The 114,844-nt window shown below is 59.8% G+C and carries 104 protein-coding genes, 1 tRNA gene and 1 pseudogene (1 of these 106 running past the window's edge); 62 read left to right on the plus strand and 44 right to left on the minus strand.

Annotation, left to right across the window (positions count from 1 at the left end; translation table 11 throughout):
- Positions 1–118: 118 nt before the first annotated feature.
- From JQ597_RS05855 to JQ597_RS05905, 11 genes are all read left to right on the plus strand, one after another.
- Complete coding sequence (locus JQ597_RS05855; protein ID WP_212263296.1) at positions 119–499, plus strand: hypothetical protein; 381 nt, start codon at positions 119–121, stop codon at positions 497–499.
- Between the two features lie 286 nt (positions 500–785).
- Positions 786–1,205 carry a ribbon-helix-helix domain-containing protein gene (locus tag JQ597_RS05860; RefSeq protein ID WP_212263507.1) on the plus strand — a complete coding sequence of 140 codons (420 nt, stop codon included), beginning with the start codon at positions 786–788 and terminating at the stop codon, positions 1,203–1,205.
- Positions 1,206–1,210: 5 nt separating this feature from the next.
- Positions 1,211–2,386: an extracellular catalytic domain type 1 short-chain-length polyhydroxyalkanoate depolymerase gene (locus tag JQ597_RS05865; protein WP_212263297.1), complete on the plus strand. Its 1,176-nt coding sequence runs from the start codon at positions 1,211–1,213 to the stop codon at positions 2,384–2,386.
- 677 nt (positions 2,387–3,063) lie between these two features.
- Complete coding sequence (locus JQ597_RS05870; RefSeq protein ID WP_212263298.1) at positions 3,064–4,230, plus strand: branched-chain amino acid ABC transporter substrate-binding protein; 1,167 nt, start codon at positions 3,064–3,066, stop codon at positions 4,228–4,230.
- 83 nt (positions 4,231–4,313) lie between these two features.
- Complete coding sequence (locus JQ597_RS05875) at positions 4,314–5,234, plus strand: branched-chain amino acid ABC transporter permease (RefSeq protein ID WP_212263299.1); 921 nt, start codon at positions 4,314–4,316, stop codon at positions 5,232–5,234.
- A complete protein-coding gene (locus JQ597_RS05880) occupies positions 5,234–6,439 on the plus strand; it encodes a branched-chain amino acid ABC transporter permease (RefSeq protein ID WP_212263300.1) in 1,206 nt (401 codons plus the stop codon). Before JQ597_RS05875 ends, JQ597_RS05880 begins: the two co-directional genes overlap by 1 nt.
- On the plus strand, positions 6,436–7,215 hold the full coding sequence (locus tag JQ597_RS05885) for an ABC transporter ATP-binding protein (RefSeq protein WP_212263301.1): 780 nt from the start codon (positions 6,436–6,438) through the stop codon (positions 7,213–7,215). The genes JQ597_RS05880 and JQ597_RS05885 overlap by 4 nt, the downstream gene beginning before the upstream one ends.
- The gene (locus JQ597_RS05890) at positions 7,212–7,946 is read left to right on the plus strand and encodes an ABC transporter ATP-binding protein (RefSeq protein WP_212263302.1); all 735 of its coding nucleotides are present in this window, start codon (positions 7,212–7,214) and stop codon (positions 7,944–7,946) included. The genes JQ597_RS05885 and JQ597_RS05890 overlap by 4 nt, the downstream gene beginning before the upstream one ends.
- Before the next feature lie 24 nt (positions 7,947–7,970).
- The gene (locus JQ597_RS05895) at positions 7,971–9,020 is read left to right on the plus strand and encodes a phenylacetaldoxime dehydratase family protein (protein WP_212263303.1); all 1,050 of its coding nucleotides are present in this window, start codon (positions 7,971–7,973) and stop codon (positions 9,018–9,020) included.
- Positions 9,021–9,124: 104 nt separating this feature from the next.
- Positions 9,125–10,186: a carbon-nitrogen hydrolase family protein gene (locus JQ597_RS05900; protein WP_212263304.1), complete on the plus strand. Its 1,062-nt coding sequence runs from the start codon at positions 9,125–9,127 to the stop codon at positions 10,184–10,186.
- Positions 10,187–10,427: 241 nt separating this feature from the next.
- A complete protein-coding gene (locus JQ597_RS05905) occupies positions 10,428–11,321 on the plus strand; it encodes a LysR family transcriptional regulator (RefSeq protein WP_212263305.1) in 894 nt (297 codons plus the stop codon).
- Positions 11,322–11,422: 101 nt separating this feature from the next.
- On the opposite strand, the gene rsgA is transcribed toward JQ597_RS05905, so the two are convergent.
- Positions 11,423–12,475, minus strand: a complete 1,053-nt coding sequence (gene rsgA / locus JQ597_RS05910; protein WP_212263306.1) for a ribosome small subunit-dependent GTPase A — start codon at positions 12,473–12,475, stop codon at positions 11,423–11,425.
- Positions 12,476–12,808: 333 nt separating this feature from the next.
- Complete coding sequence (locus JQ597_RS05915) at positions 12,809–13,615, minus strand: hypothetical protein (protein WP_212263307.1); 807 nt, start codon at positions 13,613–13,615, stop codon at positions 12,809–12,811.
- A 505-nt stretch (positions 13,616–14,120) separates the two neighbouring features.
- On the opposite strand from JQ597_RS05915, the gene JQ597_RS05920 reads away from it, so the two are divergent.
- The 6 genes from JQ597_RS05920 (at position 14,121) to JQ597_RS05945 (ending at position 22,663) form a co-directional block, all read left to right on the plus strand.
- Complete coding sequence (locus JQ597_RS05920) at positions 14,121–14,780, plus strand: L,D-transpeptidase (protein WP_212263308.1); 660 nt, start codon at positions 14,121–14,123, stop codon at positions 14,778–14,780.
- A gap of 33 nt (positions 14,781–14,813) precedes the next feature.
- Positions 14,814–16,184: a peptidase M15 gene (locus tag JQ597_RS37525; RefSeq protein WP_249135773.1), complete on the plus strand. Its 1,371-nt coding sequence runs from the start codon at positions 14,814–14,816 to the stop codon at positions 16,182–16,184.
- Between the two features lie 176 nt (positions 16,185–16,360).
- On the plus strand, positions 16,361–17,815 hold the full coding sequence (locus JQ597_RS05930; RefSeq protein WP_283813398.1) for a L,D-transpeptidase family protein: 1,455 nt from the start codon (positions 16,361–16,363) through the stop codon (positions 17,813–17,815).
- A gap of 291 nt (positions 17,816–18,106) precedes the next feature.
- Positions 18,107–19,483: a CaiB/BaiF CoA transferase family protein gene (locus tag JQ597_RS05935; RefSeq protein WP_212263310.1), complete on the plus strand. Its 1,377-nt coding sequence runs from the start codon at positions 18,107–18,109 to the stop codon at positions 19,481–19,483.
- A 329-nt stretch (positions 19,484–19,812) separates the two neighbouring features.
- On the plus strand, positions 19,813–20,982 hold the full coding sequence (locus JQ597_RS05940) for a saccharopine dehydrogenase family protein (protein ID WP_212263311.1): 1,170 nt from the start codon (positions 19,813–19,815) through the stop codon (positions 20,980–20,982).
- A gap of 82 nt (positions 20,983–21,064) precedes the next feature.
- On the plus strand, positions 21,065–22,663 hold the full coding sequence (locus tag JQ597_RS05945; RefSeq protein WP_212263312.1) for an FAD-binding oxidoreductase: 1,599 nt from the start codon (positions 21,065–21,067) through the stop codon (positions 22,661–22,663).
- Positions 22,664–22,867: 204 nt separating this feature from the next.
- Here JQ597_RS05945 and JQ597_RS05950 read toward each other — a convergent pair whose 3' ends face one another.
- Positions 22,868–23,491 carry a tyrosine-type recombinase/integrase gene (locus tag JQ597_RS05950; protein WP_212263313.1) on the minus strand — a complete coding sequence of 208 codons (624 nt, stop codon included), beginning with the start codon at positions 23,489–23,491 and terminating at the stop codon, positions 22,868–22,870.
- A 289-nt stretch (positions 23,492–23,780) separates the two neighbouring features.
- On the opposite strand from JQ597_RS05950, the pseudogene JQ597_RS37530 reads away from it, so the two are divergent.
- From JQ597_RS37530 to JQ597_RS05995, 10 genes and pseudogenes are all read left to right on the plus strand, one after another.
- A pseudogene (locus JQ597_RS37530) lies at positions 23,781–23,885 on the plus strand (SDR family NAD(P)-dependent oxidoreductase); the annotation flags it as partial.
- A 17-nt stretch (positions 23,886–23,902) separates the two neighbouring features.
- Complete coding sequence (locus tag JQ597_RS37535) at positions 23,903–24,106, plus strand: hypothetical protein (protein WP_249135772.1); 204 nt, start codon at positions 23,903–23,905, stop codon at positions 24,104–24,106.
- Positions 24,107–24,319: 213 nt separating this feature from the next.
- Positions 24,320–25,519: an ABC transporter substrate-binding protein gene (locus tag JQ597_RS05960; protein ID WP_212263315.1), complete on the plus strand. Its 1,200-nt coding sequence runs from the start codon at positions 24,320–24,322 to the stop codon at positions 25,517–25,519.
- Positions 25,520–25,673: 154 nt separating this feature from the next.
- Positions 25,674–26,564 (plus strand): branched-chain amino acid ABC transporter permease, encoded by an 891-nt coding sequence (locus JQ597_RS05965; RefSeq protein WP_212263316.1) that lies wholly within the window; start codon positions 25,674–25,676, stop codon positions 26,562–26,564.
- Between the two features lie 9 nt (positions 26,565–26,573).
- Entirely contained in the window at positions 26,574–27,503 is a 930-nt protein-coding gene (locus tag JQ597_RS05970; RefSeq protein WP_212263317.1) for a branched-chain amino acid ABC transporter permease, read from the plus strand.
- Positions 27,478–28,227, plus strand: a complete 750-nt coding sequence (locus JQ597_RS05975; protein WP_212263318.1) for an ABC transporter ATP-binding protein — start codon at positions 27,478–27,480, stop codon at positions 28,225–28,227. Before JQ597_RS05970 ends, JQ597_RS05975 begins: the two co-directional genes overlap by 26 nt.
- Before the next feature lie 8 nt (positions 28,228–28,235).
- Complete coding sequence (locus JQ597_RS05980) at positions 28,236–28,955, plus strand: ABC transporter ATP-binding protein (protein WP_212263508.1); 720 nt, start codon at positions 28,236–28,238, stop codon at positions 28,953–28,955.
- Between the two features lie 16 nt (positions 28,956–28,971).
- Positions 28,972–29,886 (plus strand): branched-chain amino acid ABC transporter permease, encoded by a 915-nt coding sequence (locus JQ597_RS05985; protein ID WP_212263319.1) that lies wholly within the window; start codon positions 28,972–28,974, stop codon positions 29,884–29,886.
- A complete protein-coding gene (locus JQ597_RS05990) occupies positions 29,871–30,812 on the plus strand; it encodes a branched-chain amino acid ABC transporter permease (protein WP_212263320.1) in 942 nt (313 codons plus the stop codon). Before JQ597_RS05985 ends, JQ597_RS05990 begins: the two co-directional genes overlap by 16 nt.
- Entirely contained in the window at positions 30,809–31,195 is a 387-nt protein-coding gene (locus JQ597_RS05995) for a FixH family protein (RefSeq protein ID WP_212263321.1), read from the plus strand. The genes JQ597_RS05990 and JQ597_RS05995 overlap by 4 nt, the downstream gene beginning before the upstream one ends.
- A 309-nt stretch (positions 31,196–31,504) precedes the next feature.
- Here JQ597_RS05995 and JQ597_RS06000 read toward each other — a convergent pair whose 3' ends face one another.
- Positions 31,505–32,209 (minus strand): helix-turn-helix domain-containing protein, encoded by a 705-nt coding sequence (locus JQ597_RS06000; RefSeq protein ID WP_212263322.1) that lies wholly within the window; start codon positions 32,207–32,209, stop codon positions 31,505–31,507.
- Position 32,210: 1 nt separating this feature from the next.
- Positions 32,211–33,398 carry a tyrosine-type recombinase/integrase gene (locus tag JQ597_RS06005; protein ID WP_212263323.1) on the minus strand — a complete coding sequence of 396 codons (1,188 nt, stop codon included), beginning with the start codon at positions 33,396–33,398 and terminating at the stop codon, positions 32,211–32,213.
- A gap of 136 nt (positions 33,399–33,534) precedes the next feature.
- On the opposite strand from JQ597_RS06005, the gene JQ597_RS06010 reads away from it, so the two are divergent.
- From JQ597_RS06010 to JQ597_RS06020, 3 genes are all read left to right on the plus strand, one after another.
- Positions 33,535–33,633, plus strand: a tRNA-Glu gene (locus JQ597_RS06010).
- 100 nt (positions 33,634–33,733) lie between these two features.
- Entirely contained in the window at positions 33,734–35,569 is a 1,836-nt protein-coding gene (locus JQ597_RS06015; RefSeq protein WP_212263324.1) for a site-specific integrase, read from the plus strand.
- A gap of 80 nt (positions 35,570–35,649) precedes the next feature.
- On the plus strand, positions 35,650–37,059 hold the full coding sequence (locus JQ597_RS06020; RefSeq protein ID WP_212263325.1) for a hypothetical protein: 1,410 nt from the start codon (positions 35,650–35,652) through the stop codon (positions 37,057–37,059).
- A gap of 900 nt (positions 37,060–37,959) precedes the next feature.
- Here the strand turns inward: JQ597_RS06020 and JQ597_RS06025 are convergent.
- Positions 37,960–38,673, minus strand: coding sequence for a Crp/Fnr family transcriptional regulator (locus tag JQ597_RS06025; RefSeq protein WP_212263326.1), 714 nt, complete (start codon positions 38,671–38,673; stop codon positions 37,960–37,962).
- A gap of 166 nt (positions 38,674–38,839) precedes the next feature.
- Here JQ597_RS06025 and JQ597_RS06030 point away from each other — a divergent pair, with 166 nt between their 5' ends.
- On the plus strand, positions 38,840–40,525 hold the full coding sequence (locus JQ597_RS06030; RefSeq protein ID WP_212263327.1) for an arylsulfatase: 1,686 nt from the start codon (positions 38,840–38,842) through the stop codon (positions 40,523–40,525).
- A gap of 71 nt (positions 40,526–40,596) precedes the next feature.
- The gene (locus tag JQ597_RS06035; protein WP_502754280.1) at positions 40,597–41,604 is read left to right on the plus strand and encodes a formylglycine-generating enzyme family protein; all 1,008 of its coding nucleotides are present in this window, start codon (positions 40,597–40,599) and stop codon (positions 41,602–41,604) included.
- A 572-nt stretch (positions 41,605–42,176) separates the two neighbouring features.
- On the opposite strand, the gene JQ597_RS06040 is transcribed toward JQ597_RS06035, so the two are convergent.
- Positions 42,177–42,854: a recombinase family protein gene (locus tag JQ597_RS06040; protein WP_212263328.1), complete on the minus strand. Its 678-nt coding sequence runs from the start codon at positions 42,852–42,854 to the stop codon at positions 42,177–42,179.
- 383 nt (positions 42,855–43,237) lie between these two features.
- Here JQ597_RS06040 and JQ597_RS06045 point away from each other — a divergent pair, with 383 nt between their 5' ends.
- Positions 43,238–44,068 carry a site-specific integrase gene (locus tag JQ597_RS06045; RefSeq protein ID WP_212263329.1) on the plus strand — a complete coding sequence of 277 codons (831 nt, stop codon included), beginning with the start codon at positions 43,238–43,240 and terminating at the stop codon, positions 44,066–44,068.
- Here the strand turns inward: JQ597_RS06045 and JQ597_RS06050 are convergent.
- Positions 44,037–44,330 carry a putative quinol monooxygenase gene (locus JQ597_RS06050; protein ID WP_212263330.1) on the minus strand — a complete coding sequence of 98 codons (294 nt, stop codon included), beginning with the start codon at positions 44,328–44,330 and terminating at the stop codon, positions 44,037–44,039. The two genes, JQ597_RS06045 and JQ597_RS06050, sit on opposite strands and share 32 nt — an antisense overlap.
- Before the next feature lie 127 nt (positions 44,331–44,457).
- Positions 44,458–44,877, minus strand: coding sequence for a hypothetical protein (locus JQ597_RS06055; protein WP_212263331.1), 420 nt, complete (start codon positions 44,875–44,877; stop codon positions 44,458–44,460).
- A 702-nt stretch (positions 44,878–45,579) separates the two neighbouring features.
- Here JQ597_RS06055 and JQ597_RS06060 point away from each other — a divergent pair.
- Both JQ597_RS06060 and JQ597_RS06065 read left to right on the plus strand, forming a co-directional pair.
- Entirely contained in the window at positions 45,580–46,482 is a 903-nt protein-coding gene (locus JQ597_RS06060; RefSeq protein ID WP_212263332.1) for a hypothetical protein, read from the plus strand.
- Positions 46,483–46,716: 234 nt separating this feature from the next.
- Entirely contained in the window at positions 46,717–50,205 is a 3,489-nt protein-coding gene (locus JQ597_RS06065; protein ID WP_212263333.1) for an AAA family ATPase, read from the plus strand.
- 463 nt (positions 50,206–50,668) lie between these two features.
- Here the strand turns inward: JQ597_RS06065 and JQ597_RS06070 are convergent, their stop codons facing one another.
- Positions 50,669–51,727: a tyrosine-type recombinase/integrase gene (locus tag JQ597_RS06070; protein ID WP_249147538.1), complete on the minus strand. Its 1,059-nt coding sequence runs from the start codon at positions 51,725–51,727 to the stop codon at positions 50,669–50,671.
- A 364-nt stretch (positions 51,728–52,091) separates the two neighbouring features.
- Entirely contained in the window at positions 52,092–52,751 is a 660-nt protein-coding gene (locus JQ597_RS06075) for a hypothetical protein (RefSeq protein WP_212263334.1), read from the minus strand.
- Positions 52,752–52,922: 171 nt separating this feature from the next.
- On the opposite strand from JQ597_RS06075, the gene JQ597_RS06080 reads away from it, so the two are divergent.
- Entirely contained in the window at positions 52,923–53,387 is a 465-nt protein-coding gene (locus JQ597_RS06080) for a hypothetical protein (protein ID WP_212263335.1), read from the plus strand.
- 332 nt (positions 53,388–53,719) lie between these two features.
- On the opposite strand, the gene rpoH is transcribed toward JQ597_RS06080, so the two are convergent.
- The 5 genes from rpoH to JQ597_RS06105 form a co-directional block, all read right to left on the minus strand.
- Entirely contained in the window at positions 53,720–54,595 is an 876-nt protein-coding gene (gene rpoH / locus JQ597_RS06085) for an RNA polymerase sigma factor RpoH (RefSeq protein ID WP_212263336.1), read from the minus strand.
- Positions 54,596–54,862: 267 nt separating this feature from the next.
- Positions 54,863–55,186 carry a hypothetical protein gene (locus JQ597_RS06090; protein WP_212039334.1) on the minus strand — a complete coding sequence of 108 codons (324 nt, stop codon included), beginning with the start codon at positions 55,184–55,186 and terminating at the stop codon, positions 54,863–54,865.
- 72 nt (positions 55,187–55,258) lie between these two features.
- A complete protein-coding gene (gene hspD / locus JQ597_RS06095; RefSeq protein ID WP_212263337.1) occupies positions 55,259–55,705 on the minus strand; it encodes a small heat shock protein HspD in 447 nt (148 codons plus the stop codon).
- A 185-nt stretch (positions 55,706–55,890) separates the two neighbouring features.
- Complete coding sequence (locus JQ597_RS06100) at positions 55,891–56,202, minus strand: GNAT family N-acetyltransferase (protein ID WP_312012308.1); 312 nt, start codon at positions 56,200–56,202, stop codon at positions 55,891–55,893.
- A 280-nt stretch (positions 56,203–56,482) separates the two neighbouring features.
- A complete protein-coding gene (locus JQ597_RS06105) occupies positions 56,483–57,049 on the minus strand; it encodes a TetR-like C-terminal domain-containing protein (protein ID WP_212263338.1) in 567 nt (188 codons plus the stop codon).
- Between the two features lie 514 nt (positions 57,050–57,563).
- Between JQ597_RS06105 and JQ597_RS06110 the strand changes: the two genes are divergently transcribed.
- Positions 57,564–58,538 carry an AraC-like ligand-binding domain-containing protein gene (locus JQ597_RS06110; RefSeq protein WP_312012306.1) on the plus strand — a complete coding sequence of 325 codons (975 nt, stop codon included), beginning with the start codon at positions 57,564–57,566 and terminating at the stop codon, positions 58,536–58,538.
- 307 nt (positions 58,539–58,845) lie between these two features.
- Positions 58,846–59,556, plus strand: a complete 711-nt coding sequence (locus tag JQ597_RS06115) for a Crp/Fnr family transcriptional regulator (protein ID WP_212263340.1) — start codon at positions 58,846–58,848, stop codon at positions 59,554–59,556.
- Positions 59,557–59,893: 337 nt separating this feature from the next.
- On the opposite strand, the gene JQ597_RS06120 is transcribed toward JQ597_RS06115, so the two are convergent.
- Both JQ597_RS06120 and JQ597_RS06125 read right to left on the minus strand, forming a co-directional pair.
- Positions 59,894–60,112, minus strand: coding sequence for a hypothetical protein (locus JQ597_RS06120; RefSeq protein WP_212039113.1), 219 nt, complete (start codon positions 60,110–60,112; stop codon positions 59,894–59,896).
- A complete protein-coding gene (locus JQ597_RS06125; protein ID WP_212039114.1) occupies positions 60,109–60,279 on the minus strand; it encodes a hypothetical protein in 171 nt (56 codons plus the stop codon). The genes JQ597_RS06120 and JQ597_RS06125 overlap by 4 nt, the downstream gene beginning before the upstream one ends.
- Positions 60,280–60,891: 612 nt before the next feature.
- On the opposite strand from JQ597_RS06125, the gene JQ597_RS06130 reads away from it, so the two are divergent.
- The 4 genes from JQ597_RS06130 to JQ597_RS06145 all read left to right on the plus strand — a co-directional run bounded on the left by JQ597_RS06130 (position 60,892) and on the right by JQ597_RS06145 (position 65,282).
- The gene (locus tag JQ597_RS06130; RefSeq protein ID WP_192739910.1) at positions 60,892–61,044 is read left to right on the plus strand and encodes a hypothetical protein; all 153 of its coding nucleotides are present in this window, start codon (positions 60,892–60,894) and stop codon (positions 61,042–61,044) included.
- 135 nt (positions 61,045–61,179) lie between these two features.
- Positions 61,180–61,413, plus strand: a complete 234-nt coding sequence (locus JQ597_RS06135) for a hypothetical protein (RefSeq protein ID WP_108522855.1) — start codon at positions 61,180–61,182, stop codon at positions 61,411–61,413.
- 1,684 nt (positions 61,414–63,097) lie between these two features.
- Positions 63,098–64,102 carry an ABC transporter substrate-binding protein gene (locus JQ597_RS06140; RefSeq protein WP_212263341.1) on the plus strand — a complete coding sequence of 335 codons (1,005 nt, stop codon included), beginning with the start codon at positions 63,098–63,100 and terminating at the stop codon, positions 64,100–64,102.
- A gap of 163 nt (positions 64,103–64,265) precedes the next feature.
- Positions 64,266–65,282, plus strand: coding sequence for an ABC transporter substrate-binding protein (locus tag JQ597_RS06145; protein ID WP_212263342.1), 1,017 nt, complete (start codon positions 64,266–64,268; stop codon positions 65,280–65,282).
- Positions 65,283–65,578: 296 nt separating this feature from the next.
- Here JQ597_RS06145 and JQ597_RS06150 read toward each other — a convergent pair whose 3' ends face one another.
- Entirely contained in the window at positions 65,579–65,785 is a 207-nt protein-coding gene (locus JQ597_RS06150; protein ID WP_212263343.1) for a hypothetical protein, read from the minus strand.
- A gap of 496 nt (positions 65,786–66,281) precedes the next feature.
- Between JQ597_RS06150 and JQ597_RS06155 the strand changes: the two genes are divergently transcribed.
- Both JQ597_RS06155 and JQ597_RS06160 read left to right on the plus strand, forming a co-directional pair.
- On the plus strand, positions 66,282–66,455 hold the full coding sequence (locus JQ597_RS06155; protein ID WP_212038792.1) for a hypothetical protein: 174 nt from the start codon (positions 66,282–66,284) through the stop codon (positions 66,453–66,455).
- Positions 66,456–66,478: 23 nt separating this feature from the next.
- The gene (locus JQ597_RS06160; protein WP_212263344.1) at positions 66,479–66,715 is read left to right on the plus strand and encodes a DUF6894 family protein; all 237 of its coding nucleotides are present in this window, start codon (positions 66,479–66,481) and stop codon (positions 66,713–66,715) included.
- A 285-nt stretch (positions 66,716–67,000) separates the two neighbouring features.
- On the opposite strand, the gene JQ597_RS06165 is transcribed toward JQ597_RS06160, so the two are convergent.
- From JQ597_RS06165 to JQ597_RS06185, 5 genes are all read right to left on the minus strand, one after another.
- Positions 67,001–67,405 (minus strand): DNA-binding transcriptional response regulator, encoded by a 405-nt coding sequence (locus JQ597_RS06165; RefSeq protein ID WP_349628791.1) that lies wholly within the window; start codon positions 67,403–67,405, stop codon positions 67,001–67,003.
- 592 nt (positions 67,406–67,997) lie between these two features.
- Complete coding sequence (locus JQ597_RS06170) at positions 67,998–68,192, minus strand: hypothetical protein (RefSeq protein WP_212263345.1); 195 nt, start codon at positions 68,190–68,192, stop codon at positions 67,998–68,000.
- Between the two features lie 780 nt (positions 68,193–68,972).
- The gene (locus JQ597_RS06175; protein WP_212038788.1) at positions 68,973–69,233 is read right to left on the minus strand and encodes a hypothetical protein; all 261 of its coding nucleotides are present in this window, start codon (positions 69,231–69,233) and stop codon (positions 68,973–68,975) included.
- Positions 69,230–69,670 (minus strand): hypothetical protein, encoded by a 441-nt coding sequence (locus tag JQ597_RS06180; RefSeq protein ID WP_212263346.1) that lies wholly within the window; start codon positions 69,668–69,670, stop codon positions 69,230–69,232. Before JQ597_RS06180 ends, JQ597_RS06175 begins: the two co-directional genes overlap by 4 nt.
- Before the next feature lie 120 nt (positions 69,671–69,790).
- Positions 69,791–69,955 (minus strand): hypothetical protein, encoded by a 165-nt coding sequence (locus tag JQ597_RS06185; RefSeq protein ID WP_212263347.1) that lies wholly within the window; start codon positions 69,953–69,955, stop codon positions 69,791–69,793.
- A gap of 1,911 nt (positions 69,956–71,866) precedes the next feature.
- Between JQ597_RS06185 and JQ597_RS06190 the strand changes: the two genes are divergently transcribed.
- The gene (locus JQ597_RS06190; protein WP_212263348.1) at positions 71,867–72,562 is read left to right on the plus strand and encodes a DUF4055 domain-containing protein; all 696 of its coding nucleotides are present in this window, start codon (positions 71,867–71,869) and stop codon (positions 72,560–72,562) included.
- Between the two features lie 393 nt (positions 72,563–72,955).
- Here the strand turns inward: JQ597_RS06190 and JQ597_RS06195 are convergent, their stop codons facing one another.
- The 4 genes from JQ597_RS06195 to JQ597_RS06210 form a co-directional block, all read right to left on the minus strand.
- Complete coding sequence (locus JQ597_RS06195; protein ID WP_212263349.1) at positions 72,956–73,171, minus strand: hypothetical protein; 216 nt, start codon at positions 73,169–73,171, stop codon at positions 72,956–72,958.
- 552 nt (positions 73,172–73,723) lie between these two features.
- On the minus strand, positions 73,724–73,942 hold the full coding sequence (locus JQ597_RS06200) for a hypothetical protein (protein ID WP_212263350.1): 219 nt from the start codon (positions 73,940–73,942) through the stop codon (positions 73,724–73,726).
- Positions 73,943–73,963: 21 nt separating this feature from the next.
- Positions 73,964–74,158 (minus strand): hypothetical protein, encoded by a 195-nt coding sequence (locus JQ597_RS06205; RefSeq protein WP_212263351.1) that lies wholly within the window; start codon positions 74,156–74,158, stop codon positions 73,964–73,966.
- A gap of 1,071 nt (positions 74,159–75,229) precedes the next feature.
- On the minus strand, positions 75,230–75,877 hold the full coding sequence (locus tag JQ597_RS06210; RefSeq protein WP_249133663.1) for an ATP-dependent DNA ligase: 648 nt from the start codon (positions 75,875–75,877) through the stop codon (positions 75,230–75,232).
- 955 nt (positions 75,878–76,832) lie between these two features.
- On the opposite strand from JQ597_RS06210, the gene JQ597_RS06215 reads away from it, so the two are divergent.
- Together JQ597_RS06215 and JQ597_RS06220 are read left to right on the plus strand one after the other, a co-directional pair.
- Positions 76,833–77,150, plus strand: coding sequence for a PilZ domain-containing protein (locus JQ597_RS06215; protein WP_212263352.1), 318 nt, complete (start codon positions 76,833–76,835; stop codon positions 77,148–77,150).
- A gap of 255 nt (positions 77,151–77,405) precedes the next feature.
- A complete protein-coding gene (locus JQ597_RS06220; protein ID WP_212263353.1) occupies positions 77,406–77,810 on the plus strand; it encodes a hypothetical protein in 405 nt (134 codons plus the stop codon).
- Positions 77,811–78,121: 311 nt separating this feature from the next.
- On the opposite strand, the gene JQ597_RS38240 is transcribed toward JQ597_RS06220, so the two are convergent.
- The 4 genes from JQ597_RS38240 to JQ597_RS06240 all read right to left on the minus strand — a co-directional run bounded on the left by JQ597_RS38240 (position 78,122) and on the right by JQ597_RS06240 (position 81,547).
- The gene (locus tag JQ597_RS38240) at positions 78,122–78,397 is read right to left on the minus strand and encodes a DUF1127 domain-containing protein (protein ID WP_349628798.1); all 276 of its coding nucleotides are present in this window, start codon (positions 78,395–78,397) and stop codon (positions 78,122–78,124) included.
- A 185-nt stretch (positions 78,398–78,582) separates the two neighbouring features.
- The gene (locus JQ597_RS06230) at positions 78,583–79,479 is read right to left on the minus strand and encodes a YncE family protein (RefSeq protein WP_212263354.1); all 897 of its coding nucleotides are present in this window, start codon (positions 79,477–79,479) and stop codon (positions 78,583–78,585) included.
- Between the two features lie 20 nt (positions 79,480–79,499).
- A complete protein-coding gene (locus JQ597_RS06235) occupies positions 79,500–80,387 on the minus strand; it encodes a DUF1259 domain-containing protein (RefSeq protein ID WP_212263355.1) in 888 nt (295 codons plus the stop codon).
- Positions 80,388–80,788: 401 nt separating this feature from the next.
- Complete coding sequence (locus tag JQ597_RS06240) at positions 80,789–81,547, minus strand: hypothetical protein (RefSeq protein ID WP_249147540.1); 759 nt, start codon at positions 81,545–81,547, stop codon at positions 80,789–80,791.
- A 148-nt stretch (positions 81,548–81,695) separates the two neighbouring features.
- Here JQ597_RS06240 and JQ597_RS06245 point away from each other — a divergent pair, with 148 nt between their 5' ends.
- Positions 81,696–82,199, plus strand: a complete 504-nt coding sequence (locus JQ597_RS06245) for a GlcG/HbpS family heme-binding protein (RefSeq protein ID WP_212263356.1) — start codon at positions 81,696–81,698, stop codon at positions 82,197–82,199.
- 666 nt (positions 82,200–82,865) lie between these two features.
- A complete protein-coding gene (locus tag JQ597_RS06250; RefSeq protein WP_212263357.1) occupies positions 82,866–83,411 on the plus strand; it encodes a fasciclin domain-containing protein in 546 nt (181 codons plus the stop codon).
- A gap of 197 nt (positions 83,412–83,608) precedes the next feature.
- Here JQ597_RS06250 and JQ597_RS06255 read toward each other — a convergent pair whose 3' ends face one another.
- From JQ597_RS06255 to JQ597_RS37550, 4 genes are read right to left on the minus strand one after another with little or no spacing between them, the layout of a single operon-like run.
- The gene (locus JQ597_RS06255) at positions 83,609–84,868 is read right to left on the minus strand and encodes an SAM-dependent methyltransferase (protein ID WP_212263358.1); all 1,260 of its coding nucleotides are present in this window, start codon (positions 84,866–84,868) and stop codon (positions 83,609–83,611) included.
- Positions 84,858–85,658 carry a DUF1365 domain-containing protein gene (locus JQ597_RS06260; protein WP_212263359.1) on the minus strand — a complete coding sequence of 267 codons (801 nt, stop codon included), beginning with the start codon at positions 85,656–85,658 and terminating at the stop codon, positions 84,858–84,860. The genes JQ597_RS06255 and JQ597_RS06260 overlap by 11 nt, the downstream gene beginning before the upstream one ends.
- Positions 85,655–87,007 carry an NAD(P)/FAD-dependent oxidoreductase gene (locus JQ597_RS06265; protein ID WP_312012403.1) on the minus strand — a complete coding sequence of 451 codons (1,353 nt, stop codon included), beginning with the start codon at positions 87,005–87,007 and terminating at the stop codon, positions 85,655–85,657. Before JQ597_RS06265 ends, JQ597_RS06260 begins: the two co-directional genes overlap by 4 nt.
- 23 nt (positions 87,008–87,030) lie before the next feature.
- The gene (locus JQ597_RS37550) at positions 87,031–87,378 is read right to left on the minus strand and encodes a hypothetical protein (RefSeq protein WP_249133857.1); all 348 of its coding nucleotides are present in this window, start codon (positions 87,376–87,378) and stop codon (positions 87,031–87,033) included.
- Between JQ597_RS37550 and JQ597_RS06270 the strand changes: the two genes are divergently transcribed.
- The 3 genes from JQ597_RS06270 to JQ597_RS06280 are packed head-to-tail and all read left to right on the plus strand — an operon-like array spanning position 87,377 to position 89,328.
- On the plus strand, positions 87,377–87,826 hold the full coding sequence (locus tag JQ597_RS06270; RefSeq protein ID WP_249133856.1) for a sigma-70 family RNA polymerase sigma factor: 450 nt from the start codon (positions 87,377–87,379) through the stop codon (positions 87,824–87,826). The genes JQ597_RS37550 and JQ597_RS06270 overlap by 2 nt on opposite strands.
- Positions 87,823–88,476 (plus strand): ChrR family anti-sigma-E factor, encoded by a 654-nt coding sequence (locus JQ597_RS06275; RefSeq protein WP_212263361.1) that lies wholly within the window; start codon positions 87,823–87,825, stop codon positions 88,474–88,476. Before JQ597_RS06270 ends, JQ597_RS06275 begins: the two co-directional genes overlap by 4 nt.
- A gap of 42 nt (positions 88,477–88,518) precedes the next feature.
- The gene (locus tag JQ597_RS06280; protein WP_212263362.1) at positions 88,519–89,328 is read left to right on the plus strand and encodes a DUF1295 domain-containing protein; all 810 of its coding nucleotides are present in this window, start codon (positions 88,519–88,521) and stop codon (positions 89,326–89,328) included.
- 8 nt (positions 89,329–89,336) lie between these two features.
- Here JQ597_RS06280 and JQ597_RS06285 read toward each other — a convergent pair whose 3' ends face one another.
- The gene (locus JQ597_RS06285) at positions 89,337–89,741 is read right to left on the minus strand and encodes a DUF2177 family protein (RefSeq protein WP_212263363.1); all 405 of its coding nucleotides are present in this window, start codon (positions 89,739–89,741) and stop codon (positions 89,337–89,339) included.
- 393 nt (positions 89,742–90,134) lie between these two features.
- Between JQ597_RS06285 and JQ597_RS06290 the strand changes: the two genes are divergently transcribed.
- From JQ597_RS06290 to JQ597_RS06300, 3 genes are all read left to right on the plus strand, one after another.
- The gene (locus JQ597_RS06290) at positions 90,135–90,518 is read left to right on the plus strand and encodes a response regulator (RefSeq protein ID WP_212263364.1); all 384 of its coding nucleotides are present in this window, start codon (positions 90,135–90,137) and stop codon (positions 90,516–90,518) included.
- A 70-nt stretch (positions 90,519–90,588) separates the two neighbouring features.
- Positions 90,589–91,944, plus strand: a complete 1,356-nt coding sequence (locus tag JQ597_RS06295; RefSeq protein WP_249133855.1) for a sensor histidine kinase — start codon at positions 90,589–90,591, stop codon at positions 91,942–91,944.
- 67 nt (positions 91,945–92,011) lie between these two features.
- Positions 92,012–93,145, plus strand: a complete 1,134-nt coding sequence (locus tag JQ597_RS06300; RefSeq protein WP_349628792.1) for a sugar ABC transporter substrate-binding protein — start codon at positions 92,012–92,014, stop codon at positions 93,143–93,145.
- 191 nt (positions 93,146–93,336) lie between these two features.
- Here the strand turns inward: JQ597_RS06300 and JQ597_RS06305 are convergent, their stop codons facing one another.
- From JQ597_RS06305 to JQ597_RS06320, 4 genes are all read right to left on the minus strand, one after another.
- On the minus strand, positions 93,337–94,137 hold the full coding sequence (locus JQ597_RS06305; RefSeq protein WP_212263365.1) for a transporter substrate-binding domain-containing protein: 801 nt from the start codon (positions 94,135–94,137) through the stop codon (positions 93,337–93,339).
- A 405-nt stretch (positions 94,138–94,542) separates the two neighbouring features.
- Complete coding sequence (locus tag JQ597_RS06310; RefSeq protein WP_212263366.1) at positions 94,543–94,797, minus strand: hypothetical protein; 255 nt, start codon at positions 94,795–94,797, stop codon at positions 94,543–94,545.
- 266 nt (positions 94,798–95,063) lie between these two features.
- Positions 95,064–96,518, minus strand: coding sequence for a primase-helicase family protein (locus JQ597_RS06315; RefSeq protein WP_212263367.1), 1,455 nt, complete (start codon positions 96,516–96,518; stop codon positions 95,064–95,066).
- Positions 96,519–96,804: 286 nt separating this feature from the next.
- Entirely contained in the window at positions 96,805–97,431 is a 627-nt protein-coding gene (locus JQ597_RS06320; protein ID WP_212263368.1) for a helix-turn-helix domain-containing protein, read from the minus strand.
- A 236-nt stretch (positions 97,432–97,667) separates the two neighbouring features.
- On the opposite strand from JQ597_RS06320, the gene JQ597_RS06325 reads away from it, so the two are divergent.
- Genes JQ597_RS06325 through JQ597_RS06350 form a run of 6 tightly spaced genes read left to right on the plus strand, consistent with a single transcriptional unit; the run spans position 97,668 to position 105,465 of the window.
- Positions 97,668–99,365 (plus strand): peptide ABC transporter substrate-binding protein, encoded by a 1,698-nt coding sequence (locus tag JQ597_RS06325; protein WP_212263369.1) that lies wholly within the window; start codon positions 97,668–97,670, stop codon positions 99,363–99,365.
- 26 nt (positions 99,366–99,391) lie between these two features.
- Positions 99,392–100,342 (plus strand): ABC transporter permease, encoded by a 951-nt coding sequence (locus JQ597_RS06330; protein ID WP_211998795.1) that lies wholly within the window; start codon positions 99,392–99,394, stop codon positions 100,340–100,342.
- 3 nt (positions 100,343–100,345) lie between these two features.
- Entirely contained in the window at positions 100,346–101,221 is an 876-nt protein-coding gene (locus JQ597_RS06335; protein WP_212263370.1) for an ABC transporter permease, read from the plus strand.
- 43 nt (positions 101,222–101,264) lie between these two features.
- On the plus strand, positions 101,265–102,593 hold the full coding sequence (locus JQ597_RS06340; RefSeq protein ID WP_212263371.1) for an NAD(P)/FAD-dependent oxidoreductase: 1,329 nt from the start codon (positions 101,265–101,267) through the stop codon (positions 102,591–102,593).
- A gap of 23 nt (positions 102,594–102,616) precedes the next feature.
- Positions 102,617–103,543, plus strand: coding sequence for a 2-hydroxyacid dehydrogenase (locus tag JQ597_RS06345; protein ID WP_212263372.1), 927 nt, complete (start codon positions 102,617–102,619; stop codon positions 103,541–103,543).
- Positions 103,544–103,566: 23 nt separating this feature from the next.
- On the plus strand, positions 103,567–105,465 hold the full coding sequence (locus tag JQ597_RS06350) for an ABC transporter ATP-binding protein (RefSeq protein WP_212263373.1): 1,899 nt from the start codon (positions 103,567–103,569) through the stop codon (positions 105,463–105,465).
- 94 nt (positions 105,466–105,559) lie between these two features.
- Here the strand turns inward: JQ597_RS06350 and JQ597_RS06355 are convergent, their stop codons facing one another.
- Both JQ597_RS06355 and JQ597_RS06360 read right to left on the minus strand, forming a co-directional pair.
- On the minus strand, positions 105,560–106,585 hold the full coding sequence (locus JQ597_RS06355) for a hypothetical protein (RefSeq protein ID WP_212263374.1): 1,026 nt from the start codon (positions 106,583–106,585) through the stop codon (positions 105,560–105,562).
- A complete protein-coding gene (locus tag JQ597_RS06360; protein ID WP_212263375.1) occupies positions 106,582–109,443 on the minus strand; it encodes a penicillin-binding protein 1A in 2,862 nt (953 codons plus the stop codon). Before JQ597_RS06360 ends, JQ597_RS06355 begins: the two co-directional genes overlap by 4 nt.
- Before the next feature lie 202 nt (positions 109,444–109,645).
- On the opposite strand from JQ597_RS06360, the gene JQ597_RS06365 reads away from it, so the two are divergent.
- Positions 109,646–110,200 (plus strand): hypothetical protein, encoded by a 555-nt coding sequence (locus tag JQ597_RS06365; protein ID WP_212263376.1) that lies wholly within the window; start codon positions 109,646–109,648, stop codon positions 110,198–110,200.
- A gap of 207 nt (positions 110,201–110,407) precedes the next feature.
- On the opposite strand, the gene JQ597_RS06370 is transcribed toward JQ597_RS06365, so the two are convergent.
- Positions 110,408–114,844 carry the 3' portion of an NAD-glutamate dehydrogenase gene (locus JQ597_RS06370; protein ID WP_212263377.1) on the minus strand. The gene runs 399 nt beyond the window's last position, so the window shows 4,437 of its 4,836 coding nt (coding positions 400–4,836); its start codon lies beyond the right edge, outside the window — the gene reads right to left on this strand; the stop codon is at positions 110,408–110,410.

Here is a 114,844-nt window from a genome sequence, read left to right on the forward strand (position 1 = left end):
TTTGACGCTCACGGGGAAAATCTGAGAAGTCGGGTTGCTTTTTGATCGCACCAGATAGACCGAAATTGATCCTGCCATTAGCTTCACCACTGTTTTCAGTCGCGGTGGCGGGCGTGGCGTGAGTTTTCAGATCACAGTCTTGAAAGTTTTGGCGGGACACCCTGAAGGGCGTGCATCGCTTGCGGACCTCAAGCGCTACGTTGCGGTTCTGACTTGTAGCGGCGCAGATTGGTCTCAAAGGATGAAGCGGCTGGCGGCACGCGCGCCTGAATTGGACATTTTCTCCAGCGGCTACGTGCTGCGAGAGCCCAGCGGGTGGCAGATCACGCAGAAGGGCCGTGAGTTTTTAATCTTGATTGAAGCGCCGTCGGCCGAACCGGCGCTCACGCCGGTCGCTCTTCCCCCGCCGGTCGTTTCCGACCCGACCGACCTTCCGCCTAATGTCGTTCAGATGATGGGTCATAGGGTTCAACGCCGGCGCGGGCTCGCGGCTGCCTGATATTGGGACCAATCAAGTCGTCCCCTCGCACTTGGTCTTTCAAAGCGTGGTCCGTTTAGAAAAGCGGACAACCGCTTATGGCTCGCAAGGCGGACTTCGCCAATCTGCCGATTGAGTGCAGACAGCCGACCTAAGAGCCTCAAATGCGGCCGTCACCGCAATGCACCCAAACCATTCACCTATGGTCGACGGCGACGACGGACGATCATTTAGCCGGCGCGCCCTTGAATACCGCGCCCGGGCCATCCATATACCATCCATGCAGATGGTTTACGGATGGTATAACATGCCCTCTAATGTCAACGAACTTCGACCAAAGGCCGCTGAGACGGAGAAAATCACGGTCAATCTCGGCTATGTCGATCTTGGACATGTGGATTTAATGGTGCAGGAAGGTTTCTATTCGAACCGCACTGATTTTATTCGAACGGCAATCCGCAACCAACTCGAACGCCACGCCGACGTGGTCAAGCAGTCAACGGTCCGCAAAGGGCTGGACTTGGGTTTGAGAAATTATAGCCGAGCGGATCTCGAAGCGGCGCGGCGGGCCGGTGAGATGTTGCACATCAATGTTCTGGGCCTTGCCAGCATAGCCCAAGACGTCACGGCCGATCTCGCCCGCGCCACGATCGGCTCAGTCTCAGTGCTGGGAGCTTTGCACGCCAGTCCGACGGTCAAGGCTGCTCTGGCCGACAGAACGAGGTAAACCCGATGCTGAACCAGGACACCATTCGCGAAGCCACCCGGCTGACGCATGCGGGCCAACTTGCCGAAGCCACCGCGCTCCTTCAGCGCATGCTTCGCGGGGAGCGCGCGCCGGACGTGACACCGCGCACCCCCGGGCGCGCCGCGCTGCCGGGCCGCGAGCCCCTTACCATCGACGTGAAGGCCAATGACGTGGAGGTCGGTAGCGCGCACCGGGCGCCGACACCTCGCAGACTCCAGCCGTTATTCGATCGAACGAAGGATGGTTCTTGGCTCGGAATGCGAGGCGTGAAGCGCACTCCCCCGTCGCCATCGGAAATCGTGCCGGAAGGTAGGAAGTTCACCGAAGCAGCTTACAGCAATCCGGCGGGAAGCCGAGTTTACAAGCTTTTCGTCCCCAGCGGCTACAAGGGCCAGCCGCGTCCCTTGGTCGTAATGCTTCACGGCTGCACCCAGTCGCCGGATGATTTCGCCGCCGGTACGAGAATGAACTTCGTCGCAGAAGAACAAACGTGCTTCGTGGTTTATCCTACCCAGAGCAGCGACGCTAACCAGTCGAAATGCTGGAACTGGTTTCGCACAGCCGACCAGCAACGAGCCGTAGGCGAGCCCTCGCTAATCGCAGGCATCACCCGCCAGGTCATGCGCGATTATTCGATTGATCCAAAACGGGTCTATGTCGCCGGGCTCTCTGCCGGGGCGGCCGCTGCCGCTATCATGGGGGCAACCTACAGTGATCTGTATGCGGCTGTCGGGATCCATTCCGGCCTCGCCTGCGGGGCCGCTACTGACGTGCCTTCCGCATTTGCTGCCATGCGACAAGGCGGCGTGGCGGGTCGCAGGGTCATTTCCGGTAATGGGCCGCCTGTGCCGACAATTATTTTTCACGGTGACCGCGACACCACCGTGCATCCAAACAATGGCGGTCAAGTTCTTGAACAGGCCATCGGTACAACGCGCACGCAAGAAACGGTGCATCGCGGGCAGATACCTGGAGGCCATGAATACACCCGCACGACCCATACCTATGCCGGCGGACACGAAATCCTGGAGCATTGGAATATCCACGGCGGCGCCCACGCTTGGTCGGGCGGTAGCCCTGCGGGCTCCTACACCGATCCGCAGGGACCGGACGCAACGAGGGAAATGTTGCGTTTTTTCCTCGGCCATTCGCTTCCCTAACAACCAGCGGCGGGCGACCTTTCGGCAATTGATATAGAGATGAACTCATGTGACGCATTGAGGCCAGCTCAAGCCGGCGGTCAATCGGTATTGAGTTGACTGAAAAAAATAGGCGGTCCAGAGGACCGCTTCTGGCGCAAAGCGGGCGTTGTCGCCCCATGCTAGATTTGGCGATCTTCGGCTCCCTGGATCTAGCTCAAACTTCCTCATGACGTGAGTTAGGAGGCGGCATGTGCACGATGTGTGCAACCCGGGAGCTCACAATAAATCTAGCCACAAGCAACGTGAGCAGGATTGAAATGAGTTCGGCTTGAAGATTGGCGATGGATCAATCATTTCGAGAGGGTGATGAGATTGGATCGCGCCGTGAAATTGAATTGTAAATACATACTAGATATCAAACCAAGTGGCCGGTTCGAATGCCACTTGCGCGGAGCCTGAGGCACTTAGCGAATCCCCTCGTTGGTATGGCGGTGGGCGAGTTCGGATGCACGGATTTGCCCGGCGACACGGTGCTTTAGCCCAAAGTGACGGCAGCTTGCGGCAGAAAGTGGCAGTGCAGGGCGCAAACTTCATCGGGCTTGCCGCTCGGCGCACGTCGTTCTGCAAAAATGTGCACTGTCCACACCCGAAAGGGCCGCTCTACACTTCTCCCGACACAGAGGAGTGGGGTGGTCATGAATCCAAAATCCAGTTTGTTGCTGTTGCTGAGCGGAACGCTGGCTCTGGCCGCGCCGTTCCCTTCCGCGGTACTTGCCAAGGATACCGTGAAACTCGCATTCATCGGCCCGCTGTCAGGCGGCAATTCCGCGCCGGGCCTCGGCGGCCGCAACTCCGCGCAGCTGGCGGTTCAGCTGCGTAATGCCGATCCGGCGGCGAAATACAGCTATGAACTCGTGACGTTTGACGATGAGTGCAAGCCAAATGTCGGCATTCAGGTCGCAACCAAGGCGGCTTCCGACAACTCCATCATCGCCGGCATTACGCATTACTGCTCCGCCGTCGGCATCGCCACGGTCGACACCTATTCGCGCTTCGGCCTGCCTGTGGTGGTGTGGGGTGCGATCCTGCCCGAGATCACCTACGGCAACGATTACCGCGAAATCCATCGCGTCAACGGCACCATGATCAACGAGGGCAAGCTGGCTGCGGATTTCCTCACCAAGCAGGGTTACAAGAAGTTTGTCGTCGTCCATGACACCACGGATTACGGCAAGGGCCAGAACAAGTATTTCACTGAATATCTCAAGCCGACCGGCGGCGAGATCGTTGCGACATTCCCGGTCAGCCCCGACCAGCAGGACTTCACGGCGGAACTCACCAGGATCAAGGAGCTGAAGCCTGACCTCATTCTGATCGGCGGATTGACGCCGCTCGGCGTCCGCCTGCGCGCGCAGATGGATCGCGTCGGCGTCGCCGCCCAGCTTGCCGGTGTTTCCGGCATCATGACGGCTGGTTTCCTCGAAGGCGCAGGTAGCGCCGGCGAGGGCACGATCTCGTTCCACAACGGCGCGCCGATCAGTAAATATCCGCAAGGCCAGGCCTTTCTCGAGGCCTACGCCAAGGCCGGCTTCCGCGAGGACCCCGACGCCTACGGCCCGTTCGCCTATTCCGCCACCAACCTGGTGATGGATGCGATCGAAAAGACCGGTCCCGATCGCAAGAAGATGAAGGAAGTACTCAACGTCACCAAGGGTTACAAGGCACTGGTCGGCGAGATCAACTTCGACGATCACCGCCAGAACATCGTCAACGCCAATGTCTACGTGGCCCAGGACGGCAAGTGGGTCTATTGGCCGGACAGCGACTATGCCGCCGGCAAGAAGAAGCTCGCCAGGAACTAGCCGAGCACCAGCTTGATTGCGGCGAGCTTCGGCTCGCCGCTCCCACCGCATCGACAAATCTTCCTTACAATCAGGACTCCGCGATGGACGTCGGCATCCTTGCCCAGCAGCTTTTCAACGGCCTGATGCTGGGCGTGATCTACGCGATGATCGCGGTCGGCTTCTCGCTGTTCTTCGGCGTGCTCGACGTCATCAAGTTCTCGCACGGCGATGTCGTGACCGTCGGCGCATTCTCCAGCCTCGGTGCGGCCGGGCTTGCGGGAGGGCTGGTTGCGCTGCCGCCGGTGCTGGCGCTGGCCTCGGGAATAGCCGCGGCCGTGACCATCGGTGCGTTGGCCGGGGTGATCATCGGCCGCGTTCTGGTGCTGCCGCTGCGCCATGCACCCGGTGTCAATGTGCTGCTCGCCACCTTGATGGCGGGCACCGTGCTGCGCGAAGCCATCCGGCTCGGCGTGCCCAACGGCGGCAATCCAAAGCCGTTTCCGGCGCTGCTGCCGGGCGGCGTCATCAAAGCCGGTTCGTTCAGTGTCGGCGTCGACAGCGTGATGATCCTCGCCGCCGGCCTGCTGCTGGTGCTGGGCACGCATCTTCTGATCACCCGCACGCGATTTGGGCTGGCCATTCGCGCGGTGGCGCAGGACGGCGAGGTAGCAAGGCTGTCGGGGATCGATTTCCAGACGGTGGTTCTGGGAACGTTTGCGCTGGGCTCCGCGCTCGCGGCGTTCGCCGGCTGCATGCTCGGGCTCTACTACCGCGAGATCAACTTCAACATGGGCGTCCTGCTCGGCATCATCGGTTTCGCTTCGGCCGTCGTCGGCGGGCTCGGCAGCATGCTCGGGCCGATCATCGGCGGCTTCCTGTTTGCCGGCGTACAGACCCTGGTCGTGGTCGCGCTGCCGGTTTCCAGCGCATACAAGGACGTCATCGCGTTCGCGGCAATCATCATCCTGATTGCGATCTTCCCAACCGGCCTGATCGCCGAGCGCCGCAGCGAGCGGGTGTGATGAGTAGCATTCCTTCCCCGATTCCCGTATTATCGCCGCTTCGGATGCAGCGTCATCCGCGGGCCGTGGTCGTGCTCACGGTAGCGTTGCTGTTTGCAGGCGGCGGCCTGATGATGCACGCGGAATCACAGATTCAGGTGCTCGGCCTGCTCGCGGCCTTTCTGGTGATGTTCGCGATCGCCGATCGCACGCCGCTCGGTCAGGATATCTCGGCGATCTGCGGCGACTACAGCGGATTCGCCAACGGCGTCGCTTTCGTCTGCGCGCTGGGCCTGATCGTCGTCTTTCGCGGCGAGCATTACACGCTGTTGATGCTGGCGACCGTGGCGCTGTTTTCCACGGCCTGCATCGCGCTGAATCTTCAGCTGGCATTCGCCGGAATTGCCAACTTCGCCGGTGCGGCGTTCTTTGTGCTCGGTTCGTACACGGCTGCCGTCATGACGGCGTATGCCGGGATTCCGCATCTGCTGATTCTCGTTGTCAGCGGCATTGTGACCGGCGCGATCGGGGTCATTTTGTTACTGCCGGTGCTGAGGACCCGCGGGCACTATGCCGCCCTTGTGACCATCGCATTCGGCCTGCTGCTGCGTAGCCTGCTGGAGGTGAACGACACGCTGGGCGGCCCGCAGGGCATGAAGATCAAGGGTTTTTCGATCCTCGGCCTCGACTTCAACCGGGTGTCGTCGATCGGTCCATGGGACGTGTCATTCTATCTGCCCTACGCCGTACTTTCGATCTGCATCTTCGCCGTGGCCTTCACGCTGATCCGCCGCATCGAGCGGTCCTGGATCGGGATCGCGCTCGACGCCGTGCGCAGCGATGAGACCGCGGCCTCGGTGTTCGGCCTGTCGATTGCCCGCTGGAAGGTGGTCGCGTTCCTGATCGGCAACGCCGTGATCGGGGTTGCCGGGGCGGTTTACGGCATGATGAACGGGTTCGTGACGCCGAACGGGTCCGGGCTCGGCGACTCCCTGTTGATGCTGTCGATCATCGTGCTCGGCGGTCTCGGCAATTTCTGGGGTGCCGTGGTCGCCGCCATGGTGATCCTCGTCATCCCCGAAAAGCTGCAGGCCATTCAGGAATTCCGGCTGCTGATCTTCGCGTTGCTGGTGCTGGCCATCCTGCTGTTCCGCCCGTCGGGCATCTTGCCGCGCCCGATCCGCGATCTGTCGCGTTTCATCGGGCGGCCGGGAGCGGGCGCATGAACGCTCCCTTGCTGGCCTGCGGCGGCCTCACGATGCGCTTCGACGGTCTCGTCGCACTTGATGGTCTCGATATCGAGGTCGGCAAGGGCGAAACGGTCGGGCTGGTCGGCCCCAACGGATCGGGCAAGACCACGTTCTTCAACGTGGTGACCGGGCTCTACAAGCCGTCGGCCGGATCGGTGCGCCTCGACGCGCGCGATCTGTTCGCCAAGCCGCCACAAATGATCGGCAGGGCAGGCGTCGCCAGAACCTTTCAGCGTTCGAGGCTGATGTTGGACCAGAGCGTGTTCGACAATATCGTGGTCGGCGCCTTGTGCAGGCTCGATCTCGGGCTGTTTAGCAACCTGTTTCGCCGCCGACGCTGGTGCGACGAGCTCGGCGGAATGGTCGATCGCGCCCGCGCGCTGGCGCATCGCTTCAACCCCGTCATTGCCGACCGGCTGTTTCAGCCTGCCGGTTCGTTCACGATGATCGACCGCCGGCGGATCGAAATCTGCCGTGCGCTGATCGGGGCGCCGAGGCTGCTGTTGCTGGATGAACCGTCGGCGGGCATGACGCATGACGAGACGCGCCAGTTGATGGACGATCTGCTGGCGTTTCGTCAGGAGATGCCCGATCTGGCGGTGATCCTGGTTGAGCACGAAATGGATGTGATCCGCCGCGTCTCCGACCGCTGCGTCGTGCTGAATTTCGGCCGCAAGATCTTCGAAGGCACCTTCGATGCGCTGATCGCCAATCCCGATGTCCAGACCGCCTATCTGGGAGTGAGCCAATGATCGCCGGCGGCACGGCAACGCGCAAACTCTCGGCACTCGGCATTACCGCCGGTTACGATCGCGCCGATGTGCTGAAGGGAGTCACGGTCGAGGTCAAGCCGGGCACGGTGACCTGTATCCTCGGCGCCAATGGCGCCGGAAAGAGCACGCTGATCCGCACCATTCTCGGCCTCAACCGCGTGCGCAAGGGCGAGGTGTTTTTCGGCAACGATTCGATCGCGAATATGCCGACACACAAGATCGCCGCGCTTGGTATCGCCACGGTGCCCGAAGGCAACCGCGTCCTGCCGCGGATGACGGTGCTGGACAATCTGAAGGTCGGCGGTCTCCTGATGCGCGATTCCAGGCGTGTGGCTGCGCGCATGGAAGAACTGTTCGAGACATTTCCGCGGCTGCGGGAGCGGCGAGGTCAGTTGGCCGGCACGCTCTCCGGCGGCGAGCGCTCGATGCTGTCGATTGCGCGCGGGCTGATGACCGATCCCGAACTGGTGGTATTCGACGAGCCGTCACTTGGATTGTCGCCGCTGTTCGTTTCCGAGGTATTCGGAATTGTGCGGCGGCTGAAGACGGCCGGATTGTCGATCCTGCTGGTCGAACAGAATGTGCGCCAGACGCTCGACGTCGCCGACTACGGCTATGTGCTGGTGCAGGGCCAGGTCGTGGCGGAGGGCGATGCGGAATCGCTGAAGCAGAATGCCGAACTGCACAAGGCGTATTTCGGCGTTCACTAACAAAGAAAAGTAGGGGAGAACAAAATGGGACTTCAGGTTTTCGATCGCGTCAATCCGCTGCGCAAGCCCAAGGGCTTTGAACCCGTGGTGCAGCGCTGGTCCGCCGGCTTCGCCAACAAGTGCGAGACGCTGTGCGTGGCGTTCCACGGCATTCAGGGGCGCGATGCCGAGAGCGTCTACGCGTCGCCGTTCTTCCCCTGGATCGAGACGGCGATCGGCCTTCCGAGCGGACCGACGGTGCATGACCATGCCTGGTTTATCGACCAGAACGGTCTCTATACCCACATCGTCGCAACCTACTGGGTTGATCAGGGGCGCCGCGATGACTGGCTCGCCAATCCGCACCTGACGGCCTGGTGGACCGACGCCGCGCGTCTCGCCGAGCCGAATGGATATTTCCGTGAAAGCCTCACCGTGCCGGTGGAGCGGCAGGAGACGCTGTATTGGAAAGACTATCCGGCCGCGCTCAGCCGATCGCCTGAGGTGGCGGTCTATCCGACGCCCTATTGCGGCTATTACGGCGCCATGCGGGACCGGATTCCGCTGGCTGCCGTGGATGCGCTGGCGCCTGTGATGAAAGATTTGCCGGCGGCGGTCGCCCGCGATACCCGGTCGGCACGCTGGCGCATCATCACGCCATTGAATTTCACCGTCATCCGCTCCGCCGCGTTCTGGGGTCGCTGCGACCCGGCGCAGACCGAGGATTACATGCGCGATCTGCGCGCACCGCTGGAACGCGGCATGGCTTACTTGAAGGAAAGTCCCGAGGCCACCGGCTGCTGCTCGCTCCGCTTTCAGCAGACCTGCGATGCCGAAGGTCAGCCGGAACTCGAGACCCACGCACTCGGTTACTTTCTGTCCCTGGAACACATGGAGAATTGGGCCGAGCGCCATGCCTCGCATGAGGCGATCTTCACGGCCGCGATCGCGCGTTATCGTAAGTTCGGCAAGGCCAATCAGCTCCGCACCTGGCACGAGGTGTTCGTGCTGCCGGAGCAAGGCCAGATCTTCGAATACGTCAATTGTGCGCCGGGCACCGGGTTGTCGGGTTATTTTGCGGGCGAACGCTTGTGATCGCGCCGCGCCAGACGCCTGCAGGATGCCGTGCGGCCATGTGCCGGGCGGGCCGGAAACGGCGCGCTGATGTCCGGCTGCAATCATAAGAAGGGTTTGTGATAATGACGTCATCCGTAAAGGTTGCTGCCGTCCACGCAGCACCGGTATTTCTCGATCGCGCGGCGACAACGGCGAAGGCGATCTCGATCATCCGCGAGGCGGCCCGCGGCGGCGCGCAGCTGGTCGCGTTTCCCGAGACCTATATTCCGGCATTTCCGGTCTGGGCGGCGCTGTGGGCGCCGATCGAGAACCACGATCTGTTCGTGCTGATGGCCGAGCAGTCCGTCGCTATCACAGGGCCTGAAATCGCGGCGCTGCGGCGTGAAGCGAAGTCCCTCGGCGTCACCATCTCGATGGGCATCAGCGAGAGCTCGCCGACCAGTGTCGGACTGATCTGGAACAGCAATGTCCTGATCGGCCCTGATGGCGCCATCCTCAACCATCACCGCAAGCTGGTGCCGACCTTCTACGAGAAGCTGATCTGGGCCGCGGGCGATGGTGCCGGACTCCGCGTCGTCGACACGCCGGTCGGCCGCGTCGGCAACCTGATCTGCGGCGAGAACACCAATCCGCTGGCGCGCTATGCCCTGATGGCGCAGGCCGAGCAGATCCACATCTCGAGCTGGCCGCCGATGTGGCCAACGCGGCGGCCGAGTGCGGGCGGAAATTTCAACAATGTCGCTGCCAACCGTATCCGCGCCAGTGCACATTCGTTCGAGGCGAAGGCGTTCGGCATCATCACCGCTGGCTTCATGGATGCGGCGATGCGCGATTTCCTGATCGCGCGCGATCCATCGGTCATCGACGTGATCGATCGCACGCAGCGGGCGGCGAGCTTCTTCGTTGATCCCACAGGGGAGGTGTTCGGAGACACCCTGCAGGATCAGGAAGGCATCGCCTATGCGGAATGCGACCTGCAGCGTTGTGTCGAGCCAAAACAGTTCCACGACGTAGTTGGCTATTACAACCGCTTCGATGTCTTCGATCTCAAGGTCAATCGCAAGCGGCTGATCTCGGCGACGTTCATCGATGCTGTTACGACCGATATCGCGCCCGAGCTGGCCGAGCAGGGCGCGACGGCTGAGGCCATCGCATTCCATAACGGCGGCAGTCTGGATTCTTGATCCTACAGGAAGGCAATTCAGGCCGAGAGAAGACGCGCCATGATCTGCGGATCGACCTGGAGTAGGTCATCGGCGGCCGTTACGCCGGTCCGGGGGCGACAGGTATCCAGCTCGCGCCGCCATCGGCGCGATGCACAACTGCGTCATCGTCGGACTGGCGTTCGGAGCGCCAATCTCGCAAGATGGACCACGCAAGTCCATTGCTTGCCAAGTCGGTTGCTCAGGCCTGTTAGGACTATCCGTGTTCGATTGGAACGATCTGGTCTATTTTCTGGAACTGGCACGCCAAGGTCGCCTCATGCCAGCCGCTCGGCGGCTGAAAGTCGATCACACCACTGTCAGCCGGCGTATCGCCGAGCTGGAGAAGAGCCTCTCGGTCAAGCTGTTTGATCGCAAGCCGGACGGCTTCGTCCTTACCGAACATGGCCATCGCCTGTTCTCGATCGCCGAACGAATCGAACAGGAAGCTTCTTCCGTTCAACAGGCCTTGGGCTCGGACGCGAGCACCGCCACGGGGCGGGTGCGCGTCGCAACCATGGAGGGGATCGCCGCCTTTTTTTTGGCGGAACGCTTTACGGAATTGGTGGTGCGGAGCCCGGGTATAACAGTGGAGCTTGTGACGGAGCGGCACCTGATCAGCCTGACCAAACGCGAGGCGGACATCTTTATCAGTTTCGTGCATCCGGACGGGCAGCGGCTCGTTGTCAAGAAGGTCGGATCGTTTCGTCTCGCCTTGTATGCGAGCCAGGCCTATCTCGCCCTTCGCGGGATGCCGGCCAGTCGGGCCGACCTCGCGTCTCATACCTTCATCGACTATGTTGAGGACCTCATCGCTATCCAGCCGGTGCATTGGCTGCTGGACGTACTTGATCCGACGAACGTCGCCTTCAGATCCTCGAGCATGCACGCGCAGCAGAACGCCGTGGCGGCGGGCGCAGGCATCGCATTGCTACCCCTGTTCTCCGCCAAGTCGAACCCGACGCTCGTTCCCGTCCTCCCCGATGAGGTCAAGGTCTATCGCGACGTTTTCCTGTCGGTACACCAGGACATCGAATTCATGGCGCGGGTTCGTTCAGTGAGCCGTCATATCGTCCACATCTTCGATCGCGACAAGACCTACCTGAACGAATTCTAAGCCACGGCCTCATCGCCCTTCACTGCTTCGACAAGGAAATGAACAAACCGGCTTGTTCGCAAGAAATTCGACCCAAACAGGGCGTTCAGGTTAGACGTCAGCTAGTCGTCTTCTAGGTGCGATTTGCTATGGCGGAGGACGGTGGGCCTGCTGCCGCCCGGCTTTATCAGTTTAGGCGTATTGATGCGGTTCTCCGCCACCATCATGCGCCAGCGGGCCACACGCTCCGGGTTCAGTGTGCCGCCGGATACCGCGGTGCTGACTGCGCAGCCCGGTTCGTGAGCGTGCGTGCAATCGCGAAACCTGCAGAGCGGCGCGAGCTCGGTGATTTCTGCGAACAACTCATCAATACCCGCTGCGGCGTCACTGACATGGAGTGTCCGCATTCCCGGCGTATCGATTACCCAGCCCCCGCTCGACATCGCATGAAGCGAGCGTGAGGTGGTCGTGTGACGGCCTTGGGCATCATGCTCTCGAATGCTCCCGGTCTGTTGAAGCTGGTCCGGTGCCACACCCGCCAGCGCGTTGACCATGGAGGATTTCCCCACTCCCGATGAGCCGACCAGCGCCACCGTCTGTCCTCCACCGCACCAGGCATGCAGGTCACCGGCGGCGTGACCATTACGGGGATTGCAGACTACCACCGGCAGCCCGCGTTGCAGAGCAACTGCCTGCTCAAGATATGACCCAGCATCCTTGGTAAGGTCGGCTTTGGTTAGCAAAATCACCGGCGTGATACCGGCTTCATTGGCCAGTGCTACGTAGCGTTCCAGCCGGGCCACGTTGAACTCCGCGTTGCATGATGTGACGATAAATAACGTGTCGATGTTGGCGCCGGCGAGTTGAGGTGCCGCATTCCCCTCGGTGCGCCGCTTCAGCACCGTCTTCCGCGCTAGGCGGCGTTGCATCGAGAACGTCTGCGGGTCGGCGAGCACCCAGTCACCGACGGCAAAATCACCAGTGTTGCTACGGGCCGGCAGCACCAGTCTGATCAAACCAATTTGCGAAATCCCCGAAATACGCGTTCGATGAATGTTGGCGATGCGTACCGGCAGGGCGCGTGCCTCATCCGGTAAGAGCTGGTCGCCGAAGAAATCAGACCATCCCAGATCTACAAGTGATGATCCAGGCAAACCGTCCGAAGGGTTAGTCACTGTGCCTTCCCGCAGAAATCCGAGTTATCCATATCCACCTCAGGCCTGAGCATCTCAATAACATTCCTATAAACGTCTAGACCGCGATTGATGACAGAGAAATGTGCCAAATCGCAGGGCGCGCCAGCGTTTGAGAGCCATTTTCAGCCTGTTGCCGTTCGGCAAGGGGCAGCTATTGGCGCAAAGCGGCCGTTAATGCTGGCTTCTAATCTCACTCTGACCACTACCAGAAAAAGCAGGCGTTCTACGCGTTCAAGCCACCGACGCACAGCGCGCTGTATCGGATCAAAGAGCTGTTTCAGCACAAAACTTCGATGGACACTGCATCGACGGCTACCAATCCTCGTCGTAGATCCACTCTCTTGGGAGTCGAGGTCGCGCTCTTGCGTGCGGCGGCTGAAGCGTCCGCTCGGGCTTGCGCAAGGTCGGAGTCGGCTGCGCCGGCGGCGGCGACGTCTTGGGCGGGTTCTGCTCCGAAACCTTCGCTAGTACGCGTTTCATCTCTTCCTGGTTCGCCTTGAGCTCCTCAATGGCCATTGAACTGTCGCGGACTATCTGTTGCTGGTTCGCCTTGAGCTGTTCGATGTTCCGCTCCAGATTCGCGAGATCGCGCGCCATCGATCGCAGCAACTCTGTGTGATCAGGAAGCGCTGCAGTAGTTGTCGGCGCGGCGTCTTGCGGTGCGGTCTGAGGCAAGGGCGTTGCTTGCGGTGGTGTTGCCTCCGCCGCGGCCACTTGAACGGTAGATGGCGCCGGCTGGGCGGGTACGGGCGGGTTTTCCGACGGCAATGTTGAAACGAGCTGCGGGGCCCAACGGGCGACAACCAGCTTGGCCCCGGCTCCATAGGACGACTGCAAAACCAGAGCAGCGACAACGATGCACGCCGTCAGCACCAAGCCGATGAGCGCCCGGAGCGCCGGCCTTCCAGTCGGTGATTGCGGGCGAGGTCCGGCCGAAGGTGTTCCCCCCGAAGGTGGGCGCGCCGCATCGTGCTCCATTTTTGCAACCTGTTCACTCACACGCGCAAGCTCTTCACCCGCGCGTGTGATCTGTCCGTAGGCGTGGGCGAGTCGTTCATCGGCGCGTGGGACCGGCGCATCGGGGAGGTCATTTGCCTTCGAAGTGGGTGTGGAGTTCATTGGCGCTTCCCTTTTTCGTCCAACGTCATCCCAAGGTCGAGGTCGGTCGACCATTCGTCGGGTCGGCCAGTCGCCAACACTGCGTTCAGTCTTATTCAAAGAATGGCCGTATGATGGAGAGAATGCTTGCATGATTGTCGGACATCAGCAGGGCGGCCCGGCTGGTGGTCCGTTTCGTGCCATCGTCCGGTTCTGGCACATTTGAGACTTGATGGCCGGCTCTGACGATGTCCGTTGACGGATTAGACCGGAAGTAGTTGGCCGACCGGCAAGCGGACGCGAACGGGACCCCTTATTGGACATTGCCGATCTTCAAGCGGAGCATTCGAAAGTCTTTGAAGAGAGTCTGGAAGGACTCGGCTTTGCAGTCCGCAAGTGCACGAGCTGAGCGCGGTTCGATGGACAAACAACCTGATCTCGTTATTGCGTTACTTTCCAGCGACGCCTTGATTTCTGCACTTTTCGAGAAGCAGATGGTCCAATGTAACGCTTTGGAGGACAGGCCATGCCGAGGTCCGGACTGGCGTTGTTGCTTTTTGGGGTGCTCGGGTTTGTCCTCGGCGGTTGCATGCAATCGACGCTCGCACCGTCCTCGAATGCCAGTTTGACCCCGAGGGACCGGCAGTTGCTGGCCCACCCGCCTTATGCGCAGGCGAGCATTCCAGAGACCTATCGTCGGCATATTGTCGACTACATGCGCAAGGAGCAGCCGGGCACGATCCTGGTCGATAGCAATGCACGCTATCTGTATTACGTTTTGCCGGGAGGCAAGGCGATCCGCTACGGCGTGACGGTTGGGGAGGAAGCGCAGGCGTGGTCCGGCGTCGCCACGGTTGGCCGTATGGCTGAATGGCCGGACTGGATCCCCACGGCGGAGATCCAGGCCCGGCTCGGTCCTTACCCCAAGCGCGTTGCGGGCGGTCCGGCTAATCCGCTCGGTGCGCGGGCGATCTACCTTTACGAGGGCAGCAAGGACACGCTGTACCGTATCCACGGCACCAACCAGCCGGAATATATCGGCCATGCCATCTCGTCCGGCTGCATCCGTATGACCAACGAGGATGTCATCGATCTCGTGGATCGGGTGAAGCCGGGCGCGATCGTCGTTGTCCTCCCGCCGGGCCGGAGTGCGTGGTTAGGGCCCGTCGCGGGTTCCCGAAGCTGATCAGTTTTCGCTAAAATACGATGTTCCATCGCGTTGCATTCCGGCGACACCTCCCGGGAAAATCGATACGCCGCAGTTTGCGTCATTGCACGTCCACAATTGATGCAAAGGTTCATCGTCGTCGCATGCTTGGCCGTGCGGCCTGGCTCTGGTGGAGGCGACCGGATGATGAACCCGCGGCGAAGAGCACACGTGGCGTTGGCCCTGTGCGGAACGGTCGGTCTCGCCAGCTGGGTCGTCGCCTCGCTTGCGGGACCCGGTTCGACCCGCATCGAGCTCGCCGGCGCCGCAATGCCAGTCGCCGCAGTGCCAATCGAGGACCGCCGCTCACCATCTCTCACCGCCGAGGTCGTTGACGCACCGCAAGCAACCGCATTGGGCAACATCGATGTCGCAAGCGCCGATACGGCGACGGTCGCCGAATTGGTGATGGGCACGGACGCCGGCAAGATAGTGGCCCCGGATCAACCGAAATCGATTTCGGATCAACCGCCGAAGGTCGAGGCCGCGTTACCCGATTCAACGCGGGTGCCGCCGCCCGAAGCACCGCCCGTGCAAGTCGCAACTGCGAACACGCCTGATCCCGTGCTGGACGAACCCAAGCAAGATCCTGCGCTCGCCGAACCCAAGAACGCCGGGAGCACCCTCGAAATTCGCGAAGAGTGCCTGGCCGCGGAAATCTGCATCGACCGATTCCTGTGGGCGCTCTACGAACGCACGCGCAAGGAGGACACCATCAAGGTCCATGAGCAGAGGAAAGTGACGGTCAAGAAGAAGCGCAAAACCGTGATCGTCACCAGAACCTTCACCAGGCTCGTCGATCAGGACTTCACGTGGAAGGATCCGAAGGCGGCGGAACGAGTCAGCATGCCGATGATGGACTACGTGATCGGAGGCATGGACCGGAGCTTCAGGTTAAAGCTTTTTCACGCGCTCCACGCGGCGGAGCAGGCCGGGCTGTCGCCCGGCATCACCAGCGCGTTCCGCGATGACTATCGTCAATCGATTGCAAGCGGCCTGAAGGCCGCGACCGATAGATCCTTTCATGGTGGCAGTTTCCGTGGCGGCTATGGCCACGGACTTGCGGCCGATATCGTGAGCGTCAAAGGCGCGACCCGGGCGCAGCGATGGGTCTCCACCGAAAAGCTCTGGAAGTGGATCGATGAACACGGCAAGGAGTTTGGAATCGGGCGGCCGTATCTCGGTAGAGATCCGCCGCATGTGGCGCCGGTCGACGGCAAGGAATATGTCTCTCGCCGCGGGGGCGCGAAAACTCAGCAAGCGGAATCGTCGGTGATGCAGCGCGTCCGGCTGGCAGCGCGCGCAGATACCAGCGCGAAGCGGACCACCTCGGCTGAGCGGCCTAAAGTGAAGATGCGCGTTGCGGCTCAGGTCCGCAGATGAAGCCACGCAGAGCTTGAGCGCCATCGGCTTTTGCCGGTTCTAGGTTGGCAAGTCCGACCTGATATCGCCACGTTGTGAATCTACCTGAATACAAGGTGGCGTAGACCAGATCAGATGGGGCGCGCATGACGTCTCGTGGTGCGAATTCGAAGTGCAGGCAGACGCGGCTGCGGCCCATGTGTCTTGCCGTTGCGAGTCTGGCCATGCTGATCGCGGCCGGGAACGATGCGGACGCGAGAAGCGGCGAACGCTTGATCGAGTCCATCGAGACGCGCAGCGCGGGCGAGCCGCTCATGGCCATCGTTTCGCTCCGCGACCAGCGGATCACCGTCTACGACGCCAAGGGGTGGATGCTGCGGGCGCCGGTGTCGAGCGGCTCGAAGGGACGCGAGACGCCCGCCGGGATATTCAGCGTCATCCAGAAGGTCGAGGAGCATTACTCGAACCTGTATGACGATGCCTTCATGCCGCACATGCAACGCATCACCTGGTCAGGTATCGCACTGCATGGCGGTGTCCTGCCGGGGCGTCCGGCGTCCCATGGCTGTATCCGGCTGCCATTCGACTTCGCCGAACGGCTGTTCGACGTGACCAAGATGGGCATGCGGGTGATCGTGGCGCCAAGCGATGTGACGCCCGTCGAGCTTGTCCATCCGCTGCTGCTCCAGCCCAAACCGGGTGCCGGCGCCATGGCCGCCGCCCGCACCGCAGAGGCACAAGAGGCGGCGAGGAAAGCGGCGCAGGCGAGGCTGGCCGCGGAGACGGCGTTCCGGGAGGCCTCGCGCGCCAGGGAGCCGGTTCGCGCGGCGGAAAATCTGAAGCGCAGAGCCGGGGCGCAATTGGCGGCTGCCGAGACCAAGCTTGGCGCTCTTGTCTCGGCGGAGGCAAAGGAGCAGGCCGAGGATGACAAGGCAAAGGCCGCTGTCAAGGTCGCGGAGCTGCAGCTGCAATCGAACGCCGCCAACGCGGATCTGCAACTGAGGCTCGATGCAGTCACTGCTGCGCGTGAAGCTGCCGCCGCGGCGGAGACGGCGCGGGCCGCGGCAGCCGAGGCGGCCCGCCAGGTCGAACGCGAAATGCAGCCGGTATCGGTGGTGATCAGCCGCAAGACCCAGCGGCTTTATGTCCGTCAGGCATTCAAGCCCATCCTTGAAAGTCCGGTCACGATCGCAGATCCCGATCGTCCATTCGGCACGCATGTCTTCACCGCAGTCGAACACTCGGGCGACGATACCAAGTTGCGATGGAGCGCCGTCTCAATGGGCGGCGGTCGTCCGCCCGGCGCCACGCTTGAGCCGGACGACCGGGCGCGCGCGAAGCGTGGTCGCGACGCTGAGCCGGTGCCGACGGACCCCGGCACCGCAAAGGCTGCGCTCGACCGCATCAGCATTCCGCAGGACGCATTGGATCGCATCGGCAATATTGCGCCGAGATCTTCCCTGATCGTCACGGACGAGCCGTTGAGCACGGAAACCGGCAAGGGCACGGATTTCGTGGTGCTGTTGAGCGGCGAGCCCCAAGGCGGCATCGATAAACGGCGGCGCAGTCCGGGGACTGGATTCCGCTACGCGCGCCCACGCAGCTCGCCGTTTTGGCGCTCGCCGTTCGGAAATAGCTTTTCCGCCTGGTGAGACCATTCTTCGCGCGGCAACTCCGCTTAGTGAAACCTAGCCTCGCGTCGAGCGGATCGGATAGCCTATCGAATCCTCGAATTTGCTGCGATGCATGAGTCTCTTGTTGGCACTTTTGAGACATGCTTGCCTATCCTGAGAATGTCCGGTCACCGGGGTAGACCGGAAGTAGCCGTGGTTCGGCCAAACCGACGCGAATGACCCAAGGCGGACATCGCGTGCCGCTTGTGAATGAGCTTGATTTGAACCGGGATTTTCGATTGCATGATGCCCACAACAGGGGGGTGTTGCATGCCGCACGATCCAAGGCTTGTGAAGGACGAAGACAAGATCGAGCAACTTCGAAGCACCATCCCGGAGTGGATCAAGAAGCTTCAGCGACCGAAAACGCCGTGTGTCACGCCCGCATTCGGTCCGTTGGAGGGCATTCGTGCGGTCGGCACCGGGCAGCTGATCGCCCAGCCCTACATTGGCACCAAGCTCGCAGAGTTCGGCGCTGAGGTGATTCACGTCGAGAAGCCGGGCGGTGACATTTTTCGCTTCACCGCGCCGCAGTTGGTGCGCGGGCCGCGCCCCCACGGAGGCGATGAGGCCGAAGTCACGAAGAACAAGTTGTCGATGGGACTCGATTTCAAGAAGGAGCGCGGCATCGAGCTATTGATGGCGCTGTGGAAGATTTCAGACGTATGGATGGAATCGTCTGCCCCCGGCACATGCGAACGTAACGGAATCACCAACGAGTTGGCGCTGGCGGTCAACCCTAGTCTCGTGATCGTGCGCGTCAGCACCTACGGTCAGTACGGAAAGCAGGAATATCTTGGGCGACCGGGCTACGATGCGATCGCACAGGCCTACGGCGGCATGATGAATTTGACCGGCGACCCCGCTGGTCCGCCGCAGCGCGCCAAATCCTATACCGGCGACTATGTCACCGCGCTAACCGGGTGGGCGTCAACAATGATGGCGCTGTGGGAGGTCAAGAAGAGCGGGCGGGGACAGGTGATCGACCTCGCGCAATATGAAGCGGTCGCCCAGACCAACGGCAATACACTGCCGATCTTCACTGGCGAGGGTGCGGTCTCCGGGCATACCGGTAATCGGCCGGCGGGCTTCCAGCCCTACGATACGTTCAAATGCAGCGACGGCTGGGTCTATATCGGCGCGCTCGGCGGCGCAATCTACGATCGGGTGCCGAGATTCCTCGGGCTTGATCCCGTCGAGTACAGCTATGACGAGTGCTCGAAGGACGCGGTCGCGGTCAACTCGGAGAAGGGGCGCGAACTCGACCGTCGGCTGCGCGACTATTGCGCTGCGCATACGGCACTTGAGGTGGAAACCGCGGTGAACGCGGCTCAGATTGGCTGCGCTCGCGTGTTCAACGTGCGCGACCAGTATCACGACGAGCACTATGCGGCTCGCGAAATGACCGTCCCCGTACTCGATCGTCAGTCTGGTGTGCCGATCCGAGTCTTCGGCGTGGTGCCGAAGATGTCGCTGACACCCGGCCGCATCTGGCGCGGTGCGCCGTCGATCGGCGACGACACCACGGACGTCCTCTCGACGATGCTGGGTCTTTCGCCGGCTGAAATAGACGGACTGTACGCGGAAGGTATCGTGCACCGAATGGAGCCGTACGTAGCGCCACAGGTTGCCCCAGCCAATCCATAGGACGTGACGGCTGCCGCGAAGTCCAGGGACGCCCAACGCCGTCCGGTCCACGGCACTTTTCGGACCTGACTGACGCGGCTGACGCTGTCCGTTATTGAGGGTAAAGCCGACTTCCCGGTTGCACCTCCGGACTTCGGAGTTTGACCCCAACCGGATGTTGCGCGCCCCAAGGCAGGAACTGTGGTATCCTCCATCAAACGCGATGGGACGGTTCAATGAAGCGGCGGACCCTCAAATGGCACTTGCTGCTCGTGCTGAGCGTCCCCGTGTCCTGCGATTGCACACGGAACTGAAGATAGCTCTCCCGGGTCTCGAGGAGGACCAACGTCGTGAAGCGGGACTTCGACCTCATCGTCTATGGCGCGACGGGTTACACTGGCCGTCTCATCGCCGAATATCTGGCGACGTCCTATTGCGGCGACGATGCTCCGTCCTGGGCGATCGCGGGACGCTCGACCGACAAGCTCCAGAAGGTGCGTGCCGACATCGGCGCACCGGACGATTTGCCTTTGGTTAAGGCGGATGCCGCCGAGCCGGCCAGCCTGCGTTCGATGTGCGCGCGTGCGGCCGTGATCATCACGACGGTCGGGCCTTATCAGCTCCACGGTCCCGAGCTTGTGGCGGCCTGCGCGGCCACGGGCACGGCCTATGTTGATCTGTGCGGCGAACCGGCTTGGATGCGGCGCATGATCGACGCCCATCACGAAGAGGCGAAACGGACCGGCGCGCGCATCGTCTTCTCCTGCGGCTTCGATTCCATCCCGTTCGATCTCGGCGTGCTCACGTTGCAGGAGAAGGCGCGCGAGAAATTCGGACGCCCGGCGCGGCGGGTCAAAGCCCGCCTGCGCAACGTGAAAGGCGGCATGTCTGGCGGCACCGCCGCGAGCGCTCGGGCGACGTTGGCCGCCGCCGCGCGCGACCCGGCCCTGATGCGGCTGCTGACCGATCCCTTCGCGTTGACGCCGGGGTTCACCGGGCCGTCTCAGCCGTCGGGCCTCATCCCCGAATACGACCCGCGCATGAACGTGTGGCTCGTGCCGTTCCCCATGGCGCCGATCAACACCAAGAACGTGCACCGCACGAATTTGCTGTTGGGTCATCCCTACGGCATGGACTTTGTTTACGACGAGATGATGGTCGCGCCGGGATTTGGGGAACTCGCTCGCGTGACGACGGAGACGTTCGCCACGATGGTTTCCTTGGTCGCGACCGGCGGTCTCAAACCCGGCGCAGGCCCGACTCGGGAAGAGCGCGAGAAGGGCTCCTACGACATCCTCTTCCTGGGCGAACTGCCGGATGGCGGACGGGTCGAGGTGGTAGTCACGGGCGACCGCGATCCGGGCTACGGCTCGACCAGCAAGATGATCGCCGAGAGCGCTCTCTGTCTCGTGCGCGACGTGCAGGGCGAGGGCGGCATCTGGACGCCGGGCGCGCTGATGGGTCCGGCATTGCGCAAGCGTCTAAGGGAGCGCGCCGGCCTCACCTTCAGCGCGCGTTGAGGTAATGTTCAGAACTGCAGCGGCGTGCTGAATATCGCGGCTATCTCGGAAATCACAGACAAAAAAAAGCAGGAAGAATGCCATGAGCGGTACAAGGTTAAAACATTACGGCTGGGGCCGCGAAGACGAAGGCATGACTGCTGAGGAGCAGGCTTTCGTGCTCGGCCGTTACCACGCGAAATTCGCGTGCGATGCGTTTGAGACAAAAGCCGTGCCGCGTCTTGAGGACCTAGCACTGCGGGCGCCGCGCGTTGCGCTGACGACCTCACTTGCCGCTTTCTGTACGAGCGAACGCTACGACCGGGTCGCGCACACCTACGGCAAATCCTATCCAGACTACGTGCGAGCCATGCTCGGCGACTACGATAGCGCGCCCGACGTGGTCGCATATCCACGCAACGAAGCAGAGATTTCCGCTGTGATGGACTGGGCCGGTGGTGTCAGCGCCTCGCTGACGCCGTTCGGGGGCGGGTCGAGCGTCTGCGGCGGCGTCGAGCCGCGAGTCGATGGGCTTCGCTATAAGGCGGCCGTCACACTTGACCTACGCAATCTCGGTAAGGTTGTCGAGATAGATCAGATATCGCGCGCCGCACTGATCGAGGGCGGTACCTATGGTCCATCGTTGGAGAACCAGCTTAAGCCGCACGGCGTCACGTTGCGGCATTTTCCGCAGAGTTTCGAATATTCAACCCTTGGCGGCTGGATCGCGACACGATCGGGCGGTCATTTCGCCAGTCTCTACACGCATATAGACGATTTCGTCGAAAGCCTGCGCGTCGTGACACCGCGCGGCATACTGGAAACGCGTCGATTGCCGGGATCGGGTGCTGGACCGAGCCCCGACCGCATGCTCATAGGCTCGGAAGGCACGCTCGGCGTGATTTCGCGCGCCTGGATGCGATTGCAGCCACGTCCGAAATTCCGTGCCGGCGCATCGGTTCGTTTCCATTCATTCTTCGGTGCGGCACGCGCATTGCGCGCCATCGCACAGGCCGGCCTCTATCCATCGAACTGCCGCATCCTTGACGCGCAAGAGGCGTTCAACACCGGTGCGGCCGACGGCAGTGTCGCGGTCATGGTGCTCGGCTTTGAATCCGGCGACCATTCGCCGGATGCCTGGATGGCACGTGCGCTCGAATGCTGCGCCGACCATGGCGGGACGCCGGAGGCCGCAAAAGCCGGCGATGCACATCTCGAAGGCGCGGCAGGAATATGGCGGAACGCATTTATTCGCATGCCATATGCGCGCGAGTTTTTGACACCGGCCGGTCTCATCAACGACACGTTTGAGACCGCTATCACCTGGGATCGGTTCGAAAGTTTCCACGACAAAGTAAAGGCGGCGACGGAGCGTGCGATCCTCGAAGCGACTGGCCTGAAAGGCGAGGTCACATGCCGCTTCACCCATGTCTATCCGGACGGGCCCGCGCCCTATTTTTCTTTCCACGCACTCGGCCGCCACGGTGCGCTTCTGGAGCAGTGGCAGGCGATCAAGAGTGCGGCCAGCGACGCGCTGATTGAGGCGGGTGGTACGATCACGCATCATCACGCTGTTGGCCGTGATCATCGGCCTTGGTACGATCGCCAGCGCCCGGAACTTTTCGCGGCCGCGCTTCGGGCAGCAAAAAGAGAACTCGATCCACAAGGCATGCTCAACCCGGGAGTGCTCATCGATCCGTAACGCGGATCGACGCGCCAACGGGACTAAGCGAACAATTGTGCTATTTGCTGCGGTGCACGAGTCCGCTGTTGGCTCTTTTCGGACATGCCCCAATTTCTGAGTTGAGTCTGCTTTCGGGTGTAAACCGGAAGTTGGACCTCGAAACTCCGAAGGGCAGCTATTGGCGCGGAAACGACCACCGGCGTGATGCCGGTGGTAGGGTGATTAAAGCTCGACTTGCTCTGCAATATTCAGTGCGTCATCTACCTCAATCCCGAGATATCGGACGGTGCTCTCCAGCTTCGTATGGCCGAGGAGGAGTTGCACCGCGCGGAGGTTGCCGGTCTTACGATAAATCTGGGCGGCCTTTGTACGCCGCATCGAGTGCGTGCCATAAGAGGCCGAATCTAAGCCGATGCTTTTAACCCAGCGATGCACCAGCCGAGCATATTGGCGGATTGATATGTGAGGGCTGGCATGAAGTCGGCTTGGGAACAGATATCGGGAACCAGTGGTCCGGAGCATTAGTAGCAAGGCTTCAACGGAATTTCTCGATTGCTCCGTGATCTCGAATTGGACTGGCCGTCCTGTCTTCTTTTGGACGATCGTTGCTCGATGCCGCACCTTTAGTCCAGAGCAAACGTCGTCCAATCTCAGTTTGACTAAGTCGCAGGCGCGAAGCTTGCTGTCGATCGCTAGGTTAAAGATTGCAAGGTCGCGCCTTGATCGTGCGATCTCTAGGCGAACTCGAATGGACCAAACATGCTTCGGTTCGAGAGGTCTTTTCTGGCCGACGAGCAACCCCTTATTCCAAGGCTGTGGCCGGTCTTTGCCGATAGGAGTAGGCATGACAGTTTCTCCGCCATCCCGCCCTCCGCGTCGCTATATAGCGAGCCGAAGACTATAGCGTCAAAACCTGTCTTGACCGTTGATCTCACCCAAGCGGCCGTTTGTGATCGGCCGCTTACGGCGCGAAGCGGCCGTTGACGTTCAGACGTTAGATCTCGTTAGCTGCGGCCTGGCTGGAGACACGGAGGTGGCCGGGGTTCGGTGCGCGAAGCATCGATTCGATAGATGAAATTCTCGGCGCCCCGCCACGTCTTCTTAAACATCGATAGAGCCTTGGAGCCATTCTGGCATGTCCCTTGGAGATAAGATCGTCATTGTAACCGGCGCTGCATGCGGGATAGGGTTGGCCACCGCAAGGCTGTTCGCCGCGAAAGGTGCTCACGTCGTGATCGCGGAGCCACCGGTGCGGAAATGCTGCAGGCAGAATTCGGCGGCGTCGATCAGTTCGGCCGGGGTACGAGCCATCGCGGGAGTGATCTGCAATTGGAAGGGCGCAGTGTCGGTTCTAATCTGCCACCTGTCGATGCTGTGCCCAAGATCCTTTTGCGCAATGCGGTTAGCTTTGCCGATCGTTCGGTAATGCGCGAGAAGCAGTTCGGGATCTGGCGGGAATAGACCTGGAAAGAGGTGCTCGTTTGGTCCGGCCCGCCCGGCCAATTGGCTTGACAGGTTAGACTACGGTGTCGGACACTCAATTCGATCGTTTCGCGAAACCATCCATGGTATCGCTATACGACGATATTCCCGCACTAAAACCGGGCGCCAAGTCCCGGACAATTGCAGATTTCGCCGCCTACGATGCGGTCGCCGATCGGGAGGGAAAACGTCATGATCAAGAAATCTCTGACTCTAGTTGCGGCTGCGGGCGCCATTGCCGGAATGGTCGCTGCTTCAGCCGCGGAGGCCCAGGAGCGTGCGGTCAAGATCGCGGGCTTCGGCGCCAAGTCGGGTGTGGTGCGCGTCTTCGGCATCAACAGCGAAGCGGCGCTGAAGGCGGCGCTCGAGCAAATCAACAATGGCGGCGGCGTCACGCTCGGTGACGGCACCAAGGGCAAAATCGCCCTCGAATATTACGATGACCGCTGCAACGCCGAAGAAGGCATTTCGGTCGTGCGCCGCATCGCATCCACGGAAGCGATCATTGCGGTCGGGCCGACCTGCTCGAACGTGGCTGAATCGCTGTTCGGCATTCTGCAGAAGAAAGTCGGCGACAGCTCGGACTCGGGGCTTCAATTTCCGATCATCGCCGATGTCGCGGCGAAAGGCGGACTTGCCAAGATTTCGGAGTGGGCATTCCGTAATGTGCCGAGCGAGTTCGAGATGTACAAGTCGTTGTTCGCCTGGGTGAAGACGCAGTACCCGGACGTCAAGACGATCTATGGCGGCGTGGAAAAGGATTTCGCGCATTCCAACGCCACCTTCGGCGTGATCAAGACGCAGGCCGAAGCCAGCGGGCTCCAGCTGCTGGGGCAGGGCGAGTGGCTTCTGAATGACACGACGTTCTCGACCCAGGTGCGCGAGATGAAGCGCGCCAATCCGGACGTGGTGGCGATATCAGCCCATCCGTTCACGACCTGCGGCGTGCTCAAGGAAATGCAGCGCCAGAGCGTCAAGCCGAAACTGCTGATCGGCCTCACCTCGTCGTCGTCGATCGAAACGCTGCAGGGCTGTGGCGTACAGGCCGAAGGAATCGTGATCCCGACCAGCTTTGCGCCGGTCACGCCGGAAGCCACCAAGGCGGCCGAACTGGTTGCGAAGTTCGGCGGCAGCGCCGATCTGCACAGTGCGGCGGCCTATGAGATCGCGTTCATCCTGAAGAACGTGATCGAATCCCAGAAGGTCATGGGCAAGCCTGACACGGTTGCCGCGGACCGGGAGAAGATGCGCGCGGGGCTCGCGGCATTGAAGGAGACCGACGGTCTGCTCGGCAAGGTCGGCCGTACCGCTGATCGCGAGGCGATCAAGCCGTTCCTGTTCGTCCATGCCAAGGACAACACCTGGAAGGTTCTGCACCGGCCAGCATCCTGACCGCTGTAACGCGGGACGAACCGGTCTTGACCCGGTTCGTCTCGCCGGCGGCCCGACGAGCGAGCGATCCGCTCCGGGATCGGGAACGCCCGTCGTTCGGCGCGACCAATTGTTCGGCGCGAAATGGCTCAACTCCACCCTGGATACCCAAGGCATGTCCTATCTCGACGTCATCGACACGCTGCAATCGGTTGCTGATGGCGTTCTGTTCGGCGCGACCTATTCCCTGCTCGGGATCGGCTTCACGCTGGTGTTCGGCGTCATGCACAAGATCAACCTGTCCTACGCGGCGGCGTCGATCGGCGCCGCCTACGCCAGCCTGATCGTCCTGTCAGTAGTTAAGGCGCCGGCGATTTTCATATTTCTGCTGGCCGGCCTCGCCGGTGGCATCATCGGCTTCATGATCTATGTCGTCTGCTTCCGCTTCATTCCCCAGGCCAATCCGCTCGCCACTTTGATGTCGACGGTAGGCGCGCTGCTCTTGATCGACGAGATCATCGTGCATGCGACGGTGGGCATCCCAGTGCCCTATCCCGCGCTGTTCTCCGACGTGATCGTCAATGCCGGGCCTTTCACCCTGCGCGGCGATCTGATGTTCATGTTCGCGCTGGGCTGCCTGTCTATGCTGCTGCTACTTGTTCTGCTCTACCGCACCAAGCTCGGCATCGCGACGCGCGCGGTGGCGCAGCAGCCCGTTGCGGCGCAGCTGTGCGGAATTTCGATTCCACGCATCAACGGTCTGACCTTCGTCATCACCGGCGTGGTCGGCGGCATCGCCGGCGCCATGATCGGGGCCGCCATCGGCGTGCTGTCGCCGCTATTGTCGCTGCCGCTGACCACCAAGGGCCTGATCGTCACCGTGATCGGCGGACTGGGCTCAATACCCGGCGCGATCATCGCCGGCCTGCTGGTCGGGGGATTCGAAAACCTGTTTCAGTACTTCCGCGGCGTCACCGAACGCGACCTCTATGTCATGCTGCTGCTGTTCGGGTTTCTGGTGTTCCGGCCGGGCGGCATTTTCTCCCCCGCCGCCGGGCGGGACTGAGGGGACCGGATGGATTTTTATCTCGGGCTTGCCCAGATCGTCGGCGTCCACACCTTGCTGGGGCTTTCCGCCTATTGCGTCCTGCTGACCGGACAGGTCAGCCTGGCGCAGGCCGGCTTCTTCGCGATTGGCGCCTATGTCGCGGCGATGCTGACGGTGCTGGCCGGCTGGCACATCGTCCCCGCGATCGCCGCCGCATCGTTCGTCGCCGGCGCCACCGCCTGCGCGGTCTCCTTCCCCGCGCTGCGCGTCAAGGGCCTGATGCTGGTGGTCGCGACGCTGGCGTTCGGCGAGGCGGTGCGACTGTTCTTCTTCAACTTCGACTATCAGGTTGCGAAAGGCGAAGTGAAGATCGGCCCCGCCGGCGGCGAAGGCTTCCGGCAGATCAGATTCTTCCCGGAGAATGGCTGGTCGACGCTCGACGTTCTGATCTTCATCTGGCTGTTTGTCGCGCTCGTCATGGCGGGCCTGTGGTGGATGGATCGCTCGCGCGCCGGCGCCGTGCTGCGCGCCGTGGGTGAGGACGAAGTCGCCGCCCAGAGCGCCGGGATCAATGTGACGGCGGTCAAGGTGGCGGCGATGACGGTCGGCGGCTTCATTGCCGGGCTCGGCGGCGGAATCTTCGCCCATTACACCGCCCATATCGAGCACGCCCAGTTCGGCGTCGCGCTCGCCACCTTCGCCATCGCCTATCCCATCCTTGGCGGCCTCTCGAGCGTGTTCGGGACCCTGATCGCCGTGGTCTTCGTACAGGGCTTTCTGATCGAGGGGCTGCGCTTCCTCGGCGACTGGCGCAACCTGCTGTTCGGCGGCCTCATTCTGCTCGCCATGAATGTCAGGCCGCGCGGACTTATCGATGCGGCGACGATCGCCGCGGTCAAGCGCATGCGGACTAGCAACAAGGAGCCGGGCAATGCTCGAACTCAAGGGGCTGAGTAAACATTTCGGCGGCGTGCGCGCCGTCGACGGCCTCGACCTCCGTGTTCCCAGGGGCGAGGTGTTTGGCCTGATCGGGCCGAACGGCTCCGGCAAGTCGACGGTCGTCAATCTCGTTTGCGGCCTGTTTCCAGTCACGGCAGGAGAGGTGCTGTTGCGCGACGAGGACATCACCGGGTTGGCCTCGCATGTGCGGGTGGCGCGCGGAGTTACCCGCACATTTCAGAACATCAGATTGTTCGGCCAGCTCAGCGTCTGGCAGAATTTATGGGTGGCGCAGAACTCGACCGAACACCGCAGCGAGGGCTTCCTGCGCCGCTGGCTTGGCGGTCCGGGCCGCGCGCGCGAGGAAATCGACCGGATCCTCGAGTTTTCCGATCTGTCGGGCAAGCGCGACGAACTCGCGGGCAATCTCGCGTTCGGCGAACAGCGCCGCCTCGAACTCGCCCGCGCCGTCGTGGCCAAGCCGGCGCTGCTGCTGCTCGACGAGCCGGCCGCCGGAATGAACGCCGAGGAGATCGACCAGCTCGACGCCCGCATCCGCAAGCTGAAGCAGGATGGCCTGACGATCCTCTTGATCGAGCATCACATGGAGCTGGTGATGGCGGTAACGGATCGAATTGCGGTTCTCAATTTCGGCCAGAAGATCGCCGAGGGAACGCCGGACGAAGTGCAGACCAATCCGCTGGTGCAGCAAGCCTATCTTGGCGTGGCGGAGGCGGCGTGATGGAGGCGATGCTCGAAATTACCGACGTCGTCACGGCTTACGGCAAGATCGAGGCGCTGAAGGGCGTCTCGCTCAGCGCCGCCAAGGGCCGCATCACTTGCCTGCTCGGGCCGAACGGCGCCGGCAAGACCACGCTGATGATGTCGATCGCCGGAGCCCTGAAGCCGCGCCAGGGCTCGATCAGGCTGGAGGGGAGCGAACTTGTCGGCCTTTCGCCGGCCCGCATCGTCGGCAACGGCGTCGCGCTGGTCCCGGAGAACCGGCTGGTGTTCCCGCAGATGAGCGTGCGCGAGAACCTGCTGGCCGGCGCCTACCAGCGCAACGATTCCGGTGAGGTCACCGCCGACCTCGAGCGGATGTATGCGCGCTTTCCGCGCCTGAAGGAGCGGCGCGAGCAGCTGGCCGGAACGCTGTCCGGCGGCGAGCAGCAGATGCTGGCGGTGGCGCGCGCGCTGATGTCGCGTCCGCGGCTTCTGCTGATGGATGAGCCGTCGCTCGGCCTCGCTCCCATTGTCGTCAAGGAGATCTTCGGCATCATCGCCGAACTGAACCGGGAAGGCGTGACGATTTTCCTGGTCGAGCAGAACGCCCATCTGGCGCTGCAGGTCGCGCACCATTTCTATCTCATGGAACAGGGCCGCGTGACATTCTCCGGAAATCCCGGCGAACTGGCGGAGGACGAAGTCATCAAGCGCGCCTATCTCGGCACGCGCCGTTCGGCCGGTTGATCGGATCGGCGCGCGCATGATCCCCTTCATCCAGACCACGCTGGACGGTCTGATGGTTGGTTCCTCCTACGGGCTTCTGGCGCTCGGCTTCGCATTGATCTTCGGCGTCATGCGTCGGCTCAACCTGAGCTATGGCCCCTCGATCATGATCGGGGCCTATCTCGGTACGCTGCTCTACATCAAGTTCGGCCCGCCGACCTATGTCGTGGCGATCGTCGCGGTCGCAGGCTCGGTGATGGCCGGAATCTATGTCGAGCGGCTCTGTTTCGCGCCGCTCGGCGTCGGCGCCGGCGTTGCCTCGATGGTTTCGAGCTTCGCGATCTGGATGCAGCTCGAGCAGGCGAGCCTGCTGATGCTGCCGCGTCACAGCTATCCGTTCCCGTCGCTGACCGGCGGCGAACTCTGGTCGCTGGGTCCATTCGTGGTGCGCCCCGACTACCTCATCATGCTGGCCGCGATGCTGGCGATGTCGGCTGCCCTCACTCTGCTGCTGTATCGCACCCGGTTTGGTCTGGGCTTGCGCGCGATCGTTGAAAACAGCCTCGCGGCGAGTCTTTCCGGGATCGATGTCGAGCGCACCATGCTCAAGGCTTTTGCGCTGGCGTCGGCGATCGGCGGCGTCGCCGGCTTTCTCGTGCTGTCGGCCAATCAGCAGGTCACCGCGATGCTCGGGATGTGGGCGACGCTGAAGGGGCTGATCGCCATGATGATCGGCGGGCTCGGCTCGATTCCCGGGGCGATTGTCGGCGGCCTCGCTCTCGGCGTCATCGAGGCCCACAGCCAGAACCTGTTTGGGCCGCAGGTGCGCGATCTCGCCGCCTATGCCGTTCTGTTCGTGCTGCTGGTGCTGCGGCCGGGCGGCATCCTCGGCACCACGGCGGTCCGCAGGGGTATGGGCCAGCGCGGAGGTGATCGATGGACGACCACCTGATCGGCATCGTCTCCAACATCGGCGTGATCTCCTTTGTCGCGCTGTCGGCCTATCTGCTGCTGTTGACCGGGGAAATCTCCTTCGGCCAGCAGGCCTTCTTCGCCATCGGCGCCTACACCTCCGGCATCGTCACGGCGATGTGGCAGTTGCCGTTCGCCCTCGGGCTCGGCGCGGGCGCTGCGACGGGTGCGGCCGCCGCCTTGCTGGTCGGGCTGCCGACGCTGCGGCTGCACGGGTTGCAGTTTGCCATCGCCACGCTGGCGTTCGCGGAGGCCGTGCGGATTCTGTTCGAACTGTTCCGCTATCAAATCGTACGCGACGGCGAACTGGTCGGACCAAATGGCATCGAGGGTTTCCGCAATATCCGCTACATCTTCGAGAACGACGTCAGCGCGACGCAGTTCATGCTGATCATCTACGGACTGCTCGGCGCCACCCTGTTCGGCCTCTTTCTGCTCGAACGATCGCGGCTTGGCACCGCCTTTCGCATGATCGGGGAGGATGATCTGCTCGCCGCCACGCAGGGCGTCGCGGTGGTCCCGGTCAAGCTGACGGCGGCCTGCCTTGCCGGCACCATCGCCGGTCTCGGCGGCGGGCTCTATGCGCATCTCACGACCTATGTCGAGCCCGCCATCTTCGACGTGATGCTCGGCGTGCACAGCCTTGCCTATGGCCTGATCGGCGGCCTCGGCACCGCGTTCGGGCCGCTGCTCGGCGTCGTCATCGATATCGGGCTGCTGGAGTCGACGCGCTGGTTTGCCGGCTATCGCATGATCGTGTTCGGCGGTCTGGTGGCGGTGCTGCTGATCGTCCGCCCGCGCGGGCTGCTTGACGAGCAGCTGGTGCACCGGATCCGGCGCGCGGTTCGCCGCCGGCCGCGGCCTTCGCCCGCAAACGACACTGTCCTCGGAAAGGAGCTGTCATGATCGCCGTACCGGGTTTCCTGCTTTCGCTGCTCGTCGCGATGGTTTTGTCCGGGAGCGGACTGGCCGCCGGCGTCAAGGCCAAGGCGGAGGTGAGTTGCGCGGCCACCGCAAAGTCGCTCGAATACGACTGCGCCATCAAGCTGTCGGACCAGCGAAGCGGGGCGGCGCTGACCGGCGTCGATGTGACGGTCGGCGCCGATATGCCGTCGATGCCGATGGCCCACAACGTCAAGCCGGTCAAGGCCGTTCCCGACAGCGCGGCGGGGACCTACCGCGCGCGCATCCTGCTTGAGATGCACGGCGACTGGGCCGTCAAGGTCGATCTCGCCGGCCCCGTCAGGGACCGCATCGTCAAGTCCATGCGGTTCGAGCCGAAACCGTGAACCGCTGCTGGACTGAGTAGGAAAGAGTAGAGACCTTATCAGTTAGCGTGCATGCAAGTTCCAGAACGTCCGATGAGCGAATGACCGCTGTTGGCGCAAAGCAGCCGCTCGCTGGGATGTCCCTTAGGAGGGCAGAACGGACGTATGCGTCGGCCCATGACCGGTTTTGCCACCCTTCGCCGACAATCACCGCGCTTTATTTCTGTTGTCCGCTGTGGGGCATTTCGTTCAGCGCCACATAGCGCGCACTTGGACGATCGAGTGGCGCGCAAGTCAACGCGAGCTTTGAGCTTACCTAACGGGTTGTCATCAGCTTGACCCAGTGGGAGCTTCTTCAAGGTTATTGAGAAATTCGTCTAGGTCTGTTTCCAAAATCAACGTGCGGGTACCACATTTTCTTGCGCGCAGTCTGCCGCGATCTTTTTCCTCGTAGAATTTGGTCTTAGACAAGCCGGTCCGCTCCATCACGTCTTCGACAGAGAACGCACGGGTCGCTAATACCCTGCCCGTATCATCCCGGCTGAGCCGGCCGAGCGTTCCAGGTGAATCGAGTGACCCGGCACCCACCGTTTGCGCCATCCACCGCTCGAAGGCCTCTCGCAGGAGGAAGACGGGTTGCCGCATTCCATTGAGCGAACAGTCTGGACCAGGCATTTGCGAACCGGTGTAGTCGAAATTGATTCCCACTTGCTCTCCGGATTTTGCCCACTCTCGAGGATCGAGCTCGAGGTCAACGCCGGTTTGAATGTTGTGAATGTATGCACGTAAATCGCCGTCCCTGAGAGCCCATCGAAAAATGCTCTCCGCGCGATCGGCCGCTACGACCACGGCTGGATAAGGATTTTCCAAAGAGGATTCCTCTTGCGGATCGGGAGGTATTTCCTCCCATTGAACGCTTCGCTCCGCCAGGTCTCTCCAGTCCGGGGTAAGATGCCGATACAAGTCCTCAAACGCCTCGCTCAGCCGGATCGCCCCCTGCGGGATCATGTTCGGTGCTTTTTCTATTTCGTCCATATTAGAAGCCCTGGGATTGCAGCTTGGGAGCGCCTTGCTCGATATACTTGCGTTTCTTTTCGGACAGAACCTTCGCGTATGTTTGCTCAATCATCCTGACGCTGGTTCCGCAATTGTCGGCGATAATGGTGAGCGGAACGTTTTCTTCGATGGCCTCCGAGATATATGCGTGCCTGAGCGCATAAAAACAGCCCTTCGGATCGAGCTTCGCCTTTCGGATGGCCTTCTTCATGGGGCGGACTTGATCGGACGGTTTCCATCGCGCTCCGTCCTTCTTTTCGAAGATGAATGCATCGGCAGGACGACCGGCAGTGATGTGGGAAAACATCTTTACGGCACTCGTCTGGAGGATGATGGGGCGCGATCCGGTTTTACCCGAAACGGTCAGAAACCCGCCGGCCCCGTCGAAGTGCGCGACTTTCGCGCCGGTCAACTCTTCGTAGCGACCGCCTGTTGCATATCCGCCTTCGACCAGTCTGGCGAATTTGGCATCCTCGATCGTATTGATCAGTTTCTGAGCCTGAGGCGGGGAAAATCGGACTTCCCGGGGACGGGCGACGTCTTTGAATGGCTTCACTTTGCGCCACGCCTGATCGCTGGGAATCGCGTTGGCCTCGTCATCGCAGGCATGATTGAGAAACGCCTTCAGCATGCTGAGAACCCGATTGGCCGAGTCCTTCGATTTTCGGACGGCTTCCTTGTCGTCCGATTTCTTCACGAGCGACGCCTTCCAGCCGTCCAGTTGGGTTTTCGTGAGATCCACTACCCTGAACGTGCCCAAACGCGGGAGGATATGCTTGTTGACGCGACCCTTGGTGGTATGCGCGCTGCGTGCGTTCTTTGCTTCCAAGGTCGGAAGATAGTTGTCGAACGCTTCCTTGACGGTGATCGAGCCGGGCGCTGAGCCGCTGGGTCTCCCCAACTCTCTGACTTTGTCGACTGCCTGCCAGTAGCTCAACACCGTCTCACCGTCGGCCTCGACGTAGTCATCGGCAACTCCGATTGCCTTCGTACTCATTCCCCCTTTGCCGTCGGACTTGCGGAAGATCCACGTGCCGTTTGTCTTGGTGCGGCGGTAACCCACGGACAACCCCTGTCCGACCGACTCGAAACGCGGCTTCTTGCTCTGCTTTAGGTCCAAGCGCGCATTGCGTGAATCCAGCGCTGCGCTTTTCAAACGTCTAACCATGGCGGCTGCTCTCATTGCGGTTGCAAACAAGTCTAGCCGCGTATCCAGTAAGTGTCCAGTTGACGTGCGCTAACGCCAGCGAACGCCCACGAACGCGTAAGGACGCCAGTGTCCAGTTAAACGAGTGATTACTGAGGCTTGTACGAACGTGGGCGAACGCCAGCGAACGCGGCGAGCTGTATGTATTAGCCCTCTCAAGGCTGAAACAGGGGTTCGATTCCCCTAGGGAGCGCCAGCGCACTAAGAAGCGTTGATAACTCAAGAACATCTGTGAAATCAGGCCTTGGCTGCTGTTGTGGTGGTATCACGCGGTGGGTCATTTGGCGCGGGCGCTCATGGGTTTGATGAAGGATAGGCACGGGACTTGGTACGCCCGTGTGAAGGTCCCTGAACGGCTACAGACGGCTGTTGCGCGCGTGCTCGATCAGGGCAAGGAGCGCCAGAGCTTCCTTAAGAAGTCCCTAGGCACCAAAGACCTCAAGACAGCAAACGTCCGAGCGAAGCCCGTGCTTGCCGGGTTCGATAGAACTTTAAGCGCCGCCACTGCACTGGCGGAGCCTGCGCCAGCGGCCCGGGCGAGTTTGAACGCAACAGAGATTGCGCGAATGGCGGAATATGTGTTCGCCGAACAGCTCGCATTGGACGAGCGTTTTCGATTTGGCGGGCGGGACGAGTGGAAACGGCTTGAGGCTCAGGTTCGCCGACAATTGGACGAAGGGGAGGAAATGCCGACCCCGGCGTTTCTTTACGACGCGTTGCCCACGTACGGTCTCTCCGTGGGTCAGCTGGACCTGCGCCGCGAATACGATGCAGAAAACTTGAGCGGAATGCGCGATGCGCTCGCACAAGGCGACATTTTGGCGGTCGAGCATCACGTCACGGACGCTCTGGCCGCGTTCGGCATCAATCTCGATCCGAGCAGCTCCTCCTACGCGAAACTGGGCATTGCGGTCCTGCAGTCTTATGTCCGCGCGCTACAGGCGATTGGGCAGCGAAACGCGGGTGAACCTGTCGAGACACCAAAGGTCACCACGGGTTTCCCAAGTGCGCCTGATGCTGGAGGGACACTTCGCGTTGCGTTCGAAGGCTGGAACAAGGAGCGTGAGCGAGGCAAGAACTCGGTTGGAGAATATAAGCGGGCCGTTGAGATGTTCATTCAATTGCACGGCGACTTACCTATCGCTGCGTTGAGGAAGTCTCATGCACGGGAGTATCGTGAAGCCATTCAAGGCGTGCCGCGCCGCCGTACTGGCGCACTGCTTAAAGCTACCCTTCCCGAACTGCGCGAGTGGGGCCGGAAGCATCCTGAGCTACCCAAGGTCTCGCAAGGTACGATCAACAAGCAGTTGGGAGCTGTGCAGACAATCGCTGGCTGGGGTCACCGCAACGGAGTCATTCCCGAGGACGTGCCGTGGTCCGATCCCTTCCATAAGATGCGCGTCGAAGAAGACGGGTCCGACCGCACGTCGTTTGAGAGTTCGGACCTCAAGCTGCTCTTTGCTGCCCCTGTATTCACCACTCACGACTTTCCCGAAGGAGGCCGCGGCTACGCCGCATTCTGGTTACCGCTGCTGGCACTGTTCAACGGCGCGCGTCAGGCTGAATTGGCGGGGCTCACTGTGGCCGATGTCAAGACAGAGCCGGAGACACAAACGCCGCTGCTCTTCGTCACCAAACAGACGTCCAGAGGTAAGCGCCTCAAGACCAAGGCCTCTCAACGGGTCATTCCCGTTCATTCCCAGCTCGTGAAGCTGGGTTTCCTCAGATATGTCGAAGATGTCCGGCGAAAAGCTGGCGACAATGCTTTCTTGTTCCCGCTGGTCGCGCCCCAACATGAGTGGGATCGTGCAGGCGTCTCAGCGTGGTCGAAATGGTTTGGTCGATATCTCGACGCCCAAGGTGTCACCGACACTGCCAAAGTGTTTCATTCGTTCAGGCACGGCTTCAAGGACGCACTGCGGAAGGCTTCGCCCGATGAGGAATTGCGGGACGCGCTGACGGGTCACAGGGGTCCGAAGTCAGTCGGCCGAGAGTACGGCGCGAAGGAGATGCTAACGCGATTCGGTATCAAGCTGCTGAAGGATGCAGTTGCGAGGGTTGAATATCACGGCTTGGACCTCTCGCATGTCCGGCCTGTCGGTGTCCGAACGACCACTGCCAAACGAAAATGATTTGATCCCCGCTGCATCGTGCTACCGAACTGTAGCTCAGCCCCCCGTCGCCCGAACACACGAGAGGCTTACCCGCCCATATGACTGAAGAAGCCCATTACCCGGAGTTGCCCGAAACCTTGGAGCCGCGCGGCATCGCGAAGACTTCCTCTGAGGTCACCGCTGAACTCTACCGTGCACCTCGCGCAAACCACAAAGGCCGCGCAATCAGTGCCGATGCCACGAGGCTCGTTTCGTTTCTCGATGAAACCTATCCGCGTCCATCGAGCGCGGGTGCGCACAAGGGACCGTACCGTGCGGGGGACAAGTTCGCGGACCGGCGTCGTCAGGCCATCGCATCATGGTTGGCTGAGTTGCTGATTTCAACGGTTGTGGAAGATGGTGGTGGCTGGCTCGCGGTGTCGCTGAACAAGGCTAACTTCAATGAGCCCAGCCCTGTCAGCTGGCGCACGTTCGGTGGAATACGCAAGCCGTGGATTGCAGCAGGCCTGTTGGAAGAGAACAAGGGATTCCCTGGCATCTTGGCATTCGACAATCCCGGGCCGCTGGTGGGGAGACTATCGCGGTTTCGGGCGACCCCAAGGCTTCTTGAGATTTGCGAGAGCAACGGCATCACGGTGGACAACGCCGACGAGCACTTCGCAGTCGAGTTCGACATGCCTTCGGAACTTGTGCGAATCACGAGCCCGCCCATGCCGACCCGCAACACCCCTCACGTACAACGGATGCGCGATGAGGTCGCGGATCTGAACGCTTTCTTTGGCAAGCACAAGTTAGAAGGTGCGCGACACAGCGGCTGGGTACGCATGTTCCACGAAGCCACAGGCCGCGACTTCAACTTCGACAGGGGAGGTCGCCTATATTCTCAGCCCGGCATACCCAAGTCGAACTATCAGCACATGCCCCGAGAAAGCCGCATCGCGTTGAAGATTGATGGGGAGTCTCTGTCGGAGATTGACATTAGCGGGTCCTACTTGACCATCTTCCACGCAGCGCACGGCCGCGCGGTGGATGTTGCTGGCGCTTACGAAGGCATCCTAGGTCCAGAGGGCATCGACCGTGCCATAGTAAAAGCGTGGGTGAATGCTTCCTTCGGCAACCGAGGGTTAATCGGTCAATGGTCTGCCCGCTTGAAGAAGGACTTCGCCAAGAAGCACCGCAATGAAGGCTGGGAGATTGATCCGAAGAAGTATCCGGTGAAGCGCGTGCGCGCCGCGGTGCTTGCTAGGCATCCGTTGCTTGCTTCTTGGGGCCAGCAGGCTCCCAGAATACCGAGTAGCTACGGCGACCTAATGTTTTTAGAGAGCCGCGTGATCATCTCGACCATGGTTCGCCTTGCAACTGAACACTTCATCCCATCGGCACCCGTCCATGACAGCCTGCTGGTCCCTAGGTCCAAGGTCGGGGTTGCTCGGCGATTGTTGCAGGAACAGTTCAAGGACGCGCTCGGTGTCACGCCATTGCTCAAAGTCTACCCCTCGCTGACCTAGGTCAGCTTGGGCTCTTAGGAGGCCTATGCGGGGTGGGTGATGGTGATAATGGCCATATACCTCCATCTAGGGCAATCCTAGGCTAAACTCAGCCTAGCTTAGCCACCACCCTCCATAACGTGGAACGTTTTGCGCGGCGACAGGGATCAGCCGTCGGGCCATTTGCGTGTATGTAACCACAGCTTCTTCCCCGTGAGACCGTTGCTCGCGGCATGCCCTCAGGACGACCTGTGGACTCGTCAGAGTCGGTTAGATGCTCACGGGCTATCCCGGCCGCTCTCTGTTGCATGGCCCCTCAGTGGACTCCGCAGAGTCACCCAACACCATGTAAACGGTTTGTGGCGGGGGCCGTGGTGACCTCGGGTGCCGCGATTGGCCCGGGCTGATCGTGCGTGAGGTTATTGGACCATTTCTCTCATCGGACAGTCGTTTGGCATGGGTCCTAGGAATCCCTAGGAATGCGCGTGATTCGTTCGGGTTCGCTCGGGCTTAATTGGTAGCGCTCCCACTTCGGCGCTTCTGTCGATTCCTTAGGGGGCTCCCGTGGCATCCCAAGGCTGCCGGGAGAAACTCACGGGTCCCAAGAGCGACGCACCTGCCGAGCAGCAAACGCGACTTTAATCGGCGAATCTTGAATCGATTTGGCGGACAACGCCGAAATAGGGGTCCCGCAGAATAGGGGACCCATTGGCGACTGAAGGTAACCAATGTCGGGTGTCGAGGGCAAAGCGGACGTTCCGGCTATCTGCCTCGAAGTCCGCCTTTGACCCGAAGGCGACATCGTTGTGATGATTATCTGAGGTGTCGTGGTAGGTCGAACGTTCCGCCTACATGAGGCGTTTTCTGTTCTGCGCTTGGGATTCGAACGCGCGTCCACCGGTCGCCTGCGCGAAAAGCTCACTATCGCTCAAAAGATGCGCCGTGAACACTTGCCATTATCAACCGAGGTCTGTCTAAAATCTCAATTTCACTATATCCGACATTTATTACGCCCGCAGTCCTCAATATCTTGAGAGTCTTGTTTACTGTCTTTCTTGTAACGGCGCACATCGTTGCGAAGTCTGCCTGACTAAGAGTTATGACCGAACCTCTTCCAGCCACCGTCAGTAGTCCAAACGCAATGCGCTTCACCGGGTCGCGCGTAAGCAAGAGGGCAACGGTGCTCATCGCCAGTTCTAAGTTTCCAACAGAGAGCATTGCAAATTGACGGAGCGAGGCCGTGTCAGCAGCCATCTTTTCGAAATCAACCGCGCTCAATTTAAGCAGGACAGCTTCGCTAACTGTTGTCACGGTTACTAGGCGATTTGCCCCACGTATCAGAGCGGCTTCTCCGAACCAAAATCCCGGGTGCCCAATAAACGCAACTTGGGATTCGGTCCCGGCGGTTACGAGTTCGATTTTGATAGTTCCGCTTAGGACCCCAAAAAGTTCTTTCGGCATGTCGCCAGCGAGATAAAGGATCGAGTTGGCCTCGACATGCTGCACTGCAGACCGTCGAATTATTTCTGTACGGAACAATGCCGGCGCGCTCGCAAGCCAACCGGCCTGCCGGAAAATTTCGGCGGCTTCACGCTTGGCTACAAGTGTGGCTGCGTTTTCGGCTTCTCGTACCAACCCACCCTCCAACTGAGCCCAAAGTTACACTCTCCGAATACCATGTGCGCAATATTCCGCTAGTCAAATAGCGTCGCGACTTCCCGGGGCTTGAGGGCAATGAGCTTAGCTGCCGCAAGCACCTTGGAATGGAAATCATGGAACTCAGCCGTACAGGGAGAAGGAAATGAGCAACTTTACTAAAAATGAAAACCCCCAACCGGGCTCATCGAGTTTAACAAGCGCGAATAGTCTTAGCCGCCGTAACATTCTTCTAGGAAGTACCACGCTCGCAGCAGTGTCTGCGCTTGTTGCATCCACTCCACTTCGCTCTGCACAGGCTCAGCCAAGGCCAACCACGCCCGCTTCCGGTCAGCAGCCAAACATCCTCGTTATTTTCGGCGATGATATCGGTTGGCAAAATCTGAGTGCGTATGGCCTCGGAACGATGGGATATCGCACGCCGAATATCGATCGCATCGGCAACGAGGGTGTAAAATTTGTAGATCATTATGCCCAGCCAAGTTGCACGGCCGGTCGCGCCGCCTTCATCACCGGCTCGTATCCCATCCGCTGCGGTATGACGACCGTGGGCCTTCCGGGAGATAAACTTGGATTGAAATCCGGCACGCCCACTCTGGCGGATACACTTAAGGCCCAAGGCTACGCCACCGGCCAGTTTGGCAAGAATCATTTGGGCGACAACAATGAGCACTTACCGACTGTTCACGGCTTCGACGAGTTCTTTGGCAACCTCTATCATTTGAACACGCAAGAAGAAGCTGAACAGCGTGACTATAAGGCGTGGGCGGAGAAAGATGGCCCCGATTTCGAGAAGAAGTACGGCACCCGCGGCGTGATCGAGAGCTTTGCGACCGATACCGACGACCAGACCGTGGACCCTCGGTTTGGCAAGGTCGGCAAGCAACGAATCCGTGACACAGGCCCGCTGTCCGCCAAGCGCATGGAGAATTTTGACGCAGCCGAAGTCACGCCGCGAGCGTTCGATTTCATGAAAAGAAATCGCGACGCAAACAAGCCGTTCTTCGTGTGGTTGAACACCAGCCGCATGCATCTCTACACCCGTCTATCGGAGGCCGACCGCTATCTGGCCGAGAAATATACCTCGGAGGCAGACATCCACGGCAGCGGCATGCTTCAGCACGACCGCGACATCGGCGCGGTCTTGAAATGGCTCGACGACAACGGCCTCACCCAGAATACGATCGTTGTATATTCAACCGACAACGGGCCAGAGCATTCGTCCTGGCCGTACGGTGCAACCACGCCATTTCGCGGCGAGAAGATGACAACCTATGAAGGCGGAGTTCGTGTGCCCTGCATGGTTCGTTGGCCCGGTCGTATTCCCGCAGGCCAGACCTTGAACGGCATACAGACGCACGAAGACCTTCATGCGACGCTCGCCGCCGCCGCGGGCGTAACCGACCTTGCAGACCGCCTCAAACGTCAGTCGAAGTGGTATCTCGATGGATTGAACAATCTCGATTATTGGACCGGAAAAACAGCGGACTCAAAGCGGGATTTCTATATCTTCTACAACGAGTCCAGTGTTGCGGCAGTCCGTTATGGCGCGTGGAAATGGCATTTCATCACCAGCGAAAATTACTACGGTACGCCCAAGAAGCTGGGTAAGCCGCTGGTATTCAACATCCGTATGGACCCGTTCGAAAGCTACGACTCGATCGACAGTTACGGACATCTCCTGCAGAAGGTATCTTGGCAGTTTGCGCCGATTGGCGCGAAGCTGAAAGAGCATCTGCAATCTCTCACTGAGTTTCCGCCGGTGCAAAGCGCCGGAACGTTCGATGTCTCCAAGATCATCGAAGAGACAATCAAGAAGGGCGCGCAGTGAGAAGGCCATGCTCGGTTGGAAGGCCAGAATAGCGATTGCACGCCGCCCTGTTGCGGGGTTCAATCGCTGATATGACAGTCTCGTTGCCAGATACGGGCGGGCTCAATCTCGCATTCGCGGATGAGCCCGTCCGCGACATGATCCGGATTCCCGGCGGTGCGTTCCGCATGGGCTCCAACGATCATTATCCCGAGGAAGCCCCCGTCCATCGCGTGGCGGTGGATGGCTTCTGGATCGACCCGACGCCGGTAACGAACCGCCAGTTCAAAGCGTTCGTGAAGGCCACCGGCCACAAAACGACGGCCGAAGTGCCGCCCGACCCGAAGGATTACCCAAACGCGCTGCCGCACATGATCTATGCGGGCTCACTGGTATTCACGCCGCCCAATCATGCCGTGGATCTCCGCTTCTGGGGCGAGTGGTGGCAGTTTTTGAAGGGCGCCGACTGGCGGCATCCTTACGGTCCCCGGAGCAACATCAACACCGCGGACAATCATCCGGTTGTGCACGTGTCCTATGCCGACGCGCAGGCGTATGCGGCCTGGGCCGGCAAGGAATTGCCGACCGAAGCCGAGTGGGAGTTCGCCGCACGCGGCGGGCTGGATGGGGCCGAATATGCCTGGGGCAGCGAGTTCACCGTGGGTGGACGGCATATGGCCAATACCTGGCAAGGCGAATTTCCGCAGCAGAATCTCGCGGCTGACGGCTACGAGCGCACCTCGCCAGTGAGAGCGTTTCCACCCAATGGCTACGGCCTCTACGACATGGTCGGCAATGTCTGGGAGTGGACGACGGATTTCTACACGACAAAGCGCGAGGCGGATTCGCCAAAGGCCTGCTGCGTGCCGTCAAATCCGCGCGGCGGGCTCGAAGCGGAGAGTTTTGACCCGCGCCAGCCGGAGATCAAGATTCCGCGCAGGGTGGTGAAGGGCGGTTCGCATCTCTGTGCTCCCAACTACTGCCGGCGCTACCGCCCCGCTGCGCGCCATGCCGAGCAGGTCGATAGCTCGACAAGTCATATCGGGTTTCGATGCGTCGTGCGCGAGAGAAACGGTGAAGCAGCAAACTCAAACGGATAATTCGCTCGCCACGCCCAAAGGGTCGGGGATGTGTCTTGCGCGCTGACAGCGGCCCGAGCATGCATCTCATGCATGTCTGTTTTTGGCACTTTTGCGACATGCAGGAATGGTCCTGGCAATGTCCGTTGTTCGGCGTAGATCGGAAGTCACCGGCTGATGGCCAAACAGACGTGAAGGCCGGAGCCCAACAGGCCATTGGTGCTCGGGAGGTCCTAGGACCCGCTGGGAAGAGAAGGGCAAGAAGGGCGTTAACTTCTGCTTCTAGTGAGGCGCGCGGGAGGCTCAGGATTTCCCGGGATCACTGAGGCGCTGCAGAAGCCGAGCAGCGAAGCGCCTAAAGGGCCTCGAATTTGAAGTTGGTTTGGCAGGATTCTGGAAATAGGGGTCCCGCGCTAAAGGGGACCCATTATCGAGAGGGGGACGTGCGGGAGGGCCGTCCGGCCTCACAGCGCGAAGCGTATTATCAACACAGCGCCACCGAGCAGCACTGAGCCCGCCACTGCGCATTCAAGCGCCACCGAGACGCACCCGGCCATCATCATTGTGAGAGCTAATGCTACGGTCATGGTGCGCTACCGGGTTGCCGAACGGTCAAGGAGGTTCTTCACGCTCATGGGGTGCCACTCGCCGCCTCGCGCCGTTGGGACCCCTCGGGCATTCAAGGCTTCAGCCACGGCGCGCAACGTGTGAGCACCGGCTCTCTGTGCTTCCTTAACAATCGGCAGGACGTTGGCGGCATGTCGGTCGGCCTCAGCTTTCACCGCGACGGACTCGCTTACGCGGGCTAGGTGCAGTCTAGGGCCTCCTAGGACGACCCCGCGAGCCTTGGCCGCCGCGAGCGCTTGCCGGGTGCGGCTGGAGATCAGGGAGCGTTCCTTCTCAGCGAGCGCCGCGAACAGGTGTAGGACGAACGGGTCAACGTCCGTGCCTAGCTCGGCGACCACGAAGGGAACTCTGTGCGCCATAAGGCCCGAAATGAAGTGCACGTCACGACTGAGCCGATCGAGCTTGGCGACCGCCACGGGACACTTGAGCTTCTTGGCGGCAGCGAGCGCGGCCTTGAGCTGTGGTCTGCGGTCTAGGGCATCCGCACCCTTGCCGGTCTCAACCTCCACGAACTCAAGCGTCGCTTCCAAGCCCTCGGCTTTCGCGAACTGACGAAGCAGCTGGCGCTGGGCTTCCATCCCGAGGCCTGAGCGCCCCTGCTGCGAAGTGGAAACGCGGATGTAGGTAACAATCTGGCTTGTCATCTTGGGCAGCTCCCGGCTCTGTCAAAGAGCTATACGCCCGTTTAGATTGTGGACAACGCGCGTTTTGGAATCACAGTGATTCCGATTTGCATGGCTTAAGGCTGGCAAATGCTTGGTTCTCGCACTTAAATCCTGCATCCCACATCGACGACGCGTTGGACGCTTTCAACATTGATCTGGACCGACAAGCCCCGGCGTATCCGAAGCTCGGAATAGAGCTGCTCAGGGCTTACGTGCGAGCCTTACAGGCAATCGAACAGCGCGACACTGGGGAGCCTGTGCCAACACCGCAGCTCCACCGGCCGGCATCCAGCAGCAGCTCGGGGAACCTTCAGGACGCCTTCGAGGGCTGGAAGAAGGAGCGAGAGAGGCCTGAGGGCACAATGCATGAATACGGACGTGCCATCGAAATGTTCGTCCAGCTGCACGGTAATCTCCCCGTCGCCGACATCAAACGGTCGCATGCGCGCACGTTCCGCGAAGCGCTCCAGGTTGTCCCCAAGATTCGGAAGGGGCCACTTCTGAAAGCAACCCTTACAGAGCTGAGCGAGTACGGCCGCGCGCACCCCAAGCTGCAGAAGGTTTCCGCTGGAACAGTGAACAAGCAACTAGGCGCGGTGCAGGCCATCGCTGGCTGGAGTTATCACAACGGTCTCGTGCCCGAGGAGGTCTCATGGGCCGATCCCTTCAGGGAGATGCGGCTGGAGGAGGAGCAGTCTGAGCGCGCACCGTTCGACGCGAGCGACCTGCAGACCATCTTCGACGCGCCCCTGTTCACCGAGCGGAAGTTGCCGGTCGGCGCAAAGGGAGACGCGGGCATATGGCTTCCTGTGCTCGCACTCCTGGGAGGCGCACGACAGGCTGAGTTCGCGGGCCTGAGGGCATCCGACATTCGTGAAGAGCCTGATACCAATACGCAGCTGTTGTACCTCGTGCGTGATAGGAAGGCGGGCCGCCGGCTCAAGACTAAGACGTCAGAACGCGTGGTGCCTGTGCATCCGCAGCTGATCGCGCTGGGCTTCCTCGACTATGTCGATGCACGCCGCCGGGAGGACGGTGAGAATGCTTGGCTCTTCCCCATGGTCGCACCAGATCAGAAGGGTGCGCTCAAGGCTTGGGCCAAATGGTGGAGCCGCTTTCTGCGCACGCACGTTGGTCTGTTGGCTTTCGAACGGCGGTCGCTCACTCGGCAAAGTCGCAACGCACGCCGCTGAGGCTAACCCGCAGGGGGGTCGTGTCCTGCTTGGCCTGTTGCACAGATGGGCCGGTCCAGTGCGCCTCAAAGGCTTCTGGGCTGGCATAGACCTCATACAGCATGATCGTGTCGTCTTCCTTCTGCGGCACGAGGACTTCGAATTTCAACGTGCCGGGTTCGGTCGCCAAGCAGCGCTGAGCGTGAGCCCTTAGGTGCGTCAGGTATTCGCTCCGCTTGCCCGGGATTGTCTTGATGGTTGCCACAATTGCAAATTTGCTCATGTGTTCACCCCTGTCTCGACCTCGGAGCGTAGGAGAACTGAGTTTTTGGCCAAGGCCCGTTCATCGCTTGCAAAATAGAGGGGCCGCGCCGATAAAAGCGCGGCCTCACGTCACTGCCCCGGAGTTGTTAAATCCCGTTGGGCGTGCAGGCCATTAGCAACTTAGCTGTATTAAGAAGATTTGCTCCGGTGGAATTTATGCGGCCTTGGTTTGGGAGCACGAAGACCACGTCGTCCGGATCTTCCATCGTGTATCCTTTATCGTGCTCTTCTTCCGATATTATTACGACCCGCACAAAATTGTAGTTCGGTGTCGCAGCATTGATTGTCGCTGTGGCTAGGTCGACGGCGGCTTGCGTGGCCATCCCTTTGTTCGATCCCGTAGTCTCACGTTGCATGAGCGTGTTGAGGCTTACTACACCGGTCCAGATATCGACGATCACTTGCGCAATGCCGGGAACAGCATCTGGCGCCAATTCAAAGTCCGGGGTCGTAATTTCCTCGTTACCCCTCTTCCTCTTGATACCACCTGGTGCTCGTGGTGCCACTGAACCCTCCCTGATGAAAAGCTGCCACGGCACCTGACCGCCTGCCGGGTGCCTAGCATCATCTCACACCTGCGCCCGCAAAACCGCAAGGCCCAACGAGGGGATACGGAGTAGACGCCCTAGCAACAAACCTGCTTCAACTCCCTCCGCCTTACCCACCGCGCACTACCGCCATCGGTGCGGTCATAGCGCCAGCCGTCCCACCGCGGGCGCCCGATGCGTGCTCTATCGGTCTCCACGTCCATGCATAAATGCGTCAGCGCGCATCGTAATGACGGTGACCAGCAGCGTCGGCACTTCGGCGGGCGGCGTGGCGTAATCGACCTCCTCACCGTCAGGGAGTACATGGACCAATCGGCGAGCGCCGACGGGGCGGGGGCGTGGCGGTTAACCGCCATCAGCAATTTGGCATTTGGGATGCAAGGTGGGCTGGTGGTATCGCGCTTGTGCGCACCTCCCCAGTACCGCGTTGATGCAGCCGCCCTGTTGTCATCCGGCGTCAGTTGAAGCGTCGCCACGTACTGGCAAACATTGGTGACGTCAGAAGCAGGTCCAGATCCCGGAGCGTCCTTGTCAGGCCGAAATCTTACAACTAGAATACGAATTGCGGGGGTAAGAAGACCTAGCTGATTTGAGCCCTTGGGTGCGAATCTTTGTCGCATCCAGAAAAAAAGGAATTCACTCGGAAAGTGGAGGTTTCGAATGGCAGGGCTGGTCACGGAGTGGGTCAACGTCACGGGGAATATTTCGATCATCGCTCGGGAGTCGGGAGAGGTTTGGTTTCATACCCCGAGCGGCACGAAAGAAAACTTAGATCCATTCGCGGCACCGATGACAGGTGTGGGCTCGGCGGGCAGCACGGTCGGGCTGCTCGACGGCGCGATAAATCTCGGATTTGCTGGAATCGAAAAGCGCCTCGCACGCCCTGACCCGACGCTCGTCGGCTATATCGTAGCCTTGGTGGGCGCGTATCACACGTCTGTCGACACGCCTCGAAATCTCCGCCGCGCCGCCAGCCGCTTCAACGAGCTGGGAAGGCCCGAGGTCGCGGCCTACTTGGAAGAGCGTGCGCGCGAGGAGACCGGTCACGACCGGCTCGCGCTCAAGGATCTGCGTGCGCTTGGTGTGCCCGGCGAGCGACTCGTCGCTAACTTTATTCCGGAGGGCATTAAGCCCCTCTGCAAGCGCTTCGATGACCTCTGCATCCAGGACTATCCGATGGGCTGCATCGGCTATTCGTACTGCTTGGAGCGCATCGCCGCACTCAAGCAAGAGACCGATATCGAGAAGGTGCGGGCGATGTGTCCGCCTGACATCGATGCGACCCGCTTCCTCAGAAGTCACAGCTCCCTCGGAAGCGAAGCCGCTCACGTCGAGGAAACGATCGAGTTCGTTGCCTCCCTTCCCGCGAATGACCGCATCAGGGTCGTTCAGGAGACGTATGAATCGGCATTGATCCTGGCGCAGGGATATAATCACGAGCTTCTCAAATCCGAAGCGGAGATGCTTGAGGAGCTTGAGCAGGCGCTCGGAGAGGCGCTCCCGTATCGTCACAGCTCATATCATTTGCACGGTGAAAAGCGCGGCGCTCGGCCCGCAGCATGAGCGGAATGGCGCGATAGTCATCGCAGCTTGGCATGGCGTGAGGCAAGAAACGACGCGCCGGGTCGATGAGGGCCGCGCGAATGCTCGCGAATCGGCCGCCATGGGTAGCTGGGTAGGGCAAGCACCCAGTGCTGGTGTCGTTGCGCCAAGCTGCAGTTGTGCTTCGACGCCGGGGAAAGCCAAATATCGGCGGTCAAAGAACGCTCATATGATATCGTTGTGCGGGAGATAATATTGTGCGCGGGAGAACGCTTTCCTGGTTTTAAGCAAAGGCACCCAGATGGTGGGTCTGAAGCCAAACTCTTTCTTAATGAACTACGGCAGTGGGCAAGGGCCTCTGCAATGACGAGGACAACAACCACCGACATAGCCGAGTGGCTGGGTGGACACGGTCTAGGCCAGTACGCCAAAACCTTCGCAGAAAACAATATCGACTACTCCGTCCTTCCGGATTTGACGGAAGATGATCTCGAAAAACTCGGAGTATCTTCTCTAGGTCACCGCAAGAAGCTGCTTAGGGCCATCCAAGCGTTGACGGCTGCGCGCCAGCCCACCGGCACAGCAAAAGCGGCTGCAAGCGCCACTGTGGTGCCCCCCTCTCCTGTGCAGCATCGCGAAGCTGAATTCCGTCAGATCACAGTGATGTTTTGTGACCTGGTGGGATCTACGCAGTTATCGGAGAAGTTAGATCCTGAGGATCTCCAAAAGCTCATTGACGCGTATCGGGTGGAGTGCAGCGCCGCGATTGGGCGCTATGGAGGCGAGGTCGCCCGCTATTTCGGCGATGGAGTGATGGCATTTTTCGGCTGGCCTCGTGCACATGAGGATGACGCCGCTCGTGCTATTCACGCCAGCTTGGAGATTGTGTCCGGAGTTACGAAGATTTCAGGGCCAGTTACCTTGAATTGTCGAGTGGGTGTTTGTTCGGGTCCGGTTGTTGTCGGTGAAATTGGAGCTAGTGGTACGTGGTCGATGGACGCGGTGGGAGAGACGCCGAATATTGCCGCGCGTCTCCAGACCCTTGCCGCTGTCAACACGGTACTCATCTCGGAATCGACGAGGCGACTCGTATGGGCAGCTTTTGATTTTCAGGACCTTGGGCTCCAGGAACTCAAAGGTGTAACTGAACCTCTTCACGTGTATCGCGTGCTCTCGGCAAAAAATACAGCTAGCCGCTTCGAGGCTGCGCATACGGGCTCTCTTACCCCGCTCGTTGGACGCTCCAGCGAACTAAGCTTGCTGCTCGATAGGTGGCAGAAAGTCAAAGAGGGTGACGGCCAAGTCATATTGCTCTCAGGTATTCCCGGGGTCGGAAAATCAAGGCTGCTCCACGAATTGAAATCTTATATTCAGCAGGAACCACACGTCTTGCTGTACCATCAGTGCTCGCCCTATCACAGTCAGAGCGCGTTCTTTCCGGTGATCGGGCAGATCGAACAAGCGGCCCAACTAACAGCTCGCGAGGCCGAGGCAGATAAGATTGCCAAGCTTACAGATTACCTTCCGCGCTCAACTGACAATTCCAAAGAGCCGGTCCTGCTCATTGCCAAACTGTTATCAATTCCTTTTGAAAATCACCTTGAATTATCTGCTCTTACGCCGCAGCAAATAAAGAACAGGACGATAAGCACGCTTGTCGACATGATCTTGGCGTTTTCTGTCGAACGTCCCGCCGTCTGCATCTTCGAGGATGCGCATTGGTCAGATAACTCGACGCTTGAGCTGCTTGAATCGATTATCAGCCGGATCGACCACGCCCGCGTTCTACTTATTGTGTCGTGCCGGCCTGAGTTTCGCCCCACGTGGATGACCCATGCGAACACCACCATGCACTCGATTACTCGATTGTCGCTCACCGAAGTGAATGCGATGATCCGAGATATCTTGAGGGGAGGGAGCATGCCCCAAGCGGCGCTCGACCGGATTATCCAAAAGGCCGATGGAGTTCCGCTATTCATAGAGGAACTGACAAGCAGTATGTTGAGTGCGCCTTTCCGAACCCGAGGCACTTTCGAGCGCGCAGCGCAGCCAGCATTACTCAGGGTTCCGGACACGCTGAGTGATGCATTGATGGAGCGGCTCGACCGCGTTGCGCCGAGTCGCAAACTTGCACAGATTGCGGCTGTGATTGGGCGTGAGTTCTCCTATGATCTCTTGTCGGCTGCATCGCAAATTGACGATGACGAGATACTGTCGGCCCTCTCGCTGCTCGAACAGGCTGACATCATCTATCGAGCCGGAATTTCGCCTGTCCTTCGTTTCGCCTTCAAACATGCGTTGTTGTGTGATGCAATCTACGACTCTTTGCTTAGGAGTAAGAGGCAGCAGATACACGCGGACATCGCGGCAATCTTAGAGCATGACGTTTCGGAGCTCGCCGAAAATCAACCCCAAGTCCTGGCCTATCACTATCAAGAAGCAGGCAATCACCAACGCGCCATTCGTTGCTGGTTCGAGTCTGGGCAGGGCGCGCTAGCGCATTCCGCCAACGTCGAAGCGATTGCTAGCTTCCGAAAGGCCCTTCAGCTTCTGGGCGCTTTGCCGGAAACGCCCGAACGGATCAAACAAGAAATTGACATTCAATTGGCGTTGGGAATACCGCTTATCGCCGTTCAAGGATATGCGTCGGAGGAAATCCGCGAAGTGTTTTCTCGGGCTCATACCTTATGTGTGCAACTCGGCAACATCCCTGAGTATTTCCAAGCCCTGTTTGGGCTGTGGGGGCACTGCTGGATGGGCGGAATGAATGATGATGCGCTCCGCTTTGCTGATGAGTTCCTGTCACGGGCGCGAGCGTTGTCCCAACCGGTTCCGCTGATGGTGGCTCATAGAGTGATGGGCAGTACGTTATTGACGATTGGGAACTTCCAATTGTCAGCGGACCATTTCGTGGAGTCGATCAAACTCTCGATTGGCAAAGGAAAACAGCCCCTATCCAATCTTTACATGGTGGAACCTCAAGCGGCTTCACTTCTGCTCCTATCTTGGGACTTGTGGTTTCTGGGCTATCCGGATCAATCCCTTGCCCGCGTTTCGGAAGCGCTTGCCTTAGGTCAAGACCTTGGCCACCCCTACACGGTGGCGTTCGCTCATTACATGACTTCCGTTGTGCACCTTCTGCGCGGGGAGGCCGCTCGCGCCTTCGAAAGCGCCGAAAAAAGCTTGGAAATGTCAAAAGAACAGCGGTTTTCGCTGTACGCGATTTTGTCGCGAATTTCGCGAGGCCGAGCAGTCGGCGACCTGGGCCAACTTGGAGAGGCCCGGGCCGAAATAGCACTGGGAATCGACGAAGCGCGACGTAATGGCGTCGGCTTCATGCTTCCGATGATGGAAAGCTGGCTGGCGGACATGCACGCCAAGGCTGGAGAAAATAAGTCCGCACTATCGATTGTCGAGAGGACTCTGGCCAGTATCGGTGACGTGACTGGCAGATCATGGGAAGCAGAATTGCATCGGCAAAGAGCGCAAATTCTTTTAACACTCAACCCATCGAAGATAAGCGAAGCTGAGTCTTATCTTACGAAGTCCATTGAAGTGGCGCGCCTTCAAAGTGCCAAATCCCTGGAATTACGCGCCGCGACAACCCTTGCAGAACTCTGGCAGAACCAAGGAAGACCTGATGAGGCGCGGGTGCTGCTAGAACCACTCTGCCGTTGGTTTGGGGAGGGAGCCGAAACAGCTGACCTTAAGCGGGCGCGCGCCGCTCAAAGCACCCTGGACTGATCCCAACACCTCCTCAACCCTTGATTAGTTAGTTTCAATGCCTGCGATTATCTCGCGGTGGGATTAACTGGACATCAAATCGCAACGTGACAGCCAACTATAATACAGAGCTTCGCAGGTACCGATCGGACCGAAGCCACCAACTGACGGCGTAGTTGATTGGTGGTAGCTCCCGGTGGTAGCATTCGCGCAGCAGCCAAGCTGATTTGTCGTTGTTTTATTAGGGTTTCTGCAGTTGCCCATCGTCTCCCCTAGGGAGCGCCATGTGTTCAAGCCGCAATTGATATTCTTGATCTTTTCGACTTGATTGTCCCACTCCATTCTACCGTGGGACAGTCTTTGTTCTTCATCCGATCTCGTATCGCTCAGATCGCTGCGCTTGCGGAACTGATGCAATGCCCAGGCGCCGAAGCTGCCTATCCCCCGGCAAACTAAATCCACCGGCGGTAAGGCATTCAAGGCCTCAGATGATCAGCTTGCGCATGGCGGCATCTGCCGTTTTCTTCCGGCTTGCCGCCCTGGTATAGCGCTCAACCTCTTCCAACGTCTGATGCCCCGTGATCGCCATAATCTCGTGCGGCGTTGCGCTCGCTTCGGCGAGCGCGGTCGAGGTGGCCTTGCGGACACCATGTGCCGAGCAACGTGGAAGGTCGGCTTGACGGCACCAGTCCTTAAATTTGTTGCCAAAACCATTCGCTGTGAAGGGTTTGCCGAATTCGGTTAGCAGGAAGATCATTCTATTGCTGACCTCAGCCGCCGCGATGCTCTCGGCGAGAGCCGGGTGCACCAGTATATCTATGTCGATCGGATTTCGATGTTCGTTCTTCGCTTGGCGGAAACGGACCCGGCCTTCTCGAATGTGCTGGCGGCCGAGCCTGGGCGCATCCTCGCGGCGGCCGGCCGTATAACGAAGTAGGTCCAGAGCAAGCCGCGCTTGCGTGCCGAGGGGATGGCGGTCGTAATATCGCTGGATCTCCTCGTCCGTCCATGTGTGGTGTCCATCCGACCGGTACTTGAGTTTCTTGACACCGATCGTCGGGTTGACCCCCGTTTCGCCGGCCTCGTTGGCCCAGGAAAACATGGCACGAAGCGCTTTTATACGCTGATTGGCTGCGGCCGGTGTTTCAATTTTGGCGTCGCGAATTCGGCGCACGTTGCGCGCCTGCATCGTGGCGACAGGCTTAGCCCCGTGCTCACGCGCAATCTCGTCCAGCGCGCGGCGTTGCCAGTTTTGCGTGCTGCCGTCCAACGCCCTGTAAGCGGCACTCGCATAGTAGCGAATGCAGAGATAACGCAATGAACCTTTTTTTGACTCGTTAGCCTGCCGCATCGGCGCGATAGCTGCCGCCGCGATGGCTGCTTGATATTCCTCTAGGAACTCGGGCGTGCCGGGAAGGGCGTGAATGCGTACTTTGCGTTTTCCCGGCAAGCGAACGTAACAACGCACGTTGTCGTGACGATCGACATCCTCGCTAAAATACTTGAGACGCACGCGCATTTGTTTGCCGAGTTTCAATCCCATGAATTTTCTCCGCCATCGTCGAATGCATCAAAAGCGCAGTCAAGCTTCTTGAGGTCAAAAACAACCCGCCCCCTAAGTCTTTTCGGCCCGGGCATCTCGCCGGCTGCGACCATTTTATCGAATGTCGATGGGCTAATACCGACATATTCAGCGGCCTGAGAACGAGATAGGCCGCGCGGCGGCAATGACGGCGGCAACGTGCTACAGCGGCGCGCGGGTGACTTATGGTCGGGCATGATCAAACCTGAAGGATACAGACAGTTTCGTGGCGCCCGGTGCATGCCGTGCTCAATCACTGGGACTGGCTTTCGGTCTTAGTCCGGGACAGGAAGAGCGAGTGGCGCGGGCGGTAGATAAGCGACGTTTAGCGGCGTGGTTGGACTGCCGTGTTCCATGGCGAGGCGCGTGAAATCGGCGGCATTGCCACGATATTTTTGAGCTTCCCGCTAAGGCAGCCTGCTAGACGCGTTAGAGCCGAGTGCCAGACCGCGTATCGTGCACGTGCGAGCGCGACTCCTTCGATTGTAGGCTGCGCCCACTCCAACGGACAATGCGCTCCGGTGCTGTAGCGATTTTTCCCGTATCTGGTCCCTGTGACAGCTGGCTTGCCGTTGCCGAGAATAGACGGTCGGATTTTCGGCAATCCGACATTCCAAATCGGAGAAATGCCGGTGCAGGCTTGCTCGATAACTAGCGCAATCTCGTCGAAGACAAGAAACTGCTCACGTGATGCAAGGCCCACCAGGTTGCCGAGAAGAAGTTCTTTCGACTCGCGCCAATCAACAACAGCATTAGAACTAAGCTTTCCGACTTCGCGTGCAACAATGAGCGCGTCACTGTCGGGGAACGCAGAAACGTCACCCAAGCAGTCTCTGCGCGGGCTGGAATCAATACTGCAGCCTAAACGCAAATGCCGCTCGAGCATTGCCCACGAATTTTGATATCCGTATCCCGGCACGGAGCGTCGCGATTTTTGGTCGCAAAACGTCCATTGCAGAAGTCGTTCAATCTCGACCTGCTTCATTGCTCTTCCAACGATGTTTACAATTTGGCGCTTACTCGCCGGTTCGTATCACCATAGAAAAATCCAACCGAGCAGCAAGGGGACCCTGTCAAAAGTAGGGGTAAAAGTGTCTTCAAGCAGCTGATTTCATTTAGGTAATTCAATTCTTGAATTTGACCCAAAAAAGCGCAGTTGGCGCTCAAACAGATGCGCTTTAGGGTCAAGCCCTTGAATAGAATATCATTTCAGGCACGCTCTTTAACGAGTGATTCTGCGCTAGCTTCTTTTGGAATACCGAATGACGCTTACCGGGCCGATCCCTCTGAATTCGTGAACAGCCTGCGTCAGTTCTTGAGCGGATCACGTGTTTCTGGCGGCAAGATCGAAGCTTTGGGGGAGAGCATTGCATCTGCCGCCGATGGCGCGATCCAATGGGACGCAGTGATGACCGATCTTGAAAGACTCGCCGAAGTCGACCCAGAGAACGAGGGCAACGCACTACGTCCAGAAACGCCATCGCTTTCTGCGGCTGGTCTGACCGCAGGCGAAATCGATAGGCTGGCACGCAGCCTCAAACCCGACCAGTGGTTGGCGCTGACGCTTATTCCGATTCCGAGCGTACCTGTGTTCGAGTACAGGGCGCGCGAAAACGAATAACCGTTGTCGCAGCCATTAGTCCGATACAAATGAATAGAAGCGAGCGTTTCATAGTTTCCTCCAGTGTTCAGAGCGCTCGTAACCTCCGACAAGTACAGAAGGTTCCTCGCTGCGACTTAACGCCTACGAATTTTGCAACAGTTGTATTTATCGCTCGGAAGCCGGAGAGGACGCGCGGTCAGAGCGAGGGGAGTCGACAGGCTGAAGTGCGCCGCAAAGTGGGCTCTTCTTATGCACCAGAGCAGTCGGCCGAGGTCGGTGCCATTGACCCAGCGCCCGAGCACTGGTGTCAGGTAACAATGCCGCGCCTTCCATGGGTCGGCCGCCCGGCGTCATGCAGCGTTGTTCGCCAAGCGGGCGCAAGCGGCAGCTCGAACTTTTTCAAATGCGCGAACTTCGATCTGCCGTACGCGCTCCCGTGAAACGCCATATCGTTTCGCGAGATCCTCCAGCCTGACCGATGGTTCGGACAGGAATCGCGCTTCAAATATGCTTCGTTCTCGCGGGTTGAGGACCTCCATGGCGCCGGCAAGCGCCTGACGCCGCTGTTTGGCTTCCTCCTGCTCGGCGTACACGGTTTCGGGACTGGATGCCGGGTCGACCAGCCAGTCCTGCATTTCGGCCGCCTCGTCTGCATGCACCAAAGCGTTGAGCGACACGTCGCCGCCCAGGCGCCGGTTCATTTGGATGACGTCGCTTTCCTGCACGCCGAGCCTCTTGGCGATCATCGCGGTGTGCTCCGGACGGAGATCGCCATCCTCCAGTGCCGAGATTTCCGCTTTTGTCCTCCGAAGGTTGAAAAACAGCTTCTTCTGGGCGGCGCTGGTGCCCATTTTTACCAGCGACCACGAACGTAGGATGTATTCCTGTATCGAAGCCTTGATCCACCACATAGCGTAGGTCGCGAGCCGGAAGCCGCGCTCGGGCTCGAAGCGCTTCACGGCCTGCATGAGGCCCACGTTTCCCTCGGAAATGATATCCGCAATCGGCAGCCCGTAGCCGCGATATCGCATGGCGATCCTGGCGACGAGCCGCAGATGGCTGGTGACAAGGTGATAGGCGGCTTCACGATCGCCGTGCTCGCGCCAGCGCATCGCATAGGCCGCCTCCTGGTCGGGCCGCAACATCGGAAACTTGCGAATTTCCGTAAGATATTGCGTCAACCCGGCGTCGAGTGACAGCATCGGAACAGTTGCCGTGACTCCCATTGCCACCTCGTCTTATCGTGTGTCGACCCTTCCGTCGCTTCGCACTTTCGGCTCTATGCGAACCGAGTGGCATCCGCAGCACGTCGAGCGCGCTTGACGGTAACCGGAATGACCCGGGCGTCATCGGTCCGCACGTGGCGGGACTGAAAGGGCCTAGCCTTGTCGCTGCTCCAGGCTCTTGCGTCCTGCTGCAGCCGGCTTGCCCATCGGTTCTCCAACCGGTCGATCACGTGACGAGGCAATTTAATATCTCTCATGGGATCCTCCTCAGGCGGCCAGAACGCGCGATGTCGAGAAACGACGATTTGGCTTGCCGCCCGGCGGGTTGCGCGGCCGGCCGTCCAGTTCGCAAAGGGCCTCGAGGATGGAATCAATGGTCACGGGCGCCTTCAGTCCTTTCGGAGCCCGCAGCGCGGGACATGAGGCGATCGCCGAAGCGTCCGAGGCCCAGGAGGCCAGGATCGCGCGCTTCTCCGCCAGCGTCAGGTCCGGATGCGATACCACGTCGTTGGGATGCTCGAAGACGGTGCCGGGGTGCAGCAGGGCTTGGAAGTCGAATACGTTGTCGTTGATGGCGGTCGTCGGCCGCATGTTTTCCTCCATTCTACGACGAGGGGGCGGCAGCCCGACAACAACGAGGCCGGGCCGTCGCGGGTTGTTCGCTCAGGCCGCCTTGGATTCGAGCTGATGGACGTTGCTGCCGTTGATGGCGATCCGTCGCGGCTTCATGGCCTCGGGGATCTCCCGGACCAGTTCGATCTTCAGCAGGCCATTGTCGAAGGACGCGTCCTTGACTTGGACGTAGTCGGCCAGGTTGAACTGCCGTTTGAAGTGGCGGGTCGAGATCCCGCGATACAGGAATTCGCGCTCGGCTTTCTCGGTTTTGCCGCCCTCGATGGTGACGACGTTCTGCTCTGCAGTGATCGAGATTTCGTCCGGCGAGAAACCCGCGACCGCCAGCGTGATCTGGTAGCGGTCTTCGGCCAGCCGTTCGATGTTGTAGGGCGGATAGCCTTCCTCGGCACCGCGCTGTGCGGTCTCGGCGAGGTCGAAAAGACGGTCGAAACCGATGGTCGACCGGAACAGGGGAGCGAAGTCATAAGTGCGCATAGCCAGATCCTCCAAGGAGCAAAATGGTTAATAGCGGCACCGGACACGACCGGTGCCCGTCTGGATTTCTCGGGCCCTTCAGGCGCCCGGGAGCCACCTCACGGTGGTGACCTAGAAATTACAAAACTCGGTTTTGGTTTCAAGGGGTGCTCTGAAAATTTTTCAGCCCCGTCTGTCACCTCCGCTTAGGGCACTGAGGCCGGCCCGGGCAGTCCTTCAATGGACGGGCCGCGAGACACTGAAATTATAGATGGGACAGCGCGGAAATAGGCCGTGCCGGATGTAAACCCCTGCGACACCGTGTTGAACGTGAAGGTGATCAGCGCCCTGTTGGTAGCGCCGGAGTTCTTCGCATGTTCGAATGTCCGCTTGAGCAGTTCACTGCCGATGCTGCGCCCCTGATGATCGGGCGACACGAATAGCTGCGCGAGAAACCACAGGTCGCCGCAAACCCAGCTCCATGCGAAGCCGAGAATTTCACCGGCCTCCTCCGCCACCCACAGCCCGTCAGCATCATCCTTTAGCGAAAACAGCTGAAATGCGGGTGTCGGGGCAACTATCGCCGATCGAGTTCAGGACATCCCGAATTTCCGCAACTGCCTGATCCGGAGGGACGCCGGGCGGCGGATCCGGCGGGCAGTCCCTGTCGTCTTCCGGCCGCGCGAGCAGTGGCAATTCACGAAGCGGTCAAGCGGACCATCCACCTCGGAAAGGACCTCGCGCAGAGACAGCTGGCGTGCTGGTGGGATCAGCTTCAGCGTATTCCGGTCTCGTAACTTACTCCGCTGTGCTCGCCGTTACGGCAGCGTTAGCACCAGTAGCTGCGACCGAGCGAACCCCAGCCACATAGATCTCGACCACCCTTTCGAAGATTTCGTCATAGGAATGCACGTGTAGGAATGAGCCCAAGATTTGATGTGCGGCAAAGCCGCGCACCAAGCTCCGAAGCATATGCAAGGCGTCTTCTGCGTGTCGCCCTTGTACGCCACATTCGGCGAAAACGGATTTGATGAGACCGCATAGTTCTTCGTGGCCCGCCCGCCACTCGGCGCAATCAGTTGTGGGCGTTCTCGAAGCAGCGGCCCACAAGGCGGGGCGCTCCATCGCAAATTGTCGCATTTCTAGGGCAACTGACTTAAGTGCGTCAAAAGCCGTTTTGCCCTCGCAAGCTGTCCTCAGCCTAAGAAGCAGATGATAGCCCTTAATGGCAAAGAATCTTCGCAATTCCGGAACTAAACAACGCTTGTCACCGGAGAAATTTTCGACCTCTGAGGCAAGATCTCTTGCAAGCAGCTGATCCCATGATGCCGATAACATTTCATCGACGTTTATTTCGTGGTTCATGCATCCAGCTCCGCATTCAGCACAAAGGTCGGTTGCTTCCGCAGATACGCGACTTCAATCACGTTGCCCCATGTACTGACTCTTCTGCATTGCCTGGAGACCGGGTTTTTAGAGGACGTGAATAAAAGATGGAACTCGGTAAGATCACCCGGAAGACTTACTTGAAGCCGGGCTCCGGTGTCCCACACGCACAAGACCAGGCAGTTTGTCGACCACAGCCCATCGGCCGACACGCATCTTGCGCAAATTGGGGTGGAGAAAGTTACGCGCTTCGGCTCCGTTTGAATAAACGGCGGGAACCCCAGCGTTTGCTTGTTCCTGTCCTTCTGGTGGTGATGCGACTTTGGTTGCATTTTTAGCCCCGTATTTTTACGGAAATCGGCAAAAATAGCTACTAAGTGACGTTCACAACCCATTTTCGAGTTGCTGCTATTTCTACCTGATGGTCTGTCGTTTCAATCGACTGTCATGGACCAATTCATCGGCTAATCTACGGGTAAGGAACGGCAAACACGTGAAAACGATCTTCTCGACCTCCTCAGTTCACCCCCGCGACCGATTTGATTATTGGCACAGCCTCGCCTGCATGGAGATCGTAGGTCACGACTCCTTGCCGGAAAATCGGGCCACGTTCCACGCTGAGATCAAGGCCGCGAAGTTTGGCAACCTGGACCTTGTTGAATTCAGCAACTCGCCGATGCACGTGTCTCACACTGTGGCCCACGCCGAGCGCACCAGGCCGGACACGATGTTCCTGTGTTATCAGTTGTCGGGCAGCGTCCTTATCGTTCAAAACGCGCGTGAGGTTAACCTGGACGCCGGTTCGCTAATGTTGCTTGAGCCGCGCTTGCCTTATGATGCGCGGTTTGCGCTAGACTCGAAAACCCTCGTCATTAAGGTTCCGCGTCGCGAGTTGCGAGCACGGATCGGTGGAAACCGCGAGTTGATCGGGCGACGGGTGACGGCCGAGCTGGCGGACGATAAGCTGGCGCTTTCGATAGCTGCAAAACTGCCTTCGCTCGTTGGGATGACAGCTTCCGTAACGGAGGAAGTGGTCGGCAATCACGTGCTCGACTTGATCGGACTATCCATTGCGAGAACAATTGGGAGCTCTCCCGTTCGCGTCTCGAATTTAAAAGCGTTATTGCTGGGACAGATTCGGTCAGTGGTAGAAGCGAAGCTCGCCGACCCCGACATCGACGGACAAAAGGTTGCGCATAGTGTTGGCATAAGCGTCCGATACGCCAATGCGATTCTCGCCGAACAGGATTCCTCGCTTCATCGTCTCATTCTGTCACGACGGCTCTCGCGTTGCCGGGTTGCTCTTGAAGACCCCAACCAAGTCTCTCGAACCATAGCTGAAATTGCGCAGGGATGGGGGTTTTCGGACATGACGCATTTTGGCCGCTGCTTCAGAGCGGCCTTTGGAGTTTCACCCCGCGAGTATCGGAAAGCGGCGGCGCAATCCCTGCGAGGTGATCGGCTCTGACCTCGGGCGAAAATCGTCGCGATCTAAATCTCGGTCCGCTTAGGGTCAAACGGCGACCCAGCCCGAATGTCCGCTTTTGGGCGCAAAGCTGCCGTTCACGGGCATGTCCGCTCGTGGGGGTAGAACAGAAGTCGGATTTCGGGACCTTCTGGTCCGTTGATGACCCTCAACGGACGTCGCGATACGCCCGCCCCCGAGCGGGCTCCCTCTATCTTGTGACCGGTCCCATTTGGCTCCATTTTGCCGTTCTATTTGAAATGGAGGTGGCGTATAATCGCTGCGCCGCGCACCCTCCACAGGCCACGATATGGCAATAGAGCGCACCAGCAACTCATTTGACCCTCTGGAGTTTCTCGCCAAAGTTGGGGCGGGAAAAACGATATCGGTTTATCGCAAGGATCAGATTATCTTCTCTCAAGGAGAAGTCGCCGATACGATCTTTTTCCTTCAAAAGGGCGGCGTCAAAATTGTCGTGCTATCTGACCAAGGCAAAGAAGCGGTTGTCGGTATTTTAGAACCTGGCCAATTCTTCGGCGAAGGGTGTATGAATGGCCATTCGCTACGGATCGCGACGAGCACCGCGACGGAAGAAAGCCTGATCACCTCGATATCAAAGTCGGCAATGATTGCGGTCCTGCATGACGAACCGAAATTTTCGGAGCTATTTGTAGCTTATCTATTGACCCGAAACAACCGGGTTGAAGACGATTTGATCGACCAACTATTTAATTCGAGTGAGAAACGACTTGCGCGGCTGCTGCTTCTGCTCGCGAGATTCGGAAAGGAGGGCAGCCCAACACCTATCAGCCCAAATATCAGTCAGGAAACCTTGGCCGAAATGATCGGCACGACGCGTTCTCGCGTAAGTTTCTTCATGAACAAATTCCGTAAGCTGGGCTTGATCAGTTACAACGGAAAAATAGAGGTTCACAATTCGTTGTTGGATGCGGTCCTGCGTGAAAAGCCCCAACTAAAAAGGGATGGGGAAGCAGATACCCCTGAGAAACGGGGCGCGTGACCCTCCGCTACGCGGGCTCTTGCGTCATAGAACGACGCTGCATCAAGCACGAAGTTTCCTTTGAAGAACGACTGGCAGAACAGGCCCGAAGGTTTAGAGAGCAAGCCAAAACGCGGACGGCTTGAAAATGAAGGCGCACTACTCACCTCGTCGGCACTGTTAGGGTCTAATGCTCGTGCGGGAACGTAGCAATCTTTCGGGCGGCCCTGCCATAGCTCGACATCATGGACCGTCTGCAGCGGCGAGACGATTTGCGAGACAGTTTTGGTTCCATATTACAGTTCGTCGCGAACGAGTCGACATCAGCCGCACAGCGATGGCTCGCTAACGCGCCACGTCATATTCTCTCTGCGCAACCTTTTAGTATTGCTTCCTTGTAAACGTCCTTTAGCCCGGGATCGGCGAGAATAGCATCGCCTGCGTTGAAGGTTTTATCTTCAACCCACTCAGCAGCGGGCAGCGATTTAGACAAAGCCGCCTTGCTCGTTGCGTAAGCCACGCGAGTAGACGATTTGCCATACGGAACTTTTTCGTAGAATCGACGAACCCGGTTCATTCATTCGATCCGTTCCGTTTTGCGGTGGCTGCATCCACCTCCTCGGCCAGCTTTTGCCACTCTTCGGCAATCTTGAGCCAATTCGCCTTGTCAGCTGGCGTGCGAGCTTGCAGGGATCGTAGGCGGCAGTCGTCAGCATTATGGCGATACAGTTCGACGTCCGTCACTTCTTCACACTCACCGAGACAGATTCCTTCGCTGCCTTAAAGCGCTCTGAAGAGCTCGTTTTGACGGCCCATCGCCACAAATTTCCCTCACTGTAATTCCTGCGTTGCTCAGAGACCAAAGTGAGTTTCAATTTCTTTACCCTAGCTTGGACGCCCATGAATGATCGCTTCAGCTCTTTGCCGATCAAGCGCGCGTCCCTTCCGGCGTGGACGAGAGACCGCAATGTGTCGTCCTCTTCAGCCGTCCACCGGCGTGTCTTGTAGGGCGCCCTCTGAGTCGTCATTTACTCCAGCCGTCAACGGTCATGCCGGAATTTACAACCTGGGGGACTGTTTGAGCAAGTAGGGTTGCGGACTATGCCGGGCGGTGATCCCCGTGTCGATGCGATCCACGTCGCCTGTTGGCATCTTTGAGACATGCCGCCTATCCTGTGAATGTCCGTTCGCCGGGGTAGACCGGAAGTCGCCGTGGTCCGGTCAAACCGACGCGAATGACCCAATTGAGACATTAGTTCGCCGCCAGAACTGACATCGGCCCCTTCAAGTATGTTAGTCTGAGCCAGTACGATGCGTGGTATTCAGTGGGGATCCATCCATCAAAAGGGTCACGTCATGAGCAAACGTGAAAATGAAGCAAGCAAGCTCCGTCCATCGGATAGGCCCCTGAACGAATACGAGCAGGAGCAAAAAGCGCTGCGCAAAAACCTAGAACGGCTCAAGGCTGAACGACTGGCGAGAGAGGTTGCCAAGTCGAAGGACGGTTAGAAATCGGAACTCTGTAGCGGCGGGCCGGGCGGCCTCGGTAATTCCTCTATCCCCGGTCGGGGTCGCTTTCGGTTTCTTTGCCTTTACAGTCGCATTTTCGTTCCCACATTATTTGATAGGGCACAGGAGGCTGAGATGAAATCGGAGTTCTTCAGCATGTTCGGAATACCACCCACCGAATGCGAAATCGAAGCCCGCAAAGATGAATTGGGTGTGCCGCGACTGTGGTTTCGATCAACGGGAAATCCGCTGGTCGGCTTGGATTTGACTGGTGCTACCCAGCTTCAGCATTTGTTGACTGATGCCGGCGAAGCCAATCAGGCGAACGAAATTGGTCAACACATCGCCAAAGCGCAGCACCTTCGATAATTGTTTTTCAGGGGTGATCCTGCAGATAGCAGTCAGCCCGAGGGGAGTGCCTTTAGGGCTTCCGGGTATTACGCAACTTCTCCTGGGCCGCCTTATATTCGTCTTCGAGGGGCAGTTTGTCGAAATCGGGCTTGTAGCCGTTCTTCTCGTATGTCGACCTAGGTATCGGGATGGAAACGCCGTCGTATTCAACCTGAGCCGACTGATCTGGTGTTTTAAATAATCCGGTAGGCATGATGCCAGCCCTCCTTGCTTTGGCTAAAGCATATCACGAGGACCTTGATCGCCCCGGCTCACCCAAACAAAAAGACCGCCGGAGACCGGCGGTCCTTTCGTTTACAGTTGGGATTGATGCGCTCGACTTTGCTCTAGCCTTAGACAGTGGCCGCTATGGGTCTCTTATGTCACTTGTTGGTGCTAGCCGGTGCGAGAACCTATCGATCAAACCTAACCTTCCTTAAAACTGGGCGCGGCTCAAGGAAGATCAAGTGAGGGATGCTGACCTAGCCTCTTGCCGATGTTGGTGAGGTCAATACCCTTCGCCTTGACGTTGGCTGCGAGGATGTCTGGATCGTTTGTCGAACAAGATCCGTTTACCGGCGACCTCCACGAGCGCGGAGAAGCCCCAATCCTTCTTCATTGCGGCATCCTGACGGCCGTACGGACATTCCTGTCACAAGGGGCGCCATTCGAAAATGCCCTTCCTTGCCAGCAATCAACCCTGGCGCTTGCCGTCCTCCACACTCACTGAATCTCAATTCCGCTGCGCAACATTGACTTCGCGAATCGCCAGATAAAGGCTGACCGTACCTACAATGACGGGAAGTAGTCCTATGAGCACCAGGCCCAAGACGAGCCAGCGCCGATCGCGCTAGCAGCAATGCAAAATCCAAAGGCAATGATACCTACCGAGATTGAGAGCGAGAATGCGTCATTCATGATGACCTCCAAAGACCTATGCCTGTCGGATGAATGCCAGCCTCTCAGTAAGTTTCGGCATCAAAGCCAACGGAGGTAATTTAGCCCGGATGTCTTAATTCGCCCGTGAGAAGCTGGGTGACCTCCGGCAATTTAAGGAGGCCTGCTACATCGCAATCGACGCAGCGGAATTTGCGTCCTCCCGTCTTCACGAGCACAAATCGCATAGGCATGCTGCACTTCGGGCAGTTCGGAGGCGGGGAATTCTTGGGCATGGGATCTCCCTTTCGCCAAGGCGGGAGCTCAACACTCTCAGTCACCGACAACAGCCGAAAGCGCGAAACCGGTGATAAATCACCGTGCGCCTTTTAACGGTCCAATAGCGAGTCAATTCCGAGCAATCGACACGGCATTCAGGCACTCCGCCATTTCCAGTTTATATCGGCGCAATAGCGGTTTCGTTCGATCAGCCGGATGAAGGATCGGCTGGCGGCTTCCGCACTCGACTACCAACATTGATTGGCATTGAAAGTAGCGTAGCGACATCCGATCTCATCTTTACCGATGTCTGCTTCTGGCACTTTTGAGACATGCCGACCGGCCCTGACGATGTCCGCTTCCGGGGGAAACCGGAAGTAGTCCGCCGACGACCAAAGTGTCGCTTTTGACCCAATCCGGTCCTAAGCTGGGCCGGAATTCGCAGGGCAGCAGTCTCCCACCGTACTGAGGTGTGCTATCGTTTTGGTCAGCGCGGGAGGCGATGGTAGTGAGGCGACGCGAGTTCATTACTCTGCTCGGCGGCGCGGCGGTGGCGTGGCCGCCGGCGGCGCGCGCGCAGCAAGCGGCGAGACCGCCGCTGCTGGCGATGTTCCATCCGGCAATCCCGCCCGCGCTCCTGACTGAAACGGGCGGGGGCAGCGCATGGCGCGCCTTTTTCGGCGAGCTGCGCCGTTTAGGTTACGTGGAAGGACAAAGTCTGATCATCGAACGCTACTGGGCCGAGGGACGTCACGATCGTTATGCCGAAGTGGTCCGTGAAATCGTGACCCGCAACCCGGATGTGATCGTCACCGGAACGAATACCGTCGTGACCGTGTTCAAGGCGGCAACCGGTACGATACCGATTGTTGCTTTCATGCTGGATCCGCTGCAGGCGGGGCTGGTGACCAACCTGCACCGGCCCGGCGGCAACCTCACCGGCATCACGCTTGATGCCGGCATCGAGATCTGGGGAAAGCGGCTGGAGTTCTTGAAAGAAGCCATTCCTTCGATGCAGAAGGCCGTATTCCTGGGGATGCGCGGCGGATGGGAAGGGTCTGTGGGGCAAGTCTTGCGGGGTGCCGCCGCGCGTTTGGGAATTTCGCTGGCTTTTGTCTTCCCGCAGGAGGGGAAACCCTCGGAGATTGAGCGCGTCTTCGATGCGATAGCGGAGCAACGGCCGGACGCGGTGCTGGTGAGCGGAGAGGGCGACCTCTACGCCAACCGCCAGCTCATCGCCGAACTCGCCGTGAAAAAACGCTTGCCGACGATATGTCCGTACCGCGATTACGTCGAAGCCGGCGCGCTGATGGGCTATGCGCTCGATCTCACGGAGCTGTTCAGGCAGTTGGCCGATGACGTGCACAAAATCCTGAAAGGTGCCAAACCGGGTGACATTCCGATTTACCAGGCGACCAAATTTGAACTCCTAATCAACCTGAAGACGGCAAAAGCGTTCGCCCTGACCCTGCCCCCGGCGCTGCTCGCCCGCGCCGACGAGGTGATCGAATAATTCTGCCATGTCCGTTCATGGCACCTTTGAGACATGCCCGCCTATCCTGAGAATGTCCGTTCACCCCGGGTAGACCGGAAGTCGCCGTGGTCCGGTCAAATCGACGCGCATGACCCAAGGCGGACATCGACCAGACTTTTGCATGGGTCTGCATGAGCAGAGCATGTATGCTGATTCCGGTCATTGGACGGAGGCTTATATGCTGCGGAGAGAATTCATCGCAGGAGCGGCCACCTTTGCATTGTCGGCCGGGCCGCTCCGGGCGCGTGCGCAACAGTCGGCGGCGCGCCGCACGCGCATCGGCGTCCTGATCTACAGCACTCCGGAACGCGATCCGAACACGCAAGCGCTTCTAGAAGGAATTCGCCAACTTGGCTATGTCGATGGCCAGAACGTCACTATCGAATACCGGTATGCTCAAGGTCGGCCAGAGCGGCTTCCCGAACTGGCCACGGAGCTGGTTCAGAGCAAACCCGATGTGATCTTTGCCCTCGGGGGCGATGTAATGTCACATGTCGCGAAGGCTACTCAGGTGATTCCGGTTGTCTACGCCATGAGCGCCGATCCCGTTCAACTCGGCATTGCCAAGAGCCTGGCGAAGCCCGGCGGCAATTCGACCGGTGTCACGTTTTTGTCGGACCAACTCGCGGCCAAGCGGCTCGAAACATTCAAGGAAGCGGCTCCCCGCATAGCACGGGTTGCGCTCGTTCGCGATGCCAGCCACGCCGACAACGAACTGCCGATCGCCGAGCGCGCAGCAAAAGTTTTGAAGCTCGAGTTGCTGCCGGTCGGAATACACGATCCTGCTGAACTCGACCGAACACTTGAAACGGCGAAGGAGTCTGGCATCGACAGCCTCTACGTCGTATCGTCACGGCACACGGTGGCCAACGCGCAGCGCATCGTAGAGTTTGCCAATCGGCAACGCATGCCGCTGGTGGCTGGATGGGGTGCATGGGTTCAGGCAGGCGGCTTGATCTCGTACGGACCTAATGTCACGGAGATGATCCGCCAGGCGTCGCGTCACCTCGATGCGGTACTCAAAGGCGCTAATCCTGGCGATCTTCCGGTGCAGCAACCAACCCGATTTGAGCTGTTCGTCAATTTAAAGACGGCCAAGGCGTTAGGCATCGATATTCCAGAGTCATTTCTCCTCCGCGCCGACAAGGTGATCGAATAGAACCAGTTCTGTTGCAATGCATGAGTGTGCTTCTGGCACCATTCGGAAGTAACGCGATGTCCGCCCAGAGTCCGTTATATGCGGCAAAGCCGACATCGGAGCTCGCTGAGAGCCGCTTGATCCGCCCGGCAACAAACCCTCAACCGCCGCGCGGCCCGCTGAGAGCGTTCAGCCAGTCCCGGCGGGGGGGGGGGTGCTCGAACTCATCGCCACTGCACCGGTAACGACGGCGCGGCTTCGTAGACTAGAACGGGAGGCGCGTGGAGTGGCACAAGGGACGCGCACCAATTCCGGGCTCAACGAGGATGTTCGACGACAATAAACGCCCTTACATTACATCGCGTATTCTCGCCGTCGTTCACCTCGACGCCGACATACCTTCCATTGCGGTCTTCGGTTTGAGCGATCCGGCCTATAACGGCAGCAACCTCACGCAAGGCATGACGACGCAGCTTGTTCGTCGGGAAACACACGCCCTTTGTGGTCTTCTGATAGTCTTCCATCTTGGTGCTTGTGAAAGTAAAAGCGAGCCATCCGTCTCGAGCCGCTGCGTGAACTTACCCCTAAGTGATTGCAGAGGCCAATATTCAGGAGGAGGTTGGCGACCTGACCGACTACATTCGCAGCAGGCTAACGGCGGTCACCAAAACCGAAGGCGACCGGAAGCGCTAGCTCAGCTTCTCGTTTCGCATCCGCTCTTTCTCCAATCTTCCGACAGCTCTTGCAGCTTGGCTTTGGTTGTGGCGTCGCCAACTTCCTCCAGTAGCCTCCGCGACTGTTCAAGCTGTTGCTTCCGACTTTGCATCGCTCCACCTCCTGCAAAGACGACGGCGAGCAGGCAGAATTGTTCAATCTTATTTTGGTTAGCGCCTGCTTGGGGTGAAGGGCGGCCTTTGAAGCCTCTAATTCGGCAATCAATTCTGCGATCCCCGGCCAGTATCAGGAACATTGGCATCGCGGTTCTGTTGAACGTTGTTCCTCCTTCCAAAGGTACGCCTGATGGCCGACGACAACACACGAAACCCGAATGTAAAGCAGCCCGGCGAAAACCCGGAAGGCAAGTTTCACTACAACCCTGGAAACATGGCCGGGAAAAAACCCGGCGATCCGGAAGAGACTGCCGAAAATCGTGGTGAGCTACCAAACCAGCCTGAGAAAAAGGACGACGACTAACTTACCAAGTTGGAGGCTTGCCAGTGCCCCGTTATTTTTTCAATGTTGAGGACGGCCACCGATTTTTTGATGCCTCGGGCTTTGTTTGCGAGAACGATACCGCTGCACTCATAAGGGCGTCGGTACTCGCCATAGGCGTATCACTCGATAATCCCGAGGACGATCCTCAACGACGAATCGCAATAATTAATGATGCGGGGCGTGAGATTGGCACTGTGCCGGTATATTCCAAGCCGTCCTACCAAAACCCGGCCAAATAGGCAGCCAGCGCGCCTTACTTATCGGTGTCTGCTGTCCGTATCTCGATCGCGCCGCACTTGTTACATTTGAAGACACGATCTTCAAACCCGCTAAGACCGGGTATAAGGCGGGCGTGTTCCATGGTCGCTCCGCACCTGCACCGAATCCGAATGGCGGGGTTTAACTGCAGCATCGACGGCCTGCCTTAGTGTTCGATGCGGGGTAACGATGTGGCCTAAGCGGACATATCGATTGAACAAAGCGCCGCTAACCGTCCGGCGGGATATCACCCAACTGAAGCGGCCTTACTTCGGATGCTCTGCGGATTTCGGAACCATGCGGCCATCTTGTATTTCGTGAGTGATGGCCTCTGCCGGCGCGGCTGGCGGGGTTACCGTATTGAGCAGATTGGCAATGGCAGTCACAAGCTGCGCCAGCGCAAACGGCTTGGCGAGCAGAAGGCTATTTGGAACGCCCTTGGATGCCCATTCATCCCCGTGATTGCCGGTAATGTAGACAACGGGCATTGCCGAATCTACCTCTCTTGCGGTGCGGCCCACGTCCCAGCCGTCCATGTTCCCACGTAGCTCGATGTCAATCACGACCGCCCGAAATTTGGAATCCTCTGATTGGAGAAGCGTCCCCGCTTCATCGCCTGACGCGGTAATGATTGATTCGAAACCACCGTCTGAAAGAGCCTCTACGACCAACGCTTGAATAACCGGTCGTCCTCGACGACCAGAATCGTAACAACGTCATCCACTTCACTAATCCCCTGGGCTGCCCCTCCAAGGGGTAAGAGAAGCTGAACTCATTCGTTCCGGAATTATGTGCAAAAGTGAACATAACCGGAGAACTACGGGGGTTTAGTTTTGTGGTTTCCAGCCACGCACAGGCCGAAATAGGCCACTGCAAAAGTAAGGAATAAGTGGCAATCCCGGCTGCTTCCCACCCCAGCACAAAAAGGGAATGGCACAAACTGCGCATGAACAAAATGTGGAAGGGAGTTTCGGGAATATTCGGCAATGACAGGCGTTTCGGGTTTGTCTGGAGGACACCGGGCATATGTATCGGCCTCAACGCTCTTCGCCGTAGGGCGCTGTTTTCGGCGGAAAAATCATTTCAGCCGCGCTAGCCAGATGATCTCGATCGCTCAAGGCGCAAACCTGTAGATGCAGACGAGATGTCCGCTTTGTCGTGAATTGCGGACTCCATTTGGCAATTGGTCGACGTCCACGTTGTGCCAACAGGCGATATGGATCACATCGGCGCAAGTGAAAGAGGCCGCCAACTGAGGCGGCCTTACTCGCGATTTGAGCCAGAGGATATCAGGAACTGGTTCATATCCAGCGCCGTTTCAATCTGGCGAAGCTTCTCGACTAATTCGTCGCGCTCACTGCATGGCGCAAGCGTCTCCACGTCCGAACGGACTCTCCGAGCTAATTCGACCAAACGTTCTTCAAGTGTCGCGCTGTGGCTAAAACGGCGGCGCTGCATTGCCTTTACTCCGGGGCTTTGAGGTTGCTGTGTTGCCAGCCCGACTTGTCCGACATCGAATCGCACAGGACCGTGCGCATCATTGTGTGATTGCAACTGGGGCATCCAAAGGTCCGCCTGTCATAGCCCTCTGAGGCCGGGCTGATGCTCGTAAGCATCATTCGTTTAGAACACTGGGGGCAGCGCGGCCGCTCAATTGGAATCAGCGACGGTTCAGGACGGGTATGGGGTTGGGGCGGCATGTGATGTGCATCCCTTTTGGTCTGGCGGGAGCGCAACACTCTCAGTCACCGATGGAAGCCGAAGGCGGTGCGGTGATCGGGATAATCTGGCATGTCCCGCAGCCGACATAGTGGTCAATATTGCTCACACCGGGAAAGTTTGATGGGGAGGAACTATTTCAAATGGGGCCATTGAGGTCGAAACAGGGACCAGTACTGCGCCAGGTACATTAGGGAACGATGGCGACCGCCGAGACTTAGGTCTGCAATGCGTCACTCAGCCCGACGTATGAGGCTATCGAATCCCTAGCCGACCCGGCCCAGTTGCCTCTCCCGAGGGCTGGGGCCGTTTCTTTAAGCGACAGCGAAAATTTGAGCTGCTCAAGGCTACGGTGAAGTCAGGGAAACCCCAACAACAACAAGCGCCACCATCGCCAGAATCAGCGTGGCGTAGCCCGCGATTTGCACCCAGTCCCGATCGTGGCGCTGGTTCATTCCGGGGATTTCGACCCGCCCGAGCTGAGGCATCTAGATCAACACGATTTGCGCGCAGGTTTGCCTATGCAAACAGCTCCGCACCGGCTGGCGTGAACTTCACGAAGGTGCCGCTCTCGTGCAGCAGCAGCCATCCGCGTGATATCGCCAGATCAAGCCCGGCTTTGTATTCGGCCGGGGTGGCGCGCTCCTGGTACAACATCGGCGCGTTTATCTTCTCGATGTAAATCTTTCCGTCTACCGGCTCGGTCGCTTTGGCGATCTCCAGCAGCTTGCGCGCGGCGGCTTCCGGATCGGCATAGGGTCGATCAGTGCTGAACTTCATGCGTGCTGCGAATCCATGTGTGCATCGTGAACGTGACGGTCGGTTACCGCTATATCGATCGTGGCGCCACAGAAACAGCGCGCCCATCCACTGGTTGATTGCGTCGGCAACGGCAGGCCGGCGACATGCATGGCGTATTTCCATGCCGTCCAGGCGCGCTCGCGCCGGTATTCGTCGAAGTGGGCTTCCGTGCATCGTGGCAGATAATCTTTCCACGCGGCTTCGAAGCCAGCCCGCGCCTGTTCGAAGGTTGCAGCGTAGCCCGAGCGAGACCGTCCCCGGTGTGACAGCGGATAGAAGCCGCAATCCCAGCGCCATTGCCTGGCGTGCGTCGGCAAGCCCGATTGAACTGCAATCGTGCCGACTTGAATGTCACCGTAGTAGACGTGCCAAGTGTCGGAGCGTTCGGGATGGCGGCGGCGAGTGAGTTCGAGCATCGCCCATTGAAGCGCGGCGGTGCGCCTTTGGGAAGCCGCTACGGATTGAGGTCCGCAGGCGCGGTCGCCACAATGAAAGGGCCGCCAACTGAGGCGGCCTTAGTCTGCTCGCCGTGGCGATTAACTAACACCAGCGGCCATGCCGGAATTGCGACGGCCGTCGCCGCCGCCGCCGCTGTGGCCGGTGGACAGCATATCCTTGATGTCCTGGCCCAACTGCGTGAGGAAGCTGCCGATGCCGCCGCCCTGTACGAGGGAAAGCTCTTCGTCGGTCAGATCGTTCAATTCGATTGTGCGTTCCACAGCGTGTCCCTCAAGTGCCCGGAGCACCATTGCCCCGCGCGGGTGAGGGCAATTTAGTTCAATCCGACGGCTCGGTTCCGTGATCCGGGTCACTCAAAGCGGGGTACTGGCTGAATTAGGCCACTCGGTAATCAAAACAGGCCGCTCAATGAAAAACCCCCGTCCGGGGGGCTAGCGCGGGCGGAGGCTTTTCAGGGCAGAGATAAAATCATCTCAACCAAATTGGCGCTCTCTGCGGCGGCGGATTTTGAGCGCCCAAATGAAAATCTAACAGCCGCGTTCATTACCTGAAAGCGGTTTCGGGGAAACTTGGTATTAGTACCGGGAACAAGTGGCAATGACCGGAGACTTACCCGGCCTCAGCGCGCTTCCCCTAACTGAGGCGCTGGGGCCGTTTTCTTTTGGAACCTCGCAACTCCATGAATCGATTCAGCGCTCCCGGATTGATGTCCCCCTAAAAGCCACCGGGAGAAACCCCAACTGGGTTGGCGGCTCTAGCGCGTCCCGCTGGATCGCGTTGGGGTTTCTGATGGTGCCACCACCATAAGAAAGAGGCCGCCAACTGGGGCGGCCTTAACTTCTAGTTCGGTTGACCGCATCTAAGTGCGGCCTTGTCCGCTTCAAATTCGGCAATCAATTCCTTGGCCCGCTCGATAAATGTTCGGTCCGTGACCCTTTCCTGTATCCGGCGGTACCGCTCAATCGTCTTGTCGATCTCTTTGCATTTGTCACACATATCTCACCGCGTGGGTTGGGCGGGAGCATTATACGAACTCTCTGTCACCGATAACTGCCGAAAAGGAGGCGGTGATGCAGGGCCAACACTCCGTGTCATGACCTGTTCCTCAAATGTGAGCAATATTGCTCACTCCAAATCAGGCCGTACGATTTCAAACCAGGCTACCTCAATTGCACCCCCGGTACTGGCCGAAATAGGCCACTCGCAAAACCAAAACAGGCCACGGCACAAACCGGGAATGGCTCATACTGCGTATAACTAAAGTTAGCGGAGCATTTCGGGAACAAGTGGCAATGACTTTTGGAACTTCGCAACTCCCCAAGAGTCGATTCAGCGCTTCCGGATTTATGCCCCCTAAAGCCCCTACCGGGAGAAAACCCTAATTGGGTTGGCGGCCCCAGTGCACCTCCAGTACACTGGGGCCGCTTATCCACGGCTCAAAGGCCACCAACTGAGGCGGCCTTACTCCTTATCCAGCTTCCGGATTTGCTCGCGAAGCTCAGTTTCCAGAATGCAGATCATCTCGGCTGTGGGACCCTCGCGGAACTCCGATGCCAGATCGCGGCATTTGGCGAGCTTCTCCTCGATTGCGTGCTTTTCCCGATCTCGGTCCATGAACATTAGGATGCCTGGAAAGGCAAAAGGTTCAAAAAGGCCCGCGTTTCAACTAGGTCCCCATGTTGCGATCTATCCGATCAAAGACGGACAGCACCGAAAAAGGCAGCCAACTGAGCTACTCCGAACTAGTTCGGAAGGATCACGCGAGCTGCGGTAACTTGCGGAGGCCGTTGGCAATCCGCCATTGCCGTTCGGTTGGAATGCGGCCCCAGCGCACCTCCAGTACGCTGGGGCCGTCATATTGCGCCGGGAACCGGGATGGCAAGGTCAAGGCTATTCTACATTCACAACTCTAGTAATCGAGATGAAGCGTGGTTCTTGGAGCAAGATGAGGACGGGTCGCTCCATGTGAAATATGACGGCGAATTGCCGCTCAAGAGCAATTGGCGAATGACAATCAACGAATTCCTGTCGAAGGACGGCATGACCTCTCATCGCGTTCTGTTGGCGCTCGTTGATCGCTTATTTGAGGACAAATGACGACAAGGACTCCGGCTCTTCCTTGTTGAGTTGCGGCAGCGGAACGAACCTGGTGCATGTGGGGCAAGCCATGGCAGCAACGCCGCAACCGCAGGCGTATTTCCCTGACCATGGGCGGTCAGGGTGAACCCAAAACGACGACCGATGCATCGACTGGCGAACGCGAGACTGCATCTCAAATCGAGATCGGCCCGGGTATCACGTTGTTTGCGCCGCCATCGGGCGCTGAGGGCAAAACCGACTGGAAAATCATCGGTCCCGACGCCGCGCTCGTTGCCGAGGTTGCCAAGTCGCCCGAACGAGTGATGGACGAATTTCGACGCTTGGCGATGGAACCGATGGTTCAGAAATCGGGCAACGTCACAGCAACCGCATCTGCGATCGACAATAGCCGCGCACATTCAGCAATCGAAGCATGGGCGGGCGGCCTTAAGGATGCGCTCGACCAGGCGCTGAAGTTTACTTCGATGTGGCTCCAGCAGTCTGATCAAGTCACGGCGAATGTCTCCACCGATTTCGTCGCCATGGTCGGCAGCACTGAAGAGGCCAAGGTGATCGCGGATGCGCAAAAGCGCGGCGTGTTGTCTGGTAAAACGGAGCGCGCCGAGTTGAAGCGCCGCTCGATCCTGGCGCCCGATTGGAACGAGGATGAAGAAGACGAGCAGATCGCGCTTGAGCGCGAGGGCCTCGAACCCGAGGAGCCATTCAATCCGGTCAACGGCGACCTATTGCCTTTTGAACGGGTGGCATGATGACGCTTGCGAACGCCCCCCGGTGGAATGCTGCGGGACTGTGCGCTGAAACGCGGCTGGGCGTTGTCTTCTGTCGGCGCCCGGCCGCGCGGGGGGTAACCCGCGATCGGCGGTTTCAACGTCAGCGGTCTTGGTTTATGTTCCTCCCTAAAAGAGGCCGCCAACTGAGGCGACCTCCCGAGAGGACCACGTCAACCATGGCCGCAAAGGTAACCGAGCGACTTTTGGATATCGGTGATATCGTTGGAAGCGTGGGAGGTCGCCCAAGTGAGGCGGTCTATCTGGGGAGGAAGTGCCATGGATTGGTTTAGCCGGAAAACATCGATAGGCGGCAGTCAAATTTCCAATTGGGTGCTCGTTCTGGCGGCTCTCGTCATAGTCTGGATTATCTACTCATTCGCCGTCCGCTGAGTGAAGTGGGCGGATGCTCAGACCGTAGCGCTGTCCATTCAGCACAGCCTCAAGAACCATGAGGGCAAAGGGCGTGGATCCGGTGAAGTCCACGGACTTGCCGCGCTTCATTGGCAGCGCCGCTACGTTTGCGATCTCCAGGAGCTTGCGCGCGGCGGCTTCGGGGTCGGCATAGGGGCGATCGGTGGCGTATTTCATGCGTGCTGCGAATCCATATGTGCATCCTGAACGTGACGGTCGGTTACCGCTATACCGATCGCGGCGCCACAGAAACACCTCGCCCGTCCACTGGTTGAATGCGTCGGCAGCGGGAGGCCCGCGTCATACATTGCGTATTTCCATGCCGTCCAGGCGCGCTGGCGCCGGTATTCGACGAAGTCGGATTCCGTGCATCGTGGCAGATAAGTTTTCCACGCCGTTTCGAAGCCCGCCCGCGCATGGTCGAAGCTAGACGCGTAGCCGCTGCGGGAGTGGCCGCGGTGGGATGCCGGATAGAAACCTAAGTCCCACCTCCATTGCTTGGCGTGCACCGGCAAGCCCGATTGGACCGCGATCGTGCCGACCTGAACGTCCCCGTAGAAGACGTGCCAAGTGTCAGAGCGTTCGGGGTGAGGACGGCGGGTGAGTTCGGGCATGCCCTATTGAAGCGCGGCACTGCACCTACGGCAAATTATCAATCCCTTGGGGATCGGAACGGCGCGAACCCACTTGTTTTCGTGGCTGTGGAGATCCACGGAACGCTGCCAGCGCTTATTGCGGCCGGCGCGGTTGTTTGAAATACAATCCCACTTCACCAGTTGGGTGCGGAACGTGTTTCCTTTCGATTTCACCCGCTGCGGCCATCTTCTTCAAAGTGTGTTTGACACTAACGGGTGACCACATGCCCAGCTGCTGCCAGAGCACCCGGCCCGAGACCGCGTTCGCTTCGCCCTCAGGTACCAACTTGATGAGTTTGGCAGATATGGACATGGTTGGCTTCAGTCCCTCAATCTAGCGCGGCCTTTTGTTAATTTCCTCGATGGCGACCTGCAGAAAGCGCGCGATGTGTTCTGGTGTAGCGCCCATCGAATAAAACTTCTCAACTGTCTCCACCATGATTGGGATCATTTTAGCCGTCAGGTCCATGCGGGCTGTTTTTTCCTGCTGCGCTTTTAGCTTGTCTCCAAGGTTCACGATCTCAGCCAATGAAACCTCCTAACGCGTCGCCTTCAGTCCCATCGCTAAGCGGAGTTTTCCGCAACCAGAGTGGGCCAGCAAGCGATAAGCCGGTTACCGCGAGATCGGGGTGATGAAATCCCTGTGCAGGGCAGTTGGTCTGCTGGCCCCACCGAACAAGACGGTAACGCCTGTGTTGCTGTGGCTCACCTCGACAACGATCCCTGTCTGCCCTGCTAGATCCGGGCATCGAGCGACTCCGAGTTCACTCATCTTAAAACGAGTGCCGACAACCAATCTCTTGGTTTCGTGATTCATTTTTAAAATTCTTTTCGAAGCGAAAAACGTCTTGGCTAAAAATGCAATGCTTTTACCTGATAAAATGACCAGGCCGGGGGTCGTCTGTCCGAGAGTGAAACTTACCTGCAGAGGAGCGAAGCGACAACTACAATCTGTAATCATGTCAGGCGCAGAGCGCCGCCCCGAGAGGCTTGGTAAACGGATCAGGGTTGGGCTTCGCTTTCCAGCCCCAATTCTAAAAGCCGGCGGAAGCCGGCGGATGGCGCTGGGGGGAATCTGGCGCGGAGGTACTCCAAAGTAGCTCCGAACGATCAACCGAGTTGCGGTAATTTCCGTCGCCGTTGGCGCTTTCTTCGGCGTTGCGGCTGGAATGGGCGGGCCCCAGCACAGACCCCAGCCCCCGCTGCTGGGGCCGCTTCTCAGCTGCTTGCGAAATCAAAGGGGCCGCCAACCGAGGCGGCGTTACTACCGGCGACCTTCGATCCGGTCCCGTCCTCATGAAACGGCCCCAGCCTCGGGGGAAGGCTGGGGCCGCGTATGCTGCCGGGGGGCGATTGGGACAGGCAGCCCGCTCACAACGGCAGCCATTGCCACTTGTTCCCGAAATATCGCGCATGTTTTTTAGCAACCTTCTTGTGGCCGCGAAGTATCCTTTCGGCTGGGGTATTGCAATTCTCAGCTCGTGAGCAGCGCCCCCAAGCATTATTCAGCTTGAGGGCGCTGTTTGCGTTAGTAGTAGCCTATTCGCCGCGATCGATACGCTCAAGCGCACCCTGTTCGGCCGCGAACTTTCCTCGTCCATCACCAAGACGCATCCTTGGCCCGCAGCATGGCCGGCGACGCCGGATTTTTGACCTTCACCCAATGAGGTGACCGACCGGGACGGTAAGGCCGATCGTCTAGCTTGGAGACTAATCCTTCCAAGCCCATTTGGCAGGCGTGCCGGAATAGCTCTGGCCCGATCTCGCCGCGCTCGAAGTCGGAGATGAAGATGCCATCCACCCGCCGCGCAAGCAGCCGGGCAAGGTTTGTCTTCCTCATGGTGAGCGGTAGTTTCCGGATATCATCGCCGTCCGTCACCAGCATATCGAAGGCATAGAACTGCACCTCGTCATTGTGCTTCCGACTATGCAGGCCGTCGAAGTCGGAAATGCCATCAACCCCCAGCAACACAGCTTCGCCGTCCAGGACAAAGGACGTTGACCGGATGCGCAGCGCGGCCTCGGTGATGAGCGGATATCGGTCGCTCCAGTCGAAGCCATTTCGAGTGAACAGACGAACTCGGTTTGCCTCCCTCTGCACGATCAGGCGATAGCCATCATGCTTGATTTCGTGAAGCCAGTTTTTGGAGGATGGAACCTTAGCGCCGCGGGTCGGGATGCAAGGTTCAAAGGTCGATGTGCGCATGCGGGATAAATAGGCAAGTACGCGGGAAATGCGAATCGACATCAGAGGCCCGCGCGCCGGAGCATGTTGCCTTACCCGCGACGACTTCGCCCCGCCCTAACCGGCGGGGCTTTTTCTTGGCGTTAGGAACGATCCGGCGCGGCAGGAATCGACTTAGCGCTCCCGGGATGAATCATCAGCCTCCAACCGGGAGAAAACCCCCATTGGGTTGGCGGCCCTTGGTGCGGTGGTTGGAACTCCGCGCCGGGGCCGTTTGCGCGAATCGCGGCCATCAATCTGATATGTGCCGATGGTGCGCAGGCGGGTTTTTCTTTGCCCGCAAAAACGGAGCCTTATACGAGGCTGACAACGGCGAGAACAAGTTCGGCGCCGAATTCGCTCGATGCCAGCGCGATCAATGTTCCGGCACAGATGGCCAAAATAGCGGTGATTTTGAGAGTGATCATTTTGAAAATCCCCGTCATTGGGGCGAGACCATTCCCGCCAGCCAGTAATCGGGGAAATACGCGGGGATCAGGTTGGCGTATGTGATTTATAGCACGCATGGCTCTGCGCGGATTTGAACCGTGCACGCAGTTGGACCGACGTTCACGGTCGGAGAACTTCGGTCACCCGAGCAGGATCTGCGTAATTTTACTCCGACACCAAGCACGGCGGATTTGGGACACGTACAGTTTCTGTTCTGATTTTCAAAACAGGCCACTAACAAGCGCGGGGGTTGGGATGCAGGGTTCGAACGCGGCGCTACGCATCGGTCTTTAGCGAGGGCCCGGACAATACTCAGACGCGGCACTAATGCGGAAACCAGCCTTAACGTTCCATGATGCGCAGCCGCTAATCCCACGAGAAGTGAGCGATCCGGCATTATTCTTTAACCATCCACCCATATCGTTTTTAACAATTGCGGAATGCCCCCCAAGGCCCCGCGAGAATCGCGTAAGAGGCCCGCTGGCGGGCAAGAGCCAGCGGGCCTCTCGTCTCATGGCGGAGCACGCAGATGGCAGAGCAGCGATCACATCGCCGGGTCGTGTTTGAGCGTGGCCAACCTGCGTACATGATGGCCATCGACGGCACTTGGCGGCGTACCTGCGTGATGGAAGACGCGTCGGACGGCGGCGCAAAGCTGACGGTCGAGGGTCCCCTCGAAGGGCTCCAGCTAAACGAATTTTTCCTGCTGCTTTCCTCGACTGGGCTTGCCTATCGCCGCTGCGGATTAGCTTGGGTCAATGGTGACCAATTGGGCGTCACTTTCTTGAAGCGGAGCAACGTGAAGCGAAACGCCCAGACCAAGCCAAAAAGTGAGGCGCCCGCCTAGTCGCCGCTGACCTATGTCGGCCTGTGTAATCCTTTGTCCATTCGCCAGATGGGGCGACGGACCTGCCGTCGCTAGCTTCAGCACTCCACGTCAAGGCTGAATAACAGCCGCCGGTTCACCCCGGCGGTTTTATTACAAGCTCGGTAACGAGGTCGTGTGTGATGCGATATTTACGTCCAACCCAAGTGGCGTTGGCAGATAGCACCGTATTATTATCCTGGGAGGGAAGCCGGAGAGGATCGTGGAGATCAACGCATGACCGACGATTTCAGGGATTGGAGTAAGCTCACAGATAAAGAAAAAAGTGACCAACTCAACGCTGACCTGGAGCGATTGCGATCCGGCAAGGGGCCCGATATTCGCCAAGACGGTAAGCAGGTGGAGCCGCCATTCGCCCTTCGTGTGGCAGGCAGATTGGGGCAGATGCTTGCTGCCGGCGGCGAGACCGCGGAAACGCTCAAGACGCTTATGGCATCAGGAATGACGGCGGATCACGCTAAACTGCTGATGCAAACCGCGCTCCACAACTGCATGGTGGAATCTGATAACGGCGCGCCGGATCGGTGGCTGGCGGTCATGTCAGCGCTGCGTGATGGGCGGACTCTTGAAGAGCTGTTTCCTTACGCGCTCTATACTAAGGACGACGGGCCTTCTCACTAGTGGCCGGTGTGTTCGGGAAAATCATGGCCAGCATCGTTTGCCCCTGTATTTTCTTGTGGCCCCCACGGTGGCCCGGGACTAACGAGTTCGCGGGAATATTGGTCTTAGCGCCAGTAAGTGATTGTTTTCATTGGTGAGCGCGGAGGGACTCGAACCCTCGACCCCATGATTAAAAGTCACGTGCTCATAGCTCGAAGGACCGCTGTTGGCGCAAAGCGGCCGGTCAGAGGAAGTCATGCTCCTGGGGGTAGAACGGACATGCCGCACCGGCGGATTGAGGTCTCAGTTTGACCCATCTGAGACATTGGCTATCATCGGCTGTCGCGCCACGCCATCATGTACAGTTGAGACCTGCGCAATTCTTCAACGGTCGTTCTGGACATGCCGATGTCGGCTAGCAAATGGTCATCAAGTTCGAGAAGTTGCTTGTGCTGACGACGCCGCTCCAACCTCATGGCTATTGCATCTAGCCACACAAGCGGGATTTTCCAGGACCATCCAACGTCCGGAAAGGAGGTGGAAGCTGAGCCGACAGTGTTGGTTGAGTTGCCGGTAGTGCTGCCGCAAGGCATGGTTTCATCCTCCATGATGGAGTGAAACAACGCTTAGCTGCGGGAGCTCATCGGGCGGTTGTCAACGACCCGAGTAATTCCTGTATCATAAGCGGCTCGTGCGTTCAAGCGATAGCGAGCGTCAACTCATGAAGTCGCTATGCGGCTTGCCGCGCTTTACCATCTCGCGGCAGTCTTGTGCTGTCCTGTTCGTGCGGGCATCAAGAGTCCGAAAGGACGAGAACTCCGCCATGCGCGGGTGAAACAACGTAAAGTTGGTTCGGCACCACCAGTGCCGTCGTATGCGCGCCGGCACCGGTCACCGTCCGCGTGGAATGGCCGTTTCGCGGATCGATGGAGTCGACAAGCCCGGGTTCTCCGATGGCGACGTGAACCAGACCGGTCGCCGGGTTGAAAAACGTGACATCGGGCGGACCTCCGATCGGCCAGACGTTGGTGACTTCGCCCGAGGTGCTGCTTATCTCGACCAAGGTTGAATCGTCACAGGCAACATAAAGCCGTTGTCGGGAATGATCGATGTCGAGACCGTGAGCGCCCGATGACGGGATTTTCCAATGCGTCACCGCGCCGAGGTCGGGCAGCGGGGCGACCAGCACCATCGAGGGCTCGCGGATGCAGAGAAACAGCCGTTCGGCGGCGGCATCGGTGACGCACCAGCGCGGCCGTCCCGGCAACTCGATCGACACCTGCTTGTGGTCGCTCAATCCATAAACGTGGAGCGTCGGCGCTTCCTTGTCGTCGCCGATACAGGCGGCGATCCCGAGACTGGACCGAGCCACGATCACAGCGCCGTTGGGTCGCGCGCCGGACTTGAAGGTGGCGCGGGTTTCCAGCGTGACAGCATCGAGCAAGGCGACGCTGGCGCCGCCGCGGTTGGTTGCCAGAATCTGTCCGTCATCAGCGACAGCGCCGGCTACGCCCGGAAATCCCGGCAGAGTCGCGATATGCCTGCCGGCGTCGTGGTCGATCACCTCGATGCAATTGCGCGCGGTGTGTGCGATGAAGACACGCCGGCTCTTGGCATCGAAGGCGGCGTGGTCAAACTCGCTGCCCGCGGCTTCCGGTATGGCGATGGTTCCGATTGTTTTCAGCGGCATGTCGACAAGCCTCAATCCTGCTAGCCCTTCGTACTGGCGGTCTTGTCTAGTGCAGCGCGAAGTCCGCGGGCAAGCTTCAGCGCGTCGTCATTGGCCCAGAAATGAAGGAAGAACAGCCGCGGCTGTTCGTCCAGCATATGGCTGTGAACGGCGGTTACGTCGATGCCGTTCGATCGCAATGCCCTGATCACCGGATTCACCTCGTCACCGGAGAGAACGAAATCGCCGGTGATGGCTGCCTTGTCGCTGCCGGTGGGTTGAAATCCGATGGCAATCGCCACGCCCATCGGCCCGACTGGACTCAACGGCATGCCGTTTTCCGTCACCGGATCACGGCGCGACACGGCGAACTGATAGACGCCGCCATTCGCCTGTCCCTTGACACCTATGATCTGATCTAGCTGTGCCGTATCGAGTTCGACCGCTGGTGGAGGCGCTGCGGCAGGCGTCGCGAGCGGGGTCTTGCTCGCCGTCAGAGCATCGCGAATGACGCTAGCCATCTTTGCGGGATCGCCGTGGCCTCCGACATGCATGTAGAACGTGGCCGGGCTGGCGCGCAGCAGGTGATTGTGGACGGCGGTGATCTCAAGCCCACCTTCAATCATCTTGAGCATGACCGGGTTGATTTCGGCCTCCAGCAGCACGAGGTCGCCCATCACCATGGCCTCCCCATGCATTGGCTTGAACGCGATCCAGCCGCCGAGCGCCAGAGCCGGTTTGATGGTGACGCCGTCAAGGGTCACGGTCAGATCGGTGCGGGGAAAGCCGTAGCGGTGCACGTCACCCGAAACCGCGGGCTTTCTCCCGAACGTGTCATCGACCTTCTTCCAGTCGATTTCCTGGGCGGTCGCCGCGTTCGTGAGGGAGGCTGCGAAGATCGAAGCCACGAGCCAAAGTTTGGGACCCATCTATCTCTCCTTCGGGTTTGAGGGGATGTCGGACTGCGGAATAATATCTGACAGGAGAATTTCAGTTTCGAATCCCATCGCGCGTAACGCAACGGCGAAGCCTTCGCTGATTTCCTCCGCACTGCAGAAATAAACGCGAGCCCTCGCGGACGGAATCGATCGGCGCCGGGTCGGCGTCGGTCTGTCCACAAAGAGAAGTTAGAGAAATTGGGAGTTTTCGGTCGTCCATGCGCAATTCTCTCGACAAATCGAGCGTTGCGCAGATCTTGGACGGGAACCGTCTGAAGGGGAGTCTGCATTTCCCCGAAGCTATTTTTAGTCGGAGCGATGCGTTCGCAACAGGAAGGAATGAGACGCAGCTCAGTCATGTATCACGAGGCTGTGTGCCCTGTTCCTTCAAACTATTTGGCGTCGCCGTAGGTTACCTCGTCAAACAGCGTGACGCTGTCGGCCTTGGTCCACAGCCCCACCTTGCCGGCATCGGTGAACGTGGAATCCTCGACTTCGAACAATTGTTTGCCTTTGAAAGACACGCCGAAGCGCGAGCCTCTAAAGTCAATACGTAAGCTGTGCCAGGTATTCGCCGGAACCTTGACGTCCGCTCCGTAACCACCCTTGCGGCCGACTATGTCGAGCGGGCTTCGAACGCCGTTGACGGTCTTGTAGAGAACGACATTGTCCTCAAGCGCGTTGGCTCGCATCACGTAGTAATTGTTCGCATCTTTCGCCCGCCAGACGATGCCGGCGGCGCGGTCCTGGGAGCCGGCGATGGCCTTGAACTTCACCTCGACAAAGCCGTCCTTGATGCTGGTGTCGTTCTTCAGGAGCAGCGGATAGGTCGCTTGGCCGGATTGCTTGAGCACCTTCGACTTTGACGGCGCCGTTTCATCGCTTTCGACCGTCCATTTCGAGTCGCCGGATCCTGTGAGGGTAGCCGTCCAGCCCTCAGGCGCGACACCGGTTTGGGTGCTTTCGAAACTCATCGCGTGGTTTGACATATCGTTCACTCCCGTGAGGAAAAGCGTGGCCGCAATGACGGCTCCCCTGAATCTCGCCGCAGAAAGCCCAGCGCACGCCAAATCGACGGCGGCTGATATCTGGCCAGAAGCGGGCTGCAGATTGCGTTCGTTTGGAGGAAATGGTGGCATTCGTTCGTCCATGTGCATATTGCCTCGACAAGTCGAGTGTGCACAGTTCTTGGACCGAAGCCTCAAGGGGAGACTGTACTTCCCCTGGGCACGTCATAATTCAGCAGGGCGACAAATGCAACATCAAGCGGCGGCTAAGGCCCGCTGAACAGGATCGGTTATGGACAGCAACGGTTACGTACATCTGCTGGCAGGTTTCGCTCTTCTGGTTTCGACGCCGTGCCTCGCGCAGGATTCGCTCGTTACCTACAAATCCCTGGCCCCCGGAATCGCTCTCGAACTAGCCCAATCCGCCCTCGCGAATTGTCAGCAGCGCGGCTACCAGGTCGCGATAGCCGTTGTCGACCGCTTCGGCGTAACACAGGTGATACTGCGCGACCGCTATGCCGGGGCTCATACCCCTGCGACTGCATCGGGCAAGGCGTGGACCGCGGCAACCTTCCGCACCAGCACCAGTAATCTGTTCGCCATCAGTCAGCCCGGCATGATGCAGGCGGGAATTCGCAATCTTCCGGGCGTGGTTGTCATTGGCGGCGGACTCGTCGTCGAGGCGGGCGGTTCGCTGGTTGGCGCGATTGGCGTCTCGGGAGCGCCCGGAGGCGATGCCGACGAAGCCTGCGCCAGGGCAGGGGTAGAATCGATACAAGGGAAGCTCGATTTCTAAGTTGGGCGCTTATCGTTTGAGCAACGGCTCACGGCATGTCTCTTCATGGCACTTTTCGGACATCGCTAATCTGGCGGGCGATGGCCGCTTCTGTGAAAAGCAGACATCGTTATTATTCGATTTGCGACTGGCCGCTCATGGCGCCAAGCGGTCATTCGGTCGAACATCCATGTCCGCTAGGTGAGAATACCCGCAGTATGGCTGGAAGACGAAGCTCGTGTCGGCTAAACCGGTGTCGCCTCTATGAGTGCTTCGGAGATATCCAAAGGTGTGATCCGTTGAAGTTGAAGACCGGCGCTGGCAAGAAGGCCGGCAACTCATCCGATCAGAAAGCCGCCCCCGATCACGAAAACAACGAAAGCGGTAAGGCGCATCATGGATGACATCATTCGCTTTTTGGCAATGCGGCGCAGCGCGCATCCTGTGAAGCATCGTATCACAGCGTCTCCAACAGACCGTCCGCCACGACGTAATTCGCACTTGTAGAAACGTTGTTCGATGCCTGACGGATCACCAGCGCGCGTTCGCTAATAAAAGATTCATGCCGACGTGATCCGGCCCGCGACAGGCGTCGTTACATGTCAGACGCAACAAACGGTGGGTAGGTTTTTCTCAGTTCAGGAATACGGCCTCCTCGCAATCCCCAAACATGAATGGAGTACAGAGATGAATTCTCGCTTGCTTTTTTCCGTCGCGACACTCTCGCTCGCCGCATTTGGGTCGGCAACGCTCTCTCAAGCGAAGGACAAGACGGTGATGGTCGGCGGTGCTGCGATGTATCCGTCGAAGAGCATCGTTGCGAATGCGGTCAATTCGAAGGATCACACCACCCTCGTCGCGGCCGTCAAGGCCGCTGGACTGGTAGATACCCTGTCGAGCACGGGCCCTTTCACCGTCTTTGCTCCCACCAACGCAGCGTTCGCCAAATTGCCCAAGGGCACGGTGGATACGCTCGTGAAACCGGAAAGCAAGGCGACGCTCACGAAGATACTTACGTACCATGTGGTACCGGGCAAGGTGAACGCGGCGCAATTGTTAGACGGGCAGAAGCTGACGACGGTCGAGGGCGAACAACTTCCCGTTAAGAAATCCGGCGGCGCGGTCATGATAGTGGACGCGAAGGGTGGCTCCGCCACCGTCACAATTGCCGACGTCAACCAGTCGAACGGCGTGATCCACGTGGTCAACAACGTTTTGATGCCTGCAAGCTAGACCTAGCTTCGTTAATGCCGCGCCGGTACGACAGTTTCGGCGCGGCTCCGTTAAGGCTTTTTGCAGCGCTTCCTGCGTCTTCGCGTGAAGGCATCCATTGGCTCCAGGCAGTCAACTGCTAATATTTCTCAGGGTTCGAAGAACATTGCCCAAAATACGCCTTCGCCTGAAGTCATCATGGCGCGAAAATTCGTTGCTTACGCTGAAGCGCCTCGTTGAGTGGTGGGCTGGGGCTCAATCTTATAGAGCCCGACATTCAGAATGCCGATTTCAAAGCCCAGGCGGCAGTAGATCAGATAATACTCCCACATCCGCTTGAAGCGATCGTCGAATCCGAGCGCCTTGATGAACGGCCAGGCTTCTAGAAAGCGGCGATGCCAGTCCGCGAGCGTTTGGGCATAGTTGTCGCCAAAGAATTCCGATGACGTCAGCCGCAATCCGGATTGTGCGACCTGCTGCTCGAGTATTTCCGTGGTCGGCAACATCCCTCCCGGAAAAATGTAGCGTTGAATGAATTCCGGTCGGCGGCGATAGCTTTCGAAGCGGCTCTGGTCGATCGTGATGACCTGCAGGACCGCGGAGCCGTGCGGATTAAGCCGCTGACGCAGATTTGCGAAGAATGTGGGCCAATAGGCTTCACCGACAGCTTCCAGCATCTCGATCGATACGACGCGATCGTAAGTCCCACGTTCGTCGCGATAATCCTGCAGCTTGAGGTCGGATTTTTCTGCGTAACCGCGCTCGGCCAGCTGCTGTCGCGCATAGGAAAGTTGCTCGTTTGATAGCGTCAATCCCGTCACGTGGCAGTCGGCGCACTGGATCATATGCCCGGCCAACCCGCCCCAGCCGCAGCCGATCTCGAGCACTCGTTCGCCACCGTTGAGTTCAAGTAATTCGGTCACGCGGTCGAGCTTGTTGCGCTGGGCTTGATCAAGGGTTTCGGCCGGCGACGAATAGATCGCGGACGAATAAGTCATGCTGGGATCGAGCCAGAGCCGGTAAAAATCATTCCCGAGATCGTAGTGGGCGGCGATGTTGCGCCGGCTGCCGCGTCTGGTATTGCGGTTCAGCGCATGGCGAAACTTGGTCACGGGTTGAGGTGGCCTCAGTCCCTCGAACGACGCCGCGTCGGTCGAACGACGCGCCACCGCGCTTAGGAATGAATGCAAGTTCGGCGTCGACCATTCGCCCGCAAGGTATCCCTCGGCGAAACCGAGGTCGCCGCTGGTCAGCAGGCGGAGCATGCATTTCCAGCTATGGATCGTTAAATGGGTCTGTTCGCCGGTTCGTTTGCCGCCGATCAGAAATCGTCGGCCGGCGGGCGTGTGCACCAGAATCTCACCGCAATCGATCTTGCGAAGCATGCGCTGCATGAACGAGTTCAGCGACGTGCGGGATGTCGGCTTGGTTGCAGCATCGACCGATGCTGGCGCGGTATGTTGGCTTTCAAGCGACATGGGACTTCCGGTGTTGTGATATGCTGTCCGCAACAGTGATACGTCGCGCTGGCGGGGGAGGCCGGTTGCGCAATCGCATCCCCTTCAGCCACAGGCGTAATGCTTCCCAGTGAATAGCCAGCGTGACTTTGGCTGTGATCAGCGGAACCGCAAAAAAGAGCCGGAGCAGCGCGCCGTCGCTTAGTTCGCGGCGCGCGCCGACAAGACAGGCGTTGAGCACGCGCTGACCGCCTTTGCTGGCGTTGATACCGATCGCGATGCGTTCCGCAGGTGCGGACAGCCGAAAATCGTAGACCAGCTCCATATCCATGAACGGAGATACATGGAACGCCTTGCTGCAATTTTGCCGGATAGTGCCGGTTCTCGACTCAACCGCACTGACGTAGGAATGACGCTCGCCGAACGTGTTGTGAACTTCATAAACGATGGCGGCGAGCTCCCCATCGGTTCGATGGCAGAAATAGATGCTGATCGGGTTGAAGCTGTAGCCGAGCGTCCGCGGCATGCAGAGCAGGCTGATCGGTCCGCCTGCGATGTCGATTTTAGCTTGTGCGAGTATCCGCTCGGCCTGGTTGCGCAACGGCGTCGCGCTGCCGTCGCCGTGATCGGCATCATGCACGGCGAAAAGGTTGAACCGGTTGCGCGACAGCAACCGGAGCCGCGCTGCCAATAGCGGCAGCTCGTCGAGGTCGATCAACAGCCAGAACGCGCGGTAGCGAAACTGATGCGCCACCGGCCGCAACCGCCGGTGCATTACCGCGCCGGTATAGAGCGCCGATTCAAATGTCATCGCTGCAGCTCCGGCACGATCGCGCGCGGAGCCTCGGCCAGCGTGATCCGGCCGGACTCATGGGGCACGTTCCAGGGCCGACGCAGCCCGCCGAGCTGCTCGGCGACGGCAAGACCGGCCTGCAACCCGTCTTCGTGAAAGCCGGCGCCGAAATGAGCGCCACAGAACCAAAGGTTTCCAATCCCTTGCAGGGACCAAAGCCGCCGCTGCGCCGCGATCGCGGCTGCGTCAAATATCGGATGTTCGTAGACTTCGCTGTGACGCAATGTGCCGGCGCGGGGCGGGCGCGACGGATTAAGCGTGACGAATAGCTGAGTGCTTTCTGGAATGCGTTGCAGCCGGTTCATCCAATAGGTCAAGCCAACACCGCCATCAGCCGCCACGCGCTCGCCGGTATAGTTCCAGCTGGACCAAGCCGCGCGGCGCCTCGGCATGAAACCCGGGTCCGAATGAAGGACGGCAAGGTTCCGGCTGTAGCGAAAGGCGCCCAGCAGCTTAACCTCGTCTGCGGTCGGATCAGCGATCGCCGAAAGCGCCTGGTTGGCGTGCGTCGCCATGACCACGTGGTCATATCGTTGAGATCTGCCACGGCAGTCCGTCACTTCCACGCCATCGCTATCACGCCGCACGGCAACTACACTGGTATCCAGTTTGATCCCATCCTCAAACGACCGGGCGAGGCGTTCTACATAGACTCTGCTGCCCCCATCCACGGTTTCCCATTGCGGCCGCTGCGTAAGTTGCAGCAAGCCGTGATTGCGGTGAAAGCGGATGAATGTCGCGACCGGAAAGGCCAGGATCTCGTCTGGCGGCGCCGACCAAATCGCACTCGCCATCGGCAGCAAATGGTCGTCACGGAACGCGGCGCCGTATCTGTTCGCTGCGAGGTATTCGCCGAGGGAGATTGACTCGTCCGTCAGAAGATCCGCATCGCGTGTCGCCTGGCGGTAAAATTTCACGAGATCTTGCAACATCGACCAGAAGCGGGGTCTAAACAAATTGCGCCGCTGTGCAAACAGGCCGCCGATTCCCTCGCCGGAATATTCCAGATCGCCATCTCCGAGCGAGACGGCAAGCGACATATCGGAAGGCTTGGTCGGAACCGAAAGATGCTCAAACAGGGCGACGAGGTTTGGGTAGGTGGCGCGGTTGAAAACGATAAAGCCGGTATCGACCGGGACTTGTTTTTCATCGATTGATGCGATCACCGTGTTCGAATGCCCGCCGATCCGGTCGGACTGTTCGTACACCGTCACATCGTGCTTCTGGCTGAGCAGCCATGCCGCGGCCAGGCCGGAAATTCCGGTTCCGACCACCGCCACCCTTAAGCGGATACCATCCTGGGACACCGTTGCGCTCCACCAACCAGCGTTTAACGGCTCGCGTCGCGGGCCGCTATGTGAATAAAAACGATACCCAGACGGGTTTGGATCACCGGTGATCCAAACAGGCCGGGGATCCGTTTCGGCAATATGCCTGCCGCCGTACAACATCCTCGGGGGGCCAGCACTCTGGCCAGCGCCCCCGCGATCCGGTACTCACCTCGCAGAACCGTCTGCGAATGGGAGCGTTCGCGCTGCATGCTGAATGACAAACCGGACGACGCGACGTCGGACGCAGCCAGATGGGCTGCCCTGATTGCAGCTGTCGCCAGGGAAAAGGATCGCGAGGCCTTCGCGGCCCTGTTCACGCATTTTGCGCCGCGGATAAAGACCTTCATGCGGCGTTCCGGCGCGAGCGAGCAAAGTGCCGACGAGCTCGCGCAGGAAGCTCTGCTGACGGTTTGGTCAAAGGCCAATCTTTTCGATCCCAACAGCGTCGGTGCCTCGGCCTGGATATTTACCATCGCGCGCAATCTGCGCATCGACGCGCTACGCCGGGAAAAGCGTACACGAACTGCAGGTACGGACGACATCGACCTCGAGTTTCAGGTCGACGATGGCCCGTCGCCCGACGCCGGACTGGCCGCGGCGCAGACTGAGTCGCGGGTCCGCAGCGCCTTGGCCGCATTGCCGGACGATCAGTTGCGGGTGATCGAATTATCCTTCTTTGATGATAGGGCGCATGCGGAAATCGCCCAGACGCTCCAGATTCCGCTTGGGACGGTCAAATCGCGGTTGCGGCTCGCTATGAATCGGTTGCGCGGCCTGTTGGGTGATTTCTCATGACGATTGTTCACCATCCGCCGGATGAACTATTGACGGCGTTTGCGGCCGGGATGCTCGACCTTGGACAGCATATTGCGGTTGCAACCCACCTGACTGGCTGTCAGCATTGCCGCCGCGTTGTGCACGCTATGGAACACGTTGGGGGCGGGGTCCTGACAGCGTTGCCGGCAACCGCGATGTCTCCGGGTGCGCTTGCTGCCGTTGAAACGCGGCTGGACGGGCTCGCTCCTGCGGTTGCGACCGGATTGAGGAAAGCGGCAACAGGGATCACCGACGTTCCCGGTCTGCCGCCCTTCGTGCGCGATTACCCATCTAGTTCGTGGAAATGGATCGCACCGAAGGTGCATTTGCGGCCTATCCGATTGCCGGAAGCAAGTGCGACCAGAGTTTTTCTTTTGAAGTCGCAGCCGGGCACCAAGATGATCGAGCACACCCATACCGGCTTCGAGATGACCTGCATCTTAACGGGGAGCTTTGCGCACGCCGGCGGACATTTCGGCCCTGGCGATTTCGACTTTGGGGATGGCGCGACCGATCACGAGGTGATGATCGACTCGTCGGAGGACTGCATCTGTCTGGTGGCGATGCAAGGTGAACTGAAATTGAACGGTATCATCGGCCGTCTGCTTCAGCCGCTGATCAGGATGTGATCGCCCGCAACGCTAGTAGACGTGCCTAGGGAAGCGTCCGGGATGAGCGTGCTCCAGTTTATCTTTCTGGCTGCCGTGGTGGGGCTACTGCTGTCGGCGATCATGACAACAGCTTGGCAAGCTCAACGGACGACGGGCCATACTGGCTGGATCGACGTATTCTGGACGTTCGGCGTCGGGGGCGTGGCGGTCGTCGCCAGCCTTATCCCGTTGTCTGCACCTCACGCACCGAGCGCGCGGCAAATCGTGGTCGCGGTCCTGATCGCGCTTTGGTCGCTGCGACTGGGCGGCCATATTCTGGTGCGCACCAGGGAGGCCGGGGACGACCCGCGCTACCGCGATTTGATCAAACAATGGGGGGCCAGCGCAAATCTGCGGATGTTCCTGCAATTGCAATCGCAGGCGGCGGTCGGACTGATCCTGACGCTGTCTGTCGCACTTGCGGCGCATAATCCGCGAGAGGGTCTCGGTGCGGTGGATTTGCTGGGCATTGCGCTCCTTGTCGGCGCTCTCGCCGGCGAGGCCGTGTCAGACTGGCAGTTGCGGCGCTTCAAATCCGACCCGGGCAATCGCGGGCGGATATGTGAGGAGGGGTTTTGGAGCCTGTCGCGCCATCCGAATTACTTCTTCGAATGGCTCTGCTGGCTCGCTTATCCACTGATCGCGATCGACTTGACGGGCGCGAATCCCCTCGGCTGGATTGCGCTGCTGGCACCTGCCTGCATGTACTGGGTGCTGGTTTACGTCTCCGGAATTCCGCCGCTGGAAGAACACATGCTGCGCTCGCGTGGCGCGCAATTTCGTAGGCTTCAGGCGCGCACTCGGCCGTTTTTTCCGTTCCCAAAAAGATAGTTTGTGCGTCAGACGGCGAATTTCATGGTCACCCAGAAACCTGCCGCTGCGGCAATTGCCCCAAGCAGCGTTCCCCAACCCGCGTCGATTACGGTGAGCGGGGTGGTCCAGTTCCGCAGTGTCGCCTGATTGGTCAAGTCGTAAGTCATGTAGGTGAAGAAGCCGAACAGCGCGCCGTATAGCACCGCCTGCGCAAGGCTTCCGGACTTCAGAGCCGGCAGGATGGCAAAGATCACGAGCCCGATGGGGTAAATCACATAGAAGGCGATCGCGGCGGGGAGATTGACATCCGCGCGCATAATGTCGCCGAGCGTCGGACGATAGAGGCGGCTTGCCATCGATCCAAGCCACGCCATGTCGCAAAGCACGAAGACTGCCAGTGTTGCAAAATAAGCCGTGAAGTAAGTCAGCATCGAGCGCTCATGTGGTAATCGACAGGGCGGGCATCGGCCGAAGCCTTACCCGTCTAACGACGGGAAACGCGCGTTGGATCATCGACCGACTTTGGACCGGGCGCTTGCGTGTTCCTTCCGCAATGGCATGTGAACGTGCAGACTGGGAACGGCGGCTACATCTATAACCCGAACGGCAATCTCATCGCAGACGCGAAACTAACTGTCGATGGCCGAACTGGCGTTGTTACGGGAGCGGCCTTCAATCTGGAACTTGTGCGGATCACAGCCATCGGACTAAGGACCCCCGTAGTTTACCGGATAAGTTCACTTTTGAACATTATTTTGGAACGAATGAGCTCAGCCTCACTTGCCCCGCCGGAGGACTGTAAGCAGCACCAAGGGGGATAGTGAATGGATGACGTAGTTGCGGTTCTGGTCGTCGAGGACGACCAGGTTATTAGGGATTTAGTGGAAGAAGCTCTTTCAGACGGTGGTTTTGAATCGGCCATTACACCATCTGGCAACGAAGCAATTACGCTTCTCAAAGGCGATTCCAAATTTCGCGCAGTCGTGACTGACATCGATCTGCCCGGAGGACTGGATGGCTGGGAAGTGGCCCGCGTCGCAAGGGAGATCGATCCAGCAATGCCCGTCGTCTATATGACCGGCACTCATGGCGAGGAATGGGCATCCAAGGGCGTTCCAAATAGCCTTCTGCTAGCAAAGCCGTTTGCTCTGGCGCAACTCGTCACCGCAGTTTCCCAGCTCCTTAACGGTGCCCCGCCGACCGCGTAAGCCGCCTCAGTCGATGACTCTCGCGTCCGATATCCACTACCCGTCCGGCGCTTGAAGTCACGATCGATTTATGAGTACGTACGCAATGCCGATTTCAGGGCGTTTTGTTTTCAGATACACCGGTGTTTTGCTTACTATTGGGCTTCTGACCCTACTGGGCATCGTCGGGATGACCATCTGGCTTGGCGAGCGGGCTCAGACGTACGCTAACGATGCCATCGAGGCGCGTGATACTCGTATCTCGGCGGTTGAACTCCGCAGTGCGATTCAGAGCGCGGAATCAGCCCAGCGCGGATTCATCGTCGGCGGCAACGAAATCTATCTTGCGCCCTACGATAGCGCGAAGGTGTCTCTAGAGCGGCAACTCGACCGGCTTAAAGTATTGCTGGTGTCCTACAGGCAAGCCGATGCCATGCTTCGGCGGCTATCGACCGTCATCGGCGAAAAAATCGACGAAATGGATCGCACGATCGCGTTGAAGAAGGAGCAGCGCGATGCCGAAGCGCTTGCGATATTCAGATCCAATCGCGGCAAAGCATTGATGGACGAAGCAAACGTCTTCCTTTCCAGCATTATCAGAATGACCGACGAGCGGCTCATCGCTGGTGTGATTGAGCAGAGTGAAAATGCGGCAAAGCTACGCTGGGTGTCGCTGCTTGGCGGCGTCATCATTGTGCTGGTTGTTAGCGGAGTAACCATTCTTGGTATTCGTTATGCGGTCGGAATCGCCCAGGCGCGTGACGAGGTGAAAAACCTTAATGTCAATTTAGAGCAAAGGGTAAAGGAGCGCACTTCCGCCTTGGCGCAGGCGCGCGATCGCGCCGAAGTGTTGTTGGCCGAGGTCAATCACCGGGTCGCCAACAGTCTGATGATGGTTGCCTCGTTGGTGAGGCTTCAATCGAACGCGGTACAAAACCAAATTGCCAAGGATGCGCTTGCCGAGACCGAGGCCCGTATCTATGCAATATCGGATGTGCATAAGAAGCTTTACAGTTCGGGTGACGTGCGCTTGGTAGCGTTGGACGAATATCTGTCAGGTTTGCTTCTTAGCCTGCAGAGTTCGATGCAGGACGAAGGCCATGGGGCGTCGCTCGACTACAATCTTGAGCCACTCAAGCTGCCGACTGATTCCAGCATCAATCTCGGCGTGGTCGTCACCGAATGGGTCACGAATGCATTCAAATATGCTTATCCCGAGCGCCGCGGCGAGGTCCGGGTAAATTTGAAGCGTTTGTCGGATGGCCGGGGAGAACTGCTCGTGGAGGATGACGGTATCGGTCGGATTGATAGCGGTGCGATCAAGGGCACCGGGTTGGGAACGCGGCTGGTGAAAGCGATGGCTGGCAATCTTGGCGGCGAGGTGGGATATTTCGCGCGTCAGCCCGGCACCCTTGCGCGTCTTACGTTTCCGCTACCGGCCGATTGATATGAATGGTCCCCGAGTTTCATCCTGGAAAAGCGCGACGACGTCATTGGGTGCTGCGCTTAGCACCGTGAATAGAGCTGCCGTCGGCGGCGCATTGGGTCTTTTGCTTTGTTTGGTTGCCGGCATTAGCTTATCGATGGCGCAGGACGGGCCGCCAGGCATTACTTCGCCGATTGTGCTGCCACAGTTCGACGAACGGTCGCCCCTCTGCGTGGCGCCTCCTGGGCTCCATAAAATATTGGTCTTTGCGCAGGATAACGAACGCCAATTCATGCAAGGTGTTGCACGCGGCCTCGCCATGGCTGCTAAAGACCGAGGCCTCGAATTTCAGCTGGCGCTGGCCAACAACGATCCAAAAAAAATGATCGAGCAGGTAGACATTTTGCAAACCGCCAACGTTGGCGCGGTTGTCGCCGCTCCGGTCGATGCGCCATCTCTGAGTCGGAGTCTTCAGAAGGTCATCTGGTCGGGCGGGTATGTCGGGACTGTTGTTCCACCGCCGGCTATCTCCCTTCTAAACGCTCCGCAATACCTGACGGGAAAGGTGCTCGGCGATGCGGCGGCCGCCTACATCAAAGGGAAGCTTGGGGGCAAGGCGAAGGTCGTGTTGCTGACACACGATAGTCTTCAATTTTTGGCGCCCCGCTTTGCCGCCATCCGTGACTCACTCAAGGAGATTCCGGGTGTTACCATCGTTGCAGATATTTCACCGGCGACCGTCGACAAGGAAGGTGGTGCCGCCATGATGCGCACCATCCTTCTCGCCGACCCCTCCATTGACGTTGTCATGGGCGCCGACACGGTGGTTTTAGGCGCGCTGACCGCTCTAAGGGAGGCTGGCAAGGCGCGCCCGCAACAGTTTTTAGGCGGTATCGATGGCGAGCCGGAAGCGGTCGCAGAGATAAAGCAAGGCGGTCCCTACAAGACAAGCGTCAGTCTCGCATCTCCCGTTTTCGGTTATGCCATGGCCCAGCACGCTGCAGATTGGCTGGAAGGGAAAAGTGTTCCGCAGGCCATGGACATTCTGCCCAAGCTGCTGACGTCCGACAACATGAGTTCGTACGAGTCGGACTTGGCCGACCCGGCAGCGGTGTACCGCGACCCTAAGCGCCGTGCCGCGTATCTAAAAATGTACGGTAATATTTGTTATAATACCCGTGATCGATATATCAATTTTCCTTGGTCCTCCGAGAGAAGATGAACAGCGCTGGGGGCGACTGGTGAAGTATCTGTACTAGTTGTGCCCATTGGCCCCTCTGAGACATGCCTGCCTATCCTGAGATGTCCGTTCACCGGGGTAGACCGGAAGTCGCGGTGGTCCGAGCGAACCGACGCGAATGACCCAGAACGGACTAAGTGGTCCAAGCTCCACACTATCCGACTGTTGGGCGACTAATTCGGAACCCGAACGCCCCGCAGCCCGGCTTCGGTAATCGCTTTCTCCACCGTGCCATCGGACCGCATTCCGGTCACGAGTTCATCAACGGTGGGAAGCGCCGAGGCGGCTCGTTTGCGCACTCCGATTGCCATTTGCACGACGTTGAAACGCCCGGGCAACACCTGTGCTCCAGGCAAGGCGTCAGCAATGCGATGGGCGAGGTGCAGGTTCTCACCGTAAACGTCAGCTTTGCCAGTTGCCAACGCCTCGCGAGCCGAATCGAACCCGCCGGGCACCTGTATGATCTCTGCATTCTTGATAAGGCGTGTCAGAACGGTGTGTGGCGCGCTTCCTTGCGCGACGGCGATCTTCACGCCTGCACGGTCGACTTCCTCTGCGGTGGTTGGTGTTGCTCCGGCGCGCGCGACATAGCCGTTGTCTACTTCCATGAATGTCACACTAAACGCGAGGTATTCTGCGCGAGATGGATCGCGCGCAGCAAGCCCGATGTCCCAGTCATCGCTCGCGAGACTTTCGTTGTAACGCATTGGATTGTCGTAGGGCTTGAGTTCGACCGGTATGCCGAGACGCGCAGCGAGCGTCCGGGCAACGGAGACGGAAACACCGCCGAGGGAGCCGTCGGTACCGCGGGTCACCAGAACAGGATTGGAGGCAATGAGAGCGACGCGCAGTTTGCCGGTTGGAAATAGTGTGGCAGGCGCGGATGGGGCTTGAGCCCATGCGATCTGCGGCGCAGCGGGGAGCGCGGCAGCCCCCGCCGCCAGATGAAGGAAGTGTCTGCGAGGTAGTTTCATAGCGGTCCCTCTCACTCTCAAATGTTGAGAACCAACCCGACTGCTCTGCCTGCGTGACGCGAGTTTACCCTACACATTTGGGACTTTTGCGTCAGCGTCAGCGGTAAGCGAACGAGGTGATCATGTCGCTTTTTGTCACTTTTCGGACGTGCCGCGATTTCGGAGTTGAGTTTGCTTCAGGGATTGAGCGGAAGCTGATCTCCAGCCTGCCAAGGGCGGCTTTTGGCGCAAAGCGGCCGTTAATTTCGGCTGGCCACGCGGGTCCTTCCCAAAACCCCCTCACGGCTGACGAGGTTGGGTGTCAACCTGTCACCGTGTCAACTCAGATTTTGGGATCTGCGGCTGCCGACTTTTTGGGGCGCGCTTGGGCCGTATGGGCTGGGGGGCCGGGAAGGACCCGCTATTTTACAGCGCGCCGGCCCTGATCCGCTGTGCAATGGACCGGCCCGCATCCGTCGCTCCCCACGATAGGCGACCCTCAATCCCAGGCCGCGCATAGTATCTGGCAAGCTGGGTACGGATCAGTTCTTTCAATTCATCGTCGGCCATCTCACTAGCGCTTATGTAACAATCGTACATCGAGAGCGAATTCAGCACGCCGCGCTGCTTGATGGTCATCGACTTTGCGAATGCGATTTGGTCGTTGGTCAGTTTGGTCATTCTCTTACTCTCTAGGCATGTCCAAGCAGTCCAATCACCGCCATGGCGCTTGGACTGCGAGAAACCGTTGCAAATTGCGGGTTGGTCTAGGGTGTCCTAGTGGTCCAAGGATTTTAGAAGGATCAGAACAAAACAACCGGCATCGATACGGATGCCGGTTTCATTTTGCTACACGCGCGCGACCTAGACGCCTTGGACGCCTTGGACGCATGCCTGATTTTATTGAATGAGTTTGCGTCCAAGCGCGACGAGGGCACTTGGACCGCCTAGACCGGAACGATGTGATCCGGCGGCGCATACTGCGCTCGCTCGCCCTCTCCCGGCGGGAGCGCGGGCCAATCGACGGGTTGCCCGAGTAATTCGTCGAACGCGGCGCGGCAGTCATGTAGTGATGGCATGTCATAACACCAGGCCCGGCGTGTTACGCCGGGCTCAGTTTCGATTGCCGGACGATTCTTACGAATGCCAGGCGCTAACTTAGTTAGGCGCACGCCGAACTCAGCGGGACCGCGCTTGCGACCAACTCCGATTTGCGTCGCGGCCTTCAGATATTCCGCGTGAAGATCGGCGCATACGACTCGGCTCGACCAATTGTGGCCCGAGTGCAGACGATCGAACCAAAAACCATCGATCGTATCGAGAGAACGAATTTTCTGGTCTAGCAGAGCGCGTGTTTTCGGAGCGTTCCATAGATCAACTTTGGAAAGGTCGAAGTGTAGCAAGTCGTGCAACAGCCGCTCACGGCCGCCGGCGTTCAATTCCTCATCCATCTCGCGAAAATAATCATGGTTTTGCGCACACCCCGACCCCACGTCGATAACGCAATACCGGCGCTCATCCATACCCGCCGGCACGACCCATCCCTCATTAGATGTCATGATAACGCGTAGAAAGTTGCGTAACCGGATCGGATCGACGCCCTTTGATTCGATCATCTGCGTTTCGCTGGTAATCAGGCCCTTGAGCCGGCCCTCCGCCGCCTTGTCGCCCGCCCAAACCGCTTCATCAGCCTGCAAGAGCAGGCAACTCGCCATATGCGCATTGAATTGACCCGTGATGTACCGAGCCTCATCAACCTGAAAATAGTGCGACGAGAACAGCGACCCCAACACCTCGCCAACCTTACTCTTGCCGCTTCCCCGCTGGCCGCGCAGCACGATCGCTGTCCCAAGCCGCTCGCGCGGCTTTTGAACGATGTGCGCCATCCAGCCAAACACGTAATTGAAAAGGCTCTCGTCGCCGCCGCAGACGTTCGTAAGGAGGTGATCGCGAAACACGCTGTAAGCGCCAGCCGGCGAGGGCTTCACGTCGAAGCCTCGCCAGAAATTCAGGTAGTTTGGAGTGCCCCGCGCCTCGTCGGGATTCGGAAAGAACTCGACGCCATCGTATTGCCGGCGATCGCGGTGCGAATGCCAAGCCTTCGCCCAGGTCACCGGCCGGACCTTGCCGTCCGACCCCACGATCTCGGTGTAGCGGTTCGCGAACCATGAGTTCATGGACTCGAATGACATCACACGAACGCGATCATTGACCGGCCCCGACGGCTGTTCATTGACCACCACGGCTTTACCGCCCCAGATCGCCAGCGCGTAGCTGCGGTTGATTTCCTCGACATCGAAGCCCCAAGCACGCGGCGACGTGTTTTCCGTCTCTACGGCCTCGTTATCGATGTCCAAGCCGCCCTCGATGATGGCGGCGATTGCTTCGGCTTGGTCACTCATCTCGTCTTACGTCCTTAGCGGCAGTTTCAGGCACAAAAAAACCCGCCGTTTCGGGCGGGGTAGGTGGGACATTCGGGTTGGAAAGGCTAATGATTACGTAGAACGGTTTTTAGTCCCACCATGGACTAACCCCTTGATTTTCAACGCTCCATAAAGTCCCCTAGGGAGCGCCATGCCGCTGATCACAGGCCGCATCAGCAGCTCGCCACGCCATGCTGGTTTTCCATTTTGCGCAGAATCGCGTGAGGCGTCGCGGACCGCGCGACGTAAGCGGCCGCACCGAACTTCAACCGGCCGGCGGATCGGTTCGGCGCAGCGTCGTTACCCAGATGACGCGCGCTACCTGCTGCGTCGGATTGTCGAACATGTGCGGCACGATGCTCGGGAAGCGGAAACTGTCGCCCGCCTCCAGGACATGGGCTTCGTGGTCGAGCCACAGACGCAGGCTGCCCGACAATATGTAGCCAGCCTTTTCACCGGTGTGCTGGAAGAAGTCGGTGCCCGACGAGCCGCCGGGGTTGAGCGTGAGTTCATAGAGTTCGAGTTCACCCTTCTCGGCAGGGGTGAGCGCTTCCTTGACGACGCCGCTGGCGGTGAGCCGAAGCAGCCGCCGATCATTCTTCCGCACGATATAGCGCTGGGGTTCGCCGGCGTCGGTTGCTCCGAAGAAATAGGAGATCGGCACGTCGAGAGCGATGCTGAGAAGACGCAGCGTGCGCACGGACGGCATGGCGAGCGCGCGTTCGAGCTGGCTGATCATGCCGGTGGACAGGCCGGTACGTTTGGCGACGTCCTGAATCGAGAAGCCTGCGCGCTGGCGCAGCAGCCGTACGGTCTCGCCAAGCCGCCGCTGATCGACCGCGTCATCGCTTTCGATCGTCTGGGCGTTCTTCGGAACGCTCACGCGGCCCATGTCGCTCTCCCGTGCATCGTCTCGCAGCCCACCGTTTCTCACCCACCGCCCCAAGCGGCGATCAATTGCATCGAATAATCGGAGCATACCATCAATAGGATTGACTCGTTTATTTAGCTATGATGAAATTTGGATGCAAATAATTAGACGTACTAAAGCTCAGCTAACCTCTGCGTTGCCGGGTTTTCGAGATCGGGCACGGGGGATCGGTGCCGCGCGCGAAAACGGAGACGGTCATGGCGGACGAAACGGGCAAATTCGACATTCCCGCATTGGGCAACTCGGCCTTCGGCATACCGAACCGCCGACAGTTCATGCTGCTTGGCGCCAGCGCTGCGGCGGGACTGAGTGCTACGGCCTCGGCATTTGCGCAGACGGAACGTCCAGGCAATCCGCCCGCCAAGCCACGCGGGCAGGTGATCGCGGCCCTGTCGCAGGAGCCAACCGTCTTTCATCCCCTGATGCCCGGTATCGAGGTCGATCAGGGCGTTTGGTGGCAAGTCTTCTCGCCGCTGTGGTTCATCGATCCTGATGGCAACTTCGTTCCTGACCTGGCCCGCGAAGTCCCCACCATCGAGAACGGCGGGCTGTCGGCCGACGGGCTGATCTGGAAGATCAAGCTGCGCAGTAACGCCAAGTGGCATGATGGCACGGCGTTTACGGCTGATGACGTCAAGTTCTCCCTTGAGCTGATCAACAACACGGATTTCCGCGCGCGCAACCGCGTCGGCCATAACCTGGTCAAGGACATCAAGGTCGTCGCGCCCGACGAGGTTCATTGGCGCATGGAGGCGCCGTATTCGCCCTATATGTCGATCCTGTCGCTGACCTGCATGGTGCCCAAACACATTCTGGAGAAGGTCTCGGATCCGAACAGCTCGCCGTTCCACAATGCGCCGGTCGGGACCGGACCGTTCCGTTGGGGCGAACGCGTGCCTGGCGACCACATTCTGTTGCACGCCCACACCGGCTACCATGGCAAAGGGCCTTATCTGGAGCGCGTCGTCTTCAAATACATCCCGGACCTGACCGTCCTGTACACCCAGTTCCGCACCGGCCAGGTCGATTACACGGGCTTGCAGGGAATCCTGCCGAACTTCGTGCAAGAGGCGAAAACGCTGCGTGGCCGCAAGATTTTCGTGTCGTCGACGGCCTCGGTGGAGCATGTCGCGCCGAACCTGGATTTCGGTCCGTTCACCGACCGCACGGTGCGCGAGGCGCTTTATCTCGCGATCAACAAGAAGGCGATCATCGACGCACTCAATTACGGCTTACCGACGCAGACCGAGAGTTTTGTGCCGCAACAGGCCTGGTCGTTCCAGCAGGGCCTGCCGCAGCACAGCTACGATCCGGCGAAGGCAAATGCGCTGCTCGATGCGGCGGGATGGGTCCGCGGCGCAGGCGGCATCCGCGAGAAGGGCGGCGTCAAGCTCGAATTCACCAATTCGACCACGTCCGGCAACGCCGTGCGCGAACAAACCCAGCAACTGCTGATTCAGGACTGGCGCGCGATCGGCGCTGCGATGCGCGTAAACAACATGCCGGCTGCGGTCATCTGGGGCGAGTTCTGGCAGCAGTCGAAGTTCAACTCGGTCCTGGTGTCGGTGAACTTCATGCTGGGCAGCGATCCGGACGTGACGCCGCGCTTCGGCTCGGGCGCCATTCCGGCCAAAGGCGGACGCGGCTTCAACACCTATCAATACCAGAGCCCGGAGGCCGACCGGCTGCTCGCCGAGGGTGCCAAGCAGTTCGATCTTGCAAAGCGCAAGGCGATCTATGGCGACCTTCAGAAGCTGATCCGCAACGACCTCGCGGTGCTGCCGCTGTTCCAGGGCACCATCACCGAGGGCGTCAAGGACGGATTGCAAGGCTTCCGGCACAACATCAACGCTTCGTCCAACTGCTGGAACATCCGCGAATGGTACTGGACCTGACGCGTCTGATCCGGGGGACTGCCTGAATGGCCCGTTACGTCGCCAATCGCCTGATGCAGGCGATCATGTTGCTGGTGATCGTCTCGGCGCTCGGCTTTGCGATCCTCCATCTGGCGCCGGGCGGCCCGCTCTCGCAATTCGCCGCCTCGGCGCAAATGACGCAGGAGGATCTCGATCGCGTCACCAAGCAGCTGGGCCTCGATCGTCCGCTGCCGATCCAGTATCTCGACTGGTTCGGTCGCATGGTCAGGGGCGACTGGGGTCGATCCTATCGGGACGGTGAGCCCGTGCTGTCCGTCATCGGCTCGCATCTCGGTGCCACGCTCGAACTGATGGCGACCGCGACCCTCATCGCGGTTCTGCTCGGCTGCTGGATCGGGGTGCTTGGCGCGGTGCGCCGCTATTCATTGTTCGATTCGCTGGCAACTGTCGGCGCCATGATCGCGCTCTCCATTCCGACGTTCTGGTTTGGGCTCGTCACGATCTATCTGTTTTCGGTGAAGCTCGGCTGGTTGCCGTCCGGCAACCGGCATACGATCGGTGACGGCTCATTTCTCGATCTCCTGCATCATCTGATCGCACCGGCCGTCGTGCTGGCGCTTGTCGAGACCGCCATCTGGGGACGCTTCATGCGCTCCTCCATGCTCGAGGTCATCAACCAGGATTACATCCGCACGGCGCGCGCCAAGGGGATGCCGGAGTGGCGCATCCTGACCGTGCATGCCTTGCGCAACGCCCTGCTGCCGATGATAACAGTTGCGGGCCTCCAGTTTCCGACATTGCTCGGCGGCGCGCTGGTCACCGAGACCGTGTTCACCTGGCCCGGCATGGGCCGGCTGTTCCTCGATTCCATCGGCTATCGCGATTATCCGGTCGTGATGGGCATCCTGATGTTTTCGGCCATGATGGTGCTGATAGGCTCGCTTCTCGCCGATATCCTCTATGCCGTCGTCGATCCTCGGATCAGGGTGGGATAGGCGATGAGCACCGCAGCCTTGCAGACCGTCCAACTTGCTCCTGGCCAGGCCGCCTGGCAACGCTTCCGCCGTCATCGGCTCGCTTTGGCGGGTGCCGTGACCATCGTGATCCTCGTGCTGGGTTCGGCGTTCGGCCCTTATCTTTTGCCGTACGACGACACCTTTATCGACATCATGAAGCGGTTCGCGCCGCCGTTGTCGGGAGCCCACATCCTTGGCACCGACGAGCTCGGTCGTGACGTGCTGGCGCGGTTGATGATGGGAGGTCGCGTATCGCTCTCCATCGGCATCGTCGCCATGACCATCGCCATGGCGGTCGGCATCCTTGTCGGCGCTTTCGCGGGCTTCTATCGCGGCGTCATCGGTGCCGTGCTGATGCGGTTCGTCGATGCCGTGCTGTGCTTCCCGGCGATCTTTCTGCTGCTGGCGCTCGCGGCGCTCACCGAGCCGGGCTTGATGACCACCACCTTGCTGATCGCGGCCACGGCGTGGATGAGCGTCGCCCGCGTTGTCGAAGCGCAGGTCCGTTCGCTTCGCGAACGCGAGTTCGCGATCGCCGCCGTCGCCTTCGGGTCGTCTAACCTGCGGATCATGTTCCGCGAACTCGTGCCCAACGCAATGGCGCCGATCGTGGTTGCGGCGACGCTCAACGTCGCCAAGGCGATCCTGCTCGAATCCTATGTCAGCTACCTCGGTTTCGGCATTCAGCCGCCGGCCGCGAGCTGGGGCAACATGCTCAACAATGCGCAGATCTATATGACCAGTGCGCCCTGGCTTGCGATTGCGCCGGGCGTTGCCATCACGTTGGCCGTGACCAGCTTCAACTTCCTCGGCGACGGACTGCGCGACGCGCTCGATCCGCGCATGAACATCCCATGAAGCCCGTACGGGCGTCCATAAACTTTACTGTCAGGAGAGTCTCATGTCCCCGCCACTCAGCCGCATCACAAGCGACGAACGCTTGCCGGCGCAAGCCGATGTTGTCGTCATCGGCGGTGGCGTCATCGGTGTTTCAGCGGCCTATCATCTGGCGAAGAAAGGACACTCCGTCGCGCTGATCGAGAAGGGGCATGTCGGCGCGGAGCAGTCGAGCCGCAACTGGGGCTGGTGCCGCCAGCAGGGCCGCGCCCGCGCCGAGATCCCGTTGGCCCGCGAGGCGCTGCGCCTGTGGGAGGACATGCAGAACGACGCCGGCGTCGATGCCGGCTTTCGGCGCACCGGTGTCTTGTTCCTGACCAAGAACCCGCAGGAACTGGCCGCGTGGGAGAAATGGGCCGAGATCGCGCGCGAACAGCAGGTTCATTCGACGGTCTTGTCGGCGGCCGAGGTCGCTGAGCGCGTGCCCGGCAATGCAGATAGCTGGGTCGGCGGTTTGCACACGCCGAGTGACGGGCGCGCCGAGCCTTCGATGGCGGTGCCGGCGCTCGCGGCCGCCGCGCGCAAGCACGGTGTGACGATTCACCAGGGCTGCGCCGCGCGCGGGCTCGAAACCCAGGGCGGACAGGTGAGCGCGGTCGTCACCGAGAAGGGCGCCATTCGCACGCAGTCCGTGCTGCTGGCGGGAGGGGCGTGGTCGTCGCTGTTCTGCCGGCGCCACGGCATCGAGCTGCCGATCGGCCTCGTCAACGCCACCGCGTGCCGCACCACGCCGGCGCCGGAAATCACGATGGGCGCGCTCGGCACCGACTTCTATTGCATTCGCCGCCGCCTCGATGGCGGCTTCACGCTGGCGCTGCGCGGGCGCGGCACGGTGGAAGTGTCGCCGGATCTGTTTCGCTATGCCAAAACCTTCTGGCCGACCTACAAGCAGCGCCGCAAGGGACTGAAGCTGTCGTTCGGAAAGTCGTTCTTCGATCAGATCATGCGCGGCACCAACTGGAGCCTCGACAAGCCTTCGCCGTTCGAGACCGAGCGGGTGCGCGATCCCGCGCCTGATATGTCGCTGGTCACTTCGGCGCTCGCGGCGCTGATCAAGTCAAACCCTGATTTAAAGGGCATCGAAGTCGCGGAGGCCTGGGGAGGCACAATCGATACGACGCCCGACACCATTCCGGTGATTTCTCCCGTCGACTCCCTGCCGGGCTTTTTTCTCGCGACCGGTTTCAGCGGTCATGGCTTCGGCATTGGCCCGGCAGCCGGCAAGCTCGCTGCCGACCTCGTCACGGGCGAAACGCCACTGGTCGATCCGGCGGCCTACAGCCATACGCGCCTGATCGACGGCCGGCCGCTGGCGCCGGTCAGCCTGTTCTAGTGGTATCGGATCGGGCCCGCGCCATGACATTCCTTTACAAGGCGAACGCGACCCGCGGCCTCGAATGGGCCCGCCATTTTGCGGCGCGCGCCCCGGAGCTGCCGTTCCGGCTCTGGCCCGATGTCGGCGATCCGGCAGAGGTGCGCTATCTGGCGGTGTGGAGCCCGCCGGAAAACATCGCCGCAACCTTCCGCAATCTCGAACTCGTCTTCTCGGTCGGAGCAGGGGTCGATCAATTCGATTTCTCGCAGCTCCCACCCCATGTTCCGCTCATCCGCATGCTGGAGCCGGGCATCGCGGAGAGCATGGTTGAATATGCCACCATGGCCGTGCTCGCGCTGCACCGCGATCTCGTGCACTTCATCGCCCAGCAACGCCAGCAGATCTGGCGCGAGATCCGGATCACGCCGGCGGCGAAACGGCGCGTTGGCGTGATGGGCCTCGGCCTGCTCGGTCAGGCGGTGCTTGAACGGCTCAAGCCATTCGGCTTTCCGCTTGCCGGCTGGAACCGCTCCCCACGCACCATAGAGGGTGTCACCTGCCATGCGGGCCGGGAGACATTGCCGGATTTCCTCGCGCAGACCGACATCCTTGTCTGCCTGCTGCCGCTGACCGATGAAACCCGCGGCATCCTGAATACTGGTTTGTTCGAGGCGCTGCCGCGTGGTGCTAAACTCGTCAATGTCGGGCGGGGCGGGCATCTGGTCGAGGCAGACTTCATTGCGGCTTTGGAGCGCGGCCTGTTGTCAGCCGCCGTTCTTGACGTCGCCAAACCCGAGCCGTTGCCGGCGGGCCATCCGTTCTGGAGCCATCCGCGCATTCTCCTTACGCCACATATCGCCAGCATGACGACACCGGAAGCGGCGGTCGAATTCGTGCTCGATACCATCGGTCGCCACCGCCGCGGTGAAGCCCTGCCGGGTCGTGTCGATCGTGACCGCGGCTACTGAAACCGGGCATTGAAAGCTTCAGGATGAGTGTTGGCCCAAGAGTACCAAAGAGCGGACTTGACCATCTCGCCACCGGCGCGAAGCCGGCCCAGGCAACGGGTTCGCCGGTACTGTCGATCGCGGGTCTGACCACCTCGTTCATCCGCGATGGGCGATGGATTCCCGTCGTCCGGAACGTGTCGTTCGACGTTGCCGCGAAAGAGACGGTGGCGATCGTCGGGGAATCCGGCTCGGGCAAGAGCGTCACCGCGCTCTCGATCATGCGGCTGATTCCGCAAGAGAGCGGCCGCATCGAGGGCATCATCAAGCTCGCGGGCCGCGATCTCCTGACGTTACCCGAACAGACCATGCAGGATGTGCGCGGCAACGAAGTTGCCATGATCTTCCAGGAACCGATGACCAGCCTTAATCCGGTGCTGACCATCGGCTTTCAGATCGCCGAAGCGCTGATCTACCATCGGGGCATGTCACGCGCGGCGGCCGAAGCCGAGACCGTTCGCCTGCTCGAGAGAGTCCGCATCCCGGCGGCGAAGTCGCGTTTCCACGAACATCCGCATCGCTTCTCCGGTGGCATGCGCCAGCGTGTGATGATCGCCATGGCGCTGGCCTGCAGGCCGAAGTTGCTCATCGCCGACGAGCCGACCACCGCGCTCGACGTCACGATCCAGGCGCAGATCCTCGAGCTCCTCAAGGTTCTGCAGGAAGAAGAGGATATGTCGATCCTCTTCATCACGCATGACATGGGAGTGGTGGCCGAGATCGCGGACCGCACCGTGGTGATGTATGACGGACAGGCGGTGGAGGCCGACAGCACCGCACGGATCTTCGCCGCGCCTTCGCATCCTTATACCCGCGCGCTTCTCTCCGCCGTGCCGCGTCTCGGCTCCATGGAAGGACGGGCGCGGCCGATGCGATTTCCGATCGTCGACAAGGTAACGGGAACGTCGGATGAACCGACGGAGACGCCCGATACGGTCGCCGCATCAGAACGGCCGGTGCTCGACGTCGCCAACCTGACCACGCGGTTTCCGATCCGCTCCGGCCTGTTCGGCAAGGTCTCGGGCCGCGTCCATGCGGTGGAGAACATATCCTTCAGCGTGCATGCCGGCGAAACACTGGCGCTTGTCGGTGAGTCCGGCTGCGGCAAGTCGACGACGGGCCGGTCCATCCTCAAGCTCGTCGAGCCGGACAGCGGCTCCGTGCTGGTCGATGGCGAGGATGTCCTCGGCATGGGCGCCTGGGCCCTGCGCGCGTTGCGCAAGCGCATGCAGATCGTCTTCCAGGATCCGTTCGCGAGCCTCAATCCGCGCATGTCGGTCGGCTCGGCGGTCGCCGCGCCGCTCTATGCCCATGGACTGGCTTCTTCGTCGCAAGCGCGCGACAAGGTTGCCGATCTGTTGGTTCGGGTCGGACTGACGGCAGATATGGCGTCGCGCTTTCCGCACGAATTCTCCGGCGGGCAACGCCAGCGGATCTGCATCGCCCGCGCGCTGGCGCTCGGGCCCAGGCTGATCATCGCCGACGAGGCGGTCTCGGCGCTCGACGTCTCGGTCAAGGCACAGGTGGTCAATCTGATGCTCGACCTTCAGGCGAGCATGGGCCTTGCCTATCTGTTCATCTCCCATGACATCGCGGTGGTCGAGCGGATGAGCCACCGTGTCGCTGTCATGTATCTCGGCGAAATTGTCGAGATCGGACCTCGCGCGGCGGTGTTTGGAAATCCGCAGCATCCCTATACCAGGAAGCTGATGGCGGCCGTACCGATCCCCGATCCTGCGCGCCGCGCCGAGAAGCGCGGTGTATCCAACGACGAAATCAAAAGTCCGGTGCGCGCGCCCGACTACCAGCCTCCGGTTCGCCAGTACCGCGAGGTCACACCGGGCCACGTCGTCCAGGTTTGGGACGAAGAATGGTCGGGCTAACCAAGAGTGTCATCGCAACGCACGAAACGCTTGTGAGCGCGCTTACTCAGTCCTTCACCATACCGGCGTCCATTCGTCGCCGCACACGATCTGCTCATTCCCGCTCCATCATGTCGGCGATCGCCTTGATGCGGCTTCTGGCGTATTTCGGTAGGCCGGCGCTCAGCGAATCGCCGCTGTTGAAGGAGCTGTTGCCCATGAGCAATTGCGCGGGCACGAGGTTTCGTAGAACGGGTGTTTTGCTGTACTCCCTTTGCTTGTTCAGCACGTCGTTCCTGACCACAATCAGGATGTAGACCGTCGCGATGGCGGCGTCCCGCTCGGTCGGATGTTGTTGCAGGATCGCAAGCAGCTTGCCGAACTGGATGACTTGGTTCACCCAAAAGATGTTCTGCTCGAGCCCACCGGTGACTGTGGAGTCGAGTCCTGTCAGGCTCGGCAGCTCGGCAAGGTGCGGCTGCGTGACCAGCCCGATCTCACTCTGGAACTCGATGAAATCTGGAATGGGCCTTTTGCTCTCCTCGCGCAGCTTGTTGGCAAGGTGAATGCCCGCCGGAATTTTCCCTTCGAACATGTAGCGGGACCGCACGCAGATCGCCTTCGCGTCCTCGCACCAGCGGCGATTCGGCGGACGGTTGTGCGCGGCGACACCCGTGTCCTTGTTGGGAACAGCATCGCCCGCCGTGATCGGCCGGTGCTTGACCGCCGGATCGATCTGCTCGAGGAACGCGACGTTCGCATACCGCGACAGATCCAGTGCCGCTGCCGGTCTTGGAAGTCGAAACCGCGCCTCCGCCTGGTAGACCGAGAGCGTCAGCTTCGTTTGTTGGTTGAGCGTGGGCTCAACGAAGCTCGGGAAGAGCGAGAGGAAGCGCCGCTGAACCGGACGCGAGCGGGCCCAATCGTCGAAAGGAATAAGTCCCGTCGCGGAATCGGCGAGTTTGTCGTTGCGTTGGTCAGCGAAGATGACTGTGCGAGGTTTGATCTGGGCGATCGGAACGCTGGCGGCTGCGGGCACGTCCTCCAGCTGGAATTCCTGCGCGGCCGCGCCCGCGCAAGTGGCCAGGCAGGCGGCGATGAGGGCAGCGGCACGATGCAGTCTCATGGCGTCAATGCTCAATTCAGCCGCCGCGAGAAATAATCGGGATCGACTCGGAGCGGCGGTCGCGGGAGGCGGTCCTCGTCATCGGGATATCCGCGCCAGGAGGGATACTCGCGCGGACCAAGACGCCAGTTCGGGAATTGAAAGGGCAGCCGGTTATCGCCGTAAAGGCGGTTATCGTAGGACCACGGCTGGAATGGCCCGTCGTCTCCGTCATGACTGCCACGATGGGCGTAGCTTTCTGCACGCGAGACGATCCGAAATTGCGTATCATCGATTCTGCCCGACGGATCCCTCTTGAGGTACTCGGTGAAAGCGCGCCCGGAGCCGGCCGGTGCAGGATCGCCGGTATGGGGATCGATCGACAGAGCAACGAGCTGACGCAAAGCTTCGCGCGAAGGGCCGTTCAACGCCGTCTTGGGAGCGTGCAGCTCCCAGGCTGCCTGCACGATCGGCTCGAACATCGGCAGCGCCACTTTTCCTCCGGTCTGGCCGCGCCCAAGGGTGCGGCGCCCGCCGTCGCCATTGTCGTAGCCGACCCAGATGGCGATGGTAACGTCATTTGTGAAACCGACGAACCAGGCATCGGCCGAATTATCGGTGGTACCAGTCTTGCCGCCGGCATAGGGCGAGAGATGCTTCACTCCGCGCGCAGTTCCGCGCGCGAGCACGCCCTGCAGCATTGATTTCAACTGGTAAAATGATGCGCGGTCGGCGAAGCCGATCCAGGACAGCGCATGCGGATCGTGCCGGTAGATTGGGCGGCCGTCCTGTTCGATCGTTTCGATCGCATGGGGCTGGGGTCGTGCGCCTTCGTTGGCGATCGCTGCATAGAACGCCGCAAGGTCGATGAGCCGCACCGATTGGGCACCGAGCACGAACGGGTAGTAGCGCATGCATTCTTTGTAGAGCTGCGCTTCCATCGCGAGCAAGCAGACCTGGTCGAGGCCTCTCTCGGCGCTGTCGGCGAGACCGGTCGCGAGCAGTTGCGCGGTGGCGAGATTCCGGGAGTTTTCCAGCGCACTCCGCAGTGTAATGGCGCCCGAAGCGCCGCCGTCATAGTTCTTCGGCGACCAGAAACCGCGCTGGCCGGAGGCCGTCGCCCCGATCGGTGCCAGCGTCAGAGGTTCGTCCAGCACCAGCGTGTTCGGCTGCAATCCCTTCCGAAGGGCGGCGAGGTAGGTCAGCGGCTTGAAGGTGGAGCCGGGTTGCCGCAGGCTCTGAACGACGCGGTTGAGCTGGCTCGCCGGGTAGGAAAAGCCGCCCGCCATCGCGAGAATGCGGCCGGTTTCGTTCTCGAGTACGAGCGCCGCTCCCTGCACGGTCGGTCGAATGCGCAGATCGGCACGTGCCGCTTGCTTAGCATTGGCTTTGCGCACCTGCACGTAGATCACGTCGTACGGCTTGAGACTGCGCCGGATCGCGGCGCTCCAGGTGTTCAGCGGCAGGATGCTTCCATCGGTCAGACCGACGTTGATCGCATGGCCGCTTTTGCCACGCGTAGTCTCCAGGACGACCGCCGATTCCCAGTGAACGTCATAGAGAGGTAGCCGCGTCGTCTTCAACGCCACGAGCCAGGCCGGTTCCGTGGCCCTCAGGTCAGCCGCACTCAGACGGATAGCATTGGAAATGTTCGCCTCGGGTCCCTCAAATTTGTACCGATTGGTGTTCAGCTCGTACCGCGCGAGGCCCTCCTGCAATGTTGCTTCGACTGTGCGCTGCAAGGCCGAGTTGACGGTCGAGCGCACCGTGTAGGAGGATTTGGTGAGAGTATCGAGGCCTGCGACCACCTTTGCCTCGCGGGCGATCTGATCGACGAAGTGAAAGCCGAAGTCCCGTCGCGTCGGCCGGTACTCGACAAGCTGCGGCAATACTGCTTGCGCCGCGGCGGCGTCGATCATCGCGTCGTTCTGCATGCGGCCAAGCACATAGGCAAGGCGCTCGCGCGCGCGCTCAGGGTGGCGGTCAGGATTGAAGTAGTTCGGTCCCTTGGCGAGCCCGGCGAGTAGCGCGCCCTCGACGGCGGAGAGCGCCTTGGCTGGTTTACCGAAATAGCTGCGCGCCGCCATCTCGATGCCCCAGGCTCCGCGACCGAGATAAATCGAGTTGAGATAGAGCTCGAGGATTTCCGCCTTGGTCAGGGCGCGCTCCATCCGCGAGGCGACGATCATCTCGCGCAGTTTTCTTTCGTAAGTGATGTCGTTGCCCACCAGCAGATTCTTCGCGACCTGCTGTGTAATGGTTGAGCCGCCCTGCGGCCGGCCCGGCTGCGTGAAGTTGCCGATGAAGGCGCGGACCAGTCCGCGCTCGTCAATGCCCGCGTGTTGGAAAAAACGCCTGTCCTCCGCGGCGATGAATGCGTTGCGCACCTCTTCTGGGATATCCGCAAGCGTGACCCAGACGCGGCGATTGTTCGGTTCGTAAATCTCGGCAAGGCGTTCGCGCTTGTTGTCGAGGACTACGCTGGTGCCAGGAAGCCTGAGGTGCTTGAGCTGCACGGCGTCGGGCAGATCCTTCACCGCGCTGTTGTAGAAAGCGATGACCTGACCGAGATCGACCGGCGATCGTTCAACTTTTTCGACTTTGCAGAACTCCTTGTAGGTCACGTGGAGGTCGGCCAGGTTCAGTCCTTTGAGCGCCTTGATCTCGCTGCTCAGTGCCTCCTTGTCATCCATGGCAGTGGCAATCAGATCGTCGAGGTTGATGTCCTCGATGTCGAAAGCCTTGCGCATGTGGGCGCAGCCGGCATTCAAAAGCTGCGCCACCTCGAAGCGGTCACGCACCGCATCGAACTCGGTCTTGACTGCATCCGGCCGGGTAGTGACCTGGCTGAAGGCCAGCGCCGTGGCGAAGATCTTGATGAGAATCGTGTCCATGACCTGCCGACGGTCGAGACAGCCGCCTCCGTAAGGTCCCGTTCTTGTAGAACGATATTATAAACAAGGCTGTGTTGAGGAAAAAGTTCCCGAGGCGCCGCCGTCCGCTTTTCCGGACCTTCAGCACCGCTCCGACCTGGCCGGGCCACGGAACCAACGCTGCGGCCAGTCGTTCTAAAAATACCATATTGGCAGCGCACTCATGAGTATCCCTCTTCCAGTCGTGCTTGCCGCGGCGCTCTTCAGCACCGCCATCGCCACGACGCCTGCGGATGCTGCTCCTCGAAAAAAGAACCCTGCAGGGAGCGTCGCTCAGCCGCCCGCGGACAGATTTTTGGCCTGCGATGTCCGGGTGCGAGACTATCTTCGCGAAGGCGGCGCGGCGATACGGGTGACCAAGATCGAAGTGGACGATGCCCGACTGCAGTTGAACATTCATCATGAGTACGGCGAAGCTGGAAAGTCGTCTCGAAAATACCTCCGCGGAGACACTGAAGAAGAAATGCGCAAAAATCTGCGCGGAATACTGGATGAGTTCGCTGCGGCTGCGAAGGCCGCAACGACTGGTCGCGCTTGGTATGTGATCGCAGCTCGCAAGGTCATGCCGGACCTCCGCGACAATTCGGGCCAGACCACAAATCCGTGGACGGCCATCGTCCTGGCCGATTTCGAGGGAAAATGCAGACCCATCACGTTCTATCAGTCTGTCGACCGGAACAAGCTCGATCCTGAACTGAGCAAGAAATTGGATGAGTGAAGTTTTGCGCTCGAAGTGATTTGCAGTCGTAGCGACGGCGCCTGGACACCATGAGGCGCGGTGAGGATGCGAGGCCGCTCCAGCGCGGTGAGCCGATCGCTAAGCGTCTGCTGGCGAAACCCGGTTTCCCACACGCACCGACGCTCTACGAGTGCTCATATATCTACGAGTGCTCATATCCCGAATCGCTCATCGTGAGCGCCTTACTCAGCCCTTCACGATATCGCCGAGCAGGTTCGCCGCCACCGTCAGCTTCGCGAGTGTCAGGCCGCTGGCCACAATCTCCTCGACCGAGCGGCGGATGCGTGTCGCTTCAGGATGAGCCGCCAGCCAGTTTCCGGCGGCCTCCTGGCCGCATTGGCCGGTTGCCAGCATGTCCGCAGCCAGTCTTCTTTCGGCGGCTGCGATCTGGTCAATGGCACGATCAATGGCGAGACGCTCGTAGTTATCGTTGGCCGGGATGGTGCGTGCCGCGGCGATAAGGCGATCGAGACGGAAATTAGCCTCGGCAGCGAAGAAGGTAGCGGCGGCGTCGCCGATGGTCCGGCTGGTGCGCTCCGCTACGGTCACGATATCCGGTGCCGAGACCAGGGCGTCGAGATCGGCGAACTCGCCTGCGACGTCGGCTGGGACGCCGGCATCGATCAGGTCCTGCCGTCGCTTGCTGCGCCCGGCCTGCAAGTCCTCCGGAAGGGTCTTGTCGAGTCCAGCGACGATCTCGCGGATGCTCGGGCCGAAGCGCGCGATGACCGAGTCCAGACCGGCCTCGAAATCGACGTTGCGCACATACCAGACCATACGGGAGAGCAGGAGATCCTGAATCGCCGCGTAGAGGGTAAGTTGCAATTGCCCGTCGATGCGGGTGTCGAGCCCATCGATTGCGTCGTTCAGCCGCTTCAGACCGTAGGATTCATCCACCGCCACGAAGGCCATGACAATGGTCGACACCTCGGCGTCCGTCTCGTCGATCAGGCGCACGACACACGCCGGGCCGCCGCGATTGATGACGGCATTGGCGAGACTGGTGGCGATAATCTCCCGCCGAAGGCGGTGCTGCTCCACTGCAGCGGGGAATTTGTCCTCAAGCTCGCGCGGGAAGTACTGAGACAATTCGCGGGCAAGATACGGATCGTCAGGCACGCTGGCGGCGAGCAGATCGTCGTAAAGCGTCAGCTTGGCGTAAGCGAGCAGCACGGCAAGTTCCGGCCGGGTCAGGGATTGGCCGCGCCGGGCGCGTTCGGCGATCGCCGCGTCGTCGGGCAGGAATTCCACAGCGCGGCTGAGAAGGCCGCGCTGCTCGAGTGACTGCATCAGGCGCGTGAGGAAGCCGGTCTCTGCCAAGCCCTTGCGTTCGGCCAGAGAAAGCGCCAGCGTCTGCAGATAATTGTTGCGTAGCACCAGGGCGCCGACCTCGTCGGTCATCGCGGCCAGCAGGCTGTTGCGGTCAGCCGCACTGAGGTGTCCCTCGCGCTCGGGGCGCGCCAGCGCGATCTTGATATTGACCTCGACGTCGGAGGTGTTCACGCCGGCCGAATTGTCGATCGCGTCGGTGTTGAGCTTGACGCCTTTCTGCGCGGCTTCGATGCGGCCGCGCTGGGTCACGCCAAGATTGGCACCCTCGCCGATCACCCGGGCGCGGATATCGGCGCCGGTGACGCGGATCGGATCGTTGGCGCGATCGCCGACCTGATCGTCGCTTTCCCCCGACGCGCGGATATAGCTGCCGATGCCGCCAAACCAGAGCAGGTCGACGCGCGCTCTCAGGATCGCCGTCATCACCTCGAACGGCGTGGCCTGCGGCTTGTCGAGATCAAGCAGGGTGCGCACTTCCGGGGCGAGCGCAATGGCCTTGAGAGAGCGCGAGAACACGCCGCCGCCTTGCGAGATCAGCCCCTTGTTGTAATCCTGCCAGCTCGACCGCGGCAGGTTGAACATGCGCAGGCGTTCGGCGTGGCTGACGGCCGGGTCGGGCGAGGGATCGATGAAGATGTCGCGGTGATCGAAAGCCGCGACCAGCCTGGTCGCCGGCGAGAGCAGCATGCCATTGCCGAACACATCGCCGGACATGTCGCCTACGCCGGCGGCGGTGAACGGCATGGTCTGAATGTCGGTGCCGAGCTCGCGGAAGTGGCGCTTCACCGCCTCCCAGGCGCCGCGCGCCGTGATCCCCATCTTCTTGTGGTCATAGCCCTGGCTGCCACCGGAGGCGAAGGCATCGCCGAGCCAATGGTTCTTCTCGGTCGAGATCGCGTTGGCGATGTCGGAAAAGGTGGCGGTGCCCTTGTCGGCGGCGACGACGAGGTAGGGGTCGTCGCCGTCGTGCCTCACGGTGGAGTCGGGCGACACGATGACGTCGCCGTCGAAATTGTCGGTGAGTTCGAGCATGGAGCGAACGAAGATGCGATAGGCTTCGGTGCCTTCGGCCATGAAGGCGTCGCGATTGGCGGGTGGCGGCAGGCGTTTTGGCACGAAGCCGCCCTTGGCGCCGACTGGCACGATCACGGCGTTCTTGACCTGCTGGGCCTTGACCAGGCCGAGGATCTCGGTGCGGAAGTCCTGCGGCCGGTCAGACCAGCGCAACCCGCCGCGTGCGACCTTGCCGAAGCGCAGATGAATACCTTCGACACGCGGCGAATAGACGAAGATCTCGTAGAGCGGCCGCGGGGCCGGCAGGTCCTCGATCTTGCGCGCGTCGAACTTGAACGAGATCACCGGACGCGGATGTCCGTCCTGGCCGATCTGCCACAGATTGGTGCGGATGGTTGCCTGCACCAGATTGGTGAAGCGGCGCAGGATGCGGTCTTCGTCGAGCGAAGCGACGGATTGGAGTTGCTCCTCGATCTCGGTGAGGAGGGTCGCCTCACGTGCCGAGCGCTCGGCGTCGGTGGCGGCGAGGCGCGGATCGAGGCGGGCCTGGAACAGCGCGACCATGCTGGCGGTGATCGCGGTGTTCTTGCGCAAGGTCTCCCACATGTAGTCCTGGCTGAACGGCGCGCGGATCTGGTGCAGGTAGCGGGAGAGCGCGCGGATGGTCGAAACCTCGCGCCAGCTCAGGTCCGTACGCAGGATGAGGGCGTTGTATCCGTCGGATTCGGCCCGATCGCCGACCACCGCCATGATGGAGGCTTCCAGGCGATGGCCGAATTCCGAGCTGATCACGATCGGCTTGCCGTCGTTGGCCTCGATCGTCATGTCGTGCAGCCATACCGGCGCCGGCGCCGGCATGGCGCGAGGCACGATCTGATAGGTGCGCTCGTTGACGACGCGCAGGCCGTGATGTTCGATCACCGGCACCCGGTACGACAGCGACAGAGGCGCGCCAAGCGAGAAGACCTTGAGACCGAAGCGCGTTGGATCGTCCTCGCCCTCGATGCGGTGGGCCGAAATCGCCACCGGCCGCGCCGGGGTGAGCTTTTCGATGGTGGCGATATCGACAATCGCCTGCGAGGTGCCGAAGGCTTCGGTGTAGCCGCCAGTGAAGGCCTGGGCGTAGCGGTTGGCGAGCATGCGCGCTCGCATGCCGTCGGTGGAGGCGGCGAGCGCCGCCTTCAACTTGTCGCCCCAGGTCGCGGCGATGGTGCTGATCTCGGCTTCCAGCGTCGCGCGCTCGACGACGGGCGTTTTGCCCTCATAGCGCCCGATGATGTAGTGGACGCGCGCCAGCGATCCCTCGGGGAAGGAAGCGTACGAGGCGGCCACGCGCCCCTTGTAGACCTGCGCCAGGAAGTCCGCGACGCGCGTGCGCACATCGGTGTCATACTTCTCGCGCGGAATGAAGACGAGGATAGAGACGAAACGGTCGAACTTGTCGGCCCGTGCCAGCGCCCGCACGCGGGGACGCTCATAGAGCGTCAGGACATCCATGACGAAATTGTAGAGCGTTGTGGCATCGAGCTGGAACAGCTCGTCGCGTGGATAGTCTTCGAGGATATGCAGGACCGCCTTGCCTGAATGACTGGCCGGGTCGAAGCCGGCGCGCTGCAACACCTGTTCGACCTTGTGGCGGACATAGGGGATCTGCCGCGCCGAGCGGGTATAGGCACCCGAGGTGAACAGGCCGACAAGGCGCAACTCGCCCTCGAGCTGCCCGTCGGGCGCATAGAGTTTGATGCCGACATAGTCCATGCGGACGCGCCGATGAACACGGCTGTTCACATTGGCCTTGACCACCATCAGGACGGTCGGCTCGCGCATGAATTCGCGGATTTCCGGCGTCATGACCACCATTTCGGCGCCGCGGCGAAGAACCTTCACATCGGGATCACGCAGGATGCCGAGGCCTTCGCCGGTGCTGATGTCGTCCGGCGCATCGGCGTCGGGCGAGAATCGATATTCGCGCAAGCCCAGGAAGGTGAAATTGTCAGCGCACAGCCATTGCAGGAACTGGTTGGCTTCGGCGACCTCGTCGATCGGCAGCGGCGGCGGATTGGAGCGGAAGGTCATGATCGCCTGCTCGACCCGGGCGCGCATGGCCCGCCAGTCGGCGACGCAGGCGCGCACGTCGTTAAGCGTCCTGGTCAGGCCCTCGATCAGCTTCTGGCGGTCGGCATCGGCGTCCAGGCGCGCGATGTGGAAATGAATCAGGCTTTCGCGTTCGCCCTTTGCTCCCTCCGGCAGCGCTTCGCCGTAGAAATGCACCAGCTT

The organism is Bradyrhizobium sp. AUGA SZCCT0177, from assembly GCF_018130125.1.
Lineage (GTDB): Bacteria > Pseudomonadota > Alphaproteobacteria > Rhizobiales > Xanthobacteraceae > Bradyrhizobium.

Excerpts from the sequence above, each read along its gene's own strand:
- JQ597_RS05975 (WP_212263318.1), top strand. The coding sequence starts at position 27,478 with ATGCTCGAACTCAAGGGGCTGAGTAAACATTTCGGCGGCGTGCGCGCC.
- JQ597_RS06240 (WP_249147540.1), bottom strand. The coding sequence starts at position 81,547 with ATGGACGAACGAATGCCACCATTTCCTCCAAACGAACGCAATCTGCAG.
- JQ597_RS06255 (WP_212263358.1), bottom strand. The coding sequence starts at position 84,868 with ATGTCGCTTGAAAGCCAACATACCGCGCCAGCATCGGTCGATGCTGCA.
- JQ597_RS06170 (WP_212263345.1), bottom strand. The coding sequence starts at position 68,192 with ATGCAGCGCCGCCGTTTTAGCCACAGCGCGACACTTGAAGAACGTTTG.
- JQ597_RS06195 (WP_212263349.1), bottom strand. The coding sequence starts at position 73,171 with ATGAAATACGCCACCGATCGCCCCTATGCCGACCCCGAAGCCGCCGCG.
- JQ597_RS06250 (WP_212263357.1), top strand. The coding sequence starts at position 82,866 with ATGAATTCTCGCTTGCTTTTTTCCGTCGCGACACTCTCGCTCGCCGCA.
- JQ597_RS06190 (WP_212263348.1), top strand. The coding sequence starts at position 71,867 with ATGTGGGGCAAGCCATGGCAGCAACGCCGCAACCGCAGGCGTATTTCC.
- JQ597_RS06150 (WP_212263343.1), bottom strand. The coding sequence starts at position 65,785 with ATGGAAGACTATCAGAAGACCACAAAGGGCGTGTGTTTCCCGACGAAC.
- JQ597_RS06000 (WP_212263322.1), bottom strand. The coding sequence starts at position 32,209 with ATGGACGAAATAGAAAAAGCACCGAACATGATCCCGCAGGGGGCGATC.
- JQ597_RS06070 (WP_249147538.1), bottom strand. The coding sequence starts at position 51,727 with ATGGGATTGAAACTCGGCAAACAAATGCGCGTGCGTCTCAAGTATTTT.
- JQ597_RS05970 (WP_212263317.1), top strand. The coding sequence starts at position 26,574 with ATGGATTTTTATCTCGGGCTTGCCCAGATCGTCGGCGTCCACACCTTG.
- JQ597_RS06200 (WP_212263350.1), bottom strand. The coding sequence starts at position 73,942 with ATGTCCATATCTGCCAAACTCATCAAGTTGGTACCTGAGGGCGAAGCG.
- JQ597_RS06320 (WP_212263368.1), bottom strand. The coding sequence starts at position 97,431 with ATGGGCCGCGTGAGCGTTCCGAAGAACGCCCAGACGATCGAAAGCGAT.
- JQ597_RS05900 (WP_212263304.1), top strand. The coding sequence starts at position 9,125 with ATGACGTCATCCGTAAAGGTTGCTGCCGTCCACGCAGCACCGGTATTT.
- JQ597_RS06210 (WP_249133663.1), bottom strand. The coding sequence starts at position 75,877 with ATGTCGATTCGCATTTCCCGCGTACTTGCCTATTTATCCCGCATGCGC.
- JQ597_RS06340 (WP_212263371.1), top strand. The coding sequence starts at position 101,265 with ATGTCCCCGCCACTCAGCCGCATCACAAGCGACGAACGCTTGCCGGCG.
- JQ597_RS38240 (WP_349628798.1), bottom strand. The coding sequence starts at position 78,397 with ATGGAGGATGAAACCATGCCTTGCGGCAGCACTACCGGCAACTCAACC.
- JQ597_RS05995 (WP_212263321.1), top strand. The coding sequence starts at position 30,809 with ATGATCGCCGTACCGGGTTTCCTGCTTTCGCTGCTCGTCGCGATGGTT.
- JQ597_RS37535 (WP_249135772.1), top strand. The coding sequence starts at position 23,903 with ATGCTGCAGGCAGAATTCGGCGGCGTCGATCAGTTCGGCCGGGGTACG.
- JQ597_RS05865 (WP_212263297.1), top strand. The coding sequence starts at position 1,211 with ATGCTGAACCAGGACACCATTCGCGAAGCCACCCGGCTGACGCATGCG.
- JQ597_RS06180 (WP_212263346.1), bottom strand. The coding sequence starts at position 69,670 with ATGCTCGAACTCACTCGCCGCCGCCATCCCGAACGCTCCGACACTTGG.
- JQ597_RS05990 (WP_212263320.1), top strand. The coding sequence starts at position 29,871 with ATGGACGACCACCTGATCGGCATCGTCTCCAACATCGGCGTGATCTCC.
- JQ597_RS06105 (WP_212263338.1), bottom strand. The coding sequence starts at position 57,049 with ATGAACCACGAAATAAACGTCGATGAAATGTTATCGGCATCATGGGAT.
- JQ597_RS06040 (WP_212263328.1), bottom strand. The coding sequence starts at position 42,854 with ATGACAAGCCAGATTGTTACCTACATCCGCGTTTCCACTTCGCAGCAG.
- JQ597_RS06115 (WP_212263340.1), top strand. The coding sequence starts at position 58,846 with ATGGCAATAGAGCGCACCAGCAACTCATTTGACCCTCTGGAGTTTCTC.
- JQ597_RS06135 (WP_108522855.1), top strand. The coding sequence starts at position 61,180 with ATGAAATCGGAGTTCTTCAGCATGTTCGGAATACCACCCACCGAATGC.
- JQ597_RS06260 (WP_212263359.1), bottom strand. The coding sequence starts at position 85,658 with ATGACATTTGAATCGGCGCTCTATACCGGCGCGGTAATGCACCGGCGG.
- JQ597_RS06015 (WP_212263324.1), top strand. The coding sequence starts at position 33,734 with ATGGGTTTGATGAAGGATAGGCACGGGACTTGGTACGCCCGTGTGAAG.
- JQ597_RS06060 (WP_212263332.1), top strand. The coding sequence starts at position 45,580 with ATGGCAGGGCTGGTCACGGAGTGGGTCAACGTCACGGGGAATATTTCG.
- JQ597_RS06270 (WP_249133856.1), top strand. The coding sequence starts at position 87,377 with ATGCGGCGTTCCGGCGCGAGCGAGCAAAGTGCCGACGAGCTCGCGCAG.
- JQ597_RS06145 (WP_212263342.1), top strand. The coding sequence starts at position 64,266 with ATGTATGCTGATTCCGGTCATTGGACGGAGGCTTATATGCTGCGGAGA.
- JQ597_RS06030 (WP_212263327.1), top strand. The coding sequence starts at position 38,840 with ATGAGCAACTTTACTAAAAATGAAAACCCCCAACCGGGCTCATCGAGT.
- JQ597_RS05880 (WP_212263300.1), top strand. The coding sequence starts at position 5,234 with ATGAGTAGCATTCCTTCCCCGATTCCCGTATTATCGCCGCTTCGGATG.
- JQ597_RS06315 (WP_212263367.1), bottom strand. The coding sequence starts at position 96,518 with ATGAGTGACCAAGCCGAAGCAATCGCCGCCATCATCGAGGGCGGCTTG.
- JQ597_RS05915 (WP_212263307.1), bottom strand. The coding sequence starts at position 13,615 with ATGAACTCCACACCCACTTCGAAGGCAAATGACCTCCCCGATGCGCCG.
- JQ597_RS06295 (WP_249133855.1), top strand. The coding sequence starts at position 90,589 with ATGAGTACGTACGCAATGCCGATTTCAGGGCGTTTTGTTTTCAGATAC.
- JQ597_RS05885 (WP_212263301.1), top strand. The coding sequence starts at position 6,436 with ATGAACGCTCCCTTGCTGGCCTGCGGCGGCCTCACGATGCGCTTCGAC.
- JQ597_RS06175 (WP_212038788.1), bottom strand. The coding sequence starts at position 69,233 with ATGAAGTTCAGCACTGATCGACCCTATGCCGATCCGGAAGCCGCCGCG.
- JQ597_RS05895 (WP_212263303.1), top strand. The coding sequence starts at position 7,971 with ATGGGACTTCAGGTTTTCGATCGCGTCAATCCGCTGCGCAAGCCCAAG.
- JQ597_RS06335 (WP_212263370.1), top strand. The coding sequence starts at position 100,346 with ATGAGCACCGCAGCCTTGCAGACCGTCCAACTTGCTCCTGGCCAGGCC.
- JQ597_RS06035 (WP_502754280.1), top strand. The coding sequence starts at position 40,597 with ATGACAGTCTCGTTGCCAGATACGGGCGGGCTCAATCTCGCATTCGCG.
- JQ597_RS06120 (WP_212039113.1), bottom strand. The coding sequence starts at position 60,112 with ATGAACCGGGTTCGTCGATTCTACGAAAAAGTTCCGTATGGCAAATCG.
- JQ597_RS05960 (WP_212263315.1), top strand. The coding sequence starts at position 24,320 with ATGATCAAGAAATCTCTGACTCTAGTTGCGGCTGCGGGCGCCATTGCC.
- JQ597_RS06130 (WP_192739910.1), top strand. The coding sequence starts at position 60,892 with ATGAGCAAACGTGAAAATGAAGCAAGCAAGCTCCGTCCATCGGATAGG.
- JQ597_RS06050 (WP_212263330.1), bottom strand. The coding sequence starts at position 44,330 with ATGAGCAAATTTGCAATTGTGGCAACCATCAAGACAATCCCGGGCAAG.
- JQ597_RS05935 (WP_212263310.1), top strand. The coding sequence starts at position 18,107 with ATGCCGCACGATCCAAGGCTTGTGAAGGACGAAGACAAGATCGAGCAA.
- JQ597_RS06365 (WP_212263376.1), top strand. The coding sequence starts at position 109,646 with ATGAGTATCCCTCTTCCAGTCGTGCTTGCCGCGGCGCTCTTCAGCACC.
- JQ597_RS06310 (WP_212263366.1), bottom strand. The coding sequence starts at position 94,797 with ATGACCAAACTGACCAACGACCAAATCGCATTCGCAAAGTCGATGACC.
- JQ597_RS06235 (WP_212263355.1), bottom strand. The coding sequence starts at position 80,387 with ATGGGTCCCAAACTTTGGCTCGTGGCTTCGATCTTCGCAGCCTCCCTC.
- JQ597_RS06245 (WP_212263356.1), top strand. The coding sequence starts at position 81,696 with ATGGACAGCAACGGTTACGTACATCTGCTGGCAGGTTTCGCTCTTCTG.
- JQ597_RS06350 (WP_212263373.1), top strand. The coding sequence starts at position 103,567 with ATGAGTGTTGGCCCAAGAGTACCAAAGAGCGGACTTGACCATCTCGCC.
- JQ597_RS06280 (WP_212263362.1), top strand. The coding sequence starts at position 88,519 with ATGAGCGTGCTCCAGTTTATCTTTCTGGCTGCCGTGGTGGGGCTACTG.
- JQ597_RS05980 (WP_212263508.1), top strand. The coding sequence starts at position 28,236 with ATGCTCGAAATTACCGACGTCGTCACGGCTTACGGCAAGATCGAGGCG.
- JQ597_RS05950 (WP_212263313.1), bottom strand. The coding sequence starts at position 23,491 with ATGCCTACTCCTATCGGCAAAGACCGGCCACAGCCTTGGAATAAGGGG.
- rpoH (WP_212263336.1), bottom strand. The coding sequence starts at position 54,595 with ATGGGAGTCACGGCAACTGTTCCGATGCTGTCACTCGACGCCGGGTTG.
- JQ597_RS37550 (WP_249133857.1), bottom strand. The coding sequence starts at position 87,378 with ATGAAGGTCTTTATCCGCGGCGCAAAATGCGTGAACAGGGCCGCGAAG.
- JQ597_RS05875 (WP_212263299.1), top strand. The coding sequence starts at position 4,314 with ATGGACGTCGGCATCCTTGCCCAGCAGCTTTTCAACGGCCTGATGCTG.
- JQ597_RS06005 (WP_212263323.1), bottom strand. The coding sequence starts at position 33,398 with ATGGTTAGACGTTTGAAAAGCGCAGCGCTGGATTCACGCAATGCGCGC.
- JQ597_RS06220 (WP_212263353.1), top strand. The coding sequence starts at position 77,406 with ATGACCGACGATTTCAGGGATTGGAGTAAGCTCACAGATAAAGAAAAA.
- JQ597_RS06020 (WP_212263325.1), top strand. The coding sequence starts at position 35,650 with ATGACTGAAGAAGCCCATTACCCGGAGTTGCCCGAAACCTTGGAGCCG.
- JQ597_RS05870 (WP_212263298.1), top strand. The coding sequence starts at position 3,064 with ATGAATCCAAAATCCAGTTTGTTGCTGTTGCTGAGCGGAACGCTGGCT.
- JQ597_RS05930 (WP_283813398.1), top strand. The coding sequence starts at position 16,361 with ATGTGTCTTGCCGTTGCGAGTCTGGCCATGCTGATCGCGGCCGGGAAC.
- JQ597_RS06230 (WP_212263354.1), bottom strand. The coding sequence starts at position 79,479 with ATGCCGCTGAAAACAATCGGAACCATCGCCATACCGGAAGCCGCGGGC.
- JQ597_RS06285 (WP_212263363.1), bottom strand. The coding sequence starts at position 89,741 with ATGCTGACTTACTTCACGGCTTATTTTGCAACACTGGCAGTCTTCGTG.
- JQ597_RS06275 (WP_212263361.1), top strand. The coding sequence starts at position 87,823 with ATGACGATTGTTCACCATCCGCCGGATGAACTATTGACGGCGTTTGCG.
- JQ597_RS06360 (WP_212263375.1), bottom strand. The coding sequence starts at position 109,443 with ATGGACACGATTCTCATCAAGATCTTCGCCACGGCGCTGGCCTTCAGC.
- JQ597_RS05860 (WP_212263507.1), top strand. The coding sequence starts at position 786 with ATGCCCTCTAATGTCAACGAACTTCGACCAAAGGCCGCTGAGACGGAG.
- JQ597_RS05920 (WP_212263308.1), top strand. The coding sequence starts at position 14,121 with ATGCCGAGGTCCGGACTGGCGTTGTTGCTTTTTGGGGTGCTCGGGTTT.
- JQ597_RS05985 (WP_212263319.1), top strand. The coding sequence starts at position 28,972 with ATGATCCCCTTCATCCAGACCACGCTGGACGGTCTGATGGTTGGTTCC.
- JQ597_RS06345 (WP_212263372.1), top strand. The coding sequence starts at position 102,617 with ATGACATTCCTTTACAAGGCGAACGCGACCCGCGGCCTCGAATGGGCC.
- JQ597_RS06325 (WP_212263369.1), top strand. The coding sequence starts at position 97,668 with ATGGCGGACGAAACGGGCAAATTCGACATTCCCGCATTGGGCAACTCG.
- JQ597_RS06075 (WP_212263334.1), bottom strand. The coding sequence starts at position 52,751 with ATGAAGCAGGTCGAGATTGAACGACTTCTGCAATGGACGTTTTGCGAC.
- JQ597_RS06090 (WP_212039334.1), bottom strand. The coding sequence starts at position 55,186 with ATGCGGCCGACGACCGCCATCAACGACAACGTATTCGACTTCCAAGCC.
- JQ597_RS05890 (WP_212263302.1), top strand. The coding sequence starts at position 7,212 with ATGATCGCCGGCGGCACGGCAACGCGCAAACTCTCGGCACTCGGCATT.
- JQ597_RS05965 (WP_212263316.1), top strand. The coding sequence starts at position 25,674 with ATGTCCTATCTCGACGTCATCGACACGCTGCAATCGGTTGCTGATGGC.
- JQ597_RS06290 (WP_212263364.1), top strand. The coding sequence starts at position 90,135 with ATGGATGACGTAGTTGCGGTTCTGGTCGTCGAGGACGACCAGGTTATT.
- JQ597_RS06305 (WP_212263365.1), bottom strand. The coding sequence starts at position 94,137 with ATGAAACTACCTCGCAGACACTTCCTTCATCTGGCGGCGGGGGCTGCC.
- JQ597_RS06215 (WP_212263352.1), top strand. The coding sequence starts at position 76,833 with ATGGCAGAGCAGCGATCACATCGCCGGGTCGTGTTTGAGCGTGGCCAA.
- JQ597_RS06155 (WP_212038792.1), top strand. The coding sequence starts at position 66,282 with ATGGCCGACGACAACACACGAAACCCGAATGTAAAGCAGCCCGGCGAA.
- JQ597_RS05945 (WP_212263312.1), top strand. The coding sequence starts at position 21,065 with ATGAGCGGTACAAGGTTAAAACATTACGGCTGGGGCCGCGAAGACGAA.
- JQ597_RS06045 (WP_212263329.1), top strand. The coding sequence starts at position 43,238 with ATGCATGAATACGGACGTGCCATCGAAATGTTCGTCCAGCTGCACGGT.
- hspD (WP_212263337.1), bottom strand. The coding sequence starts at position 55,705 with ATGCGCACTTATGACTTCGCTCCCCTGTTCCGGTCGACCATCGGTTTC.
- JQ597_RS06330 (WP_211998795.1), top strand. The coding sequence starts at position 99,392 with ATGGCCCGTTACGTCGCCAATCGCCTGATGCAGGCGATCATGTTGCTG.